Origin of the sequence: Stagnimonas aquatica, assembly GCF_003730135.1 — a bacterium.
Lineage (GTDB): Bacteria > Pseudomonadota > Gammaproteobacteria > Nevskiales > Nevskiaceae > Stagnimonas > Stagnimonas aquatica.
In genome coordinates this window covers 1-109,819 of sequence record NZ_RJVO01000009.1, presented here as the reverse complement: position 1 = coordinate 109,819, position 109,819 = coordinate 1, and the positions used below count along the sequence as shown (strand labels likewise).

General features: G+C 66.8%; 108 protein-coding genes, 1 tRNA gene and 1 riboswitch (1 of these 110 cut by a window edge). Of the genes, 61 read left to right on the top strand and 48 right to left on the bottom strand.

The annotated features are described in order from the left end of the window. A protein-coding gene (locus tag ED208_RS15845) for a DUF1302 domain-containing protein (RefSeq protein WP_123212899.1) crosses the window boundary here: on the bottom strand, window positions 1–1,550 show its 5' portion. Its footprint begins 598 nt before the window's first position; only the first 1,550 of its 2,148 coding nucleotides appear in the window; it begins with the start codon at window positions 1,548–1,550; its stop codon lies beyond the left edge, outside the window. A gap of 161 nt (window positions 1,551–1,711) precedes the next feature. Here ED208_RS15845 and ED208_RS15840 point away from each other — a divergent pair, with 161 nt between their 5' ends. After that, window positions 1,712–3,118, top strand: a complete 1,407-nt coding sequence (locus ED208_RS15840) for a DUF1329 domain-containing protein (RefSeq protein ID WP_233575096.1) — start codon at window positions 1,712–1,714, stop codon at window positions 3,116–3,118. Between the two features lie 21 nt (window positions 3,119–3,139). Here the strand turns inward: ED208_RS15840 and ED208_RS15835 are convergent, their stop codons facing one another. Then, window positions 3,140–3,754: a TetR/AcrR family transcriptional regulator gene (locus ED208_RS15835; RefSeq protein WP_123212898.1), complete on the bottom strand. Its 615-nt coding sequence runs from the start codon at window positions 3,752–3,754 to the stop codon at window positions 3,140–3,142. Window positions 3,755–3,930: 176 nt separating this feature from the next. On the opposite strand from ED208_RS15835, the gene ED208_RS15830 reads away from it, so the two are divergent. After that, a complete protein-coding gene (locus ED208_RS15830) occupies window positions 3,931–5,703 on the top strand; it encodes a cyclic nucleotide-binding and patatin-like phospholipase domain-containing protein (protein ID WP_123212897.1) in 1,773 nt (590 codons plus the stop codon). Between the two features lie 65 nt (window positions 5,704–5,768). Here the strand turns inward: ED208_RS15830 and ED208_RS15825 are convergent, their stop codons facing one another. Continuing rightward, window positions 5,769–6,989 (bottom strand): OmpA family protein, encoded by a 1,221-nt coding sequence (locus ED208_RS15825; RefSeq protein ID WP_123212896.1) that lies wholly within the window; start codon window positions 6,987–6,989, stop codon window positions 5,769–5,771. Window positions 6,990–7,201: 212 nt separating this feature from the next. On the opposite strand from ED208_RS15825, the gene ED208_RS15820 reads away from it, so the two are divergent. Beyond that, window positions 7,202–9,289 (top strand): prolyl oligopeptidase family serine peptidase, encoded by a 2,088-nt coding sequence (locus ED208_RS15820; RefSeq protein WP_123212895.1) that lies wholly within the window; start codon window positions 7,202–7,204, stop codon window positions 9,287–9,289. Window positions 9,290–9,401: 112 nt separating this feature from the next. Continuing rightward, the gene (locus ED208_RS15815) at window positions 9,402–10,004 is read left to right on the top strand and encodes a hypothetical protein (protein ID WP_123212894.1); all 603 of its coding nucleotides are present in this window, start codon (window positions 9,402–9,404) and stop codon (window positions 10,002–10,004) included. 55 nt (window positions 10,005–10,059) lie between these two features. On the opposite strand, the gene ED208_RS15810 is transcribed toward ED208_RS15815, so the two are convergent. Beyond that, window positions 10,060–10,761 carry a glycerophosphodiester phosphodiesterase gene (locus tag ED208_RS15810; protein WP_123212893.1) on the bottom strand — a complete coding sequence of 234 codons (702 nt, stop codon included), beginning with the start codon at window positions 10,759–10,761 and terminating at the stop codon, window positions 10,060–10,062. A 46-nt stretch (window positions 10,762–10,807) separates the two neighbouring features. After that, the gene (locus ED208_RS15805) at window positions 10,808–11,560 is read right to left on the bottom strand and encodes a hypothetical protein (protein WP_123212892.1); all 753 of its coding nucleotides are present in this window, start codon (window positions 11,558–11,560) and stop codon (window positions 10,808–10,810) included. Here ED208_RS15805 and ED208_RS15800 point away from each other — a divergent pair. Continuing rightward, a complete protein-coding gene (locus ED208_RS15800; RefSeq protein ID WP_123212891.1) occupies window positions 11,559–11,837 on the top strand; it encodes an acylphosphatase in 279 nt (92 codons plus the stop codon). The two genes, ED208_RS15805 and ED208_RS15800, sit on opposite strands and share 2 nt — an antisense overlap. Here ED208_RS15800 and ED208_RS15795 read toward each other — a convergent pair. Together ED208_RS15795 and ED208_RS15790 are read right to left on the bottom strand one after the other, a co-directional pair. After that, a complete protein-coding gene (locus ED208_RS15795; protein WP_123212890.1) occupies window positions 11,834–12,715 on the bottom strand; it encodes a TIGR01777 family oxidoreductase in 882 nt (293 codons plus the stop codon). The genes ED208_RS15800 and ED208_RS15795 overlap by 4 nt on opposite strands. A gap of 4 nt (window positions 12,716–12,719) precedes the next feature. Then, window positions 12,720–12,974 (bottom strand): hypothetical protein, encoded by a 255-nt coding sequence (locus tag ED208_RS15790; RefSeq protein ID WP_123212889.1) that lies wholly within the window; start codon window positions 12,972–12,974, stop codon window positions 12,720–12,722. Window positions 12,975–13,858: 884 nt separating this feature from the next. Between ED208_RS15790 and ED208_RS15785 the strand changes: the two genes are divergently transcribed. After that, window positions 13,859–14,623 (top strand): SDR family NAD(P)-dependent oxidoreductase, encoded by a 765-nt coding sequence (locus tag ED208_RS15785; protein WP_123212888.1) that lies wholly within the window; start codon window positions 13,859–13,861, stop codon window positions 14,621–14,623. A 43-nt stretch (window positions 14,624–14,666) separates the two neighbouring features. On the opposite strand, the gene ED208_RS15780 is transcribed toward ED208_RS15785, so the two are convergent. Continuing rightward, window positions 14,667–15,635: a MerR family transcriptional regulator gene (locus ED208_RS15780; RefSeq protein ID WP_123212887.1), complete on the bottom strand. Its 969-nt coding sequence runs from the start codon at window positions 15,633–15,635 to the stop codon at window positions 14,667–14,669. 134 nt (window positions 15,636–15,769) lie between these two features. On the opposite strand from ED208_RS15780, the gene folE reads away from it, so the two are divergent. Then, window positions 15,770–16,417 (top strand): GTP cyclohydrolase I FolE, encoded by a 648-nt coding sequence (gene folE / locus ED208_RS15775; RefSeq protein ID WP_123212946.1) that lies wholly within the window; start codon window positions 15,770–15,772, stop codon window positions 16,415–16,417. A 16-nt stretch (window positions 16,418–16,433) separates the two neighbouring features. Here folE and ED208_RS15770 read toward each other — a convergent pair whose 3' ends face one another. After that, entirely contained in the window at window positions 16,434–17,315 is an 882-nt protein-coding gene (locus ED208_RS15770) for a LysR substrate-binding domain-containing protein (protein WP_123212886.1), read from the bottom strand. Between the two features lie 152 nt (window positions 17,316–17,467). On the opposite strand from ED208_RS15770, the gene ED208_RS15765 reads away from it, so the two are divergent. From ED208_RS15765 to ED208_RS15745, 5 genes are read left to right on the top strand one after another with little or no spacing between them, the layout of a single operon-like run. After that, a complete protein-coding gene (locus tag ED208_RS15765) occupies window positions 17,468–17,836 on the top strand; it encodes a nuclear transport factor 2 family protein (RefSeq protein ID WP_123212885.1) in 369 nt (122 codons plus the stop codon). Further along, complete coding sequence (locus ED208_RS15760; protein ID WP_123212884.1) at window positions 17,833–18,576, top strand: glutathione S-transferase family protein; 744 nt, start codon at window positions 17,833–17,835, stop codon at window positions 18,574–18,576. Before ED208_RS15765 ends, ED208_RS15760 begins: the two co-directional genes overlap by 4 nt. Further along, window positions 18,573–19,229: a glutathione S-transferase family protein gene (locus ED208_RS15755; protein WP_123212883.1), complete on the top strand. Its 657-nt coding sequence runs from the start codon at window positions 18,573–18,575 to the stop codon at window positions 19,227–19,229. The genes ED208_RS15760 and ED208_RS15755 overlap by 4 nt, the downstream gene beginning before the upstream one ends. 2 nt (window positions 19,230–19,231) lie before the next feature. Beyond that, the gene (rarD, locus tag ED208_RS15750) at window positions 19,232–20,143 is read left to right on the top strand and encodes an EamA family transporter RarD (protein WP_123212882.1); all 912 of its coding nucleotides are present in this window, start codon (window positions 19,232–19,234) and stop codon (window positions 20,141–20,143) included. Between the two features lies 1 nt (window position 20,144). Then, on the top strand, window positions 20,145–21,380 hold the full coding sequence (locus ED208_RS15745) for an MFS transporter (RefSeq protein ID WP_199720644.1): 1,236 nt from the start codon (window positions 20,145–20,147) through the stop codon (window positions 21,378–21,380). Window positions 21,381–21,384: 4 nt separating this feature from the next. Here ED208_RS15745 and ED208_RS15740 read toward each other — a convergent pair whose 3' ends face one another. Continuing rightward, on the bottom strand, window positions 21,385–21,660 hold the full coding sequence (locus ED208_RS15740) for a DUF2277 domain-containing protein (RefSeq protein ID WP_123212881.1): 276 nt from the start codon (window positions 21,658–21,660) through the stop codon (window positions 21,385–21,387). A gap of 190 nt (window positions 21,661–21,850) precedes the next feature. On the opposite strand from ED208_RS15740, the gene ED208_RS15735 reads away from it, so the two are divergent. Next, window positions 21,851–22,444 (top strand): hypothetical protein, encoded by a 594-nt coding sequence (locus tag ED208_RS15735; RefSeq protein WP_148044780.1) that lies wholly within the window; start codon window positions 21,851–21,853, stop codon window positions 22,442–22,444. Between the two features lie 9 nt (window positions 22,445–22,453). Here ED208_RS15735 and ED208_RS15730 read toward each other — a convergent pair whose 3' ends face one another. After that, a complete protein-coding gene (locus tag ED208_RS15730) occupies window positions 22,454–22,750 on the bottom strand; it encodes a hypothetical protein (protein ID WP_148044779.1) in 297 nt (98 codons plus the stop codon). A gap of 72 nt (window positions 22,751–22,822) precedes the next feature. Next, the gene (locus tag ED208_RS15725) at window positions 22,823–23,797 is read right to left on the bottom strand and encodes a helix-turn-helix transcriptional regulator (protein ID WP_123212878.1); all 975 of its coding nucleotides are present in this window, start codon (window positions 23,795–23,797) and stop codon (window positions 22,823–22,825) included. A 116-nt stretch (window positions 23,798–23,913) separates the two neighbouring features. Between ED208_RS15725 and ED208_RS15720 the strand changes: the two genes are divergently transcribed. Next, complete coding sequence (locus ED208_RS15720) at window positions 23,914–24,462, top strand: hypothetical protein (RefSeq protein WP_123212877.1); 549 nt, start codon at window positions 23,914–23,916, stop codon at window positions 24,460–24,462. Between the two features lie 21 nt (window positions 24,463–24,483). On the opposite strand, the gene ED208_RS15715 is transcribed toward ED208_RS15720, so the two are convergent. The 3 genes from ED208_RS15715 to waaA are packed head-to-tail and all read right to left on the bottom strand — an operon-like array spanning window position 24,484 to window position 27,190. Beyond that, the gene (locus ED208_RS15715; RefSeq protein WP_123212876.1) at window positions 24,484–24,894 is read right to left on the bottom strand and encodes a GFA family protein; all 411 of its coding nucleotides are present in this window, start codon (window positions 24,892–24,894) and stop codon (window positions 24,484–24,486) included. Then, a complete protein-coding gene (locus ED208_RS15710) occupies window positions 24,891–25,919 on the bottom strand; it encodes a ligase-associated DNA damage response exonuclease (protein ID WP_123212875.1) in 1,029 nt (342 codons plus the stop codon). Before ED208_RS15710 ends, ED208_RS15715 begins: the two co-directional genes overlap by 4 nt. Continuing rightward, window positions 25,916–27,190 carry a lipid IV(A) 3-deoxy-D-manno-octulosonic acid transferase gene (gene waaA / locus ED208_RS15705; RefSeq protein WP_123212874.1) on the bottom strand — a complete coding sequence of 425 codons (1,275 nt, stop codon included), beginning with the start codon at window positions 27,188–27,190 and terminating at the stop codon, window positions 25,916–25,918. Before waaA ends, ED208_RS15710 begins: the two co-directional genes overlap by 4 nt. Window positions 27,191–27,289: 99 nt before the next feature. Between waaA and lpxL the strand changes: the two genes are divergently transcribed. From lpxL to ED208_RS15660, 10 genes are all read left to right on the top strand, one after another. After that, the gene (gene lpxL, locus ED208_RS15700) at window positions 27,290–28,243 is read left to right on the top strand and encodes an LpxL/LpxP family Kdo(2)-lipid IV(A) lauroyl/palmitoleoyl acyltransferase (RefSeq protein ID WP_123212873.1); all 954 of its coding nucleotides are present in this window, start codon (window positions 27,290–27,292) and stop codon (window positions 28,241–28,243) included. Window positions 28,244–28,295: 52 nt separating this feature from the next. Further along, window positions 28,296–29,255 (top strand): tetratricopeptide repeat protein, encoded by a 960-nt coding sequence (locus tag ED208_RS15695; RefSeq protein ID WP_123212872.1) that lies wholly within the window; start codon window positions 28,296–28,298, stop codon window positions 29,253–29,255. 37 nt (window positions 29,256–29,292) lie between these two features. Then, entirely contained in the window at window positions 29,293–30,447 is a 1,155-nt protein-coding gene (locus tag ED208_RS15690) for a L,D-transpeptidase family protein (RefSeq protein ID WP_123212871.1), read from the top strand. A 156-nt stretch (window positions 30,448–30,603) separates the two neighbouring features. Beyond that, the gene (locus ED208_RS17705; protein WP_267897956.1) at window positions 30,604–30,726 is read left to right on the top strand and encodes a hypothetical protein; all 123 of its coding nucleotides are present in this window, start codon (window positions 30,604–30,606) and stop codon (window positions 30,724–30,726) included. Window positions 30,727–30,845: 119 nt separating this feature from the next. Beyond that, window positions 30,846–32,675 (top strand): ABCB family ABC transporter ATP-binding protein/permease, encoded by a 1,830-nt coding sequence (locus ED208_RS15685; RefSeq protein WP_199720643.1) that lies wholly within the window; start codon window positions 30,846–30,848, stop codon window positions 32,673–32,675. A gap of 126 nt (window positions 32,676–32,801) precedes the next feature. Next, complete coding sequence (locus tag ED208_RS15680; protein ID WP_123212870.1) at window positions 32,802–33,653, top strand: lysophospholipid acyltransferase family protein; 852 nt, start codon at window positions 32,802–32,804, stop codon at window positions 33,651–33,653. Between the two features lie 36 nt (window positions 33,654–33,689). Next, complete coding sequence (locus ED208_RS15675; protein ID WP_123212869.1) at window positions 33,690–34,670, top strand: NAD-dependent epimerase/dehydratase family protein; 981 nt, start codon at window positions 33,690–33,692, stop codon at window positions 34,668–34,670. Between the two features lie 131 nt (window positions 34,671–34,801). Continuing rightward, window positions 34,802–35,779, top strand: coding sequence for a glycoside hydrolase family 16 protein (locus tag ED208_RS15670; protein ID WP_123212868.1), 978 nt, complete (start codon window positions 34,802–34,804; stop codon window positions 35,777–35,779). A gap of 166 nt (window positions 35,780–35,945) precedes the next feature. Further along, window positions 35,946–36,452 (top strand): Dps family protein, encoded by a 507-nt coding sequence (locus ED208_RS15665; protein WP_123212867.1) that lies wholly within the window; start codon window positions 35,946–35,948, stop codon window positions 36,450–36,452. Window positions 36,453–36,541: 89 nt separating this feature from the next. Then, window positions 36,542–37,579: an oligopeptide/dipeptide ABC transporter ATP-binding protein gene (locus tag ED208_RS15660; protein WP_123212866.1), complete on the top strand. Its 1,038-nt coding sequence runs from the start codon at window positions 36,542–36,544 to the stop codon at window positions 37,577–37,579. A gap of 26 nt (window positions 37,580–37,605) precedes the next feature. Here ED208_RS15660 and ED208_RS15655 read toward each other — a convergent pair whose 3' ends face one another. Then, window positions 37,606–38,376 (bottom strand): M48 family metallopeptidase, encoded by a 771-nt coding sequence (locus ED208_RS15655; RefSeq protein ID WP_123212865.1) that lies wholly within the window; start codon window positions 38,374–38,376, stop codon window positions 37,606–37,608. A 67-nt stretch (window positions 38,377–38,443) separates the two neighbouring features. Between ED208_RS15655 and ED208_RS15650 the strand changes: the two genes are divergently transcribed. Beyond that, the gene (locus tag ED208_RS15650) at window positions 38,444–38,938 is read left to right on the top strand and encodes a DUF4864 domain-containing protein (protein ID WP_123212864.1); all 495 of its coding nucleotides are present in this window, start codon (window positions 38,444–38,446) and stop codon (window positions 38,936–38,938) included. Between the two features lie 149 nt (window positions 38,939–39,087). Next, complete coding sequence (locus ED208_RS15645) at window positions 39,088–39,300, top strand: cold-shock protein (protein ID WP_123212863.1); 213 nt, start codon at window positions 39,088–39,090, stop codon at window positions 39,298–39,300. A gap of 16 nt (window positions 39,301–39,316) precedes the next feature. Here the strand turns inward: ED208_RS15645 and ED208_RS15640 are convergent, their stop codons facing one another. Both ED208_RS15640 and ED208_RS15635 read right to left on the bottom strand, forming a co-directional pair. Beyond that, complete coding sequence (locus ED208_RS15640) at window positions 39,317–40,129, bottom strand: SDR family oxidoreductase (protein WP_123212862.1); 813 nt, start codon at window positions 40,127–40,129, stop codon at window positions 39,317–39,319. A 197-nt stretch (window positions 40,130–40,326) separates the two neighbouring features. Further along, window positions 40,327–41,121: an inositol monophosphatase family protein gene (locus tag ED208_RS15635; protein ID WP_123212861.1), complete on the bottom strand. Its 795-nt coding sequence runs from the start codon at window positions 41,119–41,121 to the stop codon at window positions 40,327–40,329. Window positions 41,122–41,206: 85 nt separating this feature from the next. Next, window positions 41,207–41,432: riboswitch (cobalamin riboswitch) on the top strand. Window positions 41,433–41,550: 118 nt separating this feature from the next. Here ED208_RS15635 and ED208_RS15630 point away from each other — a divergent pair. Both ED208_RS15630 and ED208_RS15625 read left to right on the top strand, forming a co-directional pair. Next, window positions 41,551–43,401: a TonB-dependent receptor domain-containing protein gene (locus ED208_RS15630; protein ID WP_123212860.1), complete on the top strand. Its 1,851-nt coding sequence runs from the start codon at window positions 41,551–41,553 to the stop codon at window positions 43,399–43,401. A 103-nt stretch (window positions 43,402–43,504) separates the two neighbouring features. Then, a complete protein-coding gene (locus tag ED208_RS15625) occupies window positions 43,505–44,044 on the top strand; it encodes a cob(I)yrinic acid a,c-diamide adenosyltransferase (RefSeq protein WP_123212859.1) in 540 nt (179 codons plus the stop codon). Window positions 44,045–44,048: 4 nt separating this feature from the next. Here ED208_RS15625 and ED208_RS15620 read toward each other — a convergent pair whose 3' ends face one another. From ED208_RS15620 to ED208_RS15605, 4 genes are all read right to left on the bottom strand, one after another. Next, a complete protein-coding gene (locus tag ED208_RS15620) occupies window positions 44,049–44,405 on the bottom strand; it encodes a Spx/MgsR family RNA polymerase-binding regulatory protein (protein ID WP_123212858.1) in 357 nt (118 codons plus the stop codon). A 10-nt stretch (window positions 44,406–44,415) separates the two neighbouring features. Beyond that, a complete protein-coding gene (locus ED208_RS15615; protein WP_123212857.1) occupies window positions 44,416–45,636 on the bottom strand; it encodes an iron-containing alcohol dehydrogenase in 1,221 nt (406 codons plus the stop codon). A gap of 132 nt (window positions 45,637–45,768) precedes the next feature. Beyond that, the gene (locus ED208_RS15610; protein WP_123212856.1) at window positions 45,769–47,046 is read right to left on the bottom strand and encodes a TolC family outer membrane protein; all 1,278 of its coding nucleotides are present in this window, start codon (window positions 47,044–47,046) and stop codon (window positions 45,769–45,771) included. Further along, complete coding sequence (locus ED208_RS15605; RefSeq protein WP_148044778.1) at window positions 47,043–47,765, bottom strand: TetR/AcrR family transcriptional regulator; 723 nt, start codon at window positions 47,763–47,765, stop codon at window positions 47,043–47,045. The genes ED208_RS15610 and ED208_RS15605 overlap by 4 nt, the downstream gene beginning before the upstream one ends. 118 nt (window positions 47,766–47,883) lie before the next feature. Between ED208_RS15605 and ED208_RS15600 the strand changes: the two genes are divergently transcribed. From ED208_RS15600 to ED208_RS15575, 6 genes are all read left to right on the top strand, one after another. Beyond that, a complete protein-coding gene (locus tag ED208_RS15600; RefSeq protein ID WP_158608589.1) occupies window positions 47,884–48,918 on the top strand; it encodes an HlyD family secretion protein in 1,035 nt (344 codons plus the stop codon). Between the two features lie 20 nt (window positions 48,919–48,938). Continuing rightward, window positions 48,939–50,519 (top strand): DHA2 family efflux MFS transporter permease subunit, encoded by a 1,581-nt coding sequence (locus ED208_RS15595; RefSeq protein ID WP_123212854.1) that lies wholly within the window; start codon window positions 48,939–48,941, stop codon window positions 50,517–50,519. A 171-nt stretch (window positions 50,520–50,690) separates the two neighbouring features. Further along, window positions 50,691–51,233 carry a thioesterase family protein gene (locus ED208_RS15590; RefSeq protein WP_123212853.1) on the top strand — a complete coding sequence of 181 codons (543 nt, stop codon included), beginning with the start codon at window positions 50,691–50,693 and terminating at the stop codon, window positions 51,231–51,233. A 232-nt stretch (window positions 51,234–51,465) separates the two neighbouring features. Then, window positions 51,466–52,506, top strand: a complete 1,041-nt coding sequence (locus ED208_RS15585; protein WP_123212852.1) for a hypothetical protein — start codon at window positions 51,466–51,468, stop codon at window positions 52,504–52,506. Then, the gene (locus ED208_RS15580; protein ID WP_123212851.1) at window positions 52,499–53,017 is read left to right on the top strand and encodes an acyl-CoA thioesterase; all 519 of its coding nucleotides are present in this window, start codon (window positions 52,499–52,501) and stop codon (window positions 53,015–53,017) included. Before ED208_RS15585 ends, ED208_RS15580 begins: the two co-directional genes overlap by 8 nt. Further along, the gene (locus ED208_RS15575; protein WP_123212850.1) at window positions 53,014–54,474 is read left to right on the top strand and encodes a M20 family peptidase; all 1,461 of its coding nucleotides are present in this window, start codon (window positions 53,014–53,016) and stop codon (window positions 54,472–54,474) included. The genes ED208_RS15580 and ED208_RS15575 overlap by 4 nt, the downstream gene beginning before the upstream one ends. A gap of 152 nt (window positions 54,475–54,626) precedes the next feature. On the opposite strand, the gene maiA is transcribed toward ED208_RS15575, so the two are convergent. The 5 genes from maiA to phhA are packed head-to-tail and all read right to left on the bottom strand — an operon-like array spanning window position 54,627 to window position 59,394. Next, a complete protein-coding gene (gene maiA, locus ED208_RS15570) occupies window positions 54,627–55,277 on the bottom strand; it encodes a maleylacetoacetate isomerase (RefSeq protein ID WP_123212849.1) in 651 nt (216 codons plus the stop codon). A gap of 36 nt (window positions 55,278–55,313) precedes the next feature. Then, on the bottom strand, window positions 55,314–56,339 hold the full coding sequence (locus tag ED208_RS15565) for a fumarylacetoacetate hydrolase family protein (RefSeq protein ID WP_123212848.1): 1,026 nt from the start codon (window positions 56,337–56,339) through the stop codon (window positions 55,314–55,316). Window positions 56,340–56,346: 7 nt separating this feature from the next. Beyond that, window positions 56,347–57,477: a homogentisate 1,2-dioxygenase gene (locus tag ED208_RS15560; protein ID WP_123212847.1), complete on the bottom strand. Its 1,131-nt coding sequence runs from the start codon at window positions 57,475–57,477 to the stop codon at window positions 56,347–56,349. 16 nt (window positions 57,478–57,493) lie between these two features. Next, the gene (hppD, locus tag ED208_RS15555) at window positions 57,494–58,561 is read right to left on the bottom strand and encodes a 4-hydroxyphenylpyruvate dioxygenase (protein WP_123212846.1); all 1,068 of its coding nucleotides are present in this window, start codon (window positions 58,559–58,561) and stop codon (window positions 57,494–57,496) included. Between the two features lie 29 nt (window positions 58,562–58,590). Further along, a complete protein-coding gene (gene phhA, locus ED208_RS15550) occupies window positions 58,591–59,394 on the bottom strand; it encodes a phenylalanine 4-monooxygenase (RefSeq protein WP_123212845.1) in 804 nt (267 codons plus the stop codon). Window positions 59,395–59,527: 133 nt separating this feature from the next. Between phhA and ED208_RS15545 the strand changes: the two genes are divergently transcribed. The 5 genes from ED208_RS15545 (at window position 59,528) to ED208_RS15525 (ending at window position 63,825) form a co-directional block, all read left to right on the top strand. Further along, window positions 59,528–59,992, top strand: a complete 465-nt coding sequence (locus ED208_RS15545) for an Lrp/AsnC family transcriptional regulator (RefSeq protein WP_123212844.1) — start codon at window positions 59,528–59,530, stop codon at window positions 59,990–59,992. Window positions 59,993–60,058: 66 nt separating this feature from the next. Then, the gene (locus tag ED208_RS15540) at window positions 60,059–60,538 is read left to right on the top strand and encodes a hypothetical protein (protein ID WP_123212843.1); all 480 of its coding nucleotides are present in this window, start codon (window positions 60,059–60,061) and stop codon (window positions 60,536–60,538) included. A gap of 133 nt (window positions 60,539–60,671) precedes the next feature. Continuing rightward, entirely contained in the window at window positions 60,672–61,124 is a 453-nt protein-coding gene (locus ED208_RS15535) for a MarR family winged helix-turn-helix transcriptional regulator (RefSeq protein ID WP_123212842.1), read from the top strand. Window positions 61,125–61,127: 3 nt separating this feature from the next. Next, complete coding sequence (locus ED208_RS15530; RefSeq protein WP_123212841.1) at window positions 61,128–62,291, top strand: HlyD family secretion protein; 1,164 nt, start codon at window positions 61,128–61,130, stop codon at window positions 62,289–62,291. 13 nt (window positions 62,292–62,304) lie between these two features. Beyond that, window positions 62,305–63,825 (top strand): DHA2 family efflux MFS transporter permease subunit, encoded by a 1,521-nt coding sequence (locus ED208_RS15525; RefSeq protein WP_123212840.1) that lies wholly within the window; start codon window positions 62,305–62,307, stop codon window positions 63,823–63,825. 12 nt (window positions 63,826–63,837) lie between these two features. On the opposite strand, the gene pip is transcribed toward ED208_RS15525, so the two are convergent. Further along, complete coding sequence (pip, locus tag ED208_RS15520; protein WP_123212839.1) at window positions 63,838–64,788, bottom strand: prolyl aminopeptidase; 951 nt, start codon at window positions 64,786–64,788, stop codon at window positions 63,838–63,840. 57 nt (window positions 64,789–64,845) lie between these two features. Beyond that, window positions 64,846–65,286, bottom strand: coding sequence for a hypothetical protein (locus ED208_RS15515; protein WP_123212838.1), 441 nt, complete (start codon window positions 65,284–65,286; stop codon window positions 64,846–64,848). A gap of 158 nt (window positions 65,287–65,444) precedes the next feature. Here ED208_RS15515 and ED208_RS15510 point away from each other — a divergent pair, with 158 nt between their 5' ends. Continuing rightward, on the top strand, window positions 65,445–67,208 hold the full coding sequence (locus ED208_RS15510; protein WP_123212837.1) for a lytic transglycosylase domain-containing protein: 1,764 nt from the start codon (window positions 65,445–65,447) through the stop codon (window positions 67,206–67,208). Between the two features lie 22 nt (window positions 67,209–67,230). On the opposite strand, the gene ED208_RS15505 is transcribed toward ED208_RS15510, so the two are convergent. Continuing rightward, entirely contained in the window at window positions 67,231–68,211 is a 981-nt protein-coding gene (locus ED208_RS15505; protein WP_123212836.1) for an alpha/beta hydrolase, read from the bottom strand. Window positions 68,212–68,361: 150 nt separating this feature from the next. Here ED208_RS15505 and glpK point away from each other — a divergent pair, with 150 nt between their 5' ends. From glpK to ED208_RS15455, 10 genes are all read left to right on the top strand, one after another. Next, window positions 68,362–69,855, top strand: a complete 1,494-nt coding sequence (gene glpK / locus ED208_RS15500) for a glycerol kinase GlpK (RefSeq protein WP_123212835.1) — start codon at window positions 68,362–68,364, stop codon at window positions 69,853–69,855. Window positions 69,856–69,886: 31 nt separating this feature from the next. Next, complete coding sequence (ubiE, locus tag ED208_RS15495) at window positions 69,887–70,666, top strand: bifunctional demethylmenaquinone methyltransferase/2-methoxy-6-polyprenyl-1,4-benzoquinol methylase UbiE (protein WP_123212834.1); 780 nt, start codon at window positions 69,887–69,889, stop codon at window positions 70,664–70,666. Window positions 70,667–70,671: 5 nt separating this feature from the next. Further along, window positions 70,672–71,298 carry a ubiquinone biosynthesis accessory factor UbiJ gene (locus tag ED208_RS15490; RefSeq protein ID WP_158608588.1) on the top strand — a complete coding sequence of 209 codons (627 nt, stop codon included), beginning with the start codon at window positions 70,672–70,674 and terminating at the stop codon, window positions 71,296–71,298. After that, window positions 71,295–72,890 carry a ubiquinone biosynthesis regulatory protein kinase UbiB gene (ubiB, locus tag ED208_RS15485; RefSeq protein WP_123212833.1) on the top strand — a complete coding sequence of 532 codons (1,596 nt, stop codon included), beginning with the start codon at window positions 71,295–71,297 and terminating at the stop codon, window positions 72,888–72,890. Before ED208_RS15490 ends, ubiB begins: the two co-directional genes overlap by 4 nt. Window positions 72,891–72,899: 9 nt before the next feature. Continuing rightward, the gene (locus ED208_RS15480) at window positions 72,900–73,670 is read left to right on the top strand and encodes a YdcF family protein (RefSeq protein WP_123212832.1); all 771 of its coding nucleotides are present in this window, start codon (window positions 72,900–72,902) and stop codon (window positions 73,668–73,670) included. 109 nt (window positions 73,671–73,779) lie between these two features. Further along, window positions 73,780–75,114, top strand: a complete 1,335-nt coding sequence (locus tag ED208_RS15475; RefSeq protein ID WP_123212831.1) for a sensor histidine kinase — start codon at window positions 73,780–73,782, stop codon at window positions 75,112–75,114. Beyond that, the gene (locus ED208_RS15470; protein ID WP_123212830.1) at window positions 75,111–76,139 is read left to right on the top strand and encodes a response regulator; all 1,029 of its coding nucleotides are present in this window, start codon (window positions 75,111–75,113) and stop codon (window positions 76,137–76,139) included. The genes ED208_RS15475 and ED208_RS15470 overlap by 4 nt, the downstream gene beginning before the upstream one ends. A 173-nt stretch (window positions 76,140–76,312) precedes the next feature. Then, complete coding sequence (locus ED208_RS15465; RefSeq protein WP_123212829.1) at window positions 76,313–78,616, top strand: TonB-dependent receptor; 2,304 nt, start codon at window positions 76,313–76,315, stop codon at window positions 78,614–78,616. A 27-nt stretch (window positions 78,617–78,643) separates the two neighbouring features. Continuing rightward, a complete protein-coding gene (locus ED208_RS15460) occupies window positions 78,644–79,408 on the top strand; it encodes an SDR family NAD(P)-dependent oxidoreductase (RefSeq protein WP_123212828.1) in 765 nt (254 codons plus the stop codon). A gap of 123 nt (window positions 79,409–79,531) precedes the next feature. After that, window positions 79,532–80,746: an NADH:flavin oxidoreductase gene (locus tag ED208_RS15455; protein WP_123212827.1), complete on the top strand. Its 1,215-nt coding sequence runs from the start codon at window positions 79,532–79,534 to the stop codon at window positions 80,744–80,746. Window positions 80,747–80,840: 94 nt separating this feature from the next. On the opposite strand, the gene ED208_RS15450 is transcribed toward ED208_RS15455, so the two are convergent. Next, complete coding sequence (locus ED208_RS15450) at window positions 80,841–81,530, bottom strand: hypothetical protein (RefSeq protein WP_123212826.1); 690 nt, start codon at window positions 81,528–81,530, stop codon at window positions 80,841–80,843. 326 nt (window positions 81,531–81,856) lie between these two features. Here ED208_RS15450 and ED208_RS15445 point away from each other — a divergent pair, with 326 nt between their 5' ends. Both ED208_RS15445 and ED208_RS17395 read left to right on the top strand, forming a co-directional pair. Continuing rightward, window positions 81,857–82,753, top strand: a complete 897-nt coding sequence (locus ED208_RS15445; RefSeq protein WP_123212825.1) for a crotonase/enoyl-CoA hydratase family protein — start codon at window positions 81,857–81,859, stop codon at window positions 82,751–82,753. Window positions 82,754–82,891: 138 nt separating this feature from the next. Further along, window positions 82,892–83,062 carry a hypothetical protein gene (locus ED208_RS17395; protein WP_158608587.1) on the top strand — a complete coding sequence of 57 codons (171 nt, stop codon included), beginning with the start codon at window positions 82,892–82,894 and terminating at the stop codon, window positions 83,060–83,062. 85 nt (window positions 83,063–83,147) lie between these two features. Here ED208_RS17395 and ED208_RS15440 read toward each other — a convergent pair whose 3' ends face one another. Further along, window positions 83,148–84,086, bottom strand: a complete 939-nt coding sequence (locus ED208_RS15440; protein ID WP_267897957.1) for a bile acid:sodium symporter family protein — start codon at window positions 84,084–84,086, stop codon at window positions 83,148–83,150. A gap of 124 nt (window positions 84,087–84,210) precedes the next feature. Here ED208_RS15440 and ED208_RS15435 point away from each other — a divergent pair, with 124 nt between their 5' ends. After that, window positions 84,211–85,260, top strand: a complete 1,050-nt coding sequence (locus tag ED208_RS15435; protein WP_158608586.1) for a TauD/TfdA family dioxygenase — start codon at window positions 84,211–84,213, stop codon at window positions 85,258–85,260. A gap of 31 nt (window positions 85,261–85,291) precedes the next feature. On the opposite strand, the gene msrA is transcribed toward ED208_RS15435, so the two are convergent. The 5 genes from msrA to ED208_RS15410 all read right to left on the bottom strand — a co-directional run bounded on the left by msrA (window position 85,292) and on the right by ED208_RS15410 (window position 88,595). Then, window positions 85,292–85,768: a peptide-methionine (S)-S-oxide reductase MsrA gene (gene msrA, locus ED208_RS15430; protein WP_123212822.1), complete on the bottom strand. Its 477-nt coding sequence runs from the start codon at window positions 85,766–85,768 to the stop codon at window positions 85,292–85,294. Between the two features lie 53 nt (window positions 85,769–85,821). After that, the gene (locus tag ED208_RS15425; protein ID WP_123212821.1) at window positions 85,822–86,646 is read right to left on the bottom strand and encodes an HvfC family RiPP maturation protein; all 825 of its coding nucleotides are present in this window, start codon (window positions 86,644–86,646) and stop codon (window positions 85,822–85,824) included. Next, window positions 86,639–87,514: an HvfB family MNIO-type RiPP peptide maturase gene (locus tag ED208_RS15420; RefSeq protein ID WP_123212820.1), complete on the bottom strand. Its 876-nt coding sequence runs from the start codon at window positions 87,512–87,514 to the stop codon at window positions 86,639–86,641. Before ED208_RS15420 ends, ED208_RS15425 begins: the two co-directional genes overlap by 8 nt. Window positions 87,515–87,541: 27 nt before the next feature. Beyond that, window positions 87,542–87,895, bottom strand: coding sequence for an HvfA family oxazolone/thioamide-modified RiPP metallophore (locus ED208_RS15415; protein WP_123212819.1), 354 nt, complete (start codon window positions 87,893–87,895; stop codon window positions 87,542–87,544). Window positions 87,896–87,974: 79 nt separating this feature from the next. Further along, window positions 87,975–88,595 (bottom strand): HvfX family Cu-binding RiPP maturation protein, encoded by a 621-nt coding sequence (locus tag ED208_RS15410; RefSeq protein WP_123212818.1) that lies wholly within the window; start codon window positions 88,593–88,595, stop codon window positions 87,975–87,977. A 75-nt stretch (window positions 88,596–88,670) separates the two neighbouring features. Here ED208_RS15410 and ED208_RS15405 point away from each other — a divergent pair, with 75 nt between their 5' ends. From ED208_RS15405 to ED208_RS15385, 5 genes are all read left to right on the top strand, one after another. Then, window positions 88,671–89,582: an AraC family transcriptional regulator gene (locus ED208_RS15405; RefSeq protein ID WP_158608585.1), complete on the top strand. Its 912-nt coding sequence runs from the start codon at window positions 88,671–88,673 to the stop codon at window positions 89,580–89,582. A 143-nt stretch (window positions 89,583–89,725) separates the two neighbouring features. Beyond that, a tRNA-Ile gene (locus tag ED208_RS15395) sits at window positions 89,726–89,802 on the top strand. Between the two features lie 57 nt (window positions 89,803–89,859). After that, on the top strand, window positions 89,860–91,017 hold the full coding sequence (locus ED208_RS15390; RefSeq protein ID WP_123212816.1) for a site-specific integrase: 1,158 nt from the start codon (window positions 89,860–89,862) through the stop codon (window positions 91,015–91,017). A gap of 258 nt (window positions 91,018–91,275) precedes the next feature. Beyond that, a complete protein-coding gene (locus tag ED208_RS17175; protein WP_148044776.1) occupies window positions 91,276–92,214 on the top strand; it encodes a hypothetical protein in 939 nt (312 codons plus the stop codon). Continuing rightward, window positions 92,214–94,007 carry an ATP-dependent nuclease gene (locus tag ED208_RS15385; RefSeq protein ID WP_123212815.1) on the top strand — a complete coding sequence of 598 codons (1,794 nt, stop codon included), beginning with the start codon at window positions 92,214–92,216 and terminating at the stop codon, window positions 94,005–94,007. The genes ED208_RS17175 and ED208_RS15385 overlap by 1 nt, the downstream gene beginning before the upstream one ends. A 260-nt stretch (window positions 94,008–94,267) precedes the next feature. Here ED208_RS15385 and ED208_RS15380 read toward each other — a convergent pair whose 3' ends face one another. The 8 genes from ED208_RS15380 to ED208_RS15345 form a co-directional block, all read right to left on the bottom strand. Continuing rightward, on the bottom strand, window positions 94,268–95,476 hold the full coding sequence (locus ED208_RS15380; protein WP_123212814.1) for a Wadjet anti-phage system protein JetD domain-containing protein: 1,209 nt from the start codon (window positions 95,474–95,476) through the stop codon (window positions 94,268–94,270). Next, on the bottom strand, window positions 95,445–98,915 hold the full coding sequence (locus ED208_RS15375; protein ID WP_123212813.1) for an SbcC/MukB-like Walker B domain-containing protein: 3,471 nt from the start codon (window positions 98,913–98,915) through the stop codon (window positions 95,445–95,447). Before ED208_RS15375 ends, ED208_RS15380 begins: the two co-directional genes overlap by 32 nt. Next, entirely contained in the window at window positions 98,912–99,547 is a 636-nt protein-coding gene (locus ED208_RS15370; protein WP_123212812.1) for a DUF4194 domain-containing protein, read from the bottom strand. Before ED208_RS15370 ends, ED208_RS15375 begins: the two co-directional genes overlap by 4 nt. Beyond that, a complete protein-coding gene (locus ED208_RS15365) occupies window positions 99,547–100,896 on the bottom strand; it encodes a Wadjet anti-phage system protein JetA family protein (RefSeq protein ID WP_123212811.1) in 1,350 nt (449 codons plus the stop codon). The genes ED208_RS15370 and ED208_RS15365 overlap by 1 nt, the downstream gene beginning before the upstream one ends. 180 nt (window positions 100,897–101,076) lie before the next feature. Then, window positions 101,077–101,385, bottom strand: coding sequence for a hypothetical protein (locus tag ED208_RS15360; protein WP_123212810.1), 309 nt, complete (start codon window positions 101,383–101,385; stop codon window positions 101,077–101,079). Further along, window positions 101,366–103,390, bottom strand: coding sequence for a PHP domain-containing protein (locus ED208_RS15355; protein WP_123212809.1), 2,025 nt, complete (start codon window positions 103,388–103,390; stop codon window positions 101,366–101,368). The genes ED208_RS15360 and ED208_RS15355 overlap by 20 nt, the downstream gene beginning before the upstream one ends. 322 nt (window positions 103,391–103,712) lie before the next feature. Further along, entirely contained in the window at window positions 103,713–104,564 is an 852-nt protein-coding gene (locus ED208_RS15350) for a restriction endonuclease (protein WP_123212808.1), read from the bottom strand. 70 nt (window positions 104,565–104,634) lie between these two features. Next, window positions 104,635–105,051 (bottom strand): hypothetical protein, encoded by a 417-nt coding sequence (locus tag ED208_RS15345; protein ID WP_123212807.1) that lies wholly within the window; start codon window positions 105,049–105,051, stop codon window positions 104,635–104,637. 671 nt (window positions 105,052–105,722) lie between these two features. Here ED208_RS15345 and ED208_RS15340 point away from each other — a divergent pair. Together ED208_RS15340 and ED208_RS15335 are read left to right on the top strand one after the other, a co-directional pair. Then, the gene (locus tag ED208_RS15340) at window positions 105,723–106,082 is read left to right on the top strand and encodes a TA system antitoxin ParD family protein (protein ID WP_199720642.1); all 360 of its coding nucleotides are present in this window, start codon (window positions 105,723–105,725) and stop codon (window positions 106,080–106,082) included. 3 nt (window positions 106,083–106,085) lie between these two features. After that, window positions 106,086–106,664: an ATPase gene (locus ED208_RS15335; protein ID WP_123212805.1), complete on the top strand. Its 579-nt coding sequence runs from the start codon at window positions 106,086–106,088 to the stop codon at window positions 106,662–106,664. A 31-nt stretch (window positions 106,665–106,695) separates the two neighbouring features. Here ED208_RS15335 and ED208_RS15330 read toward each other — a convergent pair whose 3' ends face one another. The 3 genes from ED208_RS15330 to ED208_RS15320 form a co-directional block, all read right to left on the bottom strand. Next, complete coding sequence (locus tag ED208_RS15330) at window positions 106,696–107,268, bottom strand: hypothetical protein (RefSeq protein WP_148044774.1); 573 nt, start codon at window positions 107,266–107,268, stop codon at window positions 106,696–106,698. Window positions 107,269–107,460: 192 nt separating this feature from the next. Beyond that, a complete protein-coding gene (locus tag ED208_RS15325; protein ID WP_123212803.1) occupies window positions 107,461–108,303 on the bottom strand; it encodes a hypothetical protein in 843 nt (280 codons plus the stop codon). Further along, window positions 108,297–108,722, bottom strand: a complete 426-nt coding sequence (locus ED208_RS15320; RefSeq protein WP_148044773.1) for a hypothetical protein — start codon at window positions 108,720–108,722, stop codon at window positions 108,297–108,299. Before ED208_RS15320 ends, ED208_RS15325 begins: the two co-directional genes overlap by 7 nt. A 4-nt stretch (window positions 108,723–108,726) precedes the next feature. Here ED208_RS15320 and ED208_RS15315 point away from each other — a divergent pair, with 4 nt between their 5' ends. Beyond that, entirely contained in the window at window positions 108,727–109,083 is a 357-nt protein-coding gene (locus ED208_RS15315; RefSeq protein WP_199720641.1) for a helix-turn-helix domain-containing protein, read from the top strand. The last annotated feature ends 736 nt before the right edge of the window (window positions 109,084–109,819 follow it).

Genomic DNA, 109,819 nt, shown 5'->3' with positions numbered 1-109,819 from the left:
CTGAGGAAATCCGGCACCGCGTTGTTCTCGCCGGGCAGCACGAAGCCGGTTCCGCTGGGCAGTTGCGGCAACAGACTGGCCTGCAAGCTCATCAGCGGCTGCGCCAGCGCCGGTGGCAGTCCGGCGAGCAGCGCGGGGTCGGTGAGGCTGGCGGCGCCGATGGGGATGTCCTGGGCCGGAAACGCCGGGCCGAGCGTGGCGAACAGCACGTCCGATTGCAGGATCTGCAAGGGCTGGTTGGGGCGGTAGGCGTACTCGCCGGAGAAGGCCCAGTCGCCGACGTTGGTGTTGAACGACAGGCCGATCAGGTCGATGTCCTCGGGAAAGTCGAGGAACAGCCGCGCGGTATCCACCGGCAAGGGCTCGCGGCCGATGGGGTTGAAGCTTTGGCTGAAGCCCTGGCAGGCGAGAAAGGCGCCCGCGAAACCGCCGCCATTGGCGTCGCGCGTGCAACTGGCATTGGCGGCGTAGCCGCTCAGCACCGGGTAGCGGCTGTGGTAGTGCAGATAGTGCAGGGCCAGTTCGGTGCCGTTGTTGAGCCAGTCGGCGAGGTAGTTGAGCCGCAGGCCGAACTGGCCGCTGTCGCGCGGGGCACCGAAGTCCTCGTCGGGCAGGTAGACGGTGCGGGTGGCCTGCGAGATCGCCGAGGCGAGGCCGGCGGGCCGGAACTGCCGGTCCGGATCTTCGTGGAAGTTGCCGAAGCCGAGGATCGCGTATTCGCCGCCGCCGGCGACATCGCTGAACGACAGCAGGCTGCCGGCGGCCGGCAGCTTGGCGCCGCGCCACTGCAATTGGTAGACCGCCTCTAGCGACAGCGCGTCGGTGAGCGTCAGGCTGGCCACCGCCAACGGCGTGGCGAGCTGCAACTGGCTGGGTTCGGCGCCGGGCATGGCCAGCATCGGCGCGTCCAGCGGCGCCCATTCCGAGAGGGTGTTGAACTGCACCAGATTGGCTTCGCCCCAGTTCAGCACCTGGTTGCCCAGGCGCAGCAGCAATTCGTGGCCGCCCAGCTCGAAGCTGCCGGCGACGAACAGGTTTCCGAGCCGATGGCGCTTGGCGAACAGCGACTCGACATCGTCGGAGCGAGGGGTGCGCTGCGGCTGGAACTTGGTATCGGCGTGGTAGTCGTCGAAGCCGGTGTTCACGAAGTCGTAGAACAGCAGGCCCGAAGCCTGGAACTGCCAGTCGCCCCAGACCAGCTCCAGCTTGGGCCGCAACTGCAAGGGCGCGCTGACCCAGTCGCCACGGTCGTAGTTGAGATTGCCGTTGTCTTCGTTGACGCCGGAAAAGGCGCCACGGGCATCGACCAGTCGCTGATTGGGGGCGGCGCTGCCGGTCTGCGACTGGCAGTCGTCGGCGTCGCAGAGCCCGAGCTGGCCGGGGTTGGCGAGCTTGGCGATCAGCCGGTAGTCGCGGCCCTCGGTACGCACCGCCGCGCCCAGCGAGATCCGCGTGTTGAGTGCGCCGCTCGCCGGGCCGAGGTCGAAATCCACCGCGCCAGCGCCTAGCGACCACAGGCCGAGTGCGGCCAGCCACAGTGTCTTGTTCATCTCGCTCCTCTAGCCATGCGCCGGCCTGGCTGGCCGGTCTTGCGCCGCGTCGCCAGACTGGCGCGCGATTCGTCTTGACTAACGATTTACAGGATGTAAAGTTTACACACAGTCAAAAAGCCCGCAAGACGGGCGCCGGCTCCGGCCGGGAGGAGAGAACGATGGATGCCAAGAACGCGTGGGCCTATGCCCTCTGCCTGGGTGCACTGGTCGCCGGCCCGGCGACGGCGGCAGTGAGCGCCGCCGAGGCGGCGAAGCTGGGCGCCACGCTGACGCCTTCGGGCGCCGAGGCTGCCGGCAACGCCGCCGGCACCATCCCGGCCTGGACCGGGAGCAAGAGCTATCGCCCCGAGCAGATGCAGTTGCGCTACGGCGACTTGCAGACCCTGCGGCAGAAGCAGCCCGAGGCGGTGCAGGCGGCGCTGGCGCCGAAGGACGCCGGCGACAAGCCGCGCTTCGTCATCAGCAAGGCCAATGCCGCCCAGTACGCGGCGCAGCTCACCGCCGGCCAGCGCGCGCTGCTGGAGCAGGTGCCGGAGTTCCAGATGCGGGTATTCCCCAGCCTGCGACCGGCGTTCAATCTGCCGGCGGTGGAAGCCGCGACCCGCGCCAACGCGGTCAATGCCCGGCTCGAAGGCACCGACAAGCTCAGTGGCGCCAAGCTGGGCGTGCCGTTCCCGATTCCGCAGAACGGCGCCGAGGTGATCTGGAACCACAAGCTGAAGTTCCGTGGCAGCGCGGTGCGCCGCTACAACAACGAGGTGATCGTCGCCCGCGACGGCAGCTACCAGCTGGCGCGCATCGTCGAGGACGTGAAGCTCAAGTACGGCGACCCGAAGGCGCCGAGCCCGATTGAAGACGGCCTGATCCTCTACTACCTGCAGGAAGTGCTCTCGCCCAAGCGCATCGCCGGCCAGTTGCTGCTGGTGCACGAGAGCACCGACCAGACCGAGGGTGGCCGCAGCGCCTGGATCTACAACCCGGGGCTGGGGCGCACGCGGCGCGCGCCCAATGTCGGCTACGACAATCCCAAGGCCTCGGCGGACGGTCTGATGTTCAACGACCAGACCGACATGTACAACGGCGCGCTCGACCGCTATAGCTGGAAGCTGCTCGGCAAGCGCGAGATCTACATCCCCTACAACTCCACGCGTCTGCTGGCGCCAGATGTCAGCTACGACAAGCTGATCCGCAAGGGCGCGCTGAATCCCGAGCTGAGCCGCTACGAGCTGCACCGGGTCTGGGTGGTCGAGGCCAGTCTCAAGCCCGGGGTCCGTCACAGCTTCCGGCGCCGGATGTTCTACGTCGACGAAGACAGCTGGAGCATCGCGGCGGTGGACTGCTACGACGACCGCGACCAGCTCTGGCGCTACCAGGAAGCGCATCTGGCCACCTTCCCGTTCGTGCCGGCCACCACTGGCAGTCCGGAAGTGCATTACGACCTGCAGAGCGGCCGCTACTTCGTCACCGCCAGCTACACCGGCGACGACTTCCCGGATTTCGGCGCCAGCTTCGACGATGCCTACTTCCGTCCGCAGACCCTGGCCGGCCGCAAGCTGCGCAAGTAGCGGCGGATCGCGTGTCCGCCCTCAGGGGCGGACGATGCGCTCCAGCATCTGGTTGAACAGGCGCACGCCCTGGCTGCGCGAGATCACCCCGTCGCGCACCAGCTGGCGCATGCCCCAGAAGGCCATCATGGTCATCCAGGCGTAGGCCTTGCCATCGGCCAGGCCGAGGCCCAGCTGTTTGCGCACTGGCTTGGCCCAGAGCCCACCGATCAAATCGCGGAAGCCGATGCGCATCCGCTCGAGTTCCGGCGAGCCGCCCGCCGTGCCGGCGATCAACTGCCAGAGCGCGTCGCCCAGGCCCGGAGAAAGATCGAGGGTGACGGCCTCGGCCGATTTCACCGCCTCCTGCAGGCTGCCGGGGTTGGCGCTGATTGAGGCCTGGGTGCCGGCCATGGTGTCGTTGAAGATGTACCAGGCGGTGTCCGCGAGCAGCTTGTCCAGGCTGGGGAAGTGCTGGTAGACCAGCTGCCGGCTGGTGCCGCCCTGTTCGGCGAGCGCGCTCATGGTCAGGGCTGGCCAACCCTGGCGCTCGACGATGCCCGCCGCTGCCGCGAGCAGGGTCTGACGGCGCTGGTCGCGGCTGAGGTAGGCGCGCTTGGCGACCGGTTCAGCGGTCTTGCGAGGCTTGGCTGGCATCGGGCTGGTCCAAAGTTTACAGATAGACAATATCTTCTCGACGCGCGCTGCGCCAACTGCCAAGGCCGTCAGCAACGAGTTCGCGCCGGCAATGAGCAAAGGCGGGGCGCCGGAGGTGAGGGCTCCGCTACACTCGCGGGCATTCCACTCTTCAACCCGCCGGGAGCAGTCAGACCATGGAGGCGCGCAGCACACTCGCGGAGTGCGAGCTGTTCCTCGGTCTGGAGCCGGCGGCGCTGGATACCCTGGCGGCCTGCGCCAAGGCGGTGACCGTGCGCGGCGGCGAGACCCTGTTCTCCGCCGGCGACGATTCCGACGCGCTCTACATCGTCGCCACCGGACGCCTGCGCGCGGTGCTGCCCAGTGGCGAAGTCGCCGGTGACATCGCCCGGCTGGAACCGATCGGCGAGATCGGCGTGCTGTCCGGCGAAGTGCGCGGGGCCTCGGTGCACGCCCTGCGCGACAGCCTGCTGTGGAGGTTCTCCAGCGAGGCCTTCTACGCCTTCGTGCTCGACCATCCGGCCGCCCTGGTGGCGGTGGCGCGGGTGATCGTCGCCCGCCTGCGCCAGAACAGCCGCAGTGCCTTGCTGGCCAAGGCCAGGCGCACCCGCACCTTCGCGGTGGTGGCGGCCACGCCCGATCTCGATGCCAGCGCGCTGGCGCGCAGTTGCCAGGCCGCGCTCGGCCAGCGCAGCCGCTGCCTGCTGATCGACGCTGCGCGCGTCGACGCAGCCCTCGGCGCAGGTGCCTCCGGCCTGCCGCCGGGGCAGGGAGCCGAGGAGGGGCGGCTGATGGCCTGGCTCAACGCGGTGGAGGCTGAGCACGACTATCTGGTGTTCGATGCCGGGCATGGCGACGCGGCCTGGTCGCTGCGTGCGCTGCGTCAGGCCGACCGGGTCCTGGTGCTGGCCGATGCCAACGCCCAGCCGGCGCCCTCACGGATGCTGGAAGCGCTGGCGCGCGCCTCGGTGCGCACGCCGGTGGATTGCGTCCTGTTGCGGCCAGCCGGCGCGGCGGCCATCGCTACCAGCGCCTGGTGCCAGGCGCTGCACGCCAGCGGTCACTACTACCTGCGGCCGGGTGTCGAAGCCGATGTCCACGCCCTGGTGCGCCAGCTCACCGGGCGCGGCCTGGGGCTGGTCTTGGGCGGCGGTGGTGCGCGTGGTTTTGCGCACATCGGCCTGCTGCGCGCGTTGTCGGAGCTGCAACTGCCGGCCGATCTGATCGGCGGCACCAGCATGGGGGCCTTCGTCTCCGCGCTGCACGCCTGCGGTCACGACCACGCCACCATCCTGCAGATCACCCGCGACACCTTCGTCAGCCGCAACCTGCTCAACGACTACATGCTGCCGCGGGTGGCGCTGATCGGCGGCCGCAAGCTGCGCAAGCGCCTGCTGGAAGTCTTCGGCGACGTCCAGATCGAACAGCTGCGCATGCCCTATTACTGCGTCAGCACCAATCTCACCCGCGGGACTGCGGTGGTCCACGACCGCGGCCCGCTCGCGGCCTGGGTGGGCACCAGCATGTGCATTCCCGGCGTGGCGCCGCCGGTGGCCTGGCGCGGCGATCTGCTCGCCGACGGGGCGGTGGTCAACAGCCTGCCCACCGACGTCATGCAGAATCTCGCGCGTGGGCCGATCATCGCCAGCGACGTGTCCACCGAAGGCAGCATCGCCGCGCCGGGGGTGGAAGGCCCCGATTTCGAGGCGGTGCTGCGCGCCGGCGCCGACGGCCGCCGCGTGGGCCTGCTCGACATCCTGTTTCGGACTTCCACCCTCACCTCGGAAAGCGGCGTGCGCCGCCGCGCCGAATGCGCCGACCTCTACCTGCGGATGCCGGTGGGCGGCATCCAGACCTTCGACTGGAAGAGCCTCGACGCCATTGTCGAGAAGGGCTACCGCCACGCCATGGCGCGGTTGCCGGAGATCGCCGAGCAGCTACGCGGCTGATCGCTGCCGGGCACAAAAAAACCGGGGCGGATCGGCATCCGCCCCGGCTTGATGCCGCCGCCCGCTTACTGGGTCAGGATCTTGAACTCGACGCGACGGTTCTTGGCGCGGCCTTCTTCGGTGTCGTTGCTGGCGATCGGGCTGAACTCGCCCTCGCCCTCGGAGCTGAGTCGCTCGGCGGCGACGCCGGTGCTGGTCAGGTAGGCAATCACCGACTTGGCGCGCTTCTGCGACAGCGTCAGGTTGTAGGACTGCGGACCGAGCGAGTCGGTGTGGCCGGTCACCTGCACCTTCACCGCCGTCTGCGCCGCCAGGCTCTTGGCGATGCCGTCGAGGATGGCCTTGGCTTCGGCGGTCAGCGCATCGGAGCCGAACTCGAAGTTGACGCTCTGCAGCGCCACGGTCTGCTCAACCATGCAACCGACGCCGTCCACCTTGAAGCCCTTCGGGGTGTCGGGGCACTGATCGACTTCGTTGAGCACGCCGTCGCCGTCGAGGTCGGGGTTGCCGACCGGGGCCGGCGGCGGGCAGCCACGGGCATCAACCACGGTGCCGGCCGGGGTGTCGGGGCACTGGTCCAGCGTATCGACCACGCCGTCACCGTCGGTGTCGGCCGGCGGCAGCGGGCAGCCCACCGCGTCCACGGCGGTGCCGGGCGGGGTGTTGGGGCACTGGTCGCTGGGATCGGCCACGCCGTCGCCATCGGTGTCGGCCGGAGGCGGGGGCACGGGCTCTTGGCCGAACAGACCGTAGACCAGGCCGAGATTGAAGCGCAGGTCGATGCCGCCGCCCGCCTTCACATTCGGGTCGTAGCCGAGGTTGTCGTTGAAGTCGTAGACGCCGCGAACTTCGCCGCGCACCGAGAGATTCTTCCAGGGCAGAGCGCGCGCCAGACCAAAACCGAGGTTGACGTAGGGCGCCGTCTGGCCCTGGCTGCTGACGTCGTCATAGACCGCGCCAAAGCCGCCGAGCAGGAAGCTGCTCCACTTGCCTTCGCGCTGGATCACCAGCAGATCCAGACCCAGGCCCAGATTGCCGTCGGCGGTATCGTCGGTGTTGCGCGGCAGGTAGCTCAGGAAGCTGGTGGCTTCCAGGTTGAGATGCGCGCTCAGCGGAACGCCGGCAACCAGCTGAAAGCCGGTGCCGTAGTCGCTGGGACGGGCGTTATTGGTCTCGACATAGCTGAACATGCCGGCACCGTAGGCCTTGGACAGATCAAGCAGTTCGAACGCGGAAACGCTGTGGGCGACAGCCGCCATGGAGGCAGCCAAAACTAGTTTCTTCATGCTGTAGGGGTCCCTTGCTAAAGCCCTTGACCGAGTGTTGCTATGAGCGGATCGTCAGTTTCAACGCACTACTTCTCTAGGGAGCGCAGCACTCTGCGGCGACGAGCCGTGAACGTGTGCATACTCTAACGCAAGTCTTACGCCAAGTTGGCAGCACATTCGCCATGAAATCAGCCCTACAACGCCTCAGCCTCTGTTTCGCTTACGTCCTCATGCCCTGCCTCGCCGCCGCCGCTACTGACTATCCGGCGACGCCGCGTGGCGAGGTGGTCGAGGACTATTTCGGCACGGCGGTCGCCGACCCCTATCGCTGGCTGGAGGATGTCGATGCCGCCGAAACCCTGAGCTGGGTCAAGGCCCAGCAGGCGCTGGCCGAGCCCTTCCTCGCGGCGCTGCCGGAGCGGGCGCCGCTGAAGCAACGACTGACCGAGCTGTGGAACTTCGAGCGCCGCTCGACGCCGCGCCTGGTCGCCGGTCAGCGCTTCTTCCTGAAGAACGACGGCCTGCAGAATCAGGCGGAACTGATGGTGCAGGCCGGCCGCCTGGCCAGGCCGCTGCTGGACCCCAATCTGCTGTCCAAGGACGGCACCACGGCGCTGACCCAATGGGAGCCCAGTGCCAATGCCACCACCCTGGCCTACGCGCTGGCCGAGGCCGGCTCGGACTGGGAGGTGATCCGCTTCCGCACCGTCGCCACCGCGTCCGACCTGCCGGACGAGTTGCTGCGGGTGAAGTTCTCCGGCCAGGCCTGGACCAAGGACGAGCAGGGCCTGCTGTACTCCCGCTACCCGGAGCCCAAGCCCAGCACCGACAACGCCGGCAAGACCTTCGAGCGCCTGGAAAACCACACGCTCTACTACCACCGGCTGGGGACGCCGCAGTCCGCCGACCTGGTGGTGCACGCGCCGGAAGACCCGAGCTGGACTGCGGTCGGCGATCTCAGCGACGACGGCCGCTACGCCCTGGCCTATGTCACCGAAGGTGCCTCCGACAACAACCGGCTCTACGTCTATGACCTGAAGGATCCGCTGAAGCCGGAGTTCGGTGGCCAACCGTTGTTGCTGCTGGGCAAGGACTTCCAGCGTTCCTACACGGTGATCGGCAGCGAGGGTTCCATTCTCTACGTGCTGACCACCGATGGCGCCCCGAAGAAGCGGGTGGTGGCGATTGATCTCGCCCACGCCGAGCCGGAAAACTGGCTCACCGTGGTGCCGGAAGGCGCGGATGTCATCGACTCGGTCAATCACGTCGGTGGTCAGCTGCTGGTGAAGACCCTGCACGACGCCAGCTCGCGTCTGAGCCGCTACTCCCTGAGCGGACAGAAACTGGGCGAGGTGCAGCTGCCCGGCATCGGCGATGTCTCCGCCATCACCGGCAAGCCCGGTCAGGCCGAGGCCTATTTCCAGTTCACCGGTTTCGCGCAGCCGGCCAGCAACTACCGGCTGACCATGAAGACCGGCAAGGCGCAGCTGGACTGGGCGCCGAAGCTGGCCTTCCAGCCCGCCGACTACCAGACCGAGCAGGTGTTCTACACCAGCAAGGACGGCACCAAGGTGCCGATGTTCATCAGCTACAAGAAGGGCCTGAAGAAGAACGGCGCCAATCCCACGCTGCTGTACGGCTACGGCGGCTTCAACATCTCGCTGTCGCCGACCTTCTCGCCGCAGAACCTGGCCTGGATGGAGCGTGGCGGCGTCTACGCCCAGCCCAGCCTGCGCGGTGGCGGCGAGTACGGCGAGGCCTGGCACCTGGCCGGCACCAAGGAGCGCAAGCAGAACGTCTTCGACGATTTTGCCGCCGCCGCCGAATACCTGATCGCCCACAAGTACACCTCGGCCAAGCACCTCGGCATCCACGGCCGCAGCAACGGCGGCCTGCTGGTGGGCGCCACCCTCAACCAGCATCCGGAACTGTTCGCGGCAGCGGTGCCGGGCGTCGGCGTGATGGACATGCTGCGCTTCCACAAATTCACCATCGGCGCCGCCTGGCGCGAGGACTACGGCAGCTCCGAGACCGCCGAGGGCTTCGCCTATCTCTATCCCTACTCGCCGGTGCACAACGTCAAGCCGGGCTTGAAGTATCCGCCGACGCTGACCATCACCGCCGACCACGACGACCGCGTGGTCCCCGGCCACTCCTTCAAGTACGCGGCGGCGATGCAGTGGGCCAATGCCGGCAATCCCAACCCGCAGCTGATCCGCATCGAGGAGCGCGGCGGTCACGGTGCCGGCAAGCCGGTGGGCAAGAAGATCGACGAAGTCGCCGACGTGCTGGCCTTCCTAGTGCACTACACCAAGTAGTTCCCCGGGTGCGGGAGTCCGGCGCGGGCGGCGCGCCGGACTGTCATCGAACCGCAACCCTCGCTTGGCACTCTCTGCGCCCGAATCAAAGCCAATCGCTCAGGGAGTCATCATGTCGTTTACCGCGCGTCTCGCGGCGCAAGCCGCCCTGCTGGGTCTCGCCGCCCTCACCACCGCCTGCGCCAGCAAGGACAGCTGGATGGGCGCCGAGAAGGAAAAGAGCTACGACGCCGAGCTGGCCGCCAAGCGTCTGGCCGAGGGCCTGAACAACGACGACTACTTCGAGATCCGCAAGGACAACACCATCTTCGTGTTCGCCGACGCCAAGAGCTACAAGGTCTGGCTGAAGACCGACGAAATCCCGCTGGTGGTGACCAAGTTCCGCGTCGGCCCCAATGGTGAGAAGGGCAAGTTCGCCCTCACCAAGGACGAAACCAAGGCGATGGAAAAGATCGTCGGCTACAAGGGCGGCGCCCAGAACCTCTACGAAGGCAATGTCCAGGGCATCGCCAAGGGCTTCTTCGGTTTCATCCAGCTCGACGACGGCAGCACCTATGTGTTCGACAACTGGAACGCGCTGGTGGCCTTCCGCCAGAACGGCACCGCCAGCGGCTATGTCGGCACCGGGCCGAAGGGCAAGGTGACCTACGTTGGTTCCGCCAGCGAGCCGGCCGAGCTGGTGGCCAAGTTCGCCGCGCTGCACGACGGCAAGTAAGGCTTCATCCGCTGCACGAAAAGCCGCCCTCGGGCGGCTTTTTCGTGGCCCCTGCTCAGACGGCCAATGGCCGCAGGCGGTCGGGGTAGTCGGTGAACACGCCGTCGACGCCCAGGGCCGCCAGCCGGAGGTACTCCTCCGGGTCGTTGACGGTGTAGACGTAGACCGCAAGACCGCGCGACTTCGCATCGGCGACCAGTCGGGCGTCGACGAATTCGCTGGACAAATTCAGGCTCGCCGCCTGCAATTCGCTGGCGCAGGCGGCCCAGTCCAGCGGCACGCCGCAGAGCAGGGCGCCCACCGGAATCTCTGGCGCGAGCTGGTGAAACTCGAACAGCTCCGGCAGGTGGAAGGACGACACCAGCAGCTTCTCCAGCGGCCAGCCGGCGGCGACGCGCTCGCGCAGCTTGGCGGCGACGGCGGCGGCAGTGCCGTCCCAGGTCTTCAGCTCGATGTTGACGCCGGCGCGCTGGTCGATCAGGTCCAGCGCCTCGTCCAGCGTCGGCAGCCGCTCGCCCAGGCCGGCGTCGAGTGCGCGTAGGGCCTCCCAGCTCAACTCAGCGGGCAGGCCCTGGCCGTTGGTGCTGCGGTCCAGCGTCAGGTCGTGCAGCAGGAACAGCTCGCCCGAGGGGTGGCGCTGCACGTCGAATTCCAGCCAGGGCGCGCCGGCGAGGATGCCCGCCTCCAGCGCCCGCAGGGTGTTTTCCGGCGCCAGGCCACGGGCGCCACGGTGGCTGATCAGCAGGGGCTGGGACATGCGCGGGCTCCGTTGGGCTGCGGCGGCCAGTGTAGTCGGCGCCGGCTCAGGGCTTGCGCGCGACCAGGTTCACCAGGGCGGCGGCGAGCTGGAACGGCTGGCCGCCCAGGCGCTCGCGCACCGCCTCCGGCAACTGACGGTCATCGAGCCGCAGCATCGACACCTGCGCCACTTCGTTGCCGATCTGGCCGGCCCAGGTCTGCACCGGCGGCGCGTTCGGCCCCTCCTGAGGCTGGATGCCGAGGGCGGTGAGCCGGGCGACCTCCGGCAGCAGGGCGCGGGCGCCGTCGGCCAGCGGGCCGGTGGAGGCGTGCAGCTCGAACCAGCTCTGCACGTCGTGGCTGAGCAGCGGCGTCAGCGCCGCCGCCAGTCGCGGGGCCTGCGCCTGAACCCGGCGCTCCAGCCAGCCGCCGGCGCGGCGCGCGAACGGTGCCAGCGCCTGGGTCAGGGCCTGCGCGGCTTTCGGGGCTTCGCCGGCCTGCGGGTCGGGCAGGGCGGCGTAGGCGCGGGTGGCCAGGCGTTCGCCCCAACGCTGGCCGAGCTGCGCCAGCGCCGGCTTCAGGCCGCTGGCGAAATTGGCTTGCAGATGCGCGCGCAGGCGCAGGCGCTCGCCGCCGCCGGCGGCCGGTTCGGAATAGGCCTCCACGGTCATCCGCAGCAGCGAGTCGCCATTCACGCCGGGCAGCGCGGCGCTGAAGCGCAGGCGTTGCGGGTCGTCCGGGCCTTGGGCTTCCAGTACCTTGCCGGCGCGTAGACTGCGTCGGGATTTGGCCGGGGAATGCGGGGGTTTTTTCGCCATGACGGGAGTGTATCGCTTCAGGGTGCGCGGTCGGGTGCAGGGCGTGGGCTTCCGCCAGGCCACCCAGCGCCGCGCCAGTCAGCTGGGCCTGGATGGCTGGGTGCGCAATCTGGCCGACGGCAGCGTCGAGGGCCTGGCGGCGGGCGCCCCGGCGGCGCTGGAGCGCCTGCGCCAGTGGCTGCAGCACGGCCCGCCCACGGCCTGGGTGGACGCGCTGGACTGGCAGGCCGATGCCGAACCGGTCGAGGCTGGGGCCGGCTACCAGGTGCGTCGCTAGCCCACTATCTCGGACAGCGCCGGGGCTAGCGACGGATGGCGGAACACGAAGCCCTCGGCCTGGGCGCGCGTCGGCAGCACCCGCTGGCCACTCAGCAGCAGGCCGGCCATCTCGCCTAGCAGCAGGCGCAGCGCCGGCGCCGGCATCGGCAGCAGGGCCGGGCGGCGCAGGCTCGCCGCCAGCGCGCGGGCGAAGTCGCGGTTGCGCACCGGCTCCGGCGCGGTGCCGTTGTAGGCGCCTTGGCAGTGTGGATTTTCCAGCAGCCAGATCAGCAGCCGTACCAGATCGACGCGCCGTACCCAGCTCATCCACTGCTGGCCATTGCCCAGCGGACCGCCGCCACCGAGCCGGAAGGCTGGCAGCATCTTCGCCAGCGCGCCGCCGTCGCGGCCGAGGACCACGCCAGTGCGCAGAGTGCAGACCCGCAGGCCCAGGGTCTGCGCACGCAGCGCCTCAGCCTCCCAGTCGCGGCAGAGGCGGGCGGCGAAGTCCTCACCGGGCGCGGCGGATTCGTCCAGCGGGCTGTCGTCGCGCGGGCCGTAGTAGCCGATGGCGGAGCCGCTGATCAGCGTCTGTGGCGGCGTCGGCAGGCTCTCCATCCAGCTCAGCAGACGCTGGGTGGTGCCGATGCGGGAGTCGCGCAACTGCTGCTTGCGGGTGGCGGTCCAGCGTCGCTCGGCCAGGTTTTCGCCGGCGAGGTTGATCACCGCATCGACGGCCCGCAGTCCGTCCAGCCGGCCGGTGTAGTGGATGCCCTCGCGGAACGGCATCTGCCCGGCGCGGCGACTCAGCACGCTGACCCGATGGCCGTTGGCAACCAGGGCAACGACCAGCTCCCTGCCGATGAAGCCGGTGCCGCCAGTGACCAGGACGTGCATGTGGCTAGCTCCCGCCGCCGCGCCCACGGCGCAGGCGATAGCCCAGGATCAGCAGGCCGCCGCCGGCGAGCAGGCAGAGCAGGGCATAGAGCCGCGCCGAGCCCAGCGCCGGGCCTAGCAGGCTGTAGAGCCGGCAGTTGACCAGGCTGACCCGCGCGCAATCCAGCTGAAAGCCGTGCACCGCCGCCTCCGCCGTCGCGATCAGAGCGATCAGGCCGAGCACATTGCAGAGCAGCGATAGCGGTGTCGGGCGGCTCATCGGAGAGGATTCTGCGGCCTTGGAGAAAAGGGAGTCCTTAACGACCGCCGATGACGATCACGAGGCTGGGCCGACGTTAGCAAACCACCTAGTTGCTGCGTAGCCCCGATGTCGTCCTACGGCGGTTGCCGGAGGCTCGGATGCGTCGCGATAGTCGCGCATGGACGGATGGCTGGCGACGCAGGTATTCGTGCGGGTGGCCGACAGCGGCAGGTTTGCCCTCACCGCCGAGACCATGCAGCAGCACTTTGCCCGGCTGGAGTCGCATCTCGGGGTGCGCTTGCTGCACCGGACCGCCCGCCGGCAATCTGCATCTGGCCGCCGCAGCCCTGGGCGATCAGCACCCAGCGTTCGCGGTGGAGGTTCTGGGGGGGGCTGACCCAGGTGCGGGGCGACGAGGGCGAGCAGGCGCGGGTGACCTCGGTGCCGCTGAGTGGCCTGGTGGCCGGCATGGTGCTGGTGGAGCCGCTCTACACCGCTTCCGGGGCGGCGGCTGGCCCCGGCCGGGTACGGGATCAGTGCCGGGCTCATCGAGCGGGCACTGGCGCTCAAGGCGGGCGCGCTGCGCCTGCCGCTGCGGGTGCGCTGGCCGACGCTGCCGTTCGCTGAATGAGTCCCTGGCAGGGCGTTCCCGCTGACCAAAAGCCGCAATTGCCGCGTGCAAAGCTTGGTCAAAATCGAAACAATCCTGCTCTTCGCGACGCAATAATGTGCAAATTATGACGATATTTGTTTGCACATAAGTTTTACATTTGATCGGGCATGGCGGACAATGCAGTTGTGCAAGCTTCCCTGACCGATCTGCCAGTTGCCCATCTCTCCCCCGGCGGCAGATCAAGCCCTTTAGGCCGGCTTCCGCCGGCCTTCTTTTTTGGAGCCCGGCCATGAATTCCAGCCCTGCGAGCCGTCCCCTGCTGCTGTTGACCGGAGCGCGCGGGGGCATCGGTGCCGCCGTGCTGGCGCGGGCCCGGGAGGCGGGCTGGCGGGTGGCGGCAGTGTCGCGACGGCCCCCGGAGGGCCAAGCCGCCCAGGCCTGCGCTGACTATCTGCCGGTCATGGCGGACGTTGGCACGGCGGCCGGCGCCGAGGCAGCCTTCACGGCGGCCCGCGAGCACTTCGGCGAGCCGCCGGACCGGCTCTGCCACGCCGTCGGCAATGTCCGTCTGGGCGCCATCGAGCGTTGCAGCGAGGAGCAGTGGCGCCAGGTGATGGCCGCCAATCTCGATTCCGCCTTCTTCAGCCTTCAGGCCTATGCCCGCGCGCGGGCCGACCGCCCCGGCGGCGCGGCGTTGCTGTTCAGCTCGGTGGCGGCGCGCATGGGCACTCCCAATCACGCGGCGGTGGCTGCTGCCAAGGCCGGGGTGGAGGGCTTGGTGCGCGCCCTGGCGGCCGACTGGGCGCCGCGCGGTTGGCGGGTCAATGCACTGGCTTTGGGGCTGACGGAAACGCCGATGACCGAGGCCTTTACCCGTGGTGATCGCAGCCGCCAGAGTCTGAGTCTGCAATACCCCTTGGGCCGGCTCGGGCAGCCTTCGGAGGTCGCCCGCTGGGCCTTGTCCCTGCTGGACAGCGAGGGCTGGGTGACTGGCCAGGTGCTGTCCGTCGACGGCGGCTTCAGTGCCGTGCGGCCGCTGCTGCGCCTGTCCTAGCCGCTCCTCCGTGAATCACGGTGCCCGGGCGAGCGCCGTGGCGCTAGTCGTCGCGGACGCCCTCGTGCTCCAGTACCCGGTGCAGCGCCAGCTCCAGCAGCTCCCGGCACTGCGAGGCGGCCGAATAGAGCAGGGCGTGGACGGCGGCATCGGCGTTGTCGCTGTTCTCGCACTCCAGGCTGTATTGCTCGAAGGCATTGAGCTTGGTCAGCAGGTCGGCGAGGTGGTTGGGACATTCGCAGCGCACCGTGGACGGGCGGCGCGCAACCGTGGCCAGGAACTGCTCGTCGTAGCGGCGCGGCGCGGCAGGCTGCATCAGCCGCCGCTCGGGTGCGCTGGCCGGCTGGCTGTCCATCGCCAGGCCAAGCTGGCAGATGCGCGCCAGCTGTGCGGGATCCGCCGGCGTCGGCACCGCGATGATGCCCTCCTGATCCAGTCGCGCGAGGGTCTGGCGGCTGCTGAAGCCATAGACCACCACCATCACCCTGGCCTGGCTCTGTGCCCGCAGTTGCCGCAGCACGCGCAGGCTGGTGCCTTGCAGGGTGGCCAGCTCGACCATGATCACGTCATTGCCCGGCGGCGGCGTCACGTCCGCAGGTGGCGCGGGCAGGCGGTTGCTGATGCGCAGATCGCTGCGACCTTGCCAGGCCTGCTGCAGGCGCTCGGCCAGGGGCAGGCCGCAGACCAGCACCCGGCATTCACCGCGCGGCGGATTCGCAGCCGATGGGCTGGCGTTGTCGCCCAGCCGTTGGCGCAGCTGCTCGTCATCGAGGCCGGCGACGGTCCCGATCGCATGACCGGCGTCAACCGCCGTCTTCAGCAGCACCAGCCGGTCAATGTCGGCGCGGGAATAGAGGCGGCCGTTGCCGGCGCTGCGGGCCGGCTCCACGGCCGCATAGCGGCGTTCCCACATGCGGATGGTGGTTTCCGGCATGCCGGTCAGGCGGGCGACGGCGGCGATCCGGTACAGATCCTCGCTGGGCAGATTGGCGGGCGGGGTGTTCTTGGGCATGGCGGGCGGGGTTCCGAAGTTCGGGCTATACAGAATCAGGTCAATGAACAAACAAGACGAGCTTTCGTATAGCTTTTGAAGCAACTATGGGTATAGGATGCGCTTCCGATAACTATTTGTACAAGGAACGCGCCATGGAAGACTTCCAGAGCCCCGCCGCTTTCGCCGCCGGCCACGACTTCGATGCCGAGCCCTTGGCCGCCGCCGACGGCAGACCCGCGTCCGAGCACGCCTTCGCGCCGCTGTATCGCGAGCTGCTCAAGGGCATCGGCGAGGACGTTGGTCGGGAAGGGCTGGTCGGCACGCCGCAGCGCGCCGCCAAGGCCTTCGAGTTCCTGACCAGCGGCTACCAGCAGGACGTGCAGCAGCTGCTCAACGGCGCGATCTTCGAGTCGGCGAATCGCGACATGGTGATCGTCCGCGACATCGAGTTCTATTCGCTCTGCGAGCACCACATCCTGCCGTTCTACGGCAAGGTGCATGTCGCCTACCTGCCGGCCGGCAAGGTGATCGGGCTGTCGAAGATCCCGCGCATCGTCGATCTCTATGCCCGCCGCCTGCAGATCCAGGAAAACCTCACCGAGCAGATCGCCCGCTGCGTGCAGTCGGTGACCGGCGCCGAGGGTGTGGCTGTGGTGGTGGAAGCCCGGCACATGTGCATGCTGATGCGCGGCGTGGAAAAGCAGAACGCCTCGATGGTCACCTCCACCCAGCTCGGCCTGTTCCGCGAAAGCGAGAGTGCGCGCAACCAGTTCCTGCGCTTCCTGCCGCAGGCGGGCTAAAGCCGGCAGCGCCGACTCAGGCCTGGCCCTGGGTCTGCTCCAGCAGCCAGTCGCGCAGCGCGAACAGCGCCGGCAGTTGCGGGTGATCGGCGCGCCAGACGAAGTAGTGTCCGTAGGGATCGGGCACCGACAGCTCGAACAGCCGCACCAGCCGGCCGGCCTGGAGGTCGCCCTCGACCAGCGTGCGTCGCGCCAGGGCGATGCCCAGGCCGGCGGCGGCGGCGTCCAGCAGTACCGAGGAGTCGGTGAACGAAGGCCCGCGCGCCGGCTCGCGGAACGGCAGGCCGGCGGCGTGCAGCCAGGGCTCCCAGGGTAGCCAGGGGTTGCGCATCAGCACGCAGTCGGCGAGTTCTTCCGGGCTGCGCGGCAGCTGGCCGTTGCGGTAGCCGGGAGCGCAGACCGGGAACGATTCATCGCCCATCAGCCGCACCTGCTGCACTTCCGGCCAGCCGCCGGCGCCGAAGCGCAAGGCGGCATCGGCTTCGCCAGCGGCGAGGTCGGCGATGGTGGCGCGCACGTCGATGGCGAGGTCGATGTCCGGATGGCGGGCGATGAAGCCGCCCAGGCGCGGCACCAGCCAGCGACCGGCCATCGACGGCAGCACACTGAGATTGATGGTCAACTGCTTGCCGCCGGCGCCATCGGCGAAGCTGCGTTCGAGCATGCCCAGTGCCTGGCGTACCTTCACCACCAGCAGCCGGCCCTGTTCGGTGGGCACCATGCGGTTCTTCTCGCGCTCGAACAGCTTCACGCCCAGGCGTTCTTCCAGGCCGGTGATGTGATGGCTGATGGCGCCGTGGGTGAGCGCCAGCTCCTGTGCCGCGCGCGTGTAGGACTGGTGCCGGACCGCCGCCTCGAAGGCCTGCAGCGTCGCCAAAGGGGGCAGCCGGGTGGTCATCGGGCGGGGTGGAGCGCACTGGCCGGGGGTGCCGAAGTCTAGCTCGCTGTGAATTTGGCTCACAACGCGGGGCAAAACACTTCGTTTCCGTTGCCTCCGGCGCGCGCGCAGACTGCGCGCCGTTGACATCCCCGGCCCCCTAGCCACCGCCCATGAGCCCCGCCGAAAACCTGGTGCAGCGCCAGCTCCAGGCCTACAACGCCCGCGACATCGAGGCCTTGCTGGCCTGCTACGCGGCGGATGCCGAGCACCACCAGTTGCATGGCGGCCTGCTGGCGCGCGGCCACGCACAGCTCAGGCCGCGCTTCCTGGCGCGCTTCGCCGAACCCGACCTGCACGCCAGCCTGCTGAGCCGCACGGTCCTGGGCGACTGGGTGGTCGATCACGAACGCATCCGCCGCAACTTCCCGGAAGGGCGGGGCACGGTGGAGATGCTCTGCATCTACGAGGTCGAGGGCGGCAGCATCCGCAAGGCCAGCTTCGCGCTCGGCGCGCAAACCCTGGAAGACCAGACCTCATGACCCACTACCGCCTGTACTACGCACCGGGCGCCTGCTCGCTGGCCAGCCACATCGCGCTGGAGGAAATCCGCCGCGCCGGCCTGGCGGACTACGCCACCACCCGCCTGCTGCTGCCGGCCGGCGACCAGAAGAAGCCGGAGTTCCTGGCGGTGAATCCGCGTGGTCACGTGCCGGTGCTCAGCTACCGGCTCGACGGCAAGGAAGGGCTGCTGAGCGAAAACCTGGCGATCCTGCGCTTTCTCATGCGGCAGCACCCGCAGGCGCGGCTGCTGCCGACGGCGCCGGAGCTGGAAGCGCGCGGCTGGGAGTGGCTGTCCTGGCTCGCGACCGACGTGCATTCCTACGCCTTCATGCAGGTGTTCTACCCGATGCGCTACGCCGAAAGCCTGGTGGCGCAGGCCGAGGTCGAGGCCAGTGGCCGCGCCTTGCTGACGCGCTACTGGGCCGATCTCGAATCGCGGCTGCCGGCGCAGGGCTTTGCGCTCGGCCCGGGCCTGGCGGATCAGGGCGGCGAGGACTACTTCTCGGTGGTCGACGCCCTGCTGATCGTGTTCTACCGCTGGGCCAAGCGCTACGGTTTTGCCCCGCAGCGCCACTACCCGCGCTGGGCAGCGCTGAGCGAGCGCACCCTGGCGCGGCCCAGCGTGCAGGCGGTGTTCGAGGAGGAGCGCATCAACCTCAGCGACCGCCTGCCGCCACGGCCGGCGCACCTCTACCAGATTCCGGAAACCGAGCAATGAGCGACTACCGTCTCTACTACTCGCCCGGAGCCTGCTCGCTGGCGCCGCACATCGCGCTGGAAGAGCTGGGCCTGGCCTACGACAGCCAGCGCGTGGTGGTGGCCCAGGGCGACACCCAGAAGCCCGACTACCTGGCGATCAATCCGCGCGCCCGGGTGCCGGCACTGCGGATCGCCGACGCCGACGGCGAGCGGGTGCTCACCGAGGTGGCGGCGATCCTGATCTATCTCGCCGGCCTCAAGCCGGCAGCGCGGCTGTTGCCCACGGCTGGCGAGCCGCTGGCGCGCGCCGTCGAATGGATGTCCTGGCTCGGCACCAGCGTCCATGCCCATGCTTTCGCCCAGGTATTCCGCCCGGCGCGCTTCGTCAGCGACGAGAGCCTGCACGCGCCGCTCAAGGCCCAGGGTCTGGCGCTGCTGGAACTCGCCTACCGGGACATCGAGCAGCGTCTGCAGGGGCGTGACTGGGCGCTGGGTGCCGACTACTCGCTGGTCGATGCCTACCTGCTGGTGTTCTACCGCTGGGGTTATCGCGTCGGCTTCGACATGCGTCAGCGCTATCCGCACTACAGCCGGCAGGCGCAGGCGGTGGTGGACCGGCCGGCGGTGCAGCGGGCCTTGCAGCAGGAACAGATCGTGGTCTGGGAGTCGTGACGATGAGCGCGGAAGAAGCAGAAAAGAGGCGTGGATTTTTTGCCGCGATGTCGGCCTTCCTGATCTGGGGAATGCTGCCGCTCTACCTCAAGCAACTGCACGACACGCCGGCGGTACAGATCATGGCGCACCGGGTGGTCTGGGCCTGCGTGTTCGTGTTCGCCTACCTGGCACTCAAGGGCGAACTGGGCAAGGTCGGCGCCGCCTTGCGCGACCCCGCCGCCCGGCTGCGGCTGGCGGCTTCGGCGGTGCTGGTCAGCGTCAACTGGCTGATCTACGTCTGGGCGGTGACCTGCGGCCATGTCATCGAGTCCAGCCTCGGCTACTTCATCAACCCGCTGGTCAGCGTGCTGCTCGGTGTGTTCGTGCTGAAGGAAAGCCTGAGCCGCGCGCAATGGAGCGCCGTCGGCCTGGCCGCACTCGGCGTGCTCTGGCTCACCGTGCAGGTCGGCCGCCCGCCCTGGATCGCGCTGGCGCTGGCACTGTCCTTCGGCGGCTACGGTCTGATCCGCAAGAAGGTGGCGGTGGACTCGGTGGCCGGACTGGGTGTCGAAACCCTGCTGGTCGCGCCCTTCATGCTCGCCTGGCTGCTGTGGTGCACGCAGGCCGGCACGCTCAGCTTCGCGCACCACGACCGCCTGCTCGACGGCCTGCTGATCGCCAGCGGCGCGGTCACCGCCGTGCCGCTGGTGCTGTTTGCCTACGGCGTGCGGCGCATCCCGCTGTCCACCGTCGGCCTGCTCCAGTACCTGGGGCCGACGCTGCAACTGCTGACCGGCATCTTCGTCTTCCACGAGCCGTTCACCCAGACCCAGTTGATCGGTTTCGGTCTGATCTGGTCGGCGCTCGCGGTGTACGCCGGCGAAGGCTTCTGGCGCAGCTACCGGCGCCGGCCGGCGCCGGTAGCGGCCTGAGATGCGCGCCGTCGCCGCGCAAGGCGGCACGCGCGGCGCCTGGCTGCTGATGGTGGTCGCCGCCACCATCCTGACGCTGACCATGGGCGTGCGGCAGTCGCTGGGCCTGTTCGTGGTGCCGATCCACGACAGCGCCGGCTTGAGCATTGCCACGATCAGCTTCGCGCTGGCGGTCGGTCAGCTCATGTGGGGCGTGGCCCAGCCACTGTTCGGGATGTATGCCGACCGCCACGGCTCGGTCGGGGTGGTGCAGCTGGGCGGCCTGATGCTGGCTGGCGGTCTGGTGCTGGCGCCGTTTCTGCCGAACGAATGGGGGCTGCTGTTTGCGCTCGGCGTTCTCTCGGCGGCGGGTGCCGGTGCCGGCAGCTTCTCGATCCTGATCGGCGCCACCGCGCGCCTGCTGCCGCCGGAGCGCCGCCCGTTCGCCGCCGGCTTCATCAATGCCGGCGGCTCCTTCGGCCAGTTCCTGTTCGCACCCATCGCCCAGGCGATCATTGCCACCGCCGGCTGGGCGTCGGCGATGTTCACCCTCGCCGCCACCAGCCTGCTGACCCTGCCGCTGGCGCGCTTCCTGCGAGCCCCGACGGCGCCAGCAGCGACACCCGGGGCGCCGACGGCGGATGCCGGCCCCGGCCTCGGTGCGGAAGTCCGCCGGGCCTTCGCCGACCGCAGCTACTGGTGCCTGCACCTGGGCTTCTTCACCTGCGGCCTGCACATCGCCTTTCTCGCCACCCATCTGCCGGGCGAGATCGCGCTCTGCGGTCTGTCCGCCAACGTCTCCGCCGCTGCGCTGGCGCTGATCGGCCTGTTCAACATCGCCGGCAGCTTAAGCGCCGGCGCGCTCGGCCAGCGCTACCGGATGAAGTCCCTGCTGGCCGCGATCTACGCCAGCCGCGCCCTGATCATCGCCATCTACCTGGTCTCGCCGCGCACGCCGCTGACCTTCTATGCGTTCGCCGCCGCCATCGGCTTCACCTGGCTGGCAACGGTGCCGCCCACCGCCGGTCTGGTCGGCAAGCTGTTCGGCACCCGCTATCTGGCGACGCTGTTCGGGCTCACCCTGCTCTCGCACCAGATCGGCGGCTTCTTCGGCGCCTGGCTGGGTGGGATCACGATTTCCCGCTACGGCGACTACAGCTGGATGTGGTATCTCGACATCGGCTTCGCGCTGCTGGCAGCGGCCGCCAATCTGCCGATCCGCGAGGCGAGGCTGGCACCACGGCCGGTGGCGGCCTGAGCGCTTAACGCGATCCGCCGAAGCGCCGCACTGACAGTAGTTGCGCCTTGGCGCGCTCGGCTTCCCGGTTCCTTGGCGGCGCTAGGGTGACCAGCGAATCCATCAGCAGACGCGCCGCCGAGCCCACCTGCTCCACCGCGTGATTGAACGCCGCCTCATTGATCTTCGACGGGGTGTTGAATCCGCTCAGTTTGCGCACGAACTGCAGGGCGGAGGCGTGGATTTCGTCCTCGGTGGCCGGCGGTTCGAAGTTGTAGAGCGTTTTGATGTTGCGGCACATGGCGACTCCCGATGACTGTGAATGCCGCGTCTGGTGGCCGGCTAGTTTAGGCGTCGGCTCGGCTCGTCGGCTCTCGCCCTCTGCGGTAGCGCGGTCAACGAGAGCCCGCTGGAACCGTTGTCCTTAACGGGAGTCAGGAGGACCTCGATTGCAGGCCGTCTGACATAAGGTTGAATAACGAGGGCGGGGAATGAATCTACAAATTACGGCCGTGGCTGGCTTGGTGCTGGTGCTGGCCGCTTGCGGCGGCGGAGGAGATGGCGGGACCACACCCGACGGCGTGCCAGTGGCGAAGGCGGAATGCCCGAACCAGTTTGCCAACTCGGGTAGCCGGGTTTCTGCGGGCGGCATCATGCAGGGCGGCAGTGACCCGCAGAAAGCGGTGGACGGCAATTTCGGTAGCTCGGCCCTGCTGTACGGTGCCGCCGCCGATACCGGTACCGATGCCGCCGAAATTTACTCCGCGCCCGCCAGCGTGCTTGATCTGGTGGTAACGGCTGCAAGCGGGCTGAGCTTTCCAGCAGGGAATCGCGCCGGAGCGGTGGCCCAGCTCGCCAGCGGTCCAGCGGTGCAGCAGCAGGTCACCGTCATCACTTACCTCGGTGGCGTCGTGCAGGAGGCGTTCGACGGAGGTCTCTACAACAGCATTACCGCACCGACGTCGAGCCAGGTCTTCTCCTACCTCACCACCAAAGCCTACGACTCGGTCCGGTTTTCGATCCTGCTGTCGAGTCCCGCCAGTACCGAGAGACCGCAGGTGAAGGTCTACGAGTTCTGCGGCTGAGCGCCGCGCCTATTCACGATGGAAGCGCCGGGTGCGATGCCCGGTGGTCAGCACCGCGCCACCGACGCGTTCCAGCAGATAGGCGTCCCAGACCTTCTCGTAGGCGCGGTACACCTGCTCGCCCTCGTGGCGGCGGATCGCCTCGCGGCCACGCCGGTCGAGATAGACCAGGGCGCAACCCTGATGGTCGTGCTGGCGGCGACCGTAGCGGCGGATCAGCGCCAGCGCGGCGGCCGGCAGACCGCGCTGTTGCATGCGCACCTGGGCGTGCAGGCTCAAGGGCAGGGATGGGCGGTCGGTAGGCATGGCGGTCTCCTGGCGGTGGGGCCGGCCATGCTCCGCGCAGTCCGTCTCAAACCATGAGACGCCGCCGCCCGCTCATCCGGCCGCCGGCCCGTATTGCCGCAGCAGCGCCTGCGCGGCGGCGATCACCGCCTGCCTCAGTTCCGGTGGATTCAGCACCTCGACATCGGCGCCGAGCTTGAGAATTTCCATCTGCAACTCGACCGCCGAGGAATAGGGCACGCGCAGGCTCAGGCGGCCGTCCTTGCCGAGTTTGAGGCTTTGCTCCGGGTGCCAGATCTCGTCGCGCACCCAGCGGCTGCGCTCGACGCTGAAGCGCAGTTCCGCCCAGCGCCGCTCCTTCGCGCCGAAGATGCCGTAGCTGGAGCCCAGCGCGGCGTTGAGCGCCTTTTCGCCGACCTCATGGCAGGGCGAGTCCAGCAGCCGCACCTCGCGCAGGCCATCTACTGCGAAGCTGCGCGGCCCGCCGCGCAGATGGCACCAGGCGTCGACATACCAGTTGCCCCGGTAGTGGATCAGCCTTTGCGGCGAGATGGCGCGCTCGGTGGTCTCGTCGGTGCTGCGCGCCCAGTAGCGCACCTGCGCCTGCCGGCGCTCGACCAGGGCGCGGGCGATGGGGGCGAACGCCTCGTTGCTGGCGATGCGCTGGCCCGGGGTGAGGATGCGTACCCGCTTGCGCAGCTCGGCGAAGGCGGTGGAGGAATCGCCGAGCAACTGCTCCAGCTTGCCGCGCAGCGCCGCCACCGATTCCGCCAGCAGGCCGGAGCCCATCTGTTCCAGCAGGCTGTGCATGGTCAGCAGTGCGTGCAGCTCCTCGGCCGAGAACCACAGGCCGGGCAGCTCGAAACCCGCGCCGTCGGCCGTGTAGCGGTAACCGTTCTCGGCCTTGTCGTACTCGATCGGCGCGCGGTGGCGGTCGCGCAGGTATTCGATGTCGCGCATGAAGGTGGCGCGCGACACTTCGAGCTGGTCGAGAAAGCGTTGGGTCGGCACGCAGCCGCCGGTCTTCAGCAGTCGGTGGATTTCGTGAAAGCGTTCGCCGCGTTCCATCGGTACTCGGGATTCGGGACAGGCCGGCGGCCGACCGGCGGAGGGCTGCGTCTCATCCCTTGAGATGCAGCCAGGGCAGTGTAGCCGCACCGCCTCCCCAACCCGCCAAGCCCGCCATGTCCGCCCTCGCCATCCGTCTGCCGCAACGGCTCCCCCGCTTTCGTCCCTCGTTTCTGGCGTGGCCGCCTGCCCGGCCGCGCCCGGAGCCGCTGCGCCCCCGTCGCCCGCTGCCGGCGCGGGCCCTGGTCACCGAGCCGGTCGGTGTCGCCTGGAGCCTGGGCCAGGATCAGCAGCTGCACTGGTGCTGGGCGGAATCGCCGGCAGCACTGCTGCGCCGGCTGTCGCGGGAGATTCCGGTGCAGGTGCTGCGCTCCTCCGAGGCCGGCCACGGCCTTGGCATCCTGCTGCGGGTGGCGGCCGATGAGCTCGACGCCCGTGGCGCGGCCGATCCCAGCCGCATCCTGGTGCTGGCCGCCAAGCTGCGGCCCTGGGTGAACCTGCGCTGGTGCGGCAGCCAGGCCGAACTGCGCCAGGGCCAGGGCGCGTTCGCGGCCGGCTATGTCAATGCCTTCCTGGGTTGGGACGAGGTGGTCGAAGCCGGCTTCCAGCCCGAGGTGCCGGCCTATCTGCTGCCGCGCTTCCTGTCGGCCATCGCCTATTCCTGAGAGGCCGGCCGGGCAACAGATTCAGCGCTCCGGCGGGTACTCCGGGTACTGCGGCAGTGCGTCGTCGAGCTGATGCCAGTCCGCCTTGTGGGCGGTCATGAAGTGAAAGTCCGGAGTGTGCCCGGCCGGCGTATCGAGCAGGCCGATGCGCAGCCGCAGCAGGCCCGGCTTCTTGGCGTTGCGGCTATAGATCGGCGAGCCGCAGTGACCACAGAACACCCGCTGCTTGCCGGGCGAGGACTCGTAGGCCTTGAGCAACTCGGCGCCGGCGAGTAGCTGGAAGGCAGCCTCTGGCACCGGTGCGTTGGCGGCGAAGGCGCTGCCGTTGGCCTTGCGGCATTGCTGGCAATGGCAGAGCCCGATTTCGGTCAGCGGCGCTCTCAGCACATAGCGCACCCCGCCGCAGAGACAGGAGCCGCGATGGTCGCTCATGCCTGCGCTTCCGGCTTGGCTGCCCGAAGCGGGGCGGTGGCGATTTCCGTTTCCGGCGCGAAGGCGGACGCCGCGATGCCGCGTTCGCGCAGATAGCCGACCAGGGCCTCGCTGCGGCCGTGCATCACCAGCACCTGGCGGGCGCCGGTTTCCTCGATGCTGCGGATCAGCCCCGGCCAGTCGCTGTGGTCGCTGAGCACGAAGCCGCGCTCGTAGGCGGCGCGACGCGGCGTGCCCTGCAACTGCATCCAGCCGCTGGCCAGCGCGGTGGAGTAGGGCGCGAAGCGACGCATCCAGGGCGTACCGCCGGCGCCCGGCGGCGCCAGCACCAGCCGGCCGGCAAAGCTGGTGCCCCGGGGGCGGTCGCCCACCGGCTCGGTCGGCAGCATGGGCACACCGGCCTGGCGGTAGGCCTTCACCAGCGGCGTCATCGCCGCGTGCAGCAGCACGGTCTCGTTGGTGAGCGTCGCCAGCTCGGCGAGCAGGCGTTGCGCCTTGCCGAGCGCGTAGCAGAACAGCACGGCGGTGCGATCTTCCGCCTGGCACTGCCGCCACCAGTCGAAGATTTCGCGCACCACCACCGCCGGTGGCTGCCAGCGGAAGTTCGGGCGCGCGAAGCTGGCTTCGGTGACAAAGGTGTCGCAGGGCACGGGCTCGAAGGGCGCACAACTCGGGTCCGGGCAGCGCTTGTAGTCGCCGCTCACCACCCAGACCTCGTCCGCCACTTCGATGCGCACCTGCGCGCTGCCCAGGACATGACCGGCCGGGTGCAGGCTGATGGTGGCGGCGCCGAGTTGCAGGCGCTCGCCGTAGTCGAGGCTGCTGAGCGGCGCATCGCGGCCGAGGCGGATCTTCAGCAGGCCCTCTCCGGGCCGCGCCGCCCAGTACTGGCCCATGCCCGGCCGCGCGTGGTCGGCGTGGGCGTGGGTGATGACCGCGCGCGGCACCTTCTTGATCGGGTCGATGTGGAAGTCGCCGGCCGGGCAGTAAAGGCCGGCGGCGCTGGGCACCACCAGCGCGCTCATGCCGCCGCGACCAGTGCCAGCAGGCGTTGCAGCGCGCCGCGATTGGCGGCGATGGCGACGGCGCCCGCCTGGCCCATGGCCCGCCGCCGCGCCGGATCGGCAAACAGCGCCAGCAGTGTTTCGGCGAGCGCGCTCGGCTCGGCCAGTTCCAGCGCCGCCTCGCTGCCGAGCAGCAGCTCGCGCGCCGGCAGGAAGTTGTGCATCTGCGGGCCGAACAGCACCGGCTTGCCGAGCGCGGCGGGTTCCAGGATGTTGTGGCCGCCGACCGGCACGAAGCTGCCGCCGACGAAGGCGAGATCGCTGGCTTCGAGGTAGGCCAGCATCTCGCCCATGCTGTCGCCGAGCAGCACCTGCGGCGGCTCGCCCGGCGCCGGCGTGGCGGCGTCGGTGGGGAAGTCGAGCGCGCTGCGGCGCAGCAGGCGCAGGCCGGCGCGCTCCACCAGGCGCGCCACCGCATCGAAGCGCTGCGGATGGCGCGGCACCAGGATCAGCAGCGCGGTCGGCAGCGTCCTGAGTACCTGCAACTGCGCGGCCAGGGCGATCTCTTCCTCGCCCTCGTGGGTGCTGGCGGCGATCCACACCGGCCGCGTCGCGCCCAGGGCTGCGCGGATGCGCTGACCTCGCGCGCGCTGAGCCTCCGGCAGTGCCAGGTCGAACTTGAGATTGCCGACCACGCTCACCCTCGGCGCGCCAAGGGCGGTGAAGCGCTCGGCGTCGAGCGCGCTCTGGGCGGCGATGTGCGCGGTGTCGGTGAGCGTGGCGCGGGTGAAGCCGGCGACCCGGCCGTAGCCCTTGTACGAGCGCGGCGACAGCCGGGCGTTGGCGATCAGCAGCGGAATGCCGCGCCGGGCGCAGGCGCGGAACAGGTTCGGCCACAGCTCGGTTTCCATCACCACCACTTTCGCCGGCCGGGCGCGGTCGAGAAAGCGCGCCACCACGGTCGGCAGGTCGTAGGGCGCGTAGCTGTGGATCACGCGCCCGCCCAGCGCTGCGGTCACCCGCTCGCTGCCGGTGGGCGTGGTGGTGGTGACCCAAACCCGGCGCTCGCCGTGCTCGGCAATCAGCGCCTCGATCAGCGGCAGCGCCGCCAGCGATTCGCCGACGCTGACCGCGTGCACCCACACCGCCACGCCCTGCGGCGGTCGCGGCACCCGGCCGAAGCGCTCGCCGATCCGCCGCCGGTAGGCTGGCAGCTCGCGGCTCTTGAGCAGCAGGCGCAGCACGATCAACGGCGTCAGCAGGGTGAGCAGCAGGGTGTAGAGCAGGCGCATCGTCGGGGCCGGGCATCGCAACAGGCCGGCATTGTCGGCCCTGGCGGCCCTGGCGACTACAATGCCGCGCCCGCCAGCCTGGGCCGACCGCCGCCGCCGATGCACGCTCCACCGTTCCGCGCCTCCTTCCTTGGCCCCCGCTACTGGCCGGTCTGGCTGGGCCTGGGTCTGATGCGCCTGCTGCACCTGTTGCCGATCACCTGGCAACTGGCGTTTGGCGAGGCCCTGGGCCGGCGCCTGGGGCGGATGCTCGGCTCGCGCCGGCGCATCGTCCGCGCCAACCTGGCGGTGGCTTTCCCCGCGCAGAACGCGGCGCAGCGTGAGGCGATGGTCGATGCCCATTTCGCGGCACTCGGCCGTGGCCTGTTCGAGGCGGCGCTGGCCTGGTGGAGTTCCGACGCCCGCCTGCGCGGCCTGGGCACGGTGGAAGGCGTCGAGCATCTGCGCGCCGTGCAGGCGAAGAAGCAGGGCGCGCTGCTGCTCACCGGCCACTTCACCACCCTGGAGCTGGGCGCGCGCTTCCTGTGCCTGGCCGGGGTCGATTTCCACGCCATGTACCGGCCCTACGAAAACGGACTGATGGACTACTTCATGCACCGCTGGCGCGAGCGTCGCTCGCGGCTGCCGGCGCTGCCGCGCGACGAGCTGCGCACCCTGGTCAAGGCCCTGCGTGGTGGTGCTTCGGTCTGGTACGCGCCGGACCAGACCCTGGATACCCGCATCAGCGTCTACGTGCCTTTCTTCGGCAAGAAGGTCGCCACCATCGTCGCCACCAGCAAGCTGGCGCAGATGGGGCGGGCAGCGGTGGTGCCCTACTTTCCGGCCTATCTGGGCGGCGGCCGCTGGAAGGTGGTGATCGAGCCGGCGCTGGCGGACTTTCCCGGCCCCGACGAAACCGCCGACGCGGCGCGGGTCAACGCGGTGCTGGAAGCCGGCATCCGCGCCCACGCGCCGGCTGAATATTTCTGGGTGCATCGGCGTTTCAAGCATGTGCCGGCCGGCGAGCCGGACATTTACGCCCGGGCGGACGCGGAGACGCCTCCGGCCGGGTAAATGGCTTATAGTTCCGGCCTAACAAAAGGCCCGTACACCTGAGGTTTTCGGCGTGAACCGCACCCTATCCCGCCTCGCTTTCCTTGCCGCCGCCGCCGCCTTCGCGCCGCTGGCCACCGCCGCGACGCCGGTCGAGCAGGCCCAGGCCCAGCTCAACGGTGGTGATCTGCAGGGCGCGCTGAAGACCCTCGACCGGCACCTCGCCAGCTCGCCGCAGGACGCCGAAGGCCGCTTCACCCGCGGCCTGGTGCTGGTCAAGCTGAACAAGACCGAAGAGGCGCTCAAGGCCTTCGCCGACCTCACCCGCGACTATCCGCAGCTGCCCGAGCCCTACAACAATCTGGCCGTGCTCTACGCCCAGCAGGGCGACTACGAGAAGGCCCGCGACGCGCTGGAAGCCGCGCTCGCCACCCACCCGGCCTACGCCACCGCGCACGAGAATCTGGGCGACATCTATGCCGCCCTGGCCGGCGCCGCCTACAACCGCGCGCTGATGCTCGATCAGAGCAACCAGACCGTTCGCTACAAGCTCAACCTGGTCAACCAGCTCGACACCGGCCTGGTCGGCACGGCGCCTGCGCCCGCAGCGCCCGCTGCCAAGCCCGCTGCCGGCACTGCGGTGCCCGCGCCGGCCGCGACCCCGGCTGCGGCGGCCACGGCGGACCCGGGCGTCGACGCCGTCGCCATCAATGCCAGCCTGACCGCCTGGGCCAAGGCCTGGTCCTCGAAGAATGTCGACGGCTACCTCGCCCTTTACGCGCCGGATTTCGCACCCGAAGGCGGCCTCACCCGCGCCAACTGGGAGCAGCAGCGCCGCGAGCGCATCGCCCGCCCCAGCCGCATCGCGGTGCGGGCGTTGAACCCCGAGATCAGCCGCATCGGCGCCGACCGCGTGCGCGTCAACTTCGTGCAGGACTATCAGTCCGACAGCTTCTCCGACCAGGTCAACAAGACCCTGGAGCTGCGCGCCACCGAAGCCGGCTGGAAGATCGTCCGCGAATACATCCGCTAAGCGCCGGGTGTTTGCCGGCAGCAGGTCTCGATTTCCGATGCGGTTCTTCACCCGGCCAGCGTTCGCCCTGGCAAGCCTCCTCTTGCCTGTGCTCGCGCAGGCGAGCTTCACCCCTGAGCAGCAGCTGAAGACGGCGGTGGACCAGTTGCGCGCCGGTCGCAACAACGAGGGCTTCCAGCAGATCGAGAAGCTGGTCAAGCAGGAGCCCAACTTCCGCCTGGCGCAGCTGATCTACAGCGAGCTGCTGGCGGTGCGCGCCGGCTCCCAGAGCACCATGGTCGGCAAGGCCGACGGCCAGCTCAAAGACTTGCTGGAAGAGGCGCAGCTGCGGCTGTCGCCGCCGGTCAAGCAGGCCGGCACCCTGCCCAGCCTGGTGCTACAGGTCGCCAAGGCGCAGAAGTATCTGGTGGTGGTGGATCTCTCCAACGCCCGTCTCTACCTGCTGGAAAACCTCGGCAGCGAGCTGCGGGTGCTGCGCGAGCACTACGCCGCCATGGGCCGCAATGGCGCCGGCAAGGTCAGCAAGGGCGACCTGCGCACGCCGATCGGCATCTACACCGTCACCGGCTTTCTCAACGACCAGGGGCTGCCGGAGATGTACGGGTCCGGCGCCTTCCCGCTCAGCTATCCCAACCGCTGGGACCAGAAGCTCGGCCGCTCCGGCTCCGGCATCTGGCTGCACGGCGTGCCGCGCGATACCTATTCCCGCGCCCCCCGCTCCAGCGAGGGTTGCGTGACCATGGCCAACGACGATCTGGTCGCGCTCAAGCCCTATCTCCAGGCCGGTCAGACGCCGGTGATCCTGGCCGACAAGCTCGACTGGCAGGAGCCGGCCAAGCTGAGCGCGCAGCGCGAGCCTTTGCTGAAGCTGATCGAGGGCTGGCGCAGCCACTGGTCGGCGCGCGATACCGAGGCCTACCTCGGCTACTACGCCACCAATTTCAGCACCGACGGCATGGACCGCAGCGCCTTTGCCGCGCACAAGCGCCGGGTCAATGCCGCCAAGAAGCGCATCGACGTCAAGCTGCGCGACCTGGAGCTGTTCCGCTACCCGGGCGAGGAAAACCTGGTGATGGCGCAGTTCATCCAGGACTACAACAGCGACAACTACGCGGTCAGCTCGCGCAAGCAGCAGTACTGGAAGCTGCAGAACGACGGCAGCTGGAAGATCGTCCTCGAAGAAAACCGCTGAAGCGGCCGTCGCAACCCCTCCCGACGCCTGAAATCGCCCCGGTCTGCGGCGCGCCGCCGGCTGGCCCGGATGTGCAATTCCCAAGTCACTTTAAGTTTTATCTCTTGTGCGATGTTTTTATTGGGAATATATTCGAGACTCCAAGAGGAGCCTGCGATGAGCCAGACGACAGCCGCCAGCAATACCCCCGGTACCGCCACGGCGCCGGCCCAGCCCAGCCTGAAGCAGGTCTTCCAGCGCCTGGCTGCGGCCGGCGCACCGCTGAAAAAGGCCGCCTGAACTCCCCGGGCTGCCGACCGCCCGCGCCCCGCCGGGCGGCGGGCGCGCCCTTGAAGGCGGCCTAGGCGACCCAACCCTGGCTTGACGCGCTGTTCCGGGCGCGCCGCCCGTCTGCCGCCATGAAGCCCCTGCCGCCGGTCGAACCGGCTCCCAAAACGCCCGCCGACGCCGAGCCGCCAGTGCCGCTGGCGGAGGCATTGCGCTCGCTGCTGCCGGCGCTGCGCGCCTTTCCCGTGCATGTCGGCTTCGCGGCGCTGATGCTGATCGCCGCCAAGCTGGCGGCGGTGGGGCTGCCGTTGGTGCTCAAGCATCTGGTCGATGCCCTCGACGCCAGTCGCGGCGCCGCTCTGGCCCTACCGCTGGCGCTGCTGCTCGGCTACGGCGCGCTGCGCTTCGTCAACGTGCTGTTCGGTGAGCTGCGCGACGTGGTGTTCGGCCGCGTTTCCGAGCGTGCGATGCGCCGTGCCGGCCTGCAGGTGTTCGAGCACCTGCACCGGCTGGATCTGGAATTCCACCTGTCGCGCCGCAGCGGCGCCCTGGCGCGCGACATCGAGCGCGGCGTCGAGGGCATCGGCTTTCTGCTGCGCTTCGCGCTGTTCACCATCCTGCCGACGCTGCTGGAACTGGCGCTGGTGATGGCGGTGCTCTGGAAGGTCTACGAGATCGGCTTCGCCCTGATCGCCCTGGTGGCGGTGGTCGCCTACGTGCTGTGGTCGGTGCGGGTCACCGACTGGCGCACCCGCTATGTGCGCGAGGCCAACGAGCGCGACAGCCAGGCCAATGCCCGCGCGCTCGACAGCCTGCTCAACTTCGAGACCGTGAAGTACTTCGGTGCCGAGCGCCTGGAGTCGCAGCGCTACGACGGCGCCTTGGCCAGCTACGAGCGCGCCGCCGGCAAGAGCCGTGGCACCCTGGCCCTGCTCAATGCCGGTCAGGCGCTCATCATCGCCGCCGGCCTGACCGCCATGACCAGCCTGGCGGCGCTGCGGGTCGGCCAGGGGCAGATGAGCCTGGGCGATTTCGTGGCGGTGAACGCCTTCATGACCCAGCTGTTCCTGCCGCTCAACGTGCTGGGCTTCGTCTACCGGGAGATCCGCCGCGCGCTCACCGACATGGGCAAGCTCTTCCGCTTGCAGGCACTGGTGCCGAAGATCGTCGATCCCGAGCAGTCGCTGGCGCTGCCGGCAGGACCGCTGGCGGTGCGCTTCGAGCAGGTGCATTTCGGCTACCGGCCAGAGCGCGAGATCCTGCGCGGCACCGACTTCGAGATCCCCGCCGGCCATACCGTTGCGGTGGTGGGCGCCAGCGGTGCTGGCAAGTCCACCCTGGCGCGCCTGCTGTTCCGCTTCTACGACCCGCAGCAGGGGCGGGTGCTGCTCGGCGGGGTCGATCTGCGCCGGCTGCCGCTGGAAACACTGCGCACGGCCCTGGGCGTGGTGCCGCAGGACGTGGTGCTGTTCAACGACAGCCTGCTGGAGAACCTGCGCTACGGCTGCCCCGAGGCCAGCCGCGAGGCGGTGGCCGAGGCGGTGCGACAGGCGCACCTGGCCGAGTTTGTCGCCCGCCTGCCGCAGGGGCTGGATACCCCGGTGGGCGAGCGTGGCCTGAAGCTTTCCGGCGGCGAGAAGCAGCGGGTGGCGATTGCCCGCGTGCTGCTCAAGAACCCGCCGGTGCTGATCTTCGACGAGGCCACCTCCTCGCTGGACACGGTCGCCGAGCGCGCCATCCTCGCCGCCCTGCGCGAGGCGGCGGCGCAGCGCACCGTGCTGGTGATCGCCCACCGGCTGTCGACCGTGGTGCACGCCGACCAGATCGTGGTGCTCGATCAGGGGCGGGTGGTCGAGCGCGGTCACCACGAGCAACTGCTGGCTCTGGGTGGCGCCTACGCACGGCTGTGGCAGGCGCAGCGCCAGCAGCAGAGGCCATCCCCGGAGACCGGCCAGGACTGAGGTGGTGGGCTGGCCGGTCAACGCGAATTGCAAAAACCTGTTATTGCCTTGTTCAGGTAGCAACTCAATAATCGTTTCCGGTGGTTCGACGAGGGGAGAACGGTCCGCAACGGCCGCCTATAAGAAATGCAGATTCAAGAAGTCCTCAGCCTGCTGAAAAATTTCAGTGCCAAGGAAGAGGTGTTGCGGCGCCTGGTGACGCCCGAGATCGAGGCCCTGGTGGCGAAGATCCCGAAGCCGGTGGGCAGCTTCGGCTTTGACGCCTGGGGCTACAACGAAGACTCCTTCAAGGTCGGCCTCGCCGCCTTCAAGCTGCTCTACGACCACTACTTCCGGGTGCAGGTGCATGGCCTGGAGCACATCCCGAAGAATGGCCGGGTGCTGATCATCCCCAACCACTCCGGCCAGCTGCCGATGGACGGGGTGCTGATCGGTATCGCCGCCGCCACCAATCCCAACGGCCCGCGCGCCGCGCGGGCAATGATCGAGCGCTTCTTCCCCACCGTGCCCTGGCTGGGCAACCTGCTGAACTCCTGGGGCGGGGTGATCGGCGATCCGGTCAACTGCGTGAAGATGCTGGAGTCGGAAGAGGCGATCATCGTTTTCCCCGAAGGTGTGCGCGGCTCCGGCAAGCTCTATCGCGACCGCTACAAGCTGCAACGCTTCGGCAACGGCTTCATGCACCTGGCGATGAACCAGCGCACGCCGATCATCCCCTGCGGCGTGGTCGGCTGCGAGGAAACCATGCCGGCCATCGCCAACCTGGCGCCCCTGGCCAAGCTGCTGGGCGTGCCCTACGTGCCGGTGGTACCGGCGCCGTTCCCGCTGCCCGCCAAGGTGATTCTCAATTTCGGGGAACCGATGCACTTCTCGCCGGTTCGTACCGAGGAAGAGGTCACTACCCGGGTCGAGCAGGTCAAGGCCGAAATCCAAAGGCTGATCAACAAGGGATTGCAGGAACGCACCAGCATCTACTGAGCGGCGCGGCGTAAAAAAATGACAGGAGAACGCGGCATGGCCGTCGAGAAGAAAGCAGCAGCCAGCGGAGCGGCAAACAAGAAAACCGTCCTGGTCACCGGCGCCGCCGGCGCCCTGGCCAAGCGGGTGATCGCCCGCCTGCACGGCCGCTACAACGTGGTGGCGGTGGACTTTCGCCGCAAGGTCGAGACCGACGCCGGCATCCCCAGCTACAAGGTGGAGATGGAGAAGCGTGGCTTCGAGGACATCTTCCTCAACCACAAGATCGACGCGGTGCTGCACATCGGCCGCATCTTCGCCCACGAGTCCTCGCGCGACCGCCGCTACAACGCCAATGTGCTGGGCGCCAAGAAGCTGTTCGAGCTGTGCAAGAAGTACGGCGTCGGCCAGGTGCTGATCCACTCCACCTACTACGTCTACGGCGCTTCCGCCTACAACCCGGCCCTGCTCGACGAGAGCCACCCGCTCAAGGCCAGCGAGGTGACCATGGACCTGGTCGATTCGGTGGAGCTGGAGAGCCTGGCCAACATCTATCTGTGGAAGCACCCGGAGCTGCACATCACCATCCTGCGGCCCTGCAATGTGCTGGGGCCGGGCGTGCGCAATTCCATGAGCCTCCTGCTCTCGCACACCTTCACGCCGGTGCTGCTGGGCTTCTCGCCGATGATGCAGTTCCTGCATGTCGACGACATGGCCGACGCCCTGGTGCTGGCCTTCGAGCAGAACAAGCCGGGCATCTACAACGTCGCGCCCGACGACTACATCCCCTACCAGCGGGCCGTGGAGGAGTGCGGCTGCAAGAAGCTGCCGATCCCGGGCATTCCGCCGGTGGTGCCGAGGTTCATGTCCAGCCTGCTCAACTGGGGCGCGTTCTTCCCGCCCTACCTGATCAACTATTTCAAGTACCCGGTGATCCTCGACGGCCGCCTGTTCAACGAGACCTTCGGCTGGAAGCCCAAGCGCAACTTGAACGACATCTTCACCTACTACCGCAAGACCAAGCTGAGCGCCGCCTGAGGCCAGTGACCGGCGTGATCGGTCACTGATCGGCGGTGCCGCCGGCCCCACTGTGGCCCGGCGAACGGTTACAGACAGCGGTATCCGAAGCGCCTATCCTCGGTCCGTCCGACTCATGGAGGAGAAGGCACATGGCGACTCGAATCGCGGCTGCGGCACTGATCCCGGCCCTGACGGTATTGGCGTCGGTGGAGGCCAGGGCGGCAACGCCCACCTGCGCCGACTGGAAGCCGAACCTGGTCAACGAACTGCTCTGCAACCTCAAGCTGATGGGGCCGCCGGCCTCGACGCCAACACCCCCGCCGCCGCCTCCGCCACCGGACCCGATTCCGGTTGATCCGGTGGGCTGCGGCGCACCGGTGCTGAAGTCCGACGGCACCGCCTGGATCTGCACCTTCTTCGACAACTTCGCAGGCGGCAGCCTGGATCGCGGCAAGTGGGTTCCGCAGACCAACTTCGTCAACGGCAGCGACAGTGTCTACGCCTGCTACATCGACGACCCGGCGGTTGTCAGCGTCTCCGATGGTTACCTCCAGCTCTCGGTGAAGAAGATGCCGCAGCCGGTGGCCGGCTGTCCCAGCAATCGCGCCGGCTCTCCGTATGCCGCCGGACAGGTCTCGACCTTCGCACTGTTCTCGCAGCAGTACGGTCGGTTCGAGGCGCGCATCAAGGTGCCTTCGGCGAGCGCGCCGGGGCTCCAGGAAGCGTTCTGGCTGTGGCCCGACGTGCGTTATCACAGCACCGCCACCTGGCCGCTGTCGGGCGAGATCGACATCGTCGAGACCTACTCGCAGCACCCGCAGCTGGCCATCCCGTTCTTCCACTACTCCGCCGACCTGCTGGGTCCGCAGCCGGGCGTGAACACGGCCTGGAACTGCCTGGCCTCCCGTGGCGAGTGGAACACCTACACGCTGGAGTGGACCGCGAACCGGCTGGAGGTGCTGGTCAACGGCCAGTCCTGCCTGGTCAATACCTCCAACGATCCGGCCTTCGACAAGCGCTACATCATCGCGCTGACCCAGGCGCTCGGTACCGGGGCCAATGCCTACGGGGGGTCCGGCATGCTGCCGGCCACCACCCTGGTCGACTACGTGCGGGTCTGGCGCTAGCGCGGGCGCGTCAAACTCGGCTGCGACCTTCGCCCGCGTGACGACCGGGCGGGGGCTGAAGCCGATGGCTGGAAGGCCGTAAGGGCGAGCCGTTGAGTACCATGTTCTCAGTCCCGGTTCAGTCCGGCCCGGTAGGGTTTTCCAGAGTTCCGACGGAGTGCTGACGATGAGCAAGAAAGACAAGGCCAAGACCCCGGCCAAGACCCCAAAGATCGACATCGGCATCGACGCCGACAGTCGCAAGGCCATTGCCCACGGCCTGTCGCGCCTGCTGGCCGACGAGTACACGCTGTATCTGAAGACCCACAACTTCCACTGGAACGTCACCGGGCCGATGTTCAACACCCTGCATCTGATGTTCGAGACCCACTACAACGAGTCGGCGTTGGCGGTGGACCTGGTGGCCGAGCGCATCCGCGCGCTCGGCTTCCCGGCGCCGGGGACCTACAGCCAGTACGCCAAGCTGTCCTCGATCAAGGAAACCGAGGGCGTGCCGGAGGCGATGACCATGGTGCGTCTGCTGGTCGAGGCCCATGAGGCCTGCGCCAAGACCGCGCGCTCGGTGTTTCCGATTGCCGACAAGGCCAGCGACGAGCCGACCGCCGACCTGCTGACCCAGCGGCTGCAGGTGCACGAGAAGACCGCCTGGATGCTGCGCTCGCTGCTCGAGTGAGGCGCGGCATCGCCTCCGTCGATGGTTGCGGGGGCGAAACCTGAGGCCGGCATGGCGGCCCTCGGCGGCCGCTGTGCGAAAATGCGCGCATGTCCGCGCCGCCTCTGCTCACCGTCCGCCGTCTGTCCGTCCAGTATCCGCTTCGGCGCTGGCTACCCTGGCAGGCCAAGCGCCAGCTGCGGGCGGTGGACGGCATCAACTTCAATCTGGAGCCGGGCGAAACCCTGGGCGTGGTCGGCGAGTCCGGCTGCGGCAAGTCCAGCCTGGCGCGCGCCCTGGCCGGCCTGGAGCCGATCAGCGGTGGTGCCGTGCACTTCCTCGGACGCGATCTCGCCAAGCTCGGCAAGAAGGACTGGCGGCCGCTGCGCCGTGACATCCAGATGGTGTTTCAGGATCCGCTGGCCAGCCTCAATCCCCGCCACAGCGTCGCCAAGAGCATCGAGCAGCCGCTGATCGCCCTGCGCCCGGAGCTGGACGCCAGCGAACGCGCACGGCGGGTGGCGGCGATCCTGGAACGGGTCGGTCTCGACGCCGGCGATGGTGTGCGCCGGCCCAAGGAGCTGTCCGGCGGCCAGTGTCAGCGGGTCGGCCTGGCACGCGCCCTGGTGGTGGAGCCCAAGCTCCTGATCTGCGACGAGCCGGTGTCGGCGCTGGATGTTTCGGTGCAGGCCCAGGTCATCAATCTGCTGGCCGAGCTGCAGCGCGAGCGCCAGCTCGCCATCCTGTTCATCGCCCACGATCTCGCGGTGGTGCGGCAGCTCTGTAGCCGACTGCTGGTGATGTACGCCGGCCGGGTGATGGAGCAGGGCGCGCGTGAACCGCTGTTCGCGCGGCCGGTGCATCCCTATACCCAGGCGCTGATCCGGGCGATCCCCGGCGAAGGCGGCTTGTCGGCGCCGGCCAAGGGCGAAGCCGGCGAGGGCGAGGCGCCCGACCTGTCGTTGCCGCAACTGGGCTGCGTCTACCGCAGCCGCTGTCCGATCGCCGACGACTACTGCGGCCGCGTGACCCCGACCCTGCGCCGCACCGGCGACGGTCTCGACCACCACGCCGCCTGCCACTTCAGCGCGCCGGAACTCTCCGAGCTGGCCGACACCTGGCCCCAGGGCCTGCCGCTGCCGGCCTGAGCCGGCGCGGGTCTAGCGGGTCGGCTTCAGGGCGCGCACTGCGGATTCTTGCCGGCAGCGCGCGCCTGCTCGTAGATCGGCATCGACACGTTCAGGCGCTCCGAGAGCTGGCGGATGCGGGTTTCGTCGGAAGGGTGCGTGGACATGAACTCCGCCGGCTTGTCGCCACCCAGGCGCGCCATGTTCTGCCAGAGCGGGATCGACTGGCGCGGATCGAAACCGGCCTTGGCCATCAGGTCCAGGCCCAGCAGGTCGGCCTCGGACTCGTGGGTGCGCGAGAACGGCAGGATGAAGAACACATTGCCGGCCATCTGGAACAACTGCGGGTCGTAGCCGGTGGCGATGCTCGCCACCTGCGCGCCGAAGCCGGCCGCCATCTGGTCGGACATGCGCTCGGCGGAATGATTGGCCAGCACGTGCGCCACTTCGTGGCCGATCACCGCCGCCAATTGATCCTGATTGGTCGCCGCCTTCAGCAGGCCGGTGTAGACACCGATCTTGCCGCCGGGCAGGGCGAAGGCGTTGATGTCCTTGGAGTCGAACACCGTCACCTCCCACTGCTGGTTGCCGGGGATCTCGGCGGTGACCTTGCGCGCCACGCAGTTCACGTAGCCGCTGAGCTTCGGGTCCTTGGTCGCCGGCGTCTTCTTCTGCATGTCGCGGTAGGAGGCGATGCCCATCTCGGTGACTTCCGACTGCGAGACCAGCATCAGCTGCCGGCGCCCCAGCGGCGAGGTTGCGCAGGCCACCAGCAGCAGGCCGGTGACGAGGGCAGTGGTCAGGGGACGCAGGCGCATGGGCAACTCCAGGGACGAGGCTGGGCGCATGATACGAAAGCCCATCCGGTTCGGAAGTCCGCCAGCCATGCCGTCCCCGCTCAAACCCGCCGTCTTGTGGCTCTTGCCGCTGCTCGGCGGCGGCCTGCTGGCCTATGCCTGGCTGCGCGCACCCGCAGTGGTTACGCAACCGGAGCCGGGCCAGAGTCCGCGCACGGTGGTCAGCCTGCAGCTCGCCGCCCTGCGCGAGGTTGACGCGCCCGAGCCGGAAGCCGGCTTCGCCACCGTGTTCCGCTTCGCCTCGCCGGAGAACCAGCGCCAGACCGGCCCGCTGCCGCGCTTTGCGCGGCTGCTGCGCAGCGGCCCCTACGGTGCGCTCATCAATCACCGGGAGGCGCTGGTGCTGGCCGCCATCGAACAGGGCGGGCAGGCCCGGGTACCGGTGGACGTGACCAGCCGATCCGGCCGGATTTACCGCTTCGTGTTCCTGCTCCGCCGGGTCGCCGATCCGGCTTGCCCCGGCTGCTGGCGTACCGACGGCGTGATCCCGCCGGCCGACGCCGCTAGCGCCCCCGAGACCTGAGCGCTCGGCGCCGCGCCCGCCGGGATTCCCAAAGCCGGCGCCGGCCCACTAAATTAGCCGCAGGGAAACCCGGCCCGGGAGAGCGTCGGGACCCTGGCAGGCGCGCCGCCTGCCTGCAAACCGGCCGGGGGCCGTCAGGGGATCGCTGCATGTCGTCACGCGTTACCGGAACCGTGAAATGGTTCGACAACGCCAAGGGGTTCGGCTTCATCCGCCGCAGCGAGGGCGAAGACGATGTCTTCGTGCACTTCCGGCAGATCCAGGGCGAGGGTTTTCGCACTCTGCGCGAGGGTCAGGCGGTGAGCTTCAGCCTGGTCGAGAGCGCCAAAGGGCCGCAGGCCGCCGAAGTGATTCCGCTCTAGCGCGCCGCCAGCGGGCTCAGTGGCCGCCGCCAGTGGCCTGCGGCATCGCCCCGGAGGTGATGCTGGTGCCACCCAGGCTCCAGCCACCGTCCACCGGAATCACCGCGCCGGTCACGTAGCGCGCCAGGGGCGAGCCCAGCCAGAGACAGCAGTTGGCGATGTCGTCCACCGTGCCGAACTGCCGCATCGGCACGCTGTCGGCCACCACCTTCTCCATTTCCGGGGTCGGCGCCAGGCGGCGCATGCCTTCAGTACCGGCGATCGGGCCGGGTACCACCGAGTTCACCCGCACCCCGGCCGCGCCCCATTCGATGGCGGCGACCCGGGTCACCATATCGACGCCGGCCTTGGCGGCGCAGACGTGCATCTGCAACTGCATGGCGTTGTAGGACTGCGGCGCGGAGATGTTGACGATGCTGGCGCCGGGCTTGTTGAGATGCGCGTAGGCGGCGCGCAGCACGTGGTAGGTGCCCAGGAGATCAATGTCGATCACGGTCTTGAAGCCGTTGGCCGACATGCCCAGCGCCGGCGCCGGAAAGTTGCCGGCGGCGCCGGAGATCAGCACGTCGATGCCGCCCAGCTCGCCCGCCGCGCTGGCGAGCGCGGCTTCCACCGCCGCGTAGTCGCGAACGTCGGCGGCATAGCCGCGCACCTCGCCGCCGTGCGCGCGCAGGGTGGCGACAGCAGCGTCCACCTTGTCCAGTGAGCGCGACAGCACCGCCAGCCGGGCGCCGGCACGGGCAAAGCCGTGGGCGATGCCGAGATTGATGCCGGACGTACCGCCGGCGACGAACACGGTCTTGCCGCGGTAGTCGATGCTCTGCTGCATGGGTTCTCCTCCCAAGATGGTCTTGTTCTGTTGGTTGCGGCCGACTAGCGCGGTTTTTGTTTAAGTGTAGACATCAAATACCGTCATAGCGGCGAAAGCCGGAATCCAGTACCAGCAAGGTTTTCCCGGTTTGAAGTACTGGATACCGGCTTTCGCCGGTAGGACAACAGTTTGTATGGGCTTGACTCAAAAATGCTCTAGGCCGGCGTGTAGGCCAGCGCCGTGCGCAGGGTTTCCTGCAAGGCGCCATTGCTGGCCAGCACGCTGGTGGTGGCGAGGCTGATCGGCCCGCCGTCCAGCTCGGTGAACACCCCGCCGGCCTCGCGCACGATCACCACCAGGGCGGCGATGTCGAGGATGTTGACGTTGGTTTCCACCACCGCGTCGATGCGGCCCGAGGCCAGCAGGTGGTAGTGCAGGAAGTCGGCGTAGCCGCGGATGCGGTGCAGCTGCGGAATCACCGCGCCCAGCCGCGCCCAGCTCGGCGAGGCGGCGAGCGTGGCGAGATTGCCCAGCGACAGCGTCGCCTTCGGCAGCGTGGCGATGTCGCTGACGCGCAGTGGCTCAGGGCCCTGCGCGCCGAGCAGATAGGCGCCCTCGCCGCGCTCTGCGTAGCAGGTCTCGCCGGCGCCGCCGTTCCAGCAGGGCGCGCTGGAGACGCCCAGGATCAGCTCGCCCCGGTGCATCAGCGCGATCTGGGTGGAGAACATCGGGTAGCCGCGCACGAAGGCCTTGGTGCCGTCGATGGGGTCGACCAGCCAGAGATATTCGGCGCTGGCGTTGTCCTTGCCGCTCTCCTCGCCAAAGAAGCCGTGGCCGGGGAAGTGCTTGAGCAGCACCGCCTTCACCGCCGCTTCGGCGGCCTCGTCCACCTCGGTCACCGGCGAGGCGTCGGCCTTGATGCGCACCTCGAAGTTCTTGCGGTAATGGGCGCGCACCACGGCGTCGGCGGCGCGGGCGGCTTCGAGGGCAGCGGTGAGAAACGGGCTCATGGTGAAAGGGCAGGCTGGCTTTGCGGGGCGCCTAGCTTAAACGGCTCGTCCACTTGCGGGTTTGCACCAGCCTCTCGCCAGCCCTACAGTGCGCCCGCTTGACGGTGCCCCGAGGTGCGATCCCCATCGCCCGAAGGGTTAAACGGGAAGCCGGTGAAAAACCGGCGCTGCCCCCGCAACGGTAAGCAGGAATCGACCTCCTTTGGAGCCACTGGCGCAGCGCGTCGGGAAGGCGGAGGCCGACGAGGGTCCGGCATCGCCGGCGCCCTCAGCCTGCGAGTCCGGAGACCGGCCATCGAGCCAGCACGGATTCGCGGAGGGCGAAGCCGGCGGGGTCGGCTCTCGCTGACCGCGCCGATGCACGTTCTCCCTGGGTCCGCCTTACCCACCTAGGGCCTTGCGGGGACGCAAGGCCGGGAGAAGAGCACCATGAAGCAGTACCCCTACGCGGCCCTGGCCGTGACGCTGTTGAGCCCCAGCCTGAGCCTCGCCGCCGAGCCCACCGCGCTGGATCCGGTGGTGGTCACCGCCACCCGCACCGCCACGCCGGTGTCCGCCGTCAATGCCGCCGTCACCGTCATCGACCGCGAGCAGCTGCGCCTGCTGCAAGCCGGCGACCTGGGCGACGCCCTGGCCCTGGTGGCCGGTATCGACGTGATCCGCAGCGGCGGTCCCGGTCAGTCGCCGCTGACCGTGTTCATCCGCGGCGCCGAGAGCAACCAGACGCTGGTGCTGGTCGACGGCGTGCGCCTCAACGACGGCATCAACAGCCTCGCCGCCATCGAGGACATCCCGCTGGAGTCCATCGAGCGCATCGAGATCGTCAAGGGCCCGCGCTCGGCGCAGTGGGGCGCCGATGCCATCGGCGGCGTGGTCAACATCATCACCCGTGGCCAGTCCGCCAGCGGTCTGCACGGCGAGCTGGCGGCGCGCGCCGGCCGTTACCAGACCCGCGACTACAGCGGCCGGCTCGGCTACCGCGATGCCGACGGCGGTCTCTCGCTGAGCCTGCAACAGCAGGACAGCGACGGCTACCCGCCGTTCGCCGGCTCCAGCCTCAAGGCAGGGCACGAGAACCTGGCGCTGAGCCTCAATGGCGATGCCCAGATCGGTGCCAATCGGTTTGTCGTCAGTCATCTGCAGGCCGAGGGCAACACCGAGTATCTCGGCTCCGCCTTCGCCACCAGCACCAGCCATTACGACTTCAACCGTCGCGCCTCGCGCCTGGCCTGGACGCGGCCGGTGCTGGGTGCCTGGACCAGCAGCCTCGCCCTGCAACTCGGTGGCGATGCCCGTGACGAGCAGCAGCTCGGCTTCGGCAGCCGGCCCGACTACTACCACACCGAGCGACGCGCGCTGGACTGGCAGAACGACCTCGACCTCGGTGCCCACCGGCTCACCGCTGGGCTCAGCTACCAGGATGAAGACACCGAGGCCAGCGTCTCCGACGCCCGCTTCAACGAGTCCACCCTGAGCAAGGCGCTGTTCGTGCAGGACGCGCTGCGGCACGGCGCGTTCAGCGCGCTTGGCGCCCTGCGCTATACCGACCACGACAGCTTCGGCGGCTACACCACCGGTGCCCTCGATCTGGCCTACGACCTGCTGCCCTCGCTCACCGTCGGCATCGGCTACGGCACGGCTTTCCGCGCGCCCAATGCCTCCGAGCGCTTCCTGTCGTTCCCGGCCTTCAGCTTCTTCGCCAATCCCGATCTCGACCCGGAAAAGTCGCGCAACCTCGAAGCCAGCATCAAGGCGCGCCTGGGCCGCTCGCAGACCCTGGCGCTGCATGCCTTCGAGAACAAGATCAAGGACCTGATCGGTACCGCCACCGATGCCAGCTTCAACACCACCTATGTCAACGTCGACAAGGCCAAGATCAGCGGTGTGGAACTGGACTACCAGCTGGCGCTGGCGGCCTGGTCGCTGGGGCTGAACGGATCGCTGCAAAACCCCAAGAACGAGATGACCGGCGAGCGCCTGCTGCGCCGCGCCAGCAAGTCGCTCACTGCCAATCTGAGCCGTCGCATCGGCGAGCACCGTCTGGGGCTCAATGTGCAGGCGGTGGGTGATCGCGACGACGTCGACTTCGGCAGTTTCCCCAGCCAGCCGGTGAAGAACGGCGGCTACACCCTGGTGAATCTGACCGGCGAGTTGAAGCTGCCGCAGGGCTGGAGCCTGTCCGCCAAGGTCGAGAACCTGCTCGACCGCGACTACGTGACGGTGTTCGGCTATCAGCAGTCGGGCCTTGCCACCTACGGCACCCTGCGCTGGACCTGGTAGCCGCAATCGCAGATTGCGGATCGCGGTTCAGGGCGGTACAAGCGGTGGGCGATGGCCTGGACCAGGTCATCGCCCACTCCGAATTCCGAGATCGACCACCGACATGGGCCACCGCCTCTCCAAGATCGTCACCCGCACCGGCGATGCCGGCGAAACCGGCCTCGCCACCGGCGAGCGCATCGCCAAGACCCATGCCCGCGTCGATGCCATGGGCCATGTCGACGAGCTGAACTGCTGCCTGGGCCTGCTGCTGGCGGTCGAGCTGCCGGAGCCCGTGCGCGCGGCACTGGCGCCCTGTCAGCACGAGCTGTTCAACCTCGGCGGCGAGCTATCCATGCCGCCAGCCCAGCTGATCACCGAAGCGCATGTGCTGCGCCTGGATCAATGCCTCAGCGACCTCAACGAAAGCCTGCCGCCGCTGAAGGAGTTCGTGTTGCCGGGTGGTGGCGAAGCGGCGGCCCGGGCGCATCTGGCGCGCGCGGTCGCGCGCCGTGTCGAGCGGGCGCTGTGGGTTTTGAATGCGCAAGAGCCGGTCAACCTCCACGGCCTGCACTACGCCAATCGCCTGTCCGACCTGCTGTTCGTCTGCTGCCGCGTGCTGGCGCGCGGCGAGGCGGGCGAGGTGAGCTGGAAGCGCGGTTAGCGCTTTAGGCCAGCTGCGCGAGTACGGCCTCTTCCTCGCCTTTCGGGAAGCCGATGGAGAGCGGCTTTCCATCGCGCTCGAATACCGGCCGCTTAACCAGCGAAGGCTCCTTCGCCAGCAGCGTGGCGGCATTGGCGGCGGTGAGTCCGGCCTGGGTGGCGGTGTCTAGCTTGCGCCAAGTGGTGCCCTTGCGGTTGACCACGGTGTCCAGGCCAAGAGCGTCGATCCAGTGCTGGGCGGTCGCTGCACTCAGGCCCTCGAGCTTGAAGTCATGGAAGCGATGCTCGATGCCGGCCTCGCGCAGGCGCGTCAGCGCGCGCTGCACGGTGTCGCAGTTCTTGATGCCGTAGACGCTCAGCATCGGCTCGTGCTCAGGCAGCGGCAGGCAGCATGCCGCGCAGGAAGTTTTCGCACTCCGGCTTGTCCATGTAGCGCGGCACCGCGTAGGTCCAGTGCGCTTCGGCCAGGGCCTTATCGGTGATCGCCGGGATGTCGCTGGCCTTGAGCTTGTCGACCTGGGTCGGAATGCCGAAGTCGGCGTTGAGCTTGCGCACATGGGCGATGAACTTGTCGGCCAGTTGCACCTCGCTCTCGCCGCCCTGCTTCAGGCCGCTGACCTCGGCCAGCTTGGCCAGGCGCGGCGTGCAGTCGGGCTTGGAGAAGTCCAGCACGCGCGGCAGCACGATGGCGTTGGCCAGCCCGTGCGGCAGGTGGTAGTAGGCGCCGAAGTTGTGGGCGATGGCGTGCACGTAGCCGACGCCGGCGGTGGTGAAGGCCACGCCGGCCTTGAACGAGGCCAGCGCCATGTTCTGACGCGCCTCGACATTGCTGCCGTTGTGCACCGCCTCCGGCAGGTTCTGCATGATCAGCCGGGTGGCTTCCAGCGCTTCGGCGTCGGTGGCCGGGGTGTGGTTGCGGGAGATGTAGGCCTCGACCGCGTGGGTCAGCGCATCCATGCCGGTGGCGGCGGTGATCGGTGCCGGCAGGCCGGTCATCAGCGCGCCGTCCAGGCAGGCGCCGATCGGCACCAGCTTGGGGTCCATGATCGCGAACTTGCGGGTGGTGGACGGATCGCTCACCACCGCCGCGATGGTCACTTCCGAGCCGGTGCCGGCGGTGGTCGGCACCGCGTACAGCGGCATGGGCTTGAACAGCACCCGCATCAGGCCGGCCATGTGCACGATCTTGTGCGGGTTCCTGGCGCGCGCGGCGATCACCTTGGCGGCGTCGATGGAGCTGCCGCCGCCGATGGCGAGGATGGCCGTGCAGCCTTCCTTCTTCAGCATCGCGAGGCCGGTTTCAATCTGTTCGATGGTCGGGTTGGGCAGCACGCCGTCGTAGACCACGTACTGGATCCCGAGCTGGCGCAGCTTTTCCTCCATCGGCTTGAGCAGGCCGATCTTCACCAGCATCGCGTCGGTGACGATCAGCAGGCTCTTCACCCCGGTTTTTGCGATGTGCTCGCAGAGCTGTAGCGAGGAGCCGGGACCGCTGAACAGCTCCGGGGTGCGGAAGGTCAGCAGCTTGGTGGACCACTTCAGCAGGAACTGGAAGATCTTGTAGACCAGCACCTTGAGCGAGAACGGGATCATGCGGAGGCTTCCGGCAAAGGGATGAAAGGGTAGGCCCACCTTCGGGTGGCGGGCTCGGGCGGCGCATAGTCCACCCCGCTCGGGGCCGGCGGTCAATAGCGCTAGCGGCCAAGTTTCGTCGGCCGGGCGGCTTCAGTCGGGCACGTTTTCCAGTTCCAGCTTGCCGCAGGCGGCCAGCAGGCGGAAGGCGGTGACCGCGCGGTCGCGCTGGGCGCCGACCAGATTGACCTGGGCGCTGAGCAGGTCGCGCTCGGCGTCGAGCAGATCCAGCGTGGTGCGGCTGCCCACCTTCAGCTCCTTGCCGACACCGTCCAGCGCCAGCTCGGCGGCGCGCACCTGCGACTGGTAGGCGGCGATCACCGGGCCGGAGGCGCGCAGCAGCTCCCATTCGCGGGCGGCGGTTTCGGCGTAATAGGCCTCGGTGTCGGCAGCGGCGTACTGGGCGCTGCTGGCCTTGGCGCTGGCCTCGCGCACGCGGGCATTGACCAGGCCGCCGGTGAGGATGGGCACTTGCAGCTTCAACTGCACCGCCCAGGTGGAGAGGCGGTCGTAGCCGAAGTCGCTGTCGTCCTGGGTGCCGGCGCGGGCGTCGAGCGAGAGCTTGGGCAGGCGCTCGGCGGCGGCGGCGCGGATCTGTCCCTGCGCGGCGCGGCTGCTGTGCTGCGCCGACAGCACGCCCGGCGCGGTGTGCGACTGGCTGATGGCTTCCTCGCGGCTGGTGGCGGTGGCGATGAACTCCGGCCAGGGCGCGTCGAGATCGGCCGGCAGCGTGCCGAGCAGGCGGGTGAGTGCGATCTCGGAAGCACGCAATTGCGCCTGGCTGCGTTCGACATTGGCCGCCGCCTCGGCGAGCCGCGCCTCGGCGAGGGCCAGATCGGTGCGGGTCGCCTCGCCGGCCTGGTAGCGCTTATCGACGTCGCCGCGCGCCTGCGTCAGCGTCTCGCGGTTGACCGTGGACAGACGTAGGGTCTCGCGGTCGCGCTTCACGTCGAGATAGGCGGTGAGGGTGGCGAGGATCAGCTTGCCGCCGACATCGCGACGCTTCTCCAGCGCCGCTTCCACCGCGCGGCGGGCGGAGTCTTCCAGCGCCGCCGTGCGGCCGCCGGTGTACAGCGGCTGGCTGGCGGCGAGCGAGAAGCTGCTCGGCGTGCGCACGCCGGAGGCCGGGAAGGGCGCATCGGTCTCGAAGTCGGAGCGACCGACATCGGCGGCGAAGCCCAGGCTCAGGCTGCTGCCGGCGCGCGCCACGGTCTCGCCGGCGCGGGCGGCCTCGATCTCGGCCTCGCTCTGGTCGAAGCGCGGGTCGTGGTGCAGAGCGGCGGTGGCGGCGGCGCGCAGGCTCAGGGCCTGCGCCGGTGCGCAGGCGGCGAACAGGGCAAGCGCGGCGAGGCGGGTCAGATTTGGCGTCATGAGCGGCTCCGGGCCGGTTTCTTGTTGGGTGTCGCGGGCGGCTGGCAGCCGTACAGGAACAGGCGCACGGCCTGTTCGACGAAAGCATGAGGCGTGATCGTCAGCGCCAGCGGCGAGAGGCCGAACAGGCTGCGGAACTGGCAATGGCCCTTCATCAGCGTGATGAACTGGATGGCGGCGAAGTCCGGGTCCGGCGCGTGCATGTGGCCGCCGGCGTGGCAGTGCGCGAAGAAGGCGGCGAGCTGCTGGCGGGCGCGCTTCGGGCCGTTGTCATAGAACTGCTGGGCTAGTGCCGGGAAGCGGGTGGCCTCGGCGATGATCGCGCGCATCAGGCGCACGCCGTTGGGATCGGTGAACAGCTTGAAGAAGCGCAGGCCGAAGGCGCGCAGCGTGCTTTCCAGGTCGCCTTCGATGCTCGTAGGGATCGCGACATTGCGCAGGAAGCGCTCGCAGCCATTGACCACCATCTGCTCGAACAGGCCTTCCTTGCTGCCGAAGTAGCTGTACAGGCTGGCCTTGCTGCCGCCGACCCGCTGGATCACTGCCTCCAGCGAGGCGCCGGCGTAGCCGTGCTCCAGGAATACCGCCTGCGCGGCGCTGAGCATGGCCTCGCGACGCCGCTCGCCGCGCGCATTGGTGCGCGGCGCCGACGCGGCCGCTTCCGCCTTGCGGCGGACGCTGGCGGCGGGGCTTGCGGTGCTGTTGACGGGCTTGGGCATCGCGCTTGAAGTGAACTGTACTGTTCGTTACAGTACCAATCACCACCCGCTGCCGCAAGCCGGCCGGGATCGGGCACGCAAGGTCGACAAACCCGCAGTAACAACAAGGAAGCACGCGATGGCTGCCAACAAGATCGTCCGCACGGTTGTACTGGGTGCCCTGGCCGTGGGCGCCGTCGCCTTCGGGCTGCACTGGTGGCAGACCGGCCGCTGGCTGGAGTCCACCGACAACGCCTATGTGCGCGCCGACATCGCGGTGATCACCCCGCGCGTCGCCGGCGAGATCGTCGAAGTGGCGGTACGCGAGAACCAGTTGGTGAAGAAGGGCGAGGTGCTGGTGCGCATCGACCCGCGCGACTACCAGGCGCGGCTCGCCAACGCCCAGGCACAGGTCGCCCAGGCCGAGGCGGCACTCCTCGCCAACAGCCGTCAGCAGGAGATGCAGGTGGCGATGATCGACGAGGCGCGCGCCAGCCTGAACGCCGCCGAGGCCGACCGTGTGCGGGTGCGCAAGGACTACGAGCGCGCCAGCTCGCTGGTGAAGGACGGCGTCGCCACCCAGGCGCGGCTCGATACCGCCAGCGCCGGCTACCAGTCCGCCCAGGCAACGGTCACCCGTGGCAGCGCCGCGCTGAAGGCGGCGCGCACCCAGGTCGGCACGCTGGAAGCCGAGCGGGCGCGCCTGGAAGCGCAGTTGCAGGCGGCCAAGGCCGCCGAGCAGTTATCCGCGCTGGATCTCGAAGCCACGGTGTTGCGCGCGCCCGGCGATGGCCTGGTCGGCAATCTCGCCGCCAAGCTCGGCGAGCGGGTCAGCCCGGGCCTGCGCCTGCTGTCGCTGGTCGCCGCCGGCCCGGTCTGGGTGGAAGCCAATTTCAAGGAAACCCAGCTCACCCATGTCGTCGTCGGCCAGCCGGTGCTGGTGCACGTCGATGCCTTCCCCGATACCGAGATCCAGGGCCGGGTGGAGAGCGTCGCGCCGGCCTCGGGTGCTGAATTCGCGCTGCTGCCTGCTGACAACGCCACCGGCAACTTCACCAAGATCGTCCAGCGCGTGCCGGTGAAGGTGACGCTGGAAGTGCCGGCCGCACTGGCCGACAAGCTGCGCTCGGGCATGAGCGTGGAAGCCGAGATCAATACCAAGCCGCAGGGCTAGGTGGTTCGCGGAGCGGCGCCATGAACGACGACGGACAGCTCCTCAGCGAGGAAGAGCGCAAGGCCGCCTACCGCCGCGCCTGGTTCGGCTTCATCGCCATGATGTTCGGCAACTTCATGGCGATCCTCGACATCCAGATCGTCGCCAGCTCGCTGAAGGAGATCCAGGCCGGCCTCTCGGCCAGCGCCGACGAGCTGACCTGGGTGCAGACCAGCTACCTGATCGCCGAGGTCATCGCGATTCCGCTGTCGGGCTATCTGTCGCGGATGATGTCCACGCGCATCTACTTCGTCATCAGCGCCATCGGTTTCACGCTCGCCAGCCTGCTCTGCGCCTTTGCCTGGAACATCGAGAGCATGATCGTGTTCCGCGTGCTGCAGGGCTTTCTCGGCGGCGGCATGATCCCGACCACCCTGGGCGCGATCTTCCTCCTGTTCCCGCCCGAGAAGCGGCAGTTGCCGACCGTGCTGGTCGGTCTGGTGATGACCACCGCGCCGGCGCTGGGGCCGACCCTGGGCGGCTATCTCACCGCCGCGTTCTCCTGGCACTGGCTGTTCTTCATCAACATCATCCCCGGCACCCTGCTGTCCATCGTCGTCTGGCAGTACGTGCGCTTCGACAAGCCCGACTGGTCGCTGCTGCGCAAGATCGACCTCTGGGGCTTGCTGGGCATGGCGCTGTTCCTCGGCAGTCTGGAGTTCGTGCTCGACGAAGGTCCGCGTCATGACTGGTTCGAGGACGAGCTGGTCTGGCGCATGTTCTGGGTGATGCTGGCCGGCGCGGCGCTGTTCTTCTGGCGTGCGTTCAGCGCCGAGCATCCCATCGTCGAGCTGCGTACCTACAAGAACCGCAACTTCGTGTTCGGTTCGATCGCTGCTTTCGTGGTCGGCGTGATGATCTTCGGCATGGTCTATCTGGTGCCGACCTTCCTCGGCGGCGTGCGCGGCTACAACAGCCTGCAGATCGGCCAGACCATGATGGTGATGGGCGTGGCGATGTTCTCCAGCGCGCCGCTGGTGGGCCGTCTCGCCACCAAGCTGGACCTGCGCCTGCTGCTCGCCTACGGCCTGTCGATGGTCGCCGCCGGCACCTACCTCAACGCCCATCTCACTGCCGACTCCGGCTTCTGGCAGTTCTTCTGGCCGCAGGTGATGCGCGGCCACGGCTTCATGTTCTGCATGATCACCATGACCGGCCTGGCGATGGGCACCCTGTCACCAGACCAGGTGAAGAACGGCTCCGGCCTGTTCAATCTCATGCGCAATCTTGGCGGCGCCATCGGCCTGGCGCTGATCAACACCGGCCTGCACGAGCGCAGTTGGTTCCACTACGCGCACCTGTCCGCCTCCATCAACGACGCCCGCGCGCCGGTGCAGGAAGCGCTCAGCAACGGCAGCGCGCTGCTGCGGCCGGAACTGGGCGGCGATGCCGGCGCCGCCACGCTCGGCCGCATCGCCGGTCTGGTGCAGCAGCAGGCGGCGATCATGAGCTTCAACGACGTGATGCTGGTGATGTCCCTGCTCTGCGCCCTGGCGGTGCTGCTGCTGCCGTTTGCCGACAAGCCGCAGATGCTCGGTGCTGCGGCTGGCGGTGCGCACTAGCCGCACCCTTCCGGCCCTGCGGGCCACCTCCCCTGCTAGCAGGGGAGGCAGACGCTGGAGGCGACCCTGTTTCGCCTCCCCTGCTGCGCAGGGGAGGTGGCGCCGCAGGCGACGGAGGGGTCGGCCCTCTCCGGCCGAAAACCCGATTTCCCATAGCCCCCGAGTCCTTCCATGAGCCTGTTCATTCGTCTGTTTCTGGTGCTGTTCTTCCAGTCGCGCGGCAAGACCGCCGGCATTCTGGATTCCACCGTCGTGCACTCGCGGGTGATGCCCAATGACCTCGATCTCAACCGCCATGTGAACAACGGCCGGGTGTTCACCTTCGCCGATCTCGGCCGCATGGACTGGTTCACCCGCACCGGCTGCCTGAAGGCGGCGCTGAAGAACGGCTGGATGCCGATCATCGGCGACGCCACCGGCCGCTTCATCAAGCAGCTCACCCTGTTCGAGCGCTTCAGCGTCGAGAGCCGCATGCTCGGCTGGGGCGAGAAGTGGGCGTTCATGGAGCACCGCATCCTCAACGCCCGTGGTGAGCTGGCCGGCGTGGTGGTGATCCGCGGCATGTTCTGGAGCCGCAAGCAGGGCGCGGTGGCGCCGCAGCGGCTGCTGGCCGCCACCGGCCAGACCGTGCAGGCCTCGCCGGCGCTGCCGGAGTGGGTGCAGACCTGGGCGGCGAGTCTGGAGCAGCTCAGCGCCGCCGCCCGCCGCAGCTAGGAATACCCTGCGCAAGTCGTCATTCCGGCGAAAGCCGGAATCCAGGCCCTGATAAGGCGTTGAACCTGCTGGTACTGGATGCCGGCTTTCGCCGGCATGTCGGAGTGTCTTGGGCTTGTGTCGCCCCTACCCGGGCTGATCCCCCGCCCGACACTAGGCGCTGTTCCTCAGTCTGGGCTAACCTTGCGCCGCTACCACCAGCGGTAGTTAAGACAGGCTTGGGGGACACAATATGTTGACGTCGCTCATCGCCGTCCTGGTGTTGCTGGTGATCGGCTTCTATGCCGCCACCATTGCCGCCGTCGGCCGCGCCGGGGTGGGCGAGGCCCAGCTTCCCCGCAGTCGCCGACTGGCTCTGGCCCTGGCCGGGGTGTCCGCCCTGGGCCTGGCCTACGCCATCTACCGGCACCCCATCGGCAGCGGCGATCCGCTCACCCAGGCCAGCGCCGGCAACTGGACCGCGCCAGCCGCGCCCCTGCCGAAGGACGGCCAGCTTGCCGCTGAGATGGCCGCCGACCGTCCGACGCCGGAGCTGCCCGCGCCCGAGCCGGCCCCAGTCAGCGAGCCGGCCGCGCAGCCCGCCGCAGCCGCACCGGCGGCGGTGAGCGAACCCAGCGCCGTTGCCGTTGCGGAGCCGCCGGTCGAGGCGCCGCGCAGCATCCCACCCGCCGAGCCGGCGGCCAGTCCGGAGCTATCTGCTTCGGCGGCGGCCATGGAGGCCGAGCTGCTGCGTCGGCGTCAGGGGCTGACGACCCTGCCTGGCGAGCCGGAGCCCGCTGCCTTCGCCGCGCCGGAGCCGGCCGTCCGGGCCGCGTCCGCTACACCCGTCGTGACCGCCTCGGCGCCGGCTCCGGCCGTCAAGATGACCCCCGCTGCGCCCGCCAGCGCGCCGCGCGCCGCGCCGAAAGCCGCAGCCCCGGTCGTGGCCCGCAGCCGCAGCCCCGGTGTCGCGCCTCTGGGCTATGCGCCCCTGACCATCCTCGTCCAGAACCAGCTGGGCGCGGTGCAGCAGAGCGAGCGCCTAGCGCTGCTGATCGAAGGCAAGCGCGTCGCCAGCTTCGAGATCACCGAGGCGGCGCCGAGCATCTCGCTGCCGATCCGGCTGCCGCGTCCCGGCCTGCTGCACTACCGCATCGAGGGCGAGAGCATTCAGGGGCAGCGCATCGGCCTGCAGGGCGAGGGCTGCATCCGCGTGGTCGAGGGTGCTCGCTTCCAGGTGCGTCGTCGCGGCAGCGACAGCCGCCAGGTTTTTCTGGAGACGGTGAATGGCTGAATCCGCCGCCCGCAGCGTCGCCTCGACCGCGCTGCACGAGCAGGTCTACATGGTGTTCCCCAACGACCTCAACTCCAACGACACCGTGTTCGGCGGCCTGATCATGGCGCAGATGGACCGCATCGCCGCCGTGGTCGCCGACCGTCATGCCGGTGGCGTCTGCGTCACTGCCAGCGTCGATGCCGTGCACTTCCTGGCGCCGGCGCGCAAGGGCGACGTGCTGGTGTTCGCCGCCAGCGTCAACCGCGCCTGGACCACCTCGATGGAGGTGGGCGTGCGGGTCGAGGCCGAGTGCATCGGCACCACCGACCGCCGCCACATCCTGTCCGCCTACCTCACCTTCGTGGCGCTCGATGCCGCCGGCAAGCCGCGTCCGGTGCCGGCGCTGCTGGCCGAGAGCGAGGCCGAGCGGCGCCGTTTTGAGGAAGCCCAGTTGCGCCGCGCCTCGCGCCTGCGCCATGCCGAGGATCTGCGGCAGTTGCGCGCCGCCAGTCAGGAGGAGACGAGATGAGCAAGAAGCTCTGGTGGCTGCTGCCGGCCGGTCTGCTGGGACTGGCGGGTGTGGTGGCCCTGCGCACCGTCAGCCTGCAGGCAGCGGCGGCGCCCGCCGCCGCTGGCACCGCGCTACCCGACGCCATCGACGGCGCCCGTCTGGCGCAACACTTGGGCGAGGCGATCCGCTTCCGCACCGTCACCCACCAGGACCCGCAGCAGGACGAGTTGCCCGAGTGGCAGCGCCTGCACGACTGGCTGGCCTTGACCTACCCGGCCGCGCACGCAGCGATGCGCCGCGAAGTGCTGGACGGCCGCAGCCTGCTCTACACCTGGCCTGGCCGCGACGCGGCCCGCGCGCCGATCCTGCTGATGGCGCACCAGGACGTGGTGCCGGTCTCGCCCGGCACCGAGGGCGACTGGCAGCAGGCGCCGTTCTCCGGCGCGGTCGAGGGCGGCTATGTCTGGGGCCGTGGCGCCGCCGACGACAAGGGCTCGCTGGTCGCCCTGTTCGAGGCCGCCGAATCGCTGGCCGCCAGCGGCTTTGTTCCGGCGCGCACGGTGCTGTTCGCCTTCGGCCACAACGAAGAGGTGCTGGGCTCCGGCGCCAAGGCCATCGCCGAGCACCTGCAAGCCCAGGGCATCAAGCCGGAATACGTGCTCGACGAGGGCATGCTGGTGATCGAAGACCATCCGGTCACCGGCGCGCCGGTGGCCCTGGTCGGCATCGCCGAGAAGGGCTACGCGACCCTGCGGGTCACGGCGCGCGCACCCGGCGGACATTCCTCGATGCCGCCGCCGGAGACTGCGGTGGCGACGCTGGCGGCGGCGATCACCGCCATCACCGGCGATCCCTTCCCGCTCGACTACTCCGGCCCGGCGCGCGAAATGCTGGAGCAACTGGCGCCGCACGGTGGCCTGGGCATCCGCATGGCGGTCGCCAATAGCTGGTTGTTCCAGCCGCTGCTGGAGCGGCAGATCGCCGCCACGCCCTCGGGCGCGGCGCTGCTGCACACCACGATGGCGCCGACCATGCTGGAAGGTTCGCCGAAGGAGAACGTGCTGCCGCAGACCGCGATGGCGCGCATCAACTACCGCCTGCACCCGCGCGATAGCGCGGCCTCGGCGCTGGCACGCGCCCAACAGGCGGTGGGCAGTCTGCCGGTGACGCTGGAATGGGAAGGCACGCCCAATGAACCCTCGCCGGTGTCGTCCACCGCATCGCCGGCCTACCAGGCCATCGCCGCGCTGGCGGCGGAATTCAGCGGCGCTCCGGTGGCACCTGCGCTGGTGCTGGGCGGCACCGACAGCCGGGTGTTCAGCGGCCGCGCCGAGGATGTCTACCGCTTCCAGCCGGTGCGCCTGAAGCTCGCCGAGCTCGACATGATCCACGGCACCAACGAGCGGCTGTCGATCGACAACCTCGACCGCATGGCCGAGTTCTATCGGGCGCTGATCGCGAAGACCGCCGGCTAGGGTGGGTACTGCTACACGCCCTGCGTCATTCCGGCGCAAGCCGGAATCCAGTACCCGCTAGGGTTTCCCAGCTTGAAGGACTGGATGCCGGCTGCCGCCGGTATGACGACAGTTGGTCGGTGCATAAGTCGAAGACGCTCAGGAAAATCGCATCAACCCGGCTGCGCATCCGGCTGCTGATCCGGATGCGCGGCGATGAAGGCCGGCAGGGACTCCAGCCGCGCCGCGAGCGCCATCAGGCGCGGATAGCGCGCCAGATCGGCGCCGAAGCGCCGCGCTGCGTAGACCTGCGGCACCAGGCAGCAATCGGCAATGCCGGGGCTATCGCCGAACACCGCGCTCTCCAGTGGCTGGTCGGCGACTTCCGCTTCCAGCGCACTCAGGCCACGGTCGATCCAGTGCCGTATCCAGGTCTCGCGCTGCCTCTCGTCCACGCCCAGGGTCTTGCTCAGGTAGCCGAGCGGGCCGAGGTTGTGCAGCGGCTGGATGTCGGCGTTGATCGCCTCGCAGAACTGCCAGGCGCGCGCCGCTTCGCGCGGCTCGGCGGAAACCAGTGGGCGCTCCGGAAAGCGCGCGTCGAGATAGCGCAGGATCGCTAGCGACTGGCCGAGCTTGAAGTCGCCGTCGATCAGCAGCGGCACCCGGCCCTCGGGGTTGATCGCCCGGTAGCCGGCGGCGTGCTGCTCGCCGCCGTCCTTCACCAGATGCACCGGCCGGTACTCGTAGTCCAGGCCCTTGAGCGCCAGGGCGATGCGCACGCGGTAGCTCGCCGAGGAGCGCCAGTAGCTGTAGAGCGTCAACATGGTTGGTGAGTCTCCGTACTTGGGGCGGAGCATGTATCAGGCGCCGGGATGGCGCTCGACGCGCTGCTCGATGGCGCCAAAGATCGAACGGCCCTGCGCATCGCACATCTCGATTTTTACGGTGTCGCCAAAGCGCAGAAAGGGTGTCTGAGGTTTGCCCAGGCGCAGGGTTTCCACCGTGCGCAGCTCGGCCAGGCAGGAATAGCCCAGCCCGCCCTCGGCCACCGGCCGGCCCGGACCGCCGTCGGCGTCGCGGTTGCTGACGGTGCCGCTGCCGATGATCGAACCCGCCGCCAGCGGCCGGGTCTTGGCGGCGTGGGCGACCAACTGGCCGAAGTCGAAGTTCATGTCCACACCGGCGTCCGGCGCACCCAGCGGCGCTCCGTTGAGCCAGGACAGCAGCGGCCGGTGCAGACGCGCCTCGCGCCAGGCCTCGCCGAGTTCGTCCGGCGTCACCGCCAGCGGCGAGAAGGCGCTGGACGGCTTGCTCTGGAAAAAGCCGAAGCCCTTGGCCAGCTCGTTCGGGATGAGATTGCGCAGCGAGACATCGTTGACCAGCATCAGCAGACGGATGTGGCCGCGCGCCGCCTCCGGCGAGACCGCCATCGGTACGTCGTCGGTAATCACCGCGACTTCAGCTTCGAGGTCGATGCCGTAGTCCTCGCTCATCGCCGCAATCGGCGCAGTCGGCGCCAGGAAGCTGTCGCTGCCGCCCTGGTACATCAGCGGATCGGTCCAGAAGCTTGCCGGCATCTCGGCGCCGCGCGCCTTGCGCACCAGCTCGACGTGATTGACGTAGGCCGAGCCATCCGCCCACTGGTAGGCGCGTGGCAGCGGCGAGAGCAGGCGGCTGGCGTCGTAGGGCAGGCTGGTCTCGCAGCGCTCGCCGGCGCACAGCGCGGCATAGCGCTCGGCCATCAGCGGCGACAGACGCGGCCAGTCATCGAGCAGGGCTTGCAGTGTCGGCGCGAGGTCTGGCACCGGCAGCATGCGTTGCAGATCGCGGCTGACCAGGAGCAACTGGCCGTCGCGGCTGCCGGTGGCGAGGGTGGCGAATTTCATGGTGGCTCTAGGGCTGGCGCCAGGAAAGGTGGTAGTCGGGGTTCTCGACCTGGCTGGCGGCGGCGCCGATCTCCAGCGCGTCGCGGGTGTCGATCATCACCGCGTATTCGTCAGTGGCCGGCTTGCTCTGCACCAGCATCTTGCCCAGGGCCTTGGGATGCGGGCCGTGGGTGAAGCCGCAGGGGTGCAGGGTGAGCATGCCGGCGTGGATGTTGTCGCGGCTGAAGAAGTCGCCCGCGTGGTAGAACAAGACCTCGTCGTAGTCGTCGTTGTTGTGGAAGAACGGCACCTTGATCGCGCCCGGATCGGTCTCGAAGGGGCGCGGTGCGAAAGTGCAGACCACGAAGCGGTTCGCCACGAAGGTGGTGTGCGCCGAAGGCGGCAGGTGGTAGCGCGCCGACACCAGCGGGCGGAGGTCGCGCACATTGACGCGTACCGGGTGCAGAGTGCCGTGCCAGCCCAGCGCGTCCAGCGGGTTGTAGGGATAGTGGACGGTGGAGAGCGCGTTGCGGCGCTTGATCCGCACCTGCCACTCGCCCGGTTCCGCCGCCTGTGCCTTGAAAGCGGCGTCGAGCGCCGGGATGTCGAACATCGCCGGGTCGAAGATCGCGTGTTCGCCGAGCAGGCCCTTGTCCGGCAACTGGTAGCTGCTGTTGCTGGCCTCGATCAGCAGCAGGGTGATGGGCGCCGCGCATTCGATGCGCCACATCGTGCCGCGCGGCAGCAGCACATAGTCGCCGGCTTCGATGGCGAGATGGCCGTAGTCGCAAAACAGCGCGGCGCGGCCGGCGTGGACGAACAGCAGCTCGTCGCCGTCGCTGTTGCGCGCCAGGTGATCCATCGAAGCCGTGCAAGTCCATTGCCGCAGCCGCACATGGGCATTGAACAGCAGCTCGTGGGCATCCCAGGGTGAGGCGCCGCCGGGGCCGAGCTGGGCGGCATCGAAGGCGCGCGGCCGTAGCGGGCCTTCCCAACTGGTCCAGCCGGTGGGTGGACGCGGATGGATCATGTGGCTGGCCGGGCCGAAGAAGCCCTCCTTGCCCAACTCGCGTTCCACCGTGCCCGGCGGCAGGTCGGCATGCGCCTGGCGCGAGGCCAGGCCCTCGATGTGCGGACGGTGGATCCACTTGCGGGTCATGGCCGGCTCCCTGGCGCTAGACCGCTTCGGTCTTGAGCACGCCGCGCTTGATCTGGTCTTCCTCGATGGACTCGAACAGCGCGCGGAAATTGCCCTCGCCGAAGCCCTCGTTACCCTTGCGCTGGATGATCTCGAAGAAGATCGGACCGATCACCGTGCTGGTGAAGATCTGCAGCAGGATGCCCTCCACCGGCGCGCCGTCGATCAGGATCTTCAGTTCCTTGAGCTGGGCGACGCTCTCGCCGTGGTTGAGCACGCGGCTGTCGACCTTGTCGTAATAGGTATCCGGCGTATCCATGAACACCACGCCACGGTGCTTGAGCGCGGACACGGTCTCGTAGATGTCGGGCGTGGACAGTGCGATGTGCTGGATGCCCTCGCCGCGATACTGCTTGAGGAATTCCTCGATCTGGCTGTGCTCGTCGGCCGATTCGTTGATCGGGATGCGGATCTTGCCGCAGGGGCTGGTCATCGCCTTGCTGAACAGGCCGGTCTGCTTGCCCTCGATGTCGAAGTAGCGGATCTGCCGGAAGTTGGCGATGCGCTCGTAGAAGCCGGCCCACAGGTCCATGTTGCCGCGCTCGACGTTGTGGGTGAGATGGTCGATCTCGGTGAGGCCGACGCCCACCGGGCGCTTGTCGACGCCGGGGAAGAACACGAAGTCCACGTCGTAGATGTCGTGGCCGGTCTTGCGGTCGGCGAAGTAGAGCACCGAGTTGCCGATGCCGTAGACGCTGGGCAGGCGCAGTTCCATGAAGCCGGGCTTGGCGTCGAAGGCCACCGCGCCCTGGCTGATCGCGTGCGCGTAGGCGGCCGGCGCGTCGGCCACGCGCCAGCCCATCGCGCAGGCGCTGGGGCCGTGCGCCTGCGCGAACTGCGCGAAGTGCGTGTAGGGCGTGCCGTTGACCAGGAAGTTGATGCCGCCCTGGCGGAACAGGGTCACGTCCTTGCTGCGGTGCCGGGCGACGGCGGTGAAGCCCATCATCTCGAACAGCCGGTGCAGCTGCTGGATGCCGGCGGCGCTGGGCGCGGTGAATTCGACGAACTCGAAGCCTTCGGTGGCGAGCGGGTTGAGGTGGCTCATGGGGGATTCCTGCGATGGATCAACGGGGATCAGGCCGCGAGTGGCGGCTTGGGCGCATAGAGGGCTTCCAGCAGGCCGAGGGCGCGGGCCTCCTGGACTTTCGCCATCAGGTCGAGCTGGGTCAGGCGCGAGAGGTCGGCCAGCTCTTCGATCACGTAGTAGAGCGGCTGCATGATGTCGATGCGATAGGGCGTGCGCAGCACCTCGGTGAGCGCAAAGCGTTTGCGCAGCGCGACGTTGGAGCGATAGGCGTACTCGGTCTCGCCGATCGAGCTGAGGATGCCGCCGCCGTAGATGCGCAGGTCCTGCCCCGGCTTTTGCAGCAGGCCGAATTCGACGGTGAACCAGTAAAGGCGCGCGAGGTAGACGCGGTCCTCGCGGCTGGCGGCGAGGCCGAGCTGGCCGTAGCGGTGGGTGAAGTCGGCGAAGTGCGGGTTGGTGAGCAGCGGCGTGTGGCCGAACAGCTCGTGGAAGATGTCAGGCTCCTGCAGATAGTCCAGCTCCTCGCGGCGGCGCACGAAGGTGGCGGCGGGGAACTGCTTGTTGGCGAGCAGGCGGAAGAACTCGCCGAAGGGGATCAGCGCCGGCACGTAGGCGACCTCCCAGCCGGTCTCGCGCTTCAACACCCTGCTGATCTCCGGCAGTTGCGGCACCCGGTCCCTGGGCATGCCGATCTGCTCCAGGCCGTAGAGAAATTCCTCGCAGGCCTTGCCCTGGATGGCCTGCTCCTGACGCGCGTACAGCTCCGCCCAGATCGCGTTTTCCTCGTCGCCGTAGCGCACCAGGCCGGTCTCGTCGGGCAGGCGCGAGACGTAGTTGCTGGCCTTGCTCATCGCAGTCTCCTCCTGGGGCCGGTTCTGGGAGCCACTGTAGCGCGAAGCCGCTGGCGGTTCCTTGCAAAGTCCGGCGCCGGAACCGATGCTTGCGCAGCAATCCGCTAGCAAATATCCAAAAATCGCCATAAACATGCGCGCTGATCTCGACCGCACCGACCTACGCATCCTCCGCGAGCTGCAGCGCGACGGCCGCCTGCCGGTGGTGGCCCTGGCCGAGAAGGTGGCGCTGTCGGCCACCGCCTGCCAGCGGCGGGTGAAGAAGCTGGAAGACGCCGGGGTGATCGAGCGCTACGCCGCCGTGCTCAGCCCGGTGGCGCTGGGGCAGACGCTGGAGGCCTTCGTGCGGGTCGCCATCGAGCGCCAGTCCAAGGACGCCAGCCAGGCGTTTCAGGAAGCGATCCGCCGCCGGCCGGAGGTGCGCGCCTGCTATGTGATGACCGGCGATCAGGACTATCTGCTGCATGTGCAGGTCGCCGATCTCCAGGCTTTCGCGGAGTTTTCCATGCAGGTGCTGATCGGCCTGCCCGGCGTGCGCGACGTGCGCTCCTCGCTGGTGCTGGAGGCGATCAAGCGCGACGAGGGCTTGCCGCTGTAGGCTGGCTGGCGCGACGCTAGCCGCGCCGGCTGCATCCCTCATTCACTCATCGAGCCCAGGTCCGTCATGAATCTCTGCCCCGCCACGCGTCGCCTGCTGCTGCTGAGCCTGCTGGCCGGCATCACCGCCTGCTCCGGCCCGCAGTTCCGGCCCGGGGACGAGTCGCTGCGCAGCGATCGCGCGGTGGTGCGCCTGCTGGCGCTGGTCGAAGCCAGCCGCGAGCAGCAGGACCAGGTGCTGGCCGCCTATGACATCGACGCCGTCCGCCGCCGCGAGATCGAGCGCGAGTTGCAGACGCTCAATCGCGAGCGCGCCCGGCTCGACCCCCACCAGCCCGACTTTCTCGCCGCCAACCAGGCCTGGGTGCAGCGCTGGACCGCGCTGATGGCCGAGCGCTACGGCATCCAGGCCCGCTTCGATGTCGCCGTGGCCGGCGTGCTCAAGAGCAGCCAGTGGGAAGACTGGGTCAACTACACCAGCGCCTCGCCGTCCGGATACGGCGGCTATGGCGAGGGCGGCACCGGCCGCCGGCCCGGCGGGCCTTAAGCACGCGGCGGCCTGCGGCGCCTCTGCATCCATCCTCAACCGACACCCGGCGCTGCCGCCGCCGGGCCGGACGGTCGCGCCGCGCCGAACAGCGGTAATTGATTAGTTGGCAAATGGTTAGTAAGCTAACCATATGTCCAAGACCCCTGCGCCACCGCCCGTCACCGTCACCTCCCTGCTGATGGAAGTGAGCCGCCTGCTGCGCGCACGCTTCCGCGAACAGGCGCAGGACTGGGAGCTGACCCAGCCGCAGTGGCTGGCCCTGGCCCACCTCAACAAGACGCCCGGCCTGACCCAGTCGGAACTGGCCGAGCGTCTCGAAGTGAGCAAGGTCACCGTCACCCAGCTCGTGGACCGGCTGGAGAAGTCCGGCTGGCTGCGCCGCGAGGCGCACGAGTCCGACCGTCGCGCCACCCGCCTGCAACTCACCGACAAGGCCGCGCCGGTCACCGCCGAGCTGTGGCGGGTCGGTGCGGTGGTGCGCGGCCAGGCCCTGGCCGGCCTCAGCGCCGGTGAGCGCGAACAGCTGGAAAGCCTGCTGCAGCGGGTGAAAACCAACCTCAGCGGCGCCGCCGCCAAGGAGTAAGTCATGAACGAATCCGAAACCCCCACCCCGACCAACGCGCCCGCCGCCAACGACGCCGCTGCGACCAAGCCGGTACCGCCTGTCAAGCCCAGCGGCGCCATCCCCGAGCGCCGCCGCCTGCGCCGCGCGCTGTTCATTGCCGGCCCGGCGCTGGCGCTGCTGGCCGGCGCTTCGCTCTGGCTGCTGGGTGGCCGCTACGTCGATACCGACGACGCCTACGTGAAGGCCAACAAGGTCAACGTCAGCGCCGAGGTCACCGGCCTGGTCGCCGAAGTGCTGGTGAAGGAGAACCAGCCGGTGCGGCGCGGCGAGCCGCTGCTGCAACTGGAGCGCGCGCCGTTCCAGGTGGCGGTGCAGCAGGCCGAGGCCAACCTCGCCCAGACCCGTTTGCAGATCCAGTCGCTGCGCGCCAGCTATGGCCAGAAGCTCTCGGCCCTGGCCTCGGCGCAGTCCGACCTCGCCTACCAGCAGACCCATGCCCGCCGCATCCGCGAGCTGCGCGGCAGCGGCGCGGTCTCGCAGTCGGAAGTGGACGACGCCAGCCACACCCTGGATGTCGCCGGCAACCGCGTGCAGGAGTTGCAGCACGATCTCAACGAGGCCCTGGCGCAGCTCAACGGCGATCTCAAGGCCCCGGTGGAAACCCATCCCACTTATCTCGCCGCCGCCGCCGCCCTGGAAAAAGCCCGCCTGGACTTGCAGCGCAGCACCCTCAAGGCCCCCATCGACGGCATCGCCAGCAAGGTGCCGGACCCCGGCACCTACGCCATGCCCGGCCTGCCGGTGATGAGCGTGGTCGCCGAGGAGGAGTCCTGGGTGGAAGCCAACTTCAAGGAGTCGGAGCTGGAGCACCTGCGCGTCGGCGCGCCGGTGGCGGTGGCCATCGACGCCTATCCGAACACGCAATGGCAGGGTCGGCTGGAAAGCATCGGCCAGGCCACCGGCTCGGAGTTCTCGGTGCTGCCGGCGCAGAACGCCAGCGGCAACTGGGTGAAGGTGGTGCAGCGCATCCCGGTGCGGGTGCGCCTGGAGCACCGTGCCGACGAGCCGCCGCTGCGCGCCGGCATGAGCGCCGAGATTCGCGTCGATACCGGCGCCCGCAAGCACTCCGGCATCGCCCGCCTGATGTCGGCCTTCGGCCTCGGCAGCGCCGAGGCGGCGCAGTAGGCCGCTACCGGCCATGAGCCGCACGCCCGCCGCCCAGCGCGGCCTGGTCGCCGCCTCGGTGATGGCGGCGACCCTGATGCAGACGCTGGACTCGACCATCGCCAACGTCGCTCTGCCGCATATGCAGGGCGGCCTTGGAGCCTCGCAGGAGCAGATCTCCTGGGTGCTGACCAGCTACATCGTCGCCGCCGCCATCGCCACCGCGCCCACCGGCTTCCTGGCCCAGCGCTTTGGCCGCAAGCGGCTGTTCCTCACCGCCGTGGTCGGCTTCACCCTGGCCTCGATGCTGTGCGGACTCGCCACCTCGCTGCCACAGATCGTCGCCTTCCGCCTGTTGCAGGGCCTGTGCGGCGCCTCGCTGGTGCCGCTCTCGCAGCTGGTGCTGCTCGACACCTATCCCAAGGAGCAGCACGGCGCGGCGATGTCGCTCTGGGGCATGGGCGTGATGGTCGGCCCGATCATCGGCCCGACGCTCGGCGGCTGGCTCACCGAGACCTATAGCTGGCGCTGGGTGTTCTACATCAACCTGCCGGTCGGCATCCTCGCCTTCATGGGCCTGTCGGCGGCGCTGCCGGCCGATGCGCCCAAGCGCGGCCTGCGCCTGGACGGCCTCGGCTTCGCGCTGCTGAGCCTGGCCATCGCCTCGCTGCAATTGATGCTCGACCGTGGCGAGACCAAGGACTGGTTCGGTTCCCCCGAGATCGTGCTGGAAGCGGCGGTGGCGGCGCTGGCCTTCTACCTCTTCGTGGTGCACACGCTCACCGCCCGCGCACCGTTCCTGTCGCCGCGCCTGTTCGCCGACCGCAACTTCGTCACCGGTCTGGTGATGATCGGCATGGTCGGCGTGGTGCTGTTCGCCACCGCCGCGCTGCTGCCGCCGTTCCTGCAGAACCTGCGCGGCTTTCCGGTGATCCTCACCGGCCTGGTGATCGCGCCGCGCGGCATCGGCACCATGGTGGCGATGAAGCTGGTGCCGAAAGTGATCGACCGCTGGGGCGCCCGGCTGCCGATCGCCGCCGGCCTGATCGCCACCGCCGCCTCGCTGCACTGGATGACCCAGTTCAATCTCGATGTGCCGATCTGGGAGCTGGTGGTCTCGGGCGTGATCCAGGGCGCCGGCCTGGGCCTGGTGTTCGTGCCGCTGAGCACGCTCACCTTCGCCACCCTGGCGCCGGAGCATCGCGGCGATGCCACCGCCCTGTTCAGCCTGGTGCGCAACATCGGCAGCAGCATCGGCATCGCCATGACCTTCGCCTTCCTCAGCCAGAACAGCCAGGCGGCGCATGCGCGGCTGGTGGAACACATCAACCCGTTCAATCCGGCGCTGGCCGAGTACGCCAATGCCGCCGGCGGCCTGGGCTCCACCGCCGGGCTGCTGACCCTGGAACAGGAAGTACAGCGCCAGGCCAGCCTGCTGGCGACCCTGACCGACTTCCAGTGGATGATGTTCGGCGTGCTGCTGGTGCTGCCGCTGGTGTTGCTGTTCCGCAGCCCGCCCCGGGTGGTGGCGCCGGTCGAAGCCCTGATCGACTGAGGCCGGATCGCCTCAGTCGGCGTAGCGGTCCGCCGCCTCGATCAGCGCGGACAGGATGCCCTTCTCGCTGGCGGCATGGCCGGCGTCGCCGACGATCTTCAGCTCGGCTTCCGGCCAGGCGCGGTGCAGGTCCCAGGCGCTCTTGGCCGGGCAGACCACGTCGTAGCGGCCCTGCACGATCACGCCGGGAATGTGGCGGATGCGGTCGATGTTCGCCAGCAGCTGGTCGTCGCGCTCGAAGAAGCCCTTGTTGATGAAGTAGTGGCACTCGATGCGGGCGAAGGCGTCGGCGAACTTGTCGTCGCCGTAACGGGCGATCATCTCCGGGCTCTGCAACAGCTTGCTGGTGGCGCCCTCCCAGGTGCTCCAGGCCTTGGCGGCGGCGCTACGCACGGCGGCGTCCGGGCTGGTGAGGCGACGGTAATAGGCCGACACGAAATCGCCGCGTTCGGCTTCGGGGATGGCATCGCGGTAGGCCTCCCACATGTCCGGATAGATCCAGTTGCAGCCCTCCTGGTAGAACCAGTCGAGTTCGGCTTTGCGCAGCAGGAAGATGCCGCGCAGGATCAGCGCCAGTGTCCGCTCGGGATGGGTCTCGGCATAGGCCAGCGCCAGCGTCGAGCCCCAGCTGCCGCCGAACACCACCCAGCGGTCGATGCCGAGCAGCACCCGGATGCGCTCCATGTCGGCGACCAGATCCCAGGTGGTGTTCTCGCGCAGTTCCGCGAACGGCGTGCTCTTGCCGCAGCCGCGCTGGTCGAACAGCACGATGCGGTACTTCTGCGGATCAAAGAACTGCCGCTGCCAGCCCTCGGTGCCGCCGCCCGGCCCGCCGTGCACGAAGACGATGGGCTTGCCGTGCGGGTTGCCGCTTTCCTCGACGTAGAGCTCGTGCAGCTCCGAGACCTTCAGTCGTTGGGTGCGGTAGGGCGCGATGGCGGGGTAGGGCGTGCGCAGGCTCATGGCGGCGGTCGGAGTCAGTGAGGTGCCGAGCTTACCGGAAGCCCACGGCGTTCTGGTTCAGCCCAGGCTGCGCAGGAAGCCCCAGAACAGCAGCGCGAAACCGCCGATCTCGGCCACCACCAGCAGCCACATGAAGCCGTGGATGGCGAGCGCGGGCAGGGTGGCCTGGCCCAGGCGGTGCGGCGCGCGCAACTGGTTGTCGGTATCGCGCAGCAGGCCGTGCAGCACATAGGTCGAGATCGCCAGCGCGAAGAACAGCAGCGGCGCCGCCACCGCCCACAGGGTGCCGGTGGCCGACAGCGGCGAGTAGGGCAGGAACTCGCGCAGCAGGATCGCCGAGAAGGCGTACATCAGGCTGCTGCGATGGGCGATGTCGACGTACACCGGTGCCTGCGACTCCGGCGAGCGGACGATGCACAGGTATTTCCAAACCCCGGTGAGCAGGCCGGTGAGGAAGAACAGGCCGGCGGCGAGCAGGCAGAGTTGGTCGGCGGTCATGGCGTCTTGGGTGCGAGGGCTGCGGGCGGGAGCTTAACGGCAGTGCCGGTCGCCGTGGCCGCACGGCATGGATTTTGACTGTCTTGAAGTGACAGGCCCTGGCCTTGGGGCTAGCATCCACGGTGATTTAGCTTCTCCACGCAGGAATGCCTCATCCGATGCCGCTGAACCGCAAGCTGACTCTCGCCTTCCTGGTCGTCGGCAGCTCCGCCGCCCTCGCGCAGGTGACGGCCCCGGCCGCGCCGGTGATCTACGAGGCCCCGACGCCGACCGCCGTGCCGGCGACGGCACCGACGCCAGCGCCAGCATCGGTCGAGTCCGCCGCCGCCGCGCCCGCCGCCACGGCGGTGGCGATCAAGCCCAAGGCCGAGCCGGTCGATCCCCTGGCGCACGAGCGTGAGCTGTTCCCGCGCCCGGCGGCGCTCAAGGGCAACATCGCCTTCTGGCGCAAGGTGTTCTCGGAATATTCCGAGAACCAGAGCGTGATCCACGATCTGCGTAAGCCCGAGCGGGTCTACGCGGTGCTGGATTTCCGCGACGAGGCGAAGACGCTCGGCCGCGTGCAGCTTGCCAATCTGAAGTCGGCCGAGGAAGTGCGCGCCAAGAAGCGCATCGAGGCGGCGTTGCGCCGCGCCGCGACCCAGCGCGACACGCCGGAAGTGCTGGACGACGAGGCGCGCAAGCTGGCCGCGCTGTTCGCCGGTGACCGCAGTGCCCTGCGCGAGGCGGCCGACAACATCCGCAGCCAGCGCGGCCTGCGCGAGCGCACCGGTGAGGCGATGGCGATTTCCGGCCAGTACCTGCCGGAGATGGAACGTACCTTCGCCAACGAAGGCCTGCCACGGATGCTGACCCGGCTGCCGTTCGTCGAGTCGAGCTTCAACGTCGAGGCCTATTCCAAGGTCGCGGCGGCCGGCCTCTGGCAGTTCATGCCCGATTCGGCGCGCATGTACATGCGCTTCAACCATGTTTCCGACGACCGCCGCGATCCCTGGACTTCCACCCAGGCCGCCGCCGAGCATCTGCGCGACGACTACCGCGTGCTGCAGGACTGGCCGCTGGCGGTCACCGCCTACAACTACGGTCGCGGTGGTCTGGCGCGGGCGCTGAAGGAAACCGGCGGCAGCTCGCTGGACGACCTGCTCGCCAACTACAGCAACAAGCGCTTCGGCTTTGCCTCGCGCAACTTCTATTCGGAGTTCCTGGCCGCCGCCGATGTCGAGCGCGACTGGCGCGAGCACTTCGGCGACGTGCAGCGGCGGGTGCCGCTGAGCTTCGAGACGGTCACCGTCGAGCGCTACACGCCCTACCGCACCCTGGTGCGCCTCGCCGGTGGCGACGATGCCACCTTCGCGCGACTCAACCCTGGCTATCGCGCCGAGGTGGTCAACGGCAAGCTCTACGTCCCGGCGGGAGACCGCATCCGCGTGCCGGTCGGCCGCGCCGTCGCCTTCCGCAGCGGCTACCAGCAGCTGGCCAGCAACGAGACCTACGGCCAGCAGCGCGAGATCTATCTGGCGCACAAGGTTGGCAAGGGCGACACGCTCGGCGGCATCGCCAAACGCTATGGGGTTTCGCAGCAGACCCTGGTCGCGGTCAACGGCCTGAAGAAGGGCCGCATCCGCGCCGGCCAGACCCTCAAGGTGCCCAACGACCGCGACTTCGCGACCTCCACCCTGGTCGCCAAGGCGGAGCCGGAGTCCAGGCCGGCGGTGGTCAAGCGCCATGAAATCGCCATGGGCTCCACCGGCAGCAAGAAGGCCAAGCCGACGACCCGTCTGCACAAGGTGAAGAGCGGCCAGAGCCTGTCGGTGATCGCCCAGCGCTACAACACCACCGTGCGCCACCTGCTGGAACTCAACGACCTCAAGGATGCCAGCCGCATCCGCGCCGGCATGCAGCTGAAGGTGCCGGTCGCCTGAGCGGCCGCGCCGGCGCAGGCCCTCAGGCTTCGACGCTGGGCAGCCTCGGCGCCTCGTCGTCGATACCGACCACCTTCAGGGCAATCCGGCTCAGCAGCCATTCGAGCAGATCCTGACTGACCTCGTCGCGGCAGGTCTCGTTGAGCAGCTCGTGGCGCGCGCCCGGATAGACCTTGATCTCGATGAACTCCAGGCCGGCCATGCGGTAGGCGCTGGCGAGCTGGTGACTGCCCAGGCCGTTCTGGCACACCGGGTCCTCGCTGCCGGCCAGCAGCAGCACCGGCAGGGCATTGGGCACCCGCACCAGCCGCTCGGGCGCGGTCAGCAGCTTGCCGGCGTGCAGCAGCTCGGCCCACAGCGAGGCGCTGCAACGGAAACCGCAATAAGGGTCGGCGACATAGGCATCGACCTCGGCGGGATCGCGCGACAGCCAGTCGGAGCCGGTGCGGGTGGGCCGGAACTTGCGGTTGAAATCCTTGAAGGTCATCAGCTCCGCGAGCGCACTGCGGTGGTCGGCGCCGAGCAGCTTGGCCTCGGCGCGCATCAGCCGTTCGCCCAGTGCGCGCAGCGGACCCATGCTGGCGCTGGTCGCCGAGAGGATGGCGCCGGCCAGGCCCTCGCCGTGCTCCACCAGATAGTGCTGGGTCAGGAAGCTGCCCATGCTGTGGCCGAGCAGGAACAGCGGTACGCCCGGCTGCTCGCGCTCGATCAGCGCGCGCACGCCATTGATTGCCGCCAGCGCCGTGCCCCACTCCGAGCCGGCCCCGAAGTGGCCCAGCGAGGCAGTGTCGGGCGCGGTCTGGCCGTGGCCGGGCAGGTCCTGGGCGTAGACCGCGAAGCCCTTGGCATTGAGCAGGGCCGCCAGTCGCGCGTAGCGGCCGCCGTGCTCGGCCATGCCATGGACGATCTGCACCACGCCCTTGGGCCGGTGCGCGCACTCCCAGGCGTACACCCAGGCGCGCTGGCCGTCAGGCAGGAGGTGGTGCTGGGCACTGGTGGGCATGAGCGAGCCTGAGAAGCCTTGTTATGGGATGCTGAACTGCGGCAATGCGGAATCTTCGCCGGAATCTGCCGACAAGTCTGCAAAAATCCTGCCCAAAGGCCGGCCTGGCCGGACCGGGCACGGCGATATCACCATCTGCGAGGAGTACCGATGAGCTTTCTGCTCGCCATCGACCAGGGCACCACCTCGACGCGCGCCATCGTCTTCGACCGCGCCGGCCGCAATCGCGGCAGCGCGCAGCAGGAGCTGCCGCAGTCCTACCCGGCCAGCGGCTGGGTCGAGCACGATGCCCTGCGCATCTGGCAGGACAGCCTGGCCTGCGCGCGCGGTGCACTGCGGGCGGCGGGCATCGAGGCCAGCCAGGTGGCGGCGCTGGGCATCACCAACCAGCGCGAGACCACGGTGATCTGGGACCGCGCCAGCGGTTTGCCGATCGCGCCCGCCATCGTCTGGCAGGACCGCCGCACCGCCGAGTTCTGCGCCGCCCATGCCGGCCGCAGCGACTGGCTGGCTGACAAGACCGGCCTCCTGCTCGACCCCTACTTCTCCGCCACCAAGATCGCCTGGCTGCTCGACCAGGTGCCCGGCGCGCGGCCGCGCGCGGAGGCCGGCGAGCTGGCCTTCGGCACCGTCGACAGCTGGCTGCTGTGGAATCTCACCGGCGGCCGCGTGCACGCCACCGACGCCAGCAACGCCAGCCGCACCGCTCTGTTCAACATCCACAGCCAGCAGTGGGACGAAGAGCTGCTGGCTTTCTTCCGGGTGCCGCGCGCCTTGCTTCCCGAGGTACGCGACAGCGCCGGCGATTTCGGTGTCACCGATGCCGACCTGCTCGGCGCGCCAGTGCCGGTGCGTGGCATCGCCGGCGATCAGCAGGCGGCCACCGTCGGCCAGGCCTGCTTCGCGCCGGGCATGACCAAGTCCACCTATGGCACCGGCTGCTTCCTGGTGCTCAACACCGGCAGCCAGTGCCTGCGCTCGCGGCACCGGCTGCTGTCCACCGTCGCCTACCGGCTCAACGGCCGGCCGACCTATGCCCTGGAGGGCAGCATCTTCGTCGCCGGCGCCGCCGTGCAGTGGCTGCGCGACGCCGTGCACCTGATCCAGTCGGCCGGCGAGACCGAGGCGCTGGCGCGCTCGCTGCCCGATGCCCAGGGCGTCTACCTGGTGCCGGCCTTCACCGGCCTGGGTGCGCCCTGGTGGGATCCGCAGGCGCGCGGCGCGATCTTTGGCCTGACCCGCGACACCGGCCTCGCCCACATCGTCCGCGCCGCGCTGGAGTCGGTGGCCTACCAGACCCGCGACCTGCTCGACGCCATGGCCGCCGACGGCGTGCGCCCCAACGAGCTGCGCGTCGACGGCGGCATGGTGGTCAACGACTGGCTGACCCAGTTCCTCGCCGATGCCCTGCAGGTTCCGGTGCTGCGGCCACGGGTGACCGAGACCACCGCGCTGGGCGCGGCCTTCCTGGCCGGGCTGGGTGCCGGCGTCTATGGCTCGCTGGAGGAGATCGCCGCGCTCTGGGAGCAGGAGCGCCGCTTCGAGCCGGCCCTGCCCGGCGAGCAGGCCGATCGGTTGATGGCCGGCTGGCATGCCGCCATCGCCCGCGTGCGCAGCGGCACGCCGCCACCGCCCGTAGAATAGAAGCGCCCCCTACGCCCGATTCCCAGCCGCCGTGAGCCGTCCCGAAGACCCCAAGACCGAGCCCCAGAGCGGGGCGACCACGCACTTCGGGTTCTCCCAGGTGCCGGTGCAGGAAAAGCAGCGGCGCGTCGCCAGCGTGTTCAGCTCGGTGGCCAGCAAGTACGACCTGATGAACGACCTGATGTCGTTCGGCGTGCACCGGCTGTGGAAGCGCTTCGTCATCGACCTCGCCGGCGTGCGCGCCGGCGAGAAGGTGCTCGATGTCGCCGGCGGCACTGGCGATCTCACCCGCGAGTTCGCCAAGGCGGTCGGCCCCAAGGGCCTGTCCATCCTCTCCGACATCAATGCCGCCATGTTGGGCGAGGGCCGCAACCGGCTCGCCGACGCCGGCCTGGTGACGGTGCCGGCGGTGCAGGCCAATGCCGAGAAGCTGCCCTTCGCCGACGACACCTTCGACCTCATCACCATTGGTTTTGGCCTGCGCAACGTCACCGACAAGGACGCCGCGCTACGCTCCATGACCCGCTGCCTGAAGCCGGGCGGGCGACTGATGGTGCTGGAGTTCTCCAAGCCCGTGCTGGAGCCGCTGGCCAAGGTCTACGACCAGTATTCCTTCAAGCTGCTGCCCTTGATGGGCAAGCTGGTCGCCAACGACGCCGACAGCTACCGCTACCTCGCCGAGTCGATCCGCATGCACCCGGACCAGGCAACGCTCAAGGGCATGATGGAGAACGCCGGCCTGTCGCGGGTGCAGGTCTACAACCTCACGGGCGGCATCGTCGCGGTGCATCGCGGCTTCAAGCTGGACTGAGCTTCGTGGCTACTCCCGCCCTGGTCTGCGCGACCGTCGAGGTCGCGCTCAATCGCACGCTCCGGCTGGAGCCGGAAGTGCTCGCCGATTTCGCCCGCCTGGATCGCCGTGTGCTGGCGCTCACCGTCGAGGGTCTGGACTGGACCCTGTACCTGGAATGCAGCCCCGAAGGCGTGCGGGTGAGCCCGGAGTCTCCGCGCACCGCCGACGTGCATCTGAAAGGCGGCGCGATCAGCCTCGGCCGGCTGGCGGCGCAGGCCGCGCGTGGCGAAACCACGCTGCCGGCCGGCGTGGTGGTGGACGGCGACGCCGAGCTGCTGCACCGCTTCAACCGTCTGCTGGCGCGGGTCGGCTTCGACCCCGCCGAAGTGGTCGCCCGCTATGTCGGCGACGGCGCCGCGCAGCGTCTGGTCGGCGGCTTCAAGGAATTGTTCGGCTGGGGCCGGCGCAGCGCCGCTACCTTGAGCCTGGACACCGCCGAATACCTGCGCGAGGAAACCCGCGACCTCGCGCGCAAGATTGATGTCGAGGAATGGATGGAAGCGGTCGATACCCTGCGTGACGATGTCGAGCGCCTGGAGGCGCGCCTGCGCCGGCTGGAAGCCCCGGCAGCACCGGAGCAGAGGGCATGATCGTCGCCAGCGCCCGCCTCTGGCGCATCCACGCAGTGATCCGCCGCTACCGGCTGCAGGAGTTCTGGACCGGCAAGCCCGCCAAGGACCCGCGTCCGCGCGGCGAGCGCCTGCGCCTGGCCTTGCAGGAACTGGGCACGGTGTTCATCAAGTTCGGCCAGGCGCTCTCGACCCGGCCCGATGTGCTGCCGCCCGACGTGGCGATGGAACTCGCCAAGCTGCAGGACCGGGTGCCGCCGTTCTCCAGCGCCGAGGCGCGCCGCTTGATTGAAGCGGAACTCGGCAAGCCGATCAGCGAACTGTACGAGCGCTTCGACGACGAGCCGCTGGCCTCCGCCTCGGTGGCGCAGGTGCACACCGCCAAGCTGCATGGCGAGGGCGGCATCGAGGTGTGCGTGAAGGTGATCCGCCCCGGCATCGAAACCACCATCGCCAAGGACATGGCGCTGCTGCGTGCTCTGGCCGGGCTGGTCGAGCGCTTGCACCCGGAAGGCCATCGGCTCTGCCCGGTGGCCATCGTCGGCGAGTACGAGAAGACCGTCTACGACGAGCTGGACCTGATGCGCGAGGGCGCCAACGCCGCGCAGCTGCGCCGCAACTGGCTGGGCTCGGAGCTGATCTACCACCCGCTGGTGTTCTGGGACCACACCCGCACCCGGGTGCTGACCATGGAACGCCTCTACGGCCATTCGGTGCGCGAGCTGGAGCATTTCCGTAGCCAGGGCGTGGACTTCTCGGTGCTCGCCGAGCGTGGCGTGGAGATCTTCTTCAAGCAGGTGTTCCGCGACAATTTCTTTCACGCCGACATGCACCCCGGCAACATCTTCGTGGACATCAGCAACCCGCGTCGGCCGAGCTATCTGGCGCTGGACTTCGGCATCGTCGGCCAGCTCACCGGCCAGGATCAGCGCTACCTCGCCGAGAACTTCCTCGCCTTCTTCAACCGCGACTACAAGCGCATCGCCGAGCTGCATGTCGAGAGCGGCTGGATCCCCGAAGGCACCCGCGTCGAGGACTTCGAGTCGGCGATCCGCACGGTCTGCGAGCCGATCTTCGGCAAGCCCATCAAGGACATTTCCTTCGGCTACTTCCTGCTGCGGCTGTTCCAGATCGCGCGCCGCTTCAAGTACCAGGTGCAGCCGCAGTTGGTGTTGCTACAGAAGACGCTGTTGCAGGTCGAGGGCCTGGGACGCCAGCTCTATCCCGACCTCGATCTCTGGAAGACCGCCAAGCCGATCATGGAGGACTGGATGCGTAAGCGCCTGGCGCCCTCCACCGCCTTCAACCGCCTGAAGAACCAGGCGCCGGCCCTGGCCGAGACCCTGCCGCTGCTGGCGGAAAACGCGCTCAAGCGGCTGGAGAAGGGCGAGTCGCTGGGCGGCGGCGTGTCCAACCGCGAGTTCGCCGCGCTGCGCCGCGAGCTGCTCGCCAGCCAGCGCCAGACCCGCGCCCTCTTGTGGGCGGTGGGCGCGCTGATCGCGGCGGTGCTGCTCTACGGCGCCACGCCCTCCTCGCAGCACGTCTGGGGCTTGCCCTGGGCGAGCTGGCTCTTGGGCGGCTGCGCCCTGCTGGGTCTCTGGCGCGCGCGCTGAAGCCCTGCGATGGACTTCGCCCTGTTTCTGAAGTGGTGTACGGCGCTGGCGACTCCGCTGGGCAGCGCCTGCCTGCTGATCGCGCTCGGCCTGCTGCTGGCGCGGCGCTGGCTGGTGCTGCTGGCGCTGCTCTGGCTATGGCTGTGGAGCACGCCCTGGGCGGCGTCGCAGCTGGCGGCGAGCCTGGAGCGCCAGCAGCCGCTGCTGACCGCCGAGCAGACCGCGCAGGCCGACGTGATCCTGCTGCTCGGCGGCGCCCTGGGGCCGGCCATCCCTGGCTGGCGCGCACAGACCAATCTGACCGCCGCCGGCGACCGGCTGGTGTTCGCGCGCGATCTTTACGCCGCCGGCAAGGCGCCGCGCATCCTGTACTCCGGCGGCTCGTTCTCCGGCCAGCGCCCGGTGGAGGCCGAAGACGGCGCGCTGCTGCTGCAACGCTGGGGCGTGCCGGCGCCCGCCCTGGTCGTGGAGCCGCGCAGCCGCACCACTCGCGAGAACGCGCTGTACAGCCTGCCGCTGTTGCGTGAACTGGGCGCGCGGCGGGTGCTGCTGCTCAGCTCCGGCTGGCATCTGCCGAGAGCGCTGGTGAACTTCCGCGCCGCCGCGCAGCGCGAGGGCCTGGACATCGAGTTCATCCCCGCCGCCTGCGATCCGGTGGAAATCTCCGAAGGCCATTTTCCGGGCATGGCCTGGCTGCCCAACACCGAGGCGCTCAACGTCAGCCGCACGCTGTTCAAGGAGTATCTGGGCCTGCTGCACGCCCGCCTGTTCGGCGGTTAGCCCGGTAACGGCGCCGGAACGCCCGGCGTGAGCGGCGCGTCATCAATCGGAAACTGCCCTGTCACGTTCGGCGCCTAGGCTCAGGCGCTGAAAAATCCGGGGACTTTCCATGGACGCCACGTCCACCACGTCGGCGCAGATACTGAGTCTGCGCCGCACGGTCGAACCGATCAGTTCCAGCACCACCGTCAGCGACGCCGCCGACCGCATTCTCGAAGCCGGCTACGCGCAGTTGCTGTGCCTGCCGGTGGTGGATGAAGGGCGGCCGGTGGGCACCATCAGCCGGCATCGCTTCAACGAAATCTTCCTCACCCGCTTCGGCCGCGAGATCCACGGCCGCAAGCCGGTGGCGCGGTTCATGAACGCCGAGCCGCTGGTGGTGGAATACGACACCGGCCTCGACGAGGCGGCGCAGGCGGTGTCGGCGCAGCTCTCGGCGCCGATCACCGAGGATTTCCTCATCACCCATGAAGGCCGCTACATCGGCATGGGCGTGGTCATGGATCTGCTCTCGGCCATGCAGTTGCGGCTGGCGCAGGAAGCCGCCGCCACCGCCGAGGCCTACCGCCGCCTGCAATCCTCGCAGGCGGCGCTGGTGCAGAGCGAGAAGATGGCCTCGCTGGGCCAGATGGTCGCGGGCGTCGCGCACGAGATCAACACGCCGCTGGGCTATGTGCGCAACAACGTCGAGATGCTCCAGGGCGTGTTCCTGCAACTCAACGAGGCGCTGGCCGAGCACGAGGCACTGAGCCAACTGCTCGCCGACCCGGCGGTGGAAGAAAGCGCGCTGGCCGCCAAGCTCGAACAGGTCGGCCTGCTCGACCAGCAGTTGCGTGGCAGTGGCCTCCTGGCCGATGCCGAGGCCTTGTTCGGCGACACCCTGTTCGGCGTCGATCAGATCCGCGATCTGGTCATCAACCTGCGCAACTTCTCGCGCCTGGATTCCGCGCACAGCGCCGATGTCGCGCTCAACGACTGCGTCGAGCAGACCCTGGTGATTGCCAACAGCGTGCTCAAGGGCCGCGTGCAGGTGGTCAAGCAACTGGCGCCGGGCCTGCCGCTGCTGCGCGGCGCCGCCTCGCAGATCAATCAGGTGCTGCTCAACCTCGTCACCAATGCCGCGCAGGCGATTCCGCACGAGCAGGGCCGCATTGTCATCACCAGTTGGAGCGAGGGCGGGCAGCTCTACCTGAGCGTCGCCGACAACGGCAAGGGCATCGCGCCGGAACACCTTCAGCGGGTGTTCGATCCCTTCTTCACCACCAAGCCGGTGGGCGAGGGCACCGGTCTGGGCCTGTCGATCAGCTTCCAGATCGCCCAGGCGCACGGCGGCAGCCTGAGCGTGCGCTCCGAAGTGGGTCACGGCAGCTGCTTCACCCTGGCGCTTCCGGCCAAGGTCTCGGTCCGTGGCGGCACCACCCGTGTGGTCGAGGAGGCGGCATGAACGACGCGGAATCCCCCGGGACCGGCGCCGGCCGCGCGGTGATCGGCCTGCCGCACTTCCGCCCCACCGTGCTGCTGGTCGACGACGAGGAACGCATCCTGCGTTCGCTGGCGATGCTGTTCCGCCTGCAATACGAGGTGCGCGTCACCACCGACGCCCACGAGGCGCTGCGCATTGTCGAGAACGAGCGCGTGCATGTGATCGTTTCCGACCAGAAGATGCCGATCATGCGCGGTGCCGATCTGCTGCGGCAGGTCAAGGAGAAAAGCCCGCACACCATGCGCCTGCTGCTCACCGGCTATTCCGAGCTGGACGCGGTGGTGGACTCGGTGAACGAGGGCGAGATCTTCCGCTTTCTCAACAAGCCCTGGGACGCCAACGAGATCCGCTCGACCGTCGCCCAGGCGGCGCAGATCGCCCGCGCCTCCTTCGACGCGCCGCCGGCGCCGCTGCTGGAAGCGCCGCCGCTATCCGCGCCCAGCAGCCAGCAGTTGTTCACCGGCACCGGCAGCTTCGTCGCACCCATGGCCAGTGAACGCATCCTGGTGCTCGATGACGACGCCGAGGTGCCGCGCGTGGTGCAGGAGCTGGTCGGCCCCAGCCAGCCGGTGCTCTGGGCGCGCAGCCTGGACGAGGCCTTCGCCCTGCTGGAGCGCGAGCCGGTGGGCGTGGTGGTGTCGGAGCTGGAAGTTGGCGGCGAACGACTCACCGGCGTGCTCAAGGCGCTCAAGGCCCAGCACCCGGAGGTGGTGAGCATGGTGCTGACGCCGTTCCAGGACATCGGCACCCTGGTGGGCCTCATCAACGAGGGCCAGGTGTTCCGTCTGCTGCCCAAACCGATCCGCAAGGGCCCGCTGGCGATGAACCTGGCTTCGGCGCTCAAGCATCACCGGGCGCTGAAAGCCGCGCCCAAGCTAGCGCAGCGGCATGTGGTGCAGCCGGTGAAAGCCCCGGAAGAGGCGAGCGTCGCCGGACGGCTGATGGGTTTCCTGGCGCGGCTGCGGAGCCGGACCCCGGCCACCTGATTCGCCACGCCGCCGCGCCAGAGCCTGCGCCGCCGCCGGCACAGGGGGCGCGAAGCCGGCCCTAATCCATGCGGACGACGAAGCGCCGCAGACCCCTGCCTATCGTGGGTTTGGAGCCATTCGCAAGCAATGGCCAAAAAAAACAGCGGTACCACGTGCAGAGGAGAAGAAGCATGCGTCGCAAGCCCCGTCTTGTGTGGCTGTCCTTGAGCGCCGTCTCGGCCCTGTGTGGCCCCGCCCAGGCCCAGGCGCCAAACCAATCCGCGCCGGAATCCGGCTCCACGGTGCTGGAAACGGTCACCGTTACCGCCCAGAAGCGCGAGGAAAAATTGCAGGAGGTGCCGATTGCCATCACCGCGATGAACAAGGCGCAGTTGCAGGCACGCGGCATCGACAACGTCGCCGACCTCAGCGCGCTGGCGCCGGGTCTGCAAGTGAGCCGCTCGCCCTCCAACGACAGCATTTCGCAGATCGCCATCCGTGGTAACTCCGAGATCAATCCGGCGATCTACTGGGATCCGGCGGTGGGCATCTACATCGACGGCGTCTACCTCGGCAAATCGCAGGGCACGGTGTTCGATGTCGTCGATCTGCAAAGAGTGGAAGTGCTGCGTGGCCCGCAGGGCACGCTCTACGGCCGCAACACCATCGGCGGCGCCATCAATCTGGTGACCCGTCCGCCCACCGGCGAATGGGGGGGCGAAGTCAGCACCGATGTCGGCAACTACGGCGCCTGGGTGCGCAAGGCCTCGGTGGATCTGCCGGCCTTCGGCATCGCCAAGCTGTCCTTCGCGGCGCGCTCGGAGCAGCGCGACGGCTGGGTCGAGACCCAGGCGGGCAGCTCGGTGTCGGAAATGAACGACCGCCACAGCAACGGCTTCCGCTTCGCCGCCGACATCGACTTCAGCAAGGACTTCCAGGCCGCGCTGCGCTACGACCGCTCGGCGATCAATCAGAACGGCACTTTCAGTCAGCTCTATCGGCTGCGGCCGACTGGCGCCTTCAGCCCGCTGGCTCCTGGGGGGAGCCTCTTGTTCGGTTTGCTCTCTCCGTTTGCCTCGACGGAACGGCAGGAAACCGCAGCAGTTAACGGCCCGCAGTACCAGAAGGTGATCGTCAAGGGCGGCTCCGCGACTCTCAGCTACAAGTTGGGTACCAACGACACGCTGAAGTCGATCAGCGCCTACCGGCAATTGGTCAATAACGACGGCGGTGACTACGACGGTTCGCCCTTGGCCATCGCGCAGACCGAGCGCCTGACCAACTTCGACCAAGCCTCCCAGGAACTGCAGTGGGTGGGCCGCCGTGGTGCGCTCAACTACGTCGGCGGCCTGTACTACTACCGCGACGACGGCGATACCAACAACCCGCAGTCCTATTTCTCTGGCAACGCCAACTACGACTCCCGCTACGGCACCCGCACCAATGCCCGCGCGGTCTACGGCCAGTTGGACTACCAGGTTCTGGACCCGCTGAGCCTGAGCGCCGGCCTGCGCTACACCTCGGAAAAGAAGGGCCTGACCCGCACCTTCGGTGTTGCCGGCGCCGCGCCAGCGCCGTTCTTCTACTTCATTCCGGAAGGCACGGCCGCCGAAAAGACCTTCGATGCCTTTACGCCGACGGTCAGCGCCAGTTGGAAGTTCAACGAGCAGCTCAGCACCTACATCCGCTATGCCGAGGGCTTCAAGAGCGGCGGCTTCAACGGTGAGTTCAGCGACACCACGCTGTCGCCGGCGCAGAACGTGGCCGAGACCCAGACGCCGTTCAAGCCGGAAAAGCTCAAATCCTTGGAGCTGGGCGCCAAGAGCAGTTTCGCCGGTGGCCGGGCGCAACTGAATGGCGCGATCTTCCACAACAAGCTCGACGATTATCAGGTGTCGGTGTTCACCGCCTCGGGCGCGGCGGCCTCGGTGATCCGCAACGCCGGCAAGGCGACCATCGAGGGCTTGGAGCTGGAGGCGGTGGTGCAGCCAATCAAGGCGCTGCGCCTGCAGGCCAACTACGCCTGGCTGCACGGCAAGTACGATGAGTTCATCGACCTCGATCCCAACCTCGGCGTCGAGACCAACCAGGCCGACAATCGCGCGCTCGTCCATGCGCCGCAGAGCACCTTCAACCTGGTGGCCGACGCGCAGTTGGCGCGGTTGTCCTTCGGTGAACTGCGCGCCCTGGTCGATTACGCCTACACCAGTGCCTACTACACCTATCCCTACCAGATTGCCGCCACCAACACGGCGGCGCCAGTGGCCGGCGACACCAAGGTCAGCGCCCACGGCCTGCTCAACGCGCGGCTGGCGCTGGGCAAGCTGAAGCTGGGCAAGACCGCCAGCGGCGAGCTGGCGCTGTGGGTGCGCAATGCCCTGGACGAGGACGAGCCGGTGAACTTCATCGACTTCGGCCCCGGTTTCGGCAGTCTCACGCCCTCCTACTTTCTCGACCCGCGCACCTTCGGTGCGACCGCCACGCTGCGCTGGTAATCACTCAACACCCAAGGACATGCAGACATGACACAGAGGCTCAAGGGCAAGATCGCACTGGTCACCGGCGGCGGACAGGGCGTGGGGCAGGGCATCGCCTACGCGCTGGCGGCCGAAGGCGCTGCGGTGGCGGTGACCGGACGCACGCTCGCCAAGCTCGAAGGCACTGTTGCCGAGATCGGACGCCGTGGCAGCCGGGGTCTGGCGCTGGCTTGCGACGTGAAGGATGCCGGCTCGCTGGAGCAGGTGGTCGCAGAGACCGTGGCGCAGCTCGGTGGCCTCGACATCCTGGTCAACTGCGCGCAGGAGGTGCCGCTGGGCACGCTCAATGGCCTCAGCGAGGCGGCGTTCGCGGCGGGTTGGGAGTCCGGCCCGCTGGCGACCTTCCGGCTCATGCGCCTCGCCTATCCGCATCTGAAGAAGAGCGGCGACGGCAACATCATCAACCTCGCCTCCTCGGCCGCCTACCGCTGGGACGCCGCCGGCTACGGCGCCTACTCGGCGGTGAAGGAGGCGATCCGCCAGCTCACCCGCGCCGCCGCCTGCGAGTGGGCCAAGGAAGGCATCCGTACCAACTGCATCCTGCCCCTGGCGGACTCGCCGGCCATGGCCGGCTGGAGCGCGGCGCGGCCGGAAGAGGCTGCCGCCTTCGTCGCCACTGTGCCGCAGCAGCGCGTCGGCGCCTGCGAGGCCGATATTGGCCGCTTCGTCGCCAACCTCTGCACCGCCGACTGCCGCTACATCAACGGCCAGAGCATCGCCGTCGACGGCGGCCAGGCCTATCTTGGGTGAGGCACCGCGGCTTGCGAGCACTGCTCGCGGCGGTGCCGAACGCCCGGCCATGGATGGCCGGGCAGGGGGCGGGTACGGAGTGCACCGTCGCGCCATGGATGGCAGGGAAAAACTAGGAGAACCATGAGCACCGCCTTCACTCCGCTGCAAATCGGCCCCCTGAAGCTGCGCAACCGCTTCATCAAGTCCGCTACCAACGAGGGCATGGCCAAGGGCGGCGTGCCCTCCAAGGCCCTGGTCGAGCACCACCGGCGCATGGCCGCCGGCGGCGCGGCGATGACCACGGTGGCCTACTGCGCGATCAGCGCCGACGGCCGCACCTTCGACGATCAGGTGACGCTGGACGAACCCAGCCTCAAGCACCTGCGCGCGCTCACCGACGCGGTGCACCGCGAGGGCGGCGCCGCCTGCGCGCAGATCACCCACGGCGGCTGCTTCACCTTCGTCAAGCAATCGGCGGGCCGGCCGATCAGCGCTTCCGGCGGCTTCAATCCGCCGGGCTCGATCAGTGGGCAATTCTTCAAGCGGGCGATGACCGAGGCCGATCTGGAGAGCGTTGCCGAGGAGTTCGTGCAGGCCGCCCTGCGTGCCGAGCGCGCCGGCTTCGACGCGGTCGAGATCCACATGGGCCACGGCTATCTGCTCAGCCAGTTCATCTCGCCCAGTTACAACAAGCGCAAGGACCAATGGGGCGGCAAGACCGCCGCCGAGCGCGTGCGCTATCCGGCGCGGGTGCTGCGCCGCGTGCTGGACGCGGTCGGTGACCGGCTGGCGGTCACCTGCAAGATATGCGTCACCGAAGGTTTCAAGGGCGGCGCTACCGCCGAAGACGCCGTGCAGGTCGCGCAGGCGCTGGAGCGCGAGGGCGCACATCTCTTGGTGCTCAGCGGCGGCATGAACGTGGAATCGCCCTGGGCGATCTTCGGCAGCAACATGCCCAAGGCCGCCACCGACGTGATCGACAACCCGGTGGTGCGGCTGGCCACCCGGCTGATGAAGCTCTGGGAGCCAAAGGTGCCCTTCCACGAGCTGTACCTGCGCGAGCACTCGCTGAAGGTGCGCGCGGCGGTGCAGATGCCGCTGGCCTATCTCGGTGGTGCGAAATCCATGTCCGGCGTGCGGCAGGTGCTGGGCGAGGGTTTCGACGCCGTGGTGATGGGCCGCGCCTTGATCCACGAGCCGAACCTGGTCAACCAATTTCGCGACGGCACCGCCACGGTCTCGGGCTGCACCGCCTGCAACGAATGCGTGGTGAGCATGTACACCCCCGGCGGCACCCGCTGCGTGCTGCATCCGCCGAGCGACGTAAAGCTCAACCAGACGCCAGCGGCGGCCTAGAGGCGGGCCGCTGCAAAGCTGAGTAGTCCAGGTAGCCCGGATGTAATCCGGGTCAACACTTGCCGTGAGAAGGAGGCCCCGGATTGCATCCAGGCTACCTCGTCAGTGAGTAGATGATTGGAGAGTCTCGAAGCTCACATATCTGCGAATCGTCCAAGATAAAAACTGCGTCAAAAACAGCGAACGCGTTGATGTCCTTTAGAAGTGGATGGAGAAACTCGGCTGCCTTTCGGAAGCTGATGTGGGGCAATGGCCAGTTGTCATAGACCATAAGCCAATTCTCTGGGTGGCGTGCGAATCCCGGGGCGGTGGCCTTGGGAATCTTGCCCTGGACATAGTGGGTGATTGCCGCTGCCCACTCACGCTCGGCAGAATCGCCAACCCAGCCATCGCCAGGTTCATCGGCTTCAATCTCTTCGCGCAGTTCGGCGGCAGTCTTACGAGGCTCGCCTGGAGTTGCGTGTGGCGTGAAGAACACGTCCGGGCCTGAGCCCTTATCCCGTAGGAACTGTGCCCGGGCGACATTCTCTGGAACAGCCTCTGTGTGCTCGATGCCGATAGAACCGCTTGGCATGGACAGCACAAAGTCCGGCTTGTCGGCGTGCGCGAGTGCCAGCGGAAACGACAGCCTAGAGACGGGGATAGTGGCCAGCAGGTGAGCAATGCAGTAGCGCTCAGCGTGTTGGTTGCGCCTGCCGGCATGGCGCTCGGGAACATCTCTGTCTAGCTGGGCAAGCGCGCCTCCTAGTTGTTCAGCGCTTGTAGCAAGCAGGATTTCTTTCATGGGAGCTACCAGCCAACAGACGGAACACCGTCGCCATATGTATTTTGGACCGGGCACCGAAGTCGGGTTCTAAACACTTGTTCTTGAACGCGGTCGCTTTCATCCCGTCTTCTTGCGCGGTGCTCGCCCAGACGTTCCTGGTGCCCAGCGGCGATGCTGCCCCGGCATGGGGGTGAGAAGCAAGGAGCGACTGCAGTCGGATAGACCGTCTTGGGCAGAGTGCCACTGATCCGAGAGCCAGACCGCCTGACCAGTCCAGATATGCATCTATTCAATCGCAGGCATCGCCTAAGCTGTCGTCCCTTTCTGGAGAGAGACCACATCACATGGGCCACGACTACAACACCCTCGACTACGCCGTCGCCGACGGCATCCTCACGCTCACCCTCAACCGCCCGGAGCAGATGAATGCCTTCACGGTGGAGATGGCCAACGAGCTGGTCGCGGCCTTCGACCGTGCCAGCGAGGACGATGCGGTACGCGCCATCGTCGTCACCGGCGCTGGCAAGGCCTTCTGCGCCGGCATGGACCTTTCCAAGCCTGGCAATGTCTTCGGCCTCGACGAGAGTCAGCGGCCGACGCTGGACGACATGCGCACGCGTCTCGAAGACCCCGCCATCCACGACGGCGTGCGCGACACCGGCGGGCGGGTGACGCTGGCGATCTACCGCTGCAAGAAGCCGGTGATCGGCGCCATCAATGGCGCGGCGGTGGGCATCGGCGCCACCATGACCCTGGCGATGGACGTGCGGCTGGCCTCCGAGAAGGCGCGCATCGGCTTCGTGTTCGGCAAGATCGGCATCGTTCCGGAAGCCTGTTCGAGCTGGTTCCTGCCGCGCATCGTCGGCATTTCCCAGGCGCTGGAGTGGGTGCTGAGCGCCGACATCCTCAGCGCCGACGAGGCGCGCGCCGGCGGACTGGTGAAGGCGGTCGTGGCGCCGGATCAACTGTTGCCGGAGGCCTACAAGCTGGCGCGCAAGTTTGTCGAGCACCGCTCGCCGGTGGCGGTGGCTCTGGCTCGGCAGATGCTCTACCGCAACTCCGCCCAGGCGCATCCGATTGAGGCGCACCGGGTCGATTCGCTGGCGATGTTCTACACCAGCCTCGGCGACGGCAAGGAAGGGGTGCGCTCGTTCCTGGAAAAGCGCGCGCCGGACTACGCCTCCCGGGCGTCCACCGATCTGCCGCCGTTCTACGCCGACTGGGCGCGCGAACCGGGCTGAGGTCAGCCGCGTCCTGGCCTGTTGCTTGCGTAGCGCCGGGTACCCTGAACGCGCTGGTATTCGTTACCCTAGCCGTCATCGCCGGGCGGGTGGATTGCGATCGCCGCCCGCTGCTGTTTCGCCCTCCAGGAGCCTGCCGTGTCGTCCGACAACAACGAAGAGAAGTTCACCCGCACCGTCGCTTTCATGAAGCAGCGCCAGGCGGAGAAGGAGAAGGACAATCGCTGGACCGGCAAGGTGTCGTTCGTGATCGGCGCCATCGGTGCGACGGCGATCGTGCTCGGCACCTTGTACTTCCTGTTCCGCTAGAACGCTCAACGGCTGTCCGGATGACCCTGGCGGCATCGCCAGGGCAAGGCCGGACCGGCGCTTGAACCTTTGGACGGCGCCGCGACTAAGCCTCGAGTCCCGTCCGTGGCGGAATCCGCGACCACACCGCCGCCACTACGCCGCCGGCAAGAATGTGCCAGACGCCCCACCAGGCGGCGATCAGCGCCATCGGTCCGGAGCCGTCGAAGAAGTTGAAGATCAGCACCAGGCCGAGGCCGGAATTGTGGATGCCGGTCTCGATGGCGAGTGCGCGACGGTCGGCCTCCGGCAGCCGGAACAGCCAGCCCAGGCCGTAGCCGCCGGCGATGGCCAGCGCATTGAGCAGGAACACCCAGCCGAACAGCGCCTCGATGTGTTCCAGAAACAGCCGGTAGTTGCCCGCGAAGCCGCCGACGATGAAGGCCAGCAGCAGCAGGCCGGCGGCGATCCGCAGCGGCTGGCGGATGCGCAGCGCCAGCGCCGGCGCGTAGTGCCTGAACAGGCCGCCCAGGAACAGCGGCAGTGCGACGATGGCGAGCACCGTCCAGAGCATGCCGACGAGATCGACATGCAGCTCGGGCAGGGCGCCGGCGGCGCCCACCGCGCGGGCGGTTAGCGCGAACAAGCCGGGCGTGGCGACGGCGGCGGTGAGGGTGGAAATGGTCACCAGGCTGATGCCCAGCACCACGTTGGCGCGCGCCAGCATCGACAGGTAGTTGGAGACATTGCCGCCCGGGCAGGCCGAGACCAGCAGCATGCCCAGGGCCAGGCCCGGTGGCGGCTTCAGCAGCAGGATCAGCGCCACCGTCATCAGCGGCATGTACAGCCATTGCGAGACCAGCCCCACCAGCAGACCGCGCGGCTGTCGCCGCAGCTTGGCCAGCGGCTCGCGCTCGATGAACAACGACACCGCGAACATCAGGAAGGCCAGCGCGAGATTGAGCACGCGCAGGCTTTCGGCGGAGAAATGGATGCTGGCCTGATCGAGGGCGCTCATGGGCAGGGAGCCGGCAAAGGCGCGCACTGTGCCCAAGCGTGCCTAAGGCCGACCAATACTTTGTTCTGCCTAGGTTATGAACAAATTGCTATTTACTGATACCCCGGGAAATGCGGGAGGATGCGCGCAGTTCCCCGCCTTGGTGCCAAGCATGTCCGCCAACCCGCCGCCGTTCTCGCTGAGTTCCGCCCGCCTGCCGCTGCTGGTACAGCCGGCCGGCATCGCCGATGTCGCCGGCCTGAGCGCCTGGCTGGAAGCCCATCGGGATTGGGTCACCGAGCAGTTGCACGAGGTCGGCGCCTTGCTGTTCCGCGGTTTCGGCGTGCGTGGCGTCGACGATGTCGAGGTGGTGGCGCGCGCCATCGAGCCGGGTTTGCAGAACGAGTACCTGGGCTCCTCGCCGCGCGTCGCGCTGAGCAAGAGCGGCTACGTGTTTTCGGCCAGTGAGCTGCCGGACTTCTACCCGCTGCCGGCGCACAACGAGATGTCGTTCACCGCCCAGCCGCCGTCGCGGCTGTTCTTTGCCTGCACCATTGCGCCGGGCAAATTCGGGGAGACGCCGCTGGTGGACTTCCGCGCCGTCTACCGCGATCTCGACCCGGCACTGCGCGAGCGCTGGGCCAAGAAAGGCCTGCGCATCATCCGCAACTACTCCGGCCCCGGCGAGACCAAGAAGGATTTCTTCGAGCTGAAGAAGTGGACCGAGATGTTCAACACCCGCGACCGCGCGGTGGTGGAAGCGACCTGTGCCCGCGAAGGCTTCCAGCCGGTGTGGAAGGACAACGACCGGCTGGCGCTGATCAGCCATCACCAGCCGGTGCGGCCGCATCCGGTCACCGGCGAGCCGGTGTGGTTCAACCACATCCACAACTTCCACCTCGACGCCGGCCACCTCGAATACTTCCAGGTCTTGAAGCTGCGCCCGAGCCTGCGCCACCTGCGCTATTGGGCGCTGGCGCGGGCGCTGAGCGCCTGGAAGCGGCGCACGGTCGCCGCCGAAGACCAGGCCATGCACGCCACCTTCGCCGACGGCAGCGAGATCCCCAGCGCCGAGGTCGATGCGGTGATCCGCGCGATCTGGAAAAACCTGGTCATCACCCCCTGGCAGCAGGGCGATGTGGTGGTGATCGACAACGCCTCCACCGGCCATGGCCGCCTGCCCTACGAAGGGCCGCGCGAGGTGGTGGTGTCCTGGGCCTAGTTCCGGGCCTGGCTCCGGCGGTGCTCGCGATTTAGAGCGTGCAGGCCAGGTTCGGGTGCTTTTCCCCGTACTTCTGGTGGTACTCCTCGGCCGGCCAGAAGGTGGCCGCCGGCTCGATGCGGGTGACGATGCGGCCGGCGAAATGGCCGGCATCGAGCTCCGCGCGCACCCGCTCGGCCACCGCCTGCTGGGCCTCGCTGTGGGTGAAGATCACTGAGCGGTACTGGGTGCCGACGTCCTCGCCCTGACGGTTGAGCGTGGTCGGGTCGTGCATCTCGAAGAAGTAGCGCACCAGCGCTTCGTAGCTGGTCTGCGCTGGGTCGAAGCGCAGCTCCACCACTTCGGCATGACCGGTGCGGTCGGTGCACACCTGCTTGTAGGTGGGCTGGGCGAGCTGCCCGCCCTCGTAACCGACGGCAGTGGACAGCACCCCCGGGCGGCGGCCGAACTTGTATTCCACGCCCCAGAAACAGCCGGCGGCAAAGGTCGCTTTTTCAGTGTTTTCCATGGTCTGTCAGTGACGGCAGTCGGCCTGCCAGGATGCGGCGCCGCGCCGGGTTTTCAAGTGGCGGGCGGTGCCGGCCGCCGGGTGCCGAGGATCACCTCGCGCTCGCGCAGGCCCTGCAGCATGGCCAGGCCGGGCGCCATCAGGCTCGTCGCCGCAGTACCCAGCTCGCTGGCGATTCGCGCGATCAGTTCCGCGCCGCTGGCCTCGGGTTGCTCCTCCGCGAGGCTCAGCAGCCGGGCGGTGACCGCGTTGATCTCCAGAAAGCGCACCTCGTCCTGGCGGCTGCGATAGACCACCAGCCAGGTGGTCTCCGCGCCCGGCTCGCCGGGCTGGAACTGCGGACCGATGCGGTGCACCGGGTAGTCGTAGCCCAGCGTCCAGGCCAGCGGCGACACATAGGGCGGCGCCGCCAGCAGATCGCCGTTGGGGTCGGCCAGCGACACCTTGCCCGCGCCTAGCTCGGCGCGGTCCGGGTGGGGCGCGTCCTCGGCGATCGACAGTGCCAGCTCCACCCATTCGTAGTGCGCCAGCTCCGGCAGAAACGCCGGGTCTTCCGGCGGGGTGCCGCGCTCGTCCTGCAGATAGCGCACGAATTCCTCGGCGACGCCGTTGAACAGCGGGTCGCGGCACTGGTGGCGGGCGTAGAAGTCACGCACCAGGCCGTGCCAGTGGGCGTCGGGCAGCAGTTGCCGGATCACCGGAAAGGCGTTGGCGAGAAAGCCTTCGACGTTGTTGTAGAACAGCTCGCGGTAGACCCGCAGTCGCCGCTCCTCGATGCCGGCTGGGCCGGGGTGCTGCTCGGGATCGCGCAGGTGCGCGGTGAACGCGTACTGCAATTGCTGAAAGCGCGGGCGCAGGCCGTCAACACGCTCAGCCATGCGCGATCCTGGTTAAAGGCTGCGCCCGAGCCTGAGCAACATTGATGCGCTGGATCTCCTGCATCAGCTCCGGTAGCGGCGGGATGTTGAAGTCGCGTTCCAGCAGCGTCGGCACCGGCCCCAGGCGCACGTAGACCTCGTCCAGTAGCGCCCAGGCGGGGTCGTCGACATCGCTGCCGTGGGTGTCGATGCGCAGGTCCTCGGCCTCGACGTAGTGCCCGGCGAGGTGCAGATAGCGCACCCGCTCCAGCGGCAGCTGGTCGAGAAAGGCGCGGGCCTCGTAACGGTGGTTGATGCTGTTGACCACGAGGTTGTTGACGTCGAGCAGCAGATCGCAGTCGGCGCGCTCGATCACCGCGCGGATGAACTCGGCCTCGCTCAGTTCGGTGGCCAGCGGCGTGTAGTAGCTGGCGTTCTCCAGCGCGATGCGGCGTTCGAGGAGGTCCTGCACGCGGCGCACGCGCGCCGCCACGTAGTCCACCGCCTCTTCGGTGAACGGGATCGGCATCAGGTCGTAGAGATGACCGTCGTCCGAGCAGAACGTGAGATGTTCGGTGTAGTCGGCAATGCCGTGCTGGTCGAGAAACACTTTCAGCGCGCGGACGAAGTCCTCGTCCAGCGGCGCCGGGGAACCGATCGACAGCGACAGGCCATGCGCGACAAACGGAAAGCGCTCGGTGTAGGCGCGAAACTGGCGACCGAGACGGCCACCCGTGCGCATCCAGTTTTCCGGCGCCACTTCAAGAAAGCCGATGCCCTGACCGGGCATCGGCTGCACATCCGAAAGCGGGCCCAGCAGCGCCCGCCGCAAGCCCAGACCCGCGCCACGCACCTGAGGGATCGCCGAGGACAGGGCGCGGGTTTGCATCGCCAGACTGGGCAAGATCAGCGTTGCTCAGTTGGTCTTGGGCTTGTCGGCGCCGCACTTGGCTTCGCCGCACTTGTGCTCGGCAGCCTTCTTGTCGGCACCGCACTTGGCCTCGGCAGCCTTCTTGTCGGCCCCGCACTTGGCTTCGGCGGCCTTTTTGTCGGCGCCGCACTTGGCTTCACCGCACTTGTGCTCGGCAGCCTTCTTGTCGGCACCGCACTTGGCTTCGCCACACTTGGCCTCGCCGGTCTTGGCGTCACCGAGGGAGGCGACCATGTAGCCGGAGGAGAGGTCGGAGGCCGCGAACACCGGGGCAGCGCCGCAGAGGGCGAAGGCGGTGCCGAGAGCGAGGGCGAGGGGCTTCTTGTTGAGATTGCGCATGATGTATCTCCAGGGTTGCAGTGACCGACAGACCGGTCGTGATTGAAATGATGTGGCCTCTAGGCGGGCCACCCGCACTTTACGCCGACTTCACCGCCGCAGATGCGTCCAGCCGGCGGCGCAGCCAGTAGTCCAGACTCAGATAGCGCCCGGCGCCGGTGAAGAACAGCGTCAGCAGCATCACCAGATAGGTCACCGCGAACTCCACGCCGTTGTTCAGCACTACCAGCGAGCCATGCCGGGTCAGCTCTTCGTACTCGCCGCTCTGCATCAGCAGCTCCTTGGCGCGCGCCAGGGCGGCGGTGGCCTCCAGGGTGCGCTCGGTGGCGAACAGGCCCATGCCCTCCGAGATCGCCAGCCAGCCGTTGTGCCAGTGCACAGTGAAGATCGCCACCAACATGGTGGCCATCATCGGCAGCGTCATCCAGCGCAGCCCCAGCCCGAGCAGCAAGCTGATCGCACCCCCCAGCTCGGCACCGATGGCAAGACCCGCCATCAGGGTCGGAAACGGCAGGCCCAGGCCCCAGTCGGCATTGCCGAACCACTCGACCGTATCGGCAAAACCCATGGCCTTGTTCCAGCCTGCCATCCACATTACCGGCGCCAGGTAGAGGCGCAGCAACAGCGGCGCCAGCCAATCGGCAGCACGGCTGGCGTCTAGTCCTTGCTGCAGGCGCTGGGCGATAACGAGGGGTTTCATGACTGGCTCTGTGGAGGAACGCCGCCATACTAGGCAGAGCCGATGCGTCACACCGGTTGCCCCCGTCCAGCGTTTATGTCCGAAACCCCAGTCACCCCCGATTTGGATGCCAGCCCCGCAGAAGGCGTCTTGCAGAGCCTGCTGGCCGCCTACCAGCTGAGGGCGCGGCTCACCGACCGGCTGGAACTGTGCGGGCGCTGGGAAGAGCCCGAGCCCGACGCGCCCCTGGCCTGGTTCCATCTGGTCGAGCAGGGGCGCTGCTACATCCGCGCCGACATCCTGCCCCGGCCGCTGTGCCTGGAGGCCGGTGACCTGGTGCTGTTCCCCGGTGGCGCTGCCCACCTGCTGTGCAGCGCCGCCGAGCCGGCGCAGGAGTCCGACCAGGCGAGCGCGGTACTGCTATGCGGCGAGTTCGAGTTTGAAGGTCAGGCCGCCGCGCCAATGATCCAGGCGCTGCCGCCCTGCCTGGTGGTGCCCTCCTCTGCCGGCGGCCCCAGCCTGCGAGGCTTGGCCAGCCTGCTTCGGGACGAGGCTCAGCGGCGCGCCTTCGGCAGCCGCGCGGTGATGGACAAGCTGTCCGACGCACTGTTCGTGATCGCCCTGCGGCATCACCTGCAGCAGCGCGGCGAACTGCGCGGCCTGCTCTCGGCCCTGGTCGATCCGCGCCTCGCACCGGCTCTGGCGGCGATCCACGGCGCGCCTGGTGACAGCTGGACGGTCGCCTCACTGGCCGAACGCGCGCACCAGTCGCGCGCCGCTTTCGCGCAGCGCTTCAATGAAGTGCTCGGCGAGCCGCCGATGCGCTACCTGGCACGTTGGCGCATGACTGAAGCCCTGCGCTTGCTGCGCGATCCGCGCCTGTCGGTGGCCGCCGTGTCCGGCCAACTCGGTTTTGAAACCGAAGCCGCGTTCCGCCGTGGCTTCAAGCGCATCCACGGCTACGGCCCTGGTCAGGCGCGGCGCAACGCCCGAGCCAACAAGGCTTAAAATCCCGCCCTCGCGGCGCCCGGCGTTGCCGCTTGGACGGGCCTTTAGCTCAATGGTTAGAGCAGGGGACTCATAATCCCCAAGTCATTGACGAAGGGGTCACTAGCTTCAACAATGCTCCGCAGAGAGTGAATGATCAAAAAGGGCCTTTAGCTCAATCGGTTAGAGCACGCGACTCATAATCGCTTGGTTGCCGGTTCAAGTCCGGCAGGGCCCACCATTCACCTCCAAATTGGCGCCAGGTACAAATCTGGTACAGCAGCGATTGGAGAATGCGATGGCCACGTTCGTGAAGGTGCTCGCGAAGTCCAAGAATGGAACGCCTGATAACAAGGCTGGCCGCGCGCCAACTTACAGACACAAAGCCGTCGTTCGACTGACAGGATGGCCGACGTGCAGCAAGACCTTTCGCCTGAAAAAGGACGCCGAAGATTGGGCGCGGCGCATCGAGGACGAGATGGTCCGCGGCGTATTCATCCAGCGCGCGCCATCGGAGCGGACAACGCTTAAGGCCGCCCTCGAACGTTACGAAACGGAGGTTACCCCTAGGAAGCGACCAAGCTCCAGAGCGTCGGAAGTCCGCCGTATCGCCACGTTGAAGCGCGAACTCGGCAGCTATTCGCTAGCCGCGCTCACTCCAGATTTGGTGGCGTCATTTCGTGATAAGCGACTCAATGGCGATATCGATCCCAATACAGGCGAGCGGCGACGGAGGGCTCCCAACACAGTGCGTTTGGAGCTGGCGCTGCTCAGCCATCTCTTTTCCTTGGTCATCAAGGAATGGCGACTGGGTGTGACGAGCAACCCCGTGATGCTGATCTCGAAACCCTCACCAGGACCTGGTCGCAATCGCCGACTGTCTCAAGCCGAAGAAGATCGGCTTATGCCTTACGTTGATCGGCACTCGAATCCGATGCTCCGATGGATCGTGCGCATTGCCTTGGAAACAGGAATGCGGTCATCGGAGATCACTTCATTGCGCTGCAATCAAGTGGATACGGCGCGACGTATCGTTCGGCTTGAGTACACCAAGAACACCACTGCCCGCACGGTGCCCCTGACCAAGACTGCAACCGCAATCTTCGTTGAAGCACTCAATCATGCTGCTCGCCCGCCGGATACTGACCTCATCTTTTTCGGCGAACCGGGCGAAGGCGGGGTCCGTCGGCCTTATGAGTTCAACAAAGTGTGGGCTGCGGTCAGGTCCAAGGCCGGGCTATATGATTTTCACTTCCACGATTTGCGTCATGAAGCGGTCAGTCGATTGGTCGAATCCGGCCTTGGCGATCAAGAAGTCGCTGCCATCAGCGGACACAAGTCGATGCAAATGCTCAAGCGATATACCCATCTTCGGAGCGAAGATCTCGTAGATCGGCTCGATCAGATGACTGAAAGAAGGTCGGCAAAAAGGGATGCCAATCAAGCGCCGGCTTAGTCGGCTAAAACCAGCCCAAAGCGGACCTTCGCAGTTGCCGGGGTCTTGACTGCAAATTGCGGCAGGTGTGAAGTCCCGACCATCGGCAGAGGGGTCTGCGGTGTAACTCGGCGAGCCCTCAAATTAGGCGCGTTCTAAGGGACTGTTACCAATGCGAATCGCGTTTCGGAAACTGCCCTGCGGCCATCGGTCACCGCACTTCGGCGATCCAATCCGCGTTGGGCTCAGTAATCGATATGAACTATGAAGGGAGTTGTCTTGAGAGAAGTCGATTTGGATCCTTGTGAAATCTGCCTCGACCAACAAGCAGAGACTTTGCCCAGCGGCTTCGACGGTATCGAGCAGTCCTGCCCAAGGTGTGGACACTTTCGACTTTCTGGTACTGCCGGATCGCTGCTCCGTCGGGCGAGAGACAGGCGAGCTCGAGCGACGCTGTCTGGATGGGTGCGTGAGCAATTTGTTGCCGGCTCAGTTCCATTGATTACGAGCGTCGTTCTGGAGAACGTACTAAGGCGACGTCCGTCGTCGATTTCTGATCGGTCCGACGGTCTGCTCCGAGAAGCCCGACGGGGGCTTGGACCGCTAGGAGCATCATTCAACATCAGTGAGCCACGATTTCTGGCAGCAACATACTCTGCGTCCAAGGAAGATGTCGTTTACTTGGCACGAATGCTAGAAAATCGAGGGAACCTTAAATTCCTCGGCACGGGCGGAGACTGCCAAATTCTGCCTGACGGCTACATGCGACTTGAGGATGTTGAAAGACGTCAGCCGATTTCGTCGCAAGGTTTCATCGCGATGTGGTTTGATCCCGGACTGAACAAAATTTACGAGGATGGGTTTCAGAAAGGTATTCTCGCAGCGGGCTACGACCCGCTTCGCATCGATAGAGTTGAACACATAAACAGGATCGACGACGAGATAATTCGTCAGATCAACGCGTCGCGGTTTCTTGTTGCTGACTTCACAGGCCATCGAGGTGGCGTCTACTTCGAGGCTGGATACGCCTTAGGTCGGGGGTTGCCAGTGTTCTGGACTTGCCGAAAGAGTGACCTGTGCGACCTTCATTTCGACATACGGCAGTTCAACTGTATCGACTGGGAGACGCCGGAAGAACTGGCAATACGACTCACTTCACGTATAGAAGCTGTCGCCGGGCCTGGCCCGATAAAAGTGTCACCGACGAGCGCAAGCTGATGAAGCTCGTCACCAACATTGAGGTTGCCTACTTCCGCTCAATCTACAAGGACCAACTTTCTGAGTGTCGTCCGATGAACATCGCGTTCGGACGAAATGACTCCGGCAAGAGCAACGTCCTTCGAGCGCTAAATCTTTTCTTCAACAACCAGACGAACCCGGGTCAGCCTTTCAGATTTGAAAGAGACTTCAATCACTCCCGGCGTGCAGATGCCGATGACGGAAACATAAAAAAGTTCGTCTACGTCAAAATCGAGTTCCAAACACCGCCAAGCTGGCGAGCGTCACTAGGCGACTCGTTCTGGGTCAAAAAGCAATGGAGTGTCACAAACCAAGATACCCCTCAGGTGAGCTCTCCCTTCGAGGGGCGGCAGCAACAGTATTTGACGCGATTTCTGAACAAAGTTCGCTTTTACTACATCCCCGCGATCAAAGATCGGAAGATTTTCGAGCAGCTGCAATCTCAGATTTACGAGCGCATCGCCGCTCATGAGGATTTCTCAGAATCGCTACGCGGTTTTGCTGGCGCGCTACGAGAGCGAACGGCCGACCTGACGCAAGGGCTTCTGAACGGGTTGGGCATCAACAGTGCGGTCTCCACGCCGCAAGATCTAACCGATCTTTTTCGTTCTCTCGACTTTGAGACGACTTCTGAGGCTGGGGACTCTTACAGCCTTACGCTGCAGCGGGGCGATGGAATACAGGTGCGACATATTCCACTCATTCTTTCTTTTCTTTCGGAGAGAGATACAGGGCATTACTTCCTATGGGGCTTCGAAGAGCCCGAGAACTCACTTGAACTCGCCAACGCAATCCAAGAGGCAGAGACTTTTCAGCAGTTCTCTAGGGAACCAAACATTCAGGTGTTCCTGACCAGTCACAGCCCAGCATTTTTTACCCTTGAGAGCGAACAAGTTCAGCGCTACTTCGTATCGCGCTCCTACTCACGGAAAGAGCGGCTGAACTCGGTCGTGAAAATGCTTCGTCAAGAAGACGGCAGTGCTCCAGGCGAGCTTATGGGAGAGGCGCCACACCTGGCGGTTGTAAGTTCGTACCTGAAAGAAGCGGATGCCAAGATCCGACAAATGGGACAGGCAACAGCGGACTTGCAACAGCAACTCCAAGCTATGGAGAGATCCATACTCTTCGTAGAAGGTGAGGCCGACAAGATAATCCTAGATGCCACTTGGCGCCTGCTTATCGGCGGTGCTTGTCCGTTCGATATTCTCCCAGCCGGAGGCACGACGAAGATGGAGAGTCTCGGTTGCGACGGCCGAATTCTCAGTTCGATTGCCCCGACCCGGAAGATCCTAGTACTCGTGGACAACGATGCGGAGGGGCGGCGCGTTTACAAGAATGGAAGACTCGACGCCGGGGGCAGGTGGATCGAAAACAATTCGAGCGGCGTCTGGTGGCGTCGGCTTCCACTGAGCGTTGAATTCCGCGACCAGATGACTGCACTTCGGGTTCCACAGCATGAGTGGCCGGGCTGTATGGAGAATCTGTTTCCAGTTGCTCTCCGAGAAGAAGCAGTTGTGGACGGAGAACTTAGGCTCACTGACGAGCCGCACGCCGAACTACTGTCGTCGCAGATTTTCCGATCGATTAAGACGCATATTCGCCCTCGCCCCGATCTCGCGCATCACTACGTGCTCGCCGCTGACCCGGATTTTAAGATCCGATTTGCCCGATGGTTGGAGGCTGCTGCAGCGAGAAATCCGCAGTTGTTGTCGGAATTGCAGCCAATACTTCAAGAAGCTGCTCGAATCGTGAACACACCAGTACGCAACTAGCCGCAATCGCTGGTGACGGAACTACCTGTTATTTCCTGCACCTCGCTCAGAACTCGCCTAAACGTCCGCTTCTGGCACCGAATTGTCTGTGACGACCGGTGAGATGCAGCCCAGAGCCGACTGTCGCGATGCTTCACTTGATCTGCTTACATTGGTTTTCCGGCTGGTCTGGTCACCACCAGTCTACGAGCGGGGGTGTGAGTGCTCGCCCGCTGATTACAACGTTGAAGACTTCTCAGAGCCAGAATTCGCGGCGGCGTCTACAAGTCCGCGAGCGCGCGGATCTCTTGGATCTCCTGCTCGATCGCCCGGGGTGCAGTCTCGAAACCGTCGAAGTCCGCCGCCCAGCCGTGCCGAGCAGCGATCTCGACAATGCGGCGTGCGTCCGTGCGGCTCAACTCAGAGCCAGTTTCCGCCGGTGCGCGCGCAATCGCGCGGCATCCCATTTCCCAGAGATGCAGCGAACGACCCAGGCTTTCGGCGAGTTTGGCGAACACCGCCGCGATCAGCAGCCCTCCGAGATCAGTGTCCCCCCAGTGCAGCAGCCGGCTCTCCGGCGCTGATGCAACTAGATCGAGCCAAGCCCTGCGCATCGACCTCGACGGCATGCCACCGGTGTACAGGATGAGGCCGCGGTGGTCGCCAGCGGCACCCTGGGCAAGCACGTTGAAGGTCGTTAGGTTCTCCACCGTCAAGATGAATTCCGGAGGCTCAGCCAGTGCCGCCACGATCGCCGGCGGTACGCCCATATAGGGCTTGAGGAGGGGTAGGCTGTCCCCGTTGTGGAACTTGATTGCGCCACATCCGCTTACCAGCACCGGCTGTGGGAAGCGGACGAGGCCCAACTCGGACAAAACCTCGTCCTCGCTACGCGCCGGCGCTTCGCAGTCTCCCGCGGTCAGGACGTCGAGGATTCCGACCATCCGCTCCTCGATCATTTTGGTATCGCCAAGCAAGCGGCCGCTGAGTACCCGAACCGGGACGTCGGTGGCCGGCCCCACCCGCCGGCAATGTCGAACGATGTCCGCCGCCACGGCCACCAAGTGCGCTTGATCGGGGCCCCTGCTTCGCACCCGACGCCGCTGCCTCCAAGTCTCGATGATGGCGTCAATGCAGAACTCATCTCGATAGGACGCTAGCCGACTTTCTGCTTGGGCGATTTGATCCCACAGCGGGATTAGGCCCAGTTCCCTCGCCAGGCCGTCGGCATCGGTACACCGAAGGCGCAGGATCCGGCCGTCGTCGCCAGCACGATCGTCCCAGTCGATCGATATGGTCCGCGTCTCGGCTATCTGGCGGAGATCGGCGTGGACGTCATCCCGCTCCTGCCGGGATTGGAGCTTGAGGTATGCAGGGAAGCGGGCGGCCGTGAACGGCAGCGAGCTATCGACCTGGCGATCGCGTGACCACTGACGCTCCGCGCCTTCCAACAGTTGCTCAAGCGCTTGCCGGGCTACGCTGGTCGACACGAGCAGCCTCCTTGGCCACGATCTCGGCTTCGGCGATATCCAGCAGATCCGGGTGGGCCGATGGGTAGTCCGACGTCATCAGATCCTTGGCCGCCGCCTTCACGTAGATCACCTCCACGTGCAGGTCGGCGTCGAAGCGGCTGAACTCGTAGATCCGGTCGGACACGGCCATGAGCTTCGCTAGCTCTGTCGACGGTCCTGTCATCAGCAGCTGCAGGCCCAGGCTCTTGAGGAACTGGGCCGCCGCGAGACTGTTATCGGAATCCATCGCGTAGAACGCCTCGTCGAGTAGCATGAACCCTGCGCCCGCCTGACGGCGATCATCGAGTCGGTAGGCATGCGCGAGGGCGGCGCCCAGCACCACGTAGAACGGGGTACGGTGCTCACCGTTCGAGCCCGGGCCGATTCGCTGTGACAGCCAGCCGGCATGCTTCCCGCCGGACAGGATCTCGACGTCGAACGAAAACATCAGCCGGAAGTCGTCGAGCGGAGTCGGCCCGCGCTCGGGGTCGTTGTTAGCGGCCAACTCCAGCAGATCCAGCACTGCCGGATTGGCCGAGTCCTCAGTTAGCTCGAACAAGCTGGCCGAGTGTTTGATCACCTCGTAGAGGTCGCGATGCTCTCGCACAGTCTCGTAGCGGAACAGGTAACGCTCGCCGTTCGAAAACTCGGGGCAGGTCCGCAGGATCCGATTGAGCGAATCCAGGTTACTCTTCATGTCGTCAATTGCGTTCCGCAGCTTGACCGCGATGTCAGTTCGGAAAGCTTGCTCGGCGGCTAATTTGGCCTGCTTCGCGTCTTGTTCGTGCCTAACCAGCTCGGTTTCCACCAGCCGCTTGCGCTGGGTCCGCACCCACTTGAGCGCGAGACGCCAGTCCGTGCGCTCCTCGATCAGGCCATAGCCAAACTGATCGATGAAGACGATGAAGGGCGGGACCACCTTGTTTAGCTCGGACTGCAGTCGGGAGGCGGCGTTCTGCCCTCTGGACTCGACCAGGCCGAGGCACTGGTCGTAGCCACCGCCCACCGGCTTCGCCGCTTCGTCGATCTCCTGGCGCAGGCCATCGGCGAAATCGGCGTCGAAATCCGGTAGCTGGGCGATCTCCGCGACGCGATCCTTGGCGAGCCGCGCGACTTCGCGCTGACTGGCCGCCAACGCGATGGCACGCTCGATCTTGTCCTTCGTCTGGGGGATTCTCGCGGCCACGGCCAACCTCTCGTTGTCGAGGTCCGTGATCCGATCGCTGGCCGCTGTGAACTGGTCTCGAAGATCGTTCATGTGGTCCAGGTTGATCGCCTTGATCTGCGAGTCCAGATCGGCATGGTGTTGATCGTGCGAGCCCCATCGCTCCGCCGCGCGCGTGACCGCCGCGGTCAACTCGGACAGCTCGCCGAGCACGCCGATGGTCGAGATCACGCGATCAGCGGCCTTAAGAGAAGCCTTGGCATCCCGAAGCGCTGCGTCCGCCTTGATCCGCGCGGCAGGGAGTGAGGAGGCGTCCCGGACATCCGACTTCATGCCCATGATGAGCTGGCTGTCGGGCATCAACTTGAACGATCCCGTGGAAGCGTTGGCCGACAGCATGCCGTCGACGGTCATCGCCCGGTCGTTACCACGCAGCTCCGCCTCAGTCTCCACCATAACCATGCCGCTCAGAATCTGCCGGAGGTAGGCCTGCGCGGTACGCGCCGAGTCGGATCGGTCGGTGGTCGTCAGTAGCGAGGCCACTTCCTTTGTAGCCGGGTCGGCGTAGTACTTGGACCGGATGCGCTCGGGCTGCACAATTCGAGCGTCGTGCAGACGCTGATGCTGCGGCAGTCTCCGCAAAACCTGAACCGCTTGATCCTCCTTGCCGTCCTCGACAAGTAGCGCCTCGCGGGCCTGTTTCAGGAAGCCCTCTACGGCCGGCTGCCATTCCTCTTTCGAGATACCGATCAGCGTGCACACCGGCTTGGCGCGGATGCCGGCGCGGCTGAGCAGTTCCAGCGCCATCGCCGGGTCTGGGTTGAGCGCCACGCCGGTCTTCTCGATCGCGTTGATGCGGGCCACGACCTCGTCGACCTTCGTCGATGCACGATCAACAGCGGATCCGAGCTGAGTTCGGATTTCTGCCATCCGATCTGACACGCGCTCCAAAACCGGCACAACATCCCGGAACGCCTCCTTGAGACAGCCGGGCCCTGCAGCGCTGCTCCGGTCAAATTCGCGGACCAGGTCGTCCTTGGCCACGACCAGCTGTTCGGCGCGATCGCTCAGCTCCGGCAGCAGTGCCGCCTCGTTGAGGGCCTGCACAACCTGACCGACCAGCCGTCGAAGGAAATGGAATTCGCCGGCGCGGTTCGCGTCGACCGCCGCGAGGTCCTTCTGAAGGCTGTCCACCCGGCGCGAAGGCTCGTCGCTGTTGAGCGTGAGGAGCAGTGCCTCGCGCGACTGACTGGCCGCAGCGAGGTCGGTCACTAACCGAGCCAGTCGCCCATCGTCCTTCTGTAGTTCGTCACCGAGATCCCGCGCTTTCTCGGCCTCCGCGTCGGCGATCTCGCTGGCGCGCTCGAATTTGTAGGTCTGCTCGAGCCCTTGATAGGCCACCTGTCGGCGGGCCCACCCCTGCACGCTGGTGAAGCCGCTGTCGAAGTCTCCAAGTTGATTGATGCGATGACCGACTTCATCGATCAGCGCCTTCAGCTTGCGAAGCGTCTCGACCTGGAGGAGCGCGCGCTGCTTGTCGATGCTGGGGGTTTCGACCAGAAAATGGCGGACGAAATCGCTGACCGGTCCGATGTCCTTCATCGAGACCGACTTCGCAAAGGTCCTCAGGAACTCCCGCTGATTGATGCCGGCGCCGGCACCGCCGATGGCGTGCAGCAACTCGCGAACATAGGTCTCGGAGCGATCCGTGAGGATCGGCGTGCGGCCGGCGTGTTCCGAGGCTTTGCGCAGCACCGCGGCGAAGTCCTTCCATAGACGGGGGACTTCGTCGGTACCTACGGTCTCCATGTGATCGGCCAGAGTCAGCTCGACCCCTGGCGCCACAAACAGGCCCTGTACCTCGTGCGTGTGATAGTCGATGCTGGCCGTCATGGCCACGCCAGCGGACACGGACTCTCCGGTCTCCGAGTCCTCGAACACCAGGGTGATGAAGGTGTTCGCAGTGTCGCGGCGATGGCGGAGCGCCACGGCTTTGTCCTGCTCGGGCTTGAACATGCCCAGGCAGTACCCGCGCAAGGTGCGGCTGTGCCCCCCGCCGCTCGACGAGTCGGTCTGGGCGTTGAACTTTAGATATCGCAGGTTGGCGCCCAGCATCGCGATCTGGACCGCATCCAGCATGGCGGTCTTGCCGGTGCCATTGGAACCGAGAAAGGTCGTGTTGCCCCCGGCCTCCCACTCCATGGCGTCGTGCAGGAAGAACTGCACCAGGATGATCTTCTTCAGCGCCTTCATGCATCGCTCTCCGCGGGTTGGCCGGCTGTCTCTTCGGCGTCCGGGGCGCTACCGCTGTAGGCGCTGGCGAGTCGCGCCGTCGTCATTTCGCTGACGACCTCGGCGATGCCAGGAAGAATCTCGATCGAGAACGGCTGTGGCGAGTTGGGCGGGGGCTCTCCGAATCGGATCAGGCCGAATCTCTGCAGCGGCTTCAGAACATCCTTGAGGGCAATCGAGGTGTTCGGGAGATCGTCCTTGCGGGCGATGGCTTTGTAGGCCGTGAACAACTCTTCGACCGTCAGATGCGCGCAGCCGGCCTGGCCTCGCCCAGACCGCATCTGGTCGTCGTAGACCTGCCGGAACGTGAGGCAGAGCAGCGTCTGTTGTTTGGGCAGCGCGACGCGTTTGGCGTGGTGAGGGATGGCCGCCACGAACCGGTGCTCATCAATGAAGCGAAGCTCGATGCCGAGCAGAGCCATCGCCTCTCGGAACTGCGATCTATAGCGCGCGATCAACTCATAGGACACGCGCTGTCCTGGGTTCCGGGAGTAGAGGATCTGTTCGGTAACCGCCTGGTAGGCCGCGGCCTTGAAATCTTCCGGCGCATACAGAGTCGACGCGTCGGCGAGGTCGTCCCAAGTCTTGGGCATCAGCCAACTCCTTTAAATTCCATGGTGAAGCGAGGCAGGCGCAGATACTCGTTCTCGGTCCACTCGCCGGGAACGCGGTGTAACACCAGCCCTCGCGTCGAGCGGACGGCGTTCGAGCCGCCGGTCTTGCGCGAGCCCCCATACGTTCGGACTCCGGCCTCCCGGCACATCTCGAGGACGATGCATAAATCCGAGATCGATTCGATGGTCAGGTCATCGGAGCTGACCTGACGGTTGGAGGCAAAGCGCGAGGCATAGCTCGCGACGTGACGGCTGGTGATGTTCCGCCGCATGTCGCGGGCCTTGCGCAAGGCGATGAGAGCCTTTTGGCGCGGCGTCAGCTGTACGCGCCGGGTCGCTGTCCGGGTCATGGCTGGTTTCGCCTCATTTGGCTCGCGCAAGCGGCCCTCAGTGAACAATTGACCCGGGGCAAGCACGAAGGCGTGTTCAATGTCGTCGCCATCTCGGAGCAGCACGGCATCGACGGCCTGCTCGATTAGGCGCTCCATTCGTCCCTGGACCCGGAGCGAATAGCTGATCGCCGTGATGGCCTTCTGCGTGGCCCTCTGAACCGAGTCGTCCAGGTCGTCCAGGTGCCGCTGGATGTCGTGGAATCGTCCAAGGCGGTCGAAATCCCGCTGCAGCAGTTCTTCGGCCTTGTCGTTCGAGGAAGTCCGGAAGGTGGTGGCGTACCAGGCCAGCAGCGCGCGCCGCGCCGCCTGGTCATCTCGCAGTTCGGCTACCAGGCGCAGGATGTCGTGCCGAAACCGGAGGGGGTGGTTCGCGGTGCGGAGTTCCTGATAGTCCCGGATATAGATCTCGGAGATGTACTGCTGGAAGAAGGCCTTGATGAAGGCGGCCGTGCCGCCTTCCTCCTCTAGCCGCTCCATGACTTCCTCGACGCGGACCCCGGTGGCCTTCAACCCCGCCACCAGGCGCATGGTTTCGGTGGCCGCTTGGTGAAACGCTGCCGCCTGCTCACCCGGATTCGCCCGGACCTGCTTCAGCGTGTTGTGCACTATCTGCACACTGCCGGCGACGATCTGAGGGCCCTCTTCGGCGAACTGCTTCAGCACCCCAAGGAGTCCGATGATTGCCGGCGGCATCAGCACGAAGGGTTTCACGCCCGTGGTGAACTCCTTCAACCACCCGGCTTGCTTGAGGGTCGCCATCATCTGGTTGGCGCGCACCGAGATTGGAGTGTCGCTCGGCTGACCGTCCTCCCCTGCCATAGAGGGGACCTCCAGTATGTAGCGCTCAATCTCCGCGCTGATCGCCCGATGCTCGTAACCGTCGCGTGGAATATCCGCGTCCGGTCCGAAGTATCGATCATAGAGGCGGGTCAGCACCTGCCAGTAGTGCTCGCGCAGTGGCGCCGACAGAGGCGCGAAGACCGTCGATGGAACGCGACGAAATATGCCTACCGGTGTAGGACTGGACTGTGCGCCTTGGCTCATTATCTGTGACCGGCTATGGGGCGCAGGCTTGGCCGTCGAGCGAAAATTCAACTTGAACTGCTCCCGCGAGCGCTAGGGCTTCGCCAGCTCGTCCTTGTATTCCTTGTACTCATCTAAATACAGGCGCGCTGCCTTATCGGCGAACTCGGCCTTGCGTTCGCGAAGGCTCTCGAGCTTACCGAGAACGCTCTTGTAAATGACCTGGTGAGCCTGGTTCGGAAGCTCCACATCACTGTAGGGATCGAACGCGACCGACTCCTCGGTCAGCGTGAGGTTGGCCAACCTAAGCAGATCCTCTTTCGTGATTTTGTCGATGGAGTTGAATGTCTCCCCGGCGATCAGAAAATGTGCAGCCTTGCCTTCAATTTTTAACAGCTTCATAGCTCTCCCTCCTGAGCCGATAGGCGTCTGCGCCCGCTTCCAACGAATTCATCATTACGTCGTGATTCCTGACTTCAGTACCATCTGGCGCGCGCAGCATTTTGTCCGTGGGGTGCCCCGAATAGACACGGTAGATGACCTCGCCGTCTTTCACCTCCTTATGTGTGAACAGCAGATAGTCCGCCTGGATGGAAGCGCCTACTGTGTTGTTGTGCGTTACGACGACGACAGGCATGGTCTCTGACAGGGCCTTGAGAATCTCGTTGACCTCTCCCTTCAGGAACAGGTTATCGAAGGACGATTCGGGTTCGTCGATCAACAGGGCGTCGAAGGTTTTGGCATCGGCGATCTCCTGTATCAGTCGATACTCCGAGCGCTCGCCACCCGAGACCGGGACTCCGTCCTTGTTCAGTATCCGGTAGTTGATCTGGACGAAGAGCTTGTAGAGATCTGCGGGGTTGAGCTCCATCGCTTTCAATTTCTGCAGATACCGAACGGGATCGCCGTACTCTCCATACGCCTCCACGAAGCTGACTGCCGTCGAAGAGCGCTTGCGAAGATCTGAGGCGTTTTTGTACGTGGTGCGTCGGGCCTCGACACGGAAACCTTGTACCGGCTTCTCGTATATGACGGCTTCCTTCTTCAGGAACCCCACGATTTCCGCGAATCGAGCGAGGCGTCGCTGGTCAAGGGCGATATCGAACAGGTCCACGTCGGCCACCGAGCTGGCTGAGCTTCGGGTGCTCAGCAACTGCTTCACGTCCTTGACGATCGTGTTGACGTAGGACTTCAGTGCGATGTCGCGAGCGGTCACTTGGTGCAACTCGATGAGCTCGCAAGCAAGGCGCCTCAACGAGGTCCGATCAACATGCTTCTCGATGATGTTGGCGAAATCGATATTCCGAATCAGATGCTGGACCGATGCGATCAGCTGCTCAAGACCCTTGTTGTCTCGAAGAGTGAAAGGTGTTTCACGGAACAGCGCGCAACTGGAAAAGTTGTCCTGACGCTGGACCTCCGTCGCGGATGTGAGGAGCGTGCTTACATACTTGCCAACCTCGGCATCGTTCGCTGGCGGATCAATTCTGAGCACGTCATCGAGAACCCGCCGCAAGCCGGCGAGATGGCCCTCGACAACAAGGCCCCGGCGACGCTCGACGTCCTTGTTGAACTTCTTCTCGTAGTCTGCCTCGTCCTGCTGGACCAGCTCGAACTGTCGAATGTACTTGCAGTTCCCAATTGCCTTTTGGATTTCGTCCAGGGTGTGTGTCTTGCCGGATGATCTCGGGCCGACGATGACATTGAGGCCAGTCGAGATCTGTTGCCCGTTCGTGAAAATGGGCCAGAGAAGGTTGCCGTCGCTCTCGGACAGCGCAACCTTGTTCTTGTCCTTGATGCAGGCCTTGAGGGCGGCGAGCGAAATGTCGCCGCAGTCCACGAAAGTTGCACGCGACGGGAAATGTTCGAGCCCATCCTTCATCCGAAGGTCGCTGAACAGCACCGGGGTCAGCTTGGTATCGTCTTTTATGGCCCGGACAAACTTCTTTGCGGAATCCACCTCCCCTGCGGACACGAAGGGATCGAGATTCAACAGTGTGTCGGCTGATATCGGCGGGCTCTTGTCGCTGTGAGGAATCAGCAAGTAGTGGTCGAGGTTTCCAAAAATCGTCTTCAGCTCGGTAACTGTTACCTCATCACCGTGCTTTCTGATCTTCTTGGTGACGGCCGCGCACTTGGTGTTGAAGTCGTCGATGTCCGTCGGATCGCAGTACAGTAAAAGGTGGCAGCCCTCGAGATTGATCTCGATGCCCGGAAACACGACCACCGGGGCCAGTGCCTTCTGAATTTCGCGGCATTGCTTCGCGTCGAACACATCATGATTCGTGACCGCGACAGCATCCAGCCCGGCCTCGGCCACATATCGCTTGAAGACCTCCATACTGAAATAGAAGGGGCTGTCGCTGAAGGTAGCGACGGTGTGGATATGCAGGTCTATCTTCTTCACGCCTACTCCCTGTAGTGGCGGCCACCGTAGTGGTCTTATGTCGGTTGGCGACGTCCCTTAAATCGATTCTGCTCCCACTGGCTCAAAAAGTGTCAATCAACGTAGTGAATGAGCAACTAATCTGTTAGTCGCTCTGCTCTGCGGCTGGCGGCTGACTTTGATCCAAGGTCGAAGAAAAGCTGTTCGGACAAGTTTAGTCTCCGCCCGACTTTGGCGACGGGTCCGACCGCCTGCTCTTGGCACGGAGTCACCGATGAGCATTGACTTGATCAGCGCAAAGTGGACAGCGCTATCCAAACACGCATACCTGCGCTGACATTGATTAGGGTGATACAGCTGTCCCGCGACATTTGGGGAACGTAGAGCACCCCCAGAACTGCTGGCCTGCGTTGGCGCCTTGACGCGCTGTGCGCAAAACCATGGAGGAACCACACTTCGGACAGGCCTTCGCTGGCGCCGATGCAGACAACGCTGCTGGCCGCAAACGCGGGGTCGGCGTGGCTGCTGCATCGCCATCACGCATAGCGACGATGAGCTGTTCGCCATTGACGAGCTCGATGTTTCGGCCTTGAGCGAATGCCTCGGCATCGGCTGTGAATTGCCCGGATGAAACCACATAGCCGCCTGATGCACCCCGAGCTGCAATGACGCCATAGAGCTCTCGCACCACATCCACGCCCACTTTGGTGGCGCGCCATTGCTTGCATTGCACCAGCAGCAGTTCACTTCCTTTTCTCAGCTCCACATCCACGCCGCCATCGGCACCACCTCGGCCCACCACACTGACGGCATAGCCTCGCCGCCTGAAGTGCTCTGCGACCAGCTGCTCGAACTGCGGCCAGGACATGTTGAGTAAGCCGGCTCTCTGTCCGATTTCAGCGGTCTGTTCATAGCGCTTTCGAGATTGAAAGGCTTTGATTGCGGCAATCACAGCTCCGAAGCCGAATGCGGCCGGAAGCAGGTATTGCCCAAAGAAGGCCATCGTTCGCCACATCTGCTGACCTGCATATGCGCCCATCTGCGCCATGTCAGTAGGAGCCGCTGGTTGGACCGTGGCATATCGATGCAGAGCGAAGTAGGAGATCGCTGCCAGTAGCACCCCTAGCCACCAAGGCAGGCGGGAAGACACTTCAATTAAATCGTCGAACAGGCTGCTCTTCTGACGGCGTGCCACGGTGATCTCCGTTCACGAATTGTGTTTTTACAGGCCTACCCGTGGAAGAGCAAAGGCGCCCTTCCACCTACTACATCGGCCTCTCTTGCTGATGTAGCGCCCCTGCTCTTCTGGTCAACTCTTCAAGCTTCGCGAAGCCCTCGGGATTCACTTTATGGAGGACCATGCGCGTCGCCACCACCAGTTCGATCAGAAGCCGGTGGCTCCTCTCCAGTTCACGCGCTAGCCCCTCCACATCATGTCCAACCTGCGAGATGTCGTTTTGCTGAACCTCGATAGCCTGATTCAATTCGACCAGGCAATCTTCCATTCCCTGCATCCGCTCGTAAGGACTTCGGGTCTCCAAAGCGAGCGAATCGGCGCCTAGTTTCAACAAGATTGCGCAGGCGCTGGCATCCGAAATAGAGCGCTTGGCCGCGAAGGCCTGTATGCGATCTTTCTCTTCTTTTGGCATGCGAAGGTGGAGAACGGCAGGGCGTTTTTTCATAGCGTTTTCCGCAAAGCGGGCTGCAAATATTAAGTCACTGTATTTGCTAGCTATTGCAAAAGTAATAGTAACTATGCAGCCATTTTGCAGCCGGCCAAAAAGCAGGGGTGGCTACATCGGAAAGCCACGCCATACGTGGCTTTCCGGCTTCCGGGCTGCACGACCCCACCGTGCGTCGGGTGTACGGGAAAAATGGGGCCCCAAAAATGGGGGCAAATCTAGCCGTTCTGGGCTGCAAACCCTCGATAGCTTTGCTTGCTGATCAACAGCGTGTTTGTAAGCGAACTCGTCCAGCGCCCATCAGCCTTGCCGAATGACTTTCTAACGAGCCGAGGATTAGCGCCGTCGCGCCGGGCATAGATGCCGCACTTCTGGGTTCCAGCTAGCGGCGAGGTAATCGAAGCAGCACATTTGGAGGCGGACGGCAGCGACTGACTCCGGCTTGAAGCAAACCCGCAGTCTTGGCGCTTGTCGGATAGTCAAGAGGCCACGATTTCCGAACGTCATGTCCGTAGCTTCGAGTCATCGCAGCGACACCGTCGACGTACGTCGAGTTGGCATTCCCCGCCAAGCCCAGTTCGACTTGAGCCGACTTACTAAAGCCGGTCTGTAGCGGATTGCTACAATGCGTACTCACTTAGATGGGAGCCCGTATGGCCTCGAACAGCCCTATGCGCCTGGATGCCGAACTCACGGCCGCAGCGCGCTCGACCGCCGACAGCATGAGCCGCAGCCTGTCTCAGCAGATCGCACACTGGGCGCGAATCGGCCGGGAGTTGGAGCGGAGCCCTGGGGTGACCGTCGCCGCCGTAAAAGCCGTTCTGGACGGCGGCGGTGGCTACGACCAGCTCAATGTGCAAGAGCAAGCCTTGGTCCGTGCTGGATGGAACGAGCGCATTGACGAAACACGCAAGAATCTGCGGCTCGACAAGCTGCTACCAGCGATGGGGCGCGAGGTGGTCGAACTGAATGCTTCCGGACAGGTGGTGGTCCGCAGCCCGCGAAAGGGCAAGCTCAAATCGGTGCGCTGATCCATGCCGCTGCTCCACCTGCTCGCAGGTCCGAACGGGTCTGGCAAGACGACGTTCTACGAGCAGGTTCTGGCGCCGGCTACCGGCTTGCCGTTCATCAACGCCGATGTCATCGCCCGAGAGCGCTGGCCAAAAGCGAAGAAGGATTGGTCCTACGAGGCCGCCAAGATCGCGGCGCAGCGCCGCGATGAGATGATCCTTGCAGGCCGATCCTTTATCGCCGAAACAGTGTTTTCGCACCCGTCCAAGCTCGATCTGATTCGGACCGCCAAGCGCAGCGGTTTTTTGGTGGTGGCCCACATCATCTTGGTACCGCTGCCCCTGTCGATCCGCCGCGTTGAGGCCCGCGTGCGCCACGGCGGACACGATGTCCCCGTCGAGAAGCAGAACGAACGCTTTACCCGGCTGTGGCCTCTCGTCGCGGAAGCATTGCAATTGGCAAACGAAGGCTTCGCTTACGACAATAGTTCGGCGAAGGAACCGTTTCGACTCGCAGCAAAATTTGAGAATGGCAAGCTAATTGGCAAAGCGGCTTGGCCTGACTGGTCGGATTTGGGCAAGCTGTTTGATCGCGAAGGGTGAGCCCCCTCTTTGACTAGTTTCGCGCGCGAAACTAGTCGGAGGCGTTTGACCAACCCAAGGTGGTCGCGAAAGCGGCGCGGATCACTTCAGCGTCGTGCAAGGCGTTGTGCCGTGTGCGCTCTGCCGGCCAACCCGCGTCCAGAGCGAACTCAATCTGCGGAACGCGATCAAGCAGCAACCAGGCTGGCTCATCTTCGAATAGTGGGCGCAGCAGGTACGCATCGCCAATCCAATCCACCGCAAGAAGCGGCGGCTTTCCAGTCGATCGCCTGCGAGTGGCAAGGTAGCTCTTCAGACTAGGCTGCAGATTGGCCTCGTCATCGAACGCCACCGTTGCCACCGACGCGCCCATGCTCGGAATGACAGTCTCTCTGACGAAGGGATTGCATATCGACAAAATGGCCTTGCTGATCTTCCGGGTTGCATAGAAGTGATCCGGCTTTTCTGATTGCGCCAGCGGAACAATCGCGACCGCGAGCAATCGGCAATGCTCGGCCCAACTCCAAACCGCTTCCTTCTCCATGGGCAGCCTGGTGAATTCGGTGTCCACAACCAGAAGGTCATACTCGGCTTCAACACCGGGATACGGCATCAGATAGTTCAAGGGTCCGCGCATAGGTTTCTTAAAAGGCTCCCCTGAGAGACCGCGCGCTCAGCCAGGCACTTGGACTCGCCTTTCAAGCGCGCTAAAGCTGCGCCATTATCCCTCCAGCCGACCGCCGTAGCTCACGTTCAGTGGGTGGAGCACACGCCGCTCTAAGGGTTGTCACTACGACGCAAGACACCTCAGTCGCAATTAGCGACGGCCGCGGTACTCCAGCTCCAGAAGGGGCGGATTGCTCGGCTGCATCGCATCCAGGCCGCTGTAGGCGGACATCCCAACGATTTTCGCTCGGCACGCCAACATCGTTCTCTGCTGCCGGTCCAAATCGCATCGATCCAAGGAGAAAACCATGGCGACTGCGACCTTGCGTTCGCCATCAACCTTGCTCAAGCGCTCGAGGATTTGGACCGCCCGTTCCGGCGCTGCCGGCAATACCCAGCCGACCTTCGAAAACCAGAGCTCAGCGGTCACCAGCCCGTATCCCTCTGCAGCGAAGCTCATGCCGCGAGTGACACCTTCCCTCGACTTGCTGGTGCGAACATCGTCGTTGCTGAAGCGGAGGCTTGCATCGGTATCCATCGGCAGTTGGTAAAGCGGAAATCCGCCCAACCGCGCGTCGTAGGCATTGGCCGTGATCAGCGTTCTGATTACGAAGAGCTTCGAGGATAGTTCGGCCCCGGCAGTCTCGATTTCGGCAATGGCCTCCTGTTGCAGCGGCTCCATCCCAACACCGACTTCCTTGGCAGCGACGTATCGGTCGAAGGTTTTGGTCTGCGACCGGAGATACATGTCGAGCGTTTCTTGACGCTGGACCGACAGGTTGGAGACGCCGTAGCTGGTCAGCAAATCCTTGAATGCGACCTTCTGGTATTGCGCCCACGGCGCTTTGTATCTCGGTTCTCTCGCACTGTCCGGTCCAGTTGCACAACCCGCCATGAAGGCAGTGACCAACGACACGAGGATAGTAGTTTCGCGCGCGAAACTACGCGACTTCGGCGCATCGATACTTTTAAAGCGCGTCGCAAGAGTCAGCATGCGGAGGCCTTCTGGCGCGTGCTGCTGTCCTTGGACGGCGGCGCAAATCCCAAAGCGATGCAGCGCTGAAAACGCGCACCGCCGTCATGGAAATCGTTGGGCCGAAGTCCTTGCGTCTTCCGAACGAGTTCGAGAACTCGAAGCACACGGCTCCAGCTGCCATCGGTCAGGAGCGAAATCTGGAGTAGATCCAGAGGCCACTGATCCATCGGATAGGCGCAGCAGGCCAGTATCTGAGCGATCAGGGAGGCATCGACGTCGTTGGCTTCAATGCTGGCAAGCAGTTGCTCGGCAGCCGACCTTGCGGACACGCCGAGTTCCGACTTCCATTCGAACAATGGCGGAGGATCAAGCAGCGCATACCCGAACATCAGAAATGCATCTTCAGCGGAAATGTCCTGCAGGCTTTTCTTTTTCATTTCGGTGGACACCACGGTTAAGGATGTACGTGAGTTATATACCGTGGTGTTATACCGCAATGTGCGAACAATCGCACAGATGCGCGATCAGCATCCTTCAATCTTCTCCGTCGGCCGTGCCATTCGAGCCCGGCGCGAGGGCATGAAGATCTCGCAAGAGGATTTCGCAGCGGAGATCGGGCTCGACCGCGCCTACTACAGCCACGTTGAGCGCGGGAAATACAACATCACGTTGGTGGTGCTCTTTCGTATCGCTGCCGGCCTTCGATGCGAGCCGTCAGAGCTGATGCCGCCGTTAACAGAGCTTGTCGAGCTTCCACCGCCGATGCGTTCACGCGGGCGCAGGTCCAAAGCGACCTGAGGCGATATACCGGAGCCCCGGAACCAGCAGATGCAGTTTTAGGTGTGGAAAACCACATCTATGCATAGACGCGCTTGCCAACGAGCATATGCATATCGCCATGCCATAACGAACACAGCGTGGCGTCGATCCGCTCATGGAGATGAGACATGCAGCTATCTAGCGCCGCCGTGGATTTGCCGATTTCACATTCGCCGCTTCTCACATTGGCGGAACTAGCCAAACTACTTTCGAGATCGCCGCAGGGCCTGAGAGTGTCCATCTCGGCCAACACAGAATTCGGCGCTGCGTTGAGGCGAGCGAAAGTAAAAATGGGTCGACGGATCTACTTCAAGCGGACGCTCATTTACCAATTGATTGACGACTCGACCGGCCGTTAACGCTTATGAAACGAGCTAGTCCGGGGTAGAGCGCTTCTCGTAGCCCAAAGCGGACGCTCGGCCGTGGCTGGCTGATTAACCCTTCCGCTGTGGCCGATCGACTAAAACACTGCCCACAAATAAGCATCGCCCGCTCACCACCTGGCTCACCACACGACGGGCACCCGAAGGAGCCCGCCATGGAGCCTCCCGCAGCGAATCCTCAGGAATCCGAGTTACAGTCTTTCGGTGTTGGCGCGCGTTGAAAATTGACCAGCCAAACGGGGTTCTGCTCACTGAAAATTGACCAGGGTGTTCTTCACTAGCCTGCGGGGTTTTACCCCAGCAGGAAGACGAGGTGCATACCATGGCGATGT

What these genes read in the sequence shown, in the direction of transcription:
- ED208_RS15840 (WP_233575096.1), top strand. Translation starts at nt 1,712, where the DNA reads ATGGATGCCAAGAACGCGTGGGCCTATGCCCTCTGCCTGGGTGCACTG.
- ED208_RS15835 (WP_123212898.1), bottom strand. Translation starts at nt 3,754, where the DNA reads ATGCCAGCCAAGCCTCGCAAGACCGCTGAACCGGTCGCCAAGCGCGCC.
- ED208_RS15830 (WP_123212897.1), top strand. Translation starts at nt 3,931, where the DNA reads ATGGAGGCGCGCAGCACACTCGCGGAGTGCGAGCTGTTCCTCGGTCTG.
- ED208_RS15825 (WP_123212896.1), bottom strand. Translation starts at nt 6,989, where the DNA reads ATGAAGAAACTAGTTTTGGCTGCCTCCATGGCGGCTGTCGCCCACAGC.
- ED208_RS15820 (WP_123212895.1), top strand. Translation starts at nt 7,202, where the DNA reads ATGCCCTGCCTCGCCGCCGCCGCTACTGACTATCCGGCGACGCCGCGT.
- ED208_RS15815 (WP_123212894.1), top strand. Translation starts at nt 9,402, where the DNA reads ATGTCGTTTACCGCGCGTCTCGCGGCGCAAGCCGCCCTGCTGGGTCTC.
- ED208_RS15810 (WP_123212893.1), bottom strand. Translation starts at nt 10,761, where the DNA reads ATGTCCCAGCCCCTGCTGATCAGCCACCGTGGCGCCCGTGGCCTGGCG.
- ED208_RS15800 (WP_123212891.1), top strand. Translation starts at nt 11,559, where the DNA reads ATGACGGGAGTGTATCGCTTCAGGGTGCGCGGTCGGGTGCAGGGCGTG.
- ED208_RS15805 (WP_123212892.1), bottom strand. Translation starts at nt 11,560, where the DNA reads ATGGCGAAAAAACCCCCGCATTCCCCGGCCAAATCCCGACGCAGTCTA.
- ED208_RS15795 (WP_123212890.1), bottom strand. Translation starts at nt 12,715, where the DNA reads ATGCACGTCCTGGTCACTGGCGGCACCGGCTTCATCGGCAGGGAGCTG.
- ED208_RS15790 (WP_123212889.1), bottom strand. Translation starts at nt 12,974, where the DNA reads ATGAGCCGCCCGACACCGCTATCGCTGCTCTGCAATGTGCTCGGCCTG.
- ED208_RS15785 (WP_123212888.1), top strand. Translation starts at nt 13,859, where the DNA reads ATGAATTCCAGCCCTGCGAGCCGTCCCCTGCTGCTGTTGACCGGAGCG.
- ED208_RS15780 (WP_123212887.1), bottom strand. Translation starts at nt 15,635, where the DNA reads ATGCCCAAGAACACCCCGCCCGCCAATCTGCCCAGCGAGGATCTGTAC.
- folE (WP_123212946.1), top strand. Translation starts at nt 15,770, where the DNA reads ATGGAAGACTTCCAGAGCCCCGCCGCTTTCGCCGCCGGCCACGACTTC.
- ED208_RS15770 (WP_123212886.1), bottom strand. Translation starts at nt 17,315, where the DNA reads ATGACCACCCGGCTGCCCCCTTTGGCGACGCTGCAGGCCTTCGAGGCG.
- ED208_RS15765 (WP_123212885.1), top strand. Translation starts at nt 17,468, where the DNA reads ATGAGCCCCGCCGAAAACCTGGTGCAGCGCCAGCTCCAGGCCTACAAC.
- ED208_RS15760 (WP_123212884.1), top strand. Translation starts at nt 17,833, where the DNA reads ATGACCCACTACCGCCTGTACTACGCACCGGGCGCCTGCTCGCTGGCC.
- ED208_RS15755 (WP_123212883.1), top strand. Translation starts at nt 18,573, where the DNA reads ATGAGCGACTACCGTCTCTACTACTCGCCCGGAGCCTGCTCGCTGGCG.
- rarD (WP_123212882.1), top strand. Translation starts at nt 19,232, where the DNA reads ATGAGCGCGGAAGAAGCAGAAAAGAGGCGTGGATTTTTTGCCGCGATG.
- ED208_RS15745 (WP_199720644.1), top strand. Translation starts at nt 20,145, where the DNA reads ATGCGCGCCGTCGCCGCGCAAGGCGGCACGCGCGGCGCCTGGCTGCTG.
- ED208_RS15740 (WP_123212881.1), bottom strand. Translation starts at nt 21,660, where the DNA reads ATGTGCCGCAACATCAAAACGCTCTACAACTTCGAACCGCCGGCCACC.
- ED208_RS15735 (WP_148044780.1), top strand. Translation starts at nt 21,851, where the DNA reads ATGAATCTACAAATTACGGCCGTGGCTGGCTTGGTGCTGGTGCTGGCC.
- ED208_RS15730 (WP_148044779.1), bottom strand. Translation starts at nt 22,750, where the DNA reads ATGCCTACCGACCGCCCATCCCTGCCCTTGAGCCTGCACGCCCAGGTG.
- ED208_RS15725 (WP_123212878.1), bottom strand. Translation starts at nt 23,797, where the DNA reads ATGGAACGCGGCGAACGCTTTCACGAAATCCACCGACTGCTGAAGACC.
- ED208_RS15720 (WP_123212877.1), top strand. Translation starts at nt 23,914, where the DNA reads ATGTCCGCCCTCGCCATCCGTCTGCCGCAACGGCTCCCCCGCTTTCGT.
- ED208_RS15715 (WP_123212876.1), bottom strand. Translation starts at nt 24,894, where the DNA reads ATGAGCGACCATCGCGGCTCCTGTCTCTGCGGCGGGGTGCGCTATGTG.
- ED208_RS15710 (WP_123212875.1), bottom strand. Translation starts at nt 25,919, where the DNA reads ATGAGCGCGCTGGTGGTGCCCAGCGCCGCCGGCCTTTACTGCCCGGCC.
- waaA (WP_123212874.1), bottom strand. Translation starts at nt 27,190, where the DNA reads ATGCGCCTGCTCTACACCCTGCTGCTCACCCTGCTGACGCCGTTGATC.
- lpxL (WP_123212873.1), top strand. Translation starts at nt 27,290, where the DNA reads ATGCACGCTCCACCGTTCCGCGCCTCCTTCCTTGGCCCCCGCTACTGG.
- ED208_RS15690 (WP_123212871.1), top strand. Translation starts at nt 29,293, where the DNA reads ATGCGGTTCTTCACCCGGCCAGCGTTCGCCCTGGCAAGCCTCCTCTTG.
- ED208_RS17705 (WP_267897956.1), top strand. Translation starts at nt 30,604, where the DNA reads ATGAGCCAGACGACAGCCGCCAGCAATACCCCCGGTACCGCCACGGCG.
- ED208_RS15685 (WP_199720643.1), top strand. Translation starts at nt 30,846, where the DNA reads ATGAAGCCCCTGCCGCCGGTCGAACCGGCTCCCAAAACGCCCGCCGAC.
- ED208_RS15680 (WP_123212870.1), top strand. Translation starts at nt 32,802, where the DNA reads ATGCAGATTCAAGAAGTCCTCAGCCTGCTGAAAAATTTCAGTGCCAAG.
- ED208_RS15675 (WP_123212869.1), top strand. Translation starts at nt 33,690, where the DNA reads ATGGCCGTCGAGAAGAAAGCAGCAGCCAGCGGAGCGGCAAACAAGAAA.
- ED208_RS15670 (WP_123212868.1), top strand. Translation starts at nt 34,802, where the DNA reads ATGGCGACTCGAATCGCGGCTGCGGCACTGATCCCGGCCCTGACGGTA.
- ED208_RS15665 (WP_123212867.1), top strand. Translation starts at nt 35,946, where the DNA reads ATGAGCAAGAAAGACAAGGCCAAGACCCCGGCCAAGACCCCAAAGATC.
- ED208_RS15660 (WP_123212866.1), top strand. Translation starts at nt 36,542, where the DNA reads ATGTCCGCGCCGCCTCTGCTCACCGTCCGCCGTCTGTCCGTCCAGTAT.
- ED208_RS15655 (WP_123212865.1), bottom strand. Translation starts at nt 38,376, where the DNA reads ATGCGCCTGCGTCCCCTGACCACTGCCCTCGTCACCGGCCTGCTGCTG.
- ED208_RS15650 (WP_123212864.1), top strand. Translation starts at nt 38,444, where the DNA reads ATGCCGTCCCCGCTCAAACCCGCCGTCTTGTGGCTCTTGCCGCTGCTC.
- ED208_RS15645 (WP_123212863.1), top strand. Translation starts at nt 39,088, where the DNA reads ATGTCGTCACGCGTTACCGGAACCGTGAAATGGTTCGACAACGCCAAG.
- ED208_RS15640 (WP_123212862.1), bottom strand. Translation starts at nt 40,129, where the DNA reads ATGCAGCAGAGCATCGACTACCGCGGCAAGACCGTGTTCGTCGCCGGC.
- ED208_RS15635 (WP_123212861.1), bottom strand. Translation starts at nt 41,121, where the DNA reads ATGAGCCCGTTTCTCACCGCTGCCCTCGAAGCCGCCCGCGCCGCCGAC.
- ED208_RS15630 (WP_123212860.1), top strand. Translation starts at nt 41,551, where the DNA reads ATGAAGCAGTACCCCTACGCGGCCCTGGCCGTGACGCTGTTGAGCCCC.
- ED208_RS15625 (WP_123212859.1), top strand. Translation starts at nt 43,505, where the DNA reads ATGGGCCACCGCCTCTCCAAGATCGTCACCCGCACCGGCGATGCCGGC.
- ED208_RS15620 (WP_123212858.1), bottom strand. Translation starts at nt 44,405, where the DNA reads ATGCTGAGCGTCTACGGCATCAAGAACTGCGACACCGTGCAGCGCGCG.
- ED208_RS15615 (WP_123212857.1), bottom strand. Translation starts at nt 45,636, where the DNA reads ATGATCCCGTTCTCGCTCAAGGTGCTGGTCTACAAGATCTTCCAGTTC.
- ED208_RS15610 (WP_123212856.1), bottom strand. Translation starts at nt 47,046, where the DNA reads ATGACGCCAAATCTGACCCGCCTCGCCGCGCTTGCCCTGTTCGCCGCC.
- ED208_RS15605 (WP_148044778.1), bottom strand. Translation starts at nt 47,765, where the DNA reads ATGCCCAAGCCCGTCAACAGCACCGCAAGCCCCGCCGCCAGCGTCCGC.
- ED208_RS15600 (WP_158608589.1), top strand. Translation starts at nt 47,884, where the DNA reads ATGGCTGCCAACAAGATCGTCCGCACGGTTGTACTGGGTGCCCTGGCC.
- ED208_RS15595 (WP_123212854.1), top strand. Translation starts at nt 48,939, where the DNA reads ATGAACGACGACGGACAGCTCCTCAGCGAGGAAGAGCGCAAGGCCGCC.
- ED208_RS15590 (WP_123212853.1), top strand. Translation starts at nt 50,691, where the DNA reads ATGAGCCTGTTCATTCGTCTGTTTCTGGTGCTGTTCTTCCAGTCGCGC.
- ED208_RS15585 (WP_123212852.1), top strand. Translation starts at nt 51,466, where the DNA reads ATGTTGACGTCGCTCATCGCCGTCCTGGTGTTGCTGGTGATCGGCTTC.
- ED208_RS15580 (WP_123212851.1), top strand. Translation starts at nt 52,499, where the DNA reads ATGGCTGAATCCGCCGCCCGCAGCGTCGCCTCGACCGCGCTGCACGAG.
- ED208_RS15575 (WP_123212850.1), top strand. Translation starts at nt 53,014, where the DNA reads ATGAGCAAGAAGCTCTGGTGGCTGCTGCCGGCCGGTCTGCTGGGACTG.
- maiA (WP_123212849.1), bottom strand. Translation starts at nt 55,277, where the DNA reads ATGTTGACGCTCTACAGCTACTGGCGCTCCTCGGCGAGCTACCGCGTG.
- ED208_RS15565 (WP_123212848.1), bottom strand. Translation starts at nt 56,339, where the DNA reads ATGAAATTCGCCACCCTCGCCACCGGCAGCCGCGACGGCCAGTTGCTC.
- ED208_RS15560 (WP_123212847.1), bottom strand. Translation starts at nt 57,477, where the DNA reads ATGACCCGCAAGTGGATCCACCGTCCGCACATCGAGGGCCTGGCCTCG.
- hppD (WP_123212846.1), bottom strand. Translation starts at nt 58,561, where the DNA reads ATGAGCCACCTCAACCCGCTCGCCACCGAAGGCTTCGAGTTCGTCGAA.
- phhA (WP_123212845.1), bottom strand. Translation starts at nt 59,394, where the DNA reads ATGAGCAAGGCCAGCAACTACGTCTCGCGCCTGCCCGACGAGACCGGC.
- ED208_RS15545 (WP_123212844.1), top strand. Translation starts at nt 59,528, where the DNA reads ATGCGCGCTGATCTCGACCGCACCGACCTACGCATCCTCCGCGAGCTG.
- ED208_RS15540 (WP_123212843.1), top strand. Translation starts at nt 60,059, where the DNA reads ATGAATCTCTGCCCCGCCACGCGTCGCCTGCTGCTGCTGAGCCTGCTG.
- ED208_RS15535 (WP_123212842.1), top strand. Translation starts at nt 60,672, where the DNA reads ATGTCCAAGACCCCTGCGCCACCGCCCGTCACCGTCACCTCCCTGCTG.
- ED208_RS15530 (WP_123212841.1), top strand. Translation starts at nt 61,128, where the DNA reads ATGAACGAATCCGAAACCCCCACCCCGACCAACGCGCCCGCCGCCAAC.
- ED208_RS15525 (WP_123212840.1), top strand. Translation starts at nt 62,305, where the DNA reads ATGAGCCGCACGCCCGCCGCCCAGCGCGGCCTGGTCGCCGCCTCGGTG.
- pip (WP_123212839.1), bottom strand. Translation starts at nt 64,788, where the DNA reads ATGAGCCTGCGCACGCCCTACCCCGCCATCGCGCCCTACCGCACCCAA.
- ED208_RS15515 (WP_123212838.1), bottom strand. Translation starts at nt 65,286, where the DNA reads ATGACCGCCGACCAACTCTGCCTGCTCGCCGCCGGCCTGTTCTTCCTC.
- ED208_RS15510 (WP_123212837.1), top strand. Translation starts at nt 65,445, where the DNA reads ATGCCGCTGAACCGCAAGCTGACTCTCGCCTTCCTGGTCGTCGGCAGC.
- ED208_RS15505 (WP_123212836.1), bottom strand. Translation starts at nt 68,211, where the DNA reads ATGCCCACCAGTGCCCAGCACCACCTCCTGCCTGACGGCCAGCGCGCC.
- glpK (WP_123212835.1), top strand. Translation starts at nt 68,362, where the DNA reads ATGAGCTTTCTGCTCGCCATCGACCAGGGCACCACCTCGACGCGCGCC.
- ubiB (WP_123212833.1), top strand. Translation starts at nt 71,295, where the DNA reads ATGATCGTCGCCAGCGCCCGCCTCTGGCGCATCCACGCAGTGATCCGC.
- ED208_RS15480 (WP_123212832.1), top strand. Translation starts at nt 72,900, where the DNA reads ATGGACTTCGCCCTGTTTCTGAAGTGGTGTACGGCGCTGGCGACTCCG.
- ED208_RS15475 (WP_123212831.1), top strand. Translation starts at nt 73,780, where the DNA reads ATGGACGCCACGTCCACCACGTCGGCGCAGATACTGAGTCTGCGCCGC.
- ED208_RS15470 (WP_123212830.1), top strand. Translation starts at nt 75,111, where the DNA reads ATGAACGACGCGGAATCCCCCGGGACCGGCGCCGGCCGCGCGGTGATC.
- ED208_RS15465 (WP_123212829.1), top strand. Translation starts at nt 76,313, where the DNA reads ATGCGTCGCAAGCCCCGTCTTGTGTGGCTGTCCTTGAGCGCCGTCTCG.
- ED208_RS15460 (WP_123212828.1), top strand. Translation starts at nt 78,644, where the DNA reads ATGACACAGAGGCTCAAGGGCAAGATCGCACTGGTCACCGGCGGCGGA.
- ED208_RS15455 (WP_123212827.1), top strand. Translation starts at nt 79,532, where the DNA reads ATGAGCACCGCCTTCACTCCGCTGCAAATCGGCCCCCTGAAGCTGCGC.
- ED208_RS15450 (WP_123212826.1), bottom strand. Translation starts at nt 81,530, where the DNA reads ATGAAAGAAATCCTGCTTGCTACAAGCGCTGAACAACTAGGAGGCGCG.
- ED208_RS15445 (WP_123212825.1), top strand. Translation starts at nt 81,857, where the DNA reads ATGGGCCACGACTACAACACCCTCGACTACGCCGTCGCCGACGGCATC.
- ED208_RS15435 (WP_158608586.1), top strand. Translation starts at nt 84,211, where the DNA reads ATGTCCGCCAACCCGCCGCCGTTCTCGCTGAGTTCCGCCCGCCTGCCG.
- msrA (WP_123212822.1), bottom strand. Translation starts at nt 85,768, where the DNA reads ATGGAAAACACTGAAAAAGCGACCTTTGCCGCCGGCTGTTTCTGGGGC.
- ED208_RS15425 (WP_123212821.1), bottom strand. Translation starts at nt 86,646, where the DNA reads ATGGCTGAGCGTGTTGACGGCCTGCGCCCGCGCTTTCAGCAATTGCAG.
- ED208_RS15420 (WP_123212820.1), bottom strand. Translation starts at nt 87,514, where the DNA reads ATGCAAACCCGCGCCCTGTCCTCGGCGATCCCTCAGGTGCGTGGCGCG.
- ED208_RS15415 (WP_123212819.1), bottom strand. Translation starts at nt 87,895, where the DNA reads ATGCGCAATCTCAACAAGAAGCCCCTCGCCCTCGCTCTCGGCACCGCC.
- ED208_RS15410 (WP_123212818.1), bottom strand. Translation starts at nt 88,595, where the DNA reads ATGAAACCCCTCGTTATCGCCCAGCGCCTGCAGCAAGGACTAGACGCC.
- ED208_RS15405 (WP_158608585.1), top strand. Translation starts at nt 88,671, where the DNA reads ATGTCCGAAACCCCAGTCACCCCCGATTTGGATGCCAGCCCCGCAGAA.
- ED208_RS15390 (WP_123212816.1), top strand. Translation starts at nt 89,860, where the DNA reads ATGGCCACGTTCGTGAAGGTGCTCGCGAAGTCCAAGAATGGAACGCCT.
- ED208_RS15385 (WP_123212815.1), top strand. Translation starts at nt 92,214, where the DNA reads ATGAAGCTCGTCACCAACATTGAGGTTGCCTACTTCCGCTCAATCTAC.
- ED208_RS15375 (WP_123212813.1), bottom strand. Translation starts at nt 98,915, where the DNA reads ATGAAGGCGCTGAAGAAGATCATCCTGGTGCAGTTCTTCCTGCACGAC.
- ED208_RS15370 (WP_123212812.1), bottom strand. Translation starts at nt 99,547, where the DNA reads ATGCCCAAGACTTGGGACGACCTCGCCGACGCGTCGACTCTGTATGCG.
- ED208_RS15360 (WP_123212810.1), bottom strand. Translation starts at nt 101,385, where the DNA reads ATGAAGCTGTTAAAAATTGAAGGCAAGGCTGCACATTTTCTGATCGCC.
- ED208_RS15345 (WP_123212807.1), bottom strand. Translation starts at nt 105,051, where the DNA reads ATGAAAAAACGCCCTGCCGTTCTCCACCTTCGCATGCCAAAAGAAGAG.
- ED208_RS15340 (WP_199720642.1), top strand. Translation starts at nt 105,723, where the DNA reads ATGCGCCTGGATGCCGAACTCACGGCCGCAGCGCGCTCGACCGCCGAC.
- ED208_RS15335 (WP_123212805.1), top strand. Translation starts at nt 106,086, where the DNA reads ATGCCGCTGCTCCACCTGCTCGCAGGTCCGAACGGGTCTGGCAAGACG.
- ED208_RS15325 (WP_123212803.1), bottom strand. Translation starts at nt 108,303, where the DNA reads ATGCTGACTCTTGCGACGCGCTTTAAAAGTATCGATGCGCCGAAGTCG.
- ED208_RS15320 (WP_148044773.1), bottom strand. Translation starts at nt 108,722, where the DNA reads ATGAAAAAGAAAAGCCTGCAGGACATTTCCGCTGAAGATGCATTTCTG.